The sequence below is a fragment of the Rhizobium sp. NZLR1 genome (assembly GCF_017357385.1).
Classification (GTDB): domain Bacteria; phylum Pseudomonadota; class Alphaproteobacteria; order Rhizobiales; family Rhizobiaceae; genus Rhizobium.
The window spans coordinates 968,190-1,081,224 of record NZ_CP071632.1 but is presented as its reverse complement, the minus strand read 5'-3'; the positions used below and the strand labels follow the sequence as shown (position 1 = coordinate 1,081,224).

Annotated in this window: 106 protein-coding genes and 3 pseudogenes (2 of these 109 only partly in view); 45 read left to right on the top strand and 64 right to left on the bottom strand. The window is 61.8% G+C overall.

Annotated elements, in window-relative coordinates:
* The 5 genes and pseudogenes from J3O30_RS05340 to J3O30_RS05325 form a co-directional block, all read right to left on the bottom strand.
* Positions 1–727, bottom strand: a pseudogene (locus J3O30_RS05340) (metal ABC transporter permease); it reaches 145 nt to the left of the window's first position.
* Positions 724–1,473, bottom strand: coding sequence for a metal ABC transporter ATP-binding protein (locus J3O30_RS05335; RefSeq protein WP_207583228.1), 750 nt, complete (start codon positions 1,471–1,473; stop codon positions 724–726). Before J3O30_RS05335 ends, J3O30_RS05340 begins: the two are co-directional and overlap by 4 nt.
* On the bottom strand, positions 1,470–1,598 hold the full coding sequence (locus J3O30_RS33605) for a hypothetical protein (protein WP_259673841.1): 129 nt from the start codon (positions 1,596–1,598) through the stop codon (positions 1,470–1,472). The genes J3O30_RS05335 and J3O30_RS33605 overlap by 4 nt, the downstream gene beginning before the upstream one ends.
* A 463-nt stretch (positions 1,599–2,061) precedes the next feature.
* Positions 2,062–2,547, bottom strand: coding sequence for a peroxiredoxin (locus J3O30_RS05330; RefSeq protein WP_207583227.1), 486 nt, complete (start codon positions 2,545–2,547; stop codon positions 2,062–2,064).
* 142 nt (positions 2,548–2,689) lie between these two features.
* The gene (locus J3O30_RS05325) at positions 2,690–3,529 is read right to left on the bottom strand and encodes a protein-disulfide reductase DsbD domain-containing protein (RefSeq protein ID WP_207583226.1); all 840 of its coding nucleotides are present in this window, start codon (positions 3,527–3,529) and stop codon (positions 2,690–2,692) included.
* A 139-nt stretch (positions 3,530–3,668) separates the two neighbouring features.
* Between J3O30_RS05325 and J3O30_RS05320 the strand changes: the two genes are divergently transcribed.
* The 3 genes from J3O30_RS05320 (at position 3,669) to J3O30_RS05310 (ending at position 5,728) form a co-directional block, all read left to right on the top strand.
* Positions 3,669–4,274: a YqgE/AlgH family protein gene (locus tag J3O30_RS05320; RefSeq protein WP_207583225.1), complete on the top strand. Its 606-nt coding sequence runs from the start codon at positions 3,669–3,671 to the stop codon at positions 4,272–4,274.
* 100 nt (positions 4,275–4,374) lie between these two features.
* Positions 4,375–4,566, top strand: coding sequence for a CsbD family protein (locus tag J3O30_RS05315; RefSeq protein ID WP_007632797.1), 192 nt, complete (start codon positions 4,375–4,377; stop codon positions 4,564–4,566).
* A 94-nt stretch (positions 4,567–4,660) separates the two neighbouring features.
* On the top strand, positions 4,661–5,728 hold the full coding sequence (locus J3O30_RS05310) for a putative zinc-binding metallopeptidase (protein WP_207583224.1): 1,068 nt from the start codon (positions 4,661–4,663) through the stop codon (positions 5,726–5,728).
* A gap of 288 nt (positions 5,729–6,016) precedes the next feature.
* Here J3O30_RS05310 and rnhA read toward each other — a convergent pair whose 3' ends face one another.
* From rnhA to J3O30_RS05285, 5 genes are all read right to left on the bottom strand, one after another.
* Positions 6,017–6,472 (bottom strand): ribonuclease HI, encoded by a 456-nt coding sequence (gene rnhA / locus J3O30_RS05305; RefSeq protein ID WP_207583223.1) that lies wholly within the window; start codon positions 6,470–6,472, stop codon positions 6,017–6,019.
* Positions 6,469–7,434, bottom strand: a complete 966-nt coding sequence (locus J3O30_RS05300; RefSeq protein WP_207583222.1) for a homoserine kinase — start codon at positions 7,432–7,434, stop codon at positions 6,469–6,471. The genes rnhA and J3O30_RS05300 overlap by 4 nt, the downstream gene beginning before the upstream one ends.
* Before the next feature lie 80 nt (positions 7,435–7,514).
* The gene (gene ispH, locus J3O30_RS05295; protein WP_207583221.1) at positions 7,515–8,516 is read right to left on the bottom strand and encodes a 4-hydroxy-3-methylbut-2-enyl diphosphate reductase; all 1,002 of its coding nucleotides are present in this window, start codon (positions 8,514–8,516) and stop codon (positions 7,515–7,517) included.
* 63 nt (positions 8,517–8,579) lie between these two features.
* The gene (locus J3O30_RS05290; RefSeq protein WP_207583220.1) at positions 8,580–9,335 is read right to left on the bottom strand and encodes an SURF1 family protein; all 756 of its coding nucleotides are present in this window, start codon (positions 9,333–9,335) and stop codon (positions 8,580–8,582) included.
* Positions 9,328–9,708, bottom strand: a complete 381-nt coding sequence (locus J3O30_RS05285) for a DUF983 domain-containing protein (RefSeq protein WP_207583219.1) — start codon at positions 9,706–9,708, stop codon at positions 9,328–9,330. The genes J3O30_RS05290 and J3O30_RS05285 overlap by 8 nt, the downstream gene beginning before the upstream one ends.
* Before the next feature lie 119 nt (positions 9,709–9,827).
* Here J3O30_RS05285 and J3O30_RS05280 point away from each other — a divergent pair, with 119 nt between their 5' ends.
* Together J3O30_RS05280 and J3O30_RS05275 are read left to right on the top strand one after the other, a co-directional pair.
* A complete protein-coding gene (locus tag J3O30_RS05280; RefSeq protein ID WP_207583218.1) occupies positions 9,828–10,469 on the top strand; it encodes a chloramphenicol phosphotransferase in 642 nt (213 codons plus the stop codon).
* Positions 10,469–10,909 carry a GNAT family N-acetyltransferase gene (locus tag J3O30_RS05275; RefSeq protein WP_207583217.1) on the top strand — a complete coding sequence of 147 codons (441 nt, stop codon included), beginning with the start codon at positions 10,469–10,471 and terminating at the stop codon, positions 10,907–10,909. Before J3O30_RS05280 ends, J3O30_RS05275 begins: the two co-directional genes overlap by 1 nt.
* Positions 10,910–10,940: 31 nt before the next feature.
* On the opposite strand, the gene plsY is transcribed toward J3O30_RS05275, so the two are convergent.
* The 7 genes from plsY to coxB all read right to left on the bottom strand — a co-directional run bounded on the left by plsY (position 10,941) and on the right by coxB (position 17,046).
* Positions 10,941–11,618: a glycerol-3-phosphate 1-O-acyltransferase PlsY gene (plsY, locus tag J3O30_RS05270; RefSeq protein WP_207583216.1), complete on the bottom strand. Its 678-nt coding sequence runs from the start codon at positions 11,616–11,618 to the stop codon at positions 10,941–10,943.
* Between the two features lie 118 nt (positions 11,619–11,736).
* On the bottom strand, positions 11,737–12,615 hold the full coding sequence (locus J3O30_RS05265) for a cytochrome c oxidase subunit 3 (protein ID WP_207583215.1): 879 nt from the start codon (positions 12,613–12,615) through the stop codon (positions 11,737–11,739).
* 60 nt (positions 12,616–12,675) lie between these two features.
* Positions 12,676–13,284, bottom strand: coding sequence for a cytochrome c oxidase assembly protein (locus tag J3O30_RS05260; protein ID WP_207583214.1), 609 nt, complete (start codon positions 13,282–13,284; stop codon positions 12,676–12,678).
* Positions 13,281–13,421 carry a hypothetical protein gene (locus tag J3O30_RS05255; RefSeq protein ID WP_207583213.1) on the bottom strand — a complete coding sequence of 47 codons (141 nt, stop codon included), beginning with the start codon at positions 13,419–13,421 and terminating at the stop codon, positions 13,281–13,283. The genes J3O30_RS05260 and J3O30_RS05255 overlap by 4 nt, the downstream gene beginning before the upstream one ends.
* Entirely contained in the window at positions 13,421–14,371 is a 951-nt protein-coding gene (locus tag J3O30_RS05250; protein ID WP_207583212.1) for a heme o synthase, read from the bottom strand. The genes J3O30_RS05255 and J3O30_RS05250 overlap by 1 nt, the downstream gene beginning before the upstream one ends.
* Positions 14,372–14,437: 66 nt before the next feature.
* Positions 14,438–16,144 carry a cytochrome c oxidase subunit I gene (ctaD, locus tag J3O30_RS05245; RefSeq protein ID WP_207583211.1) on the bottom strand — a complete coding sequence of 569 codons (1,707 nt, stop codon included), beginning with the start codon at positions 16,142–16,144 and terminating at the stop codon, positions 14,438–14,440.
* A gap of 17 nt (positions 16,145–16,161) precedes the next feature.
* Positions 16,162–17,046 (bottom strand): cytochrome c oxidase subunit II, encoded by an 885-nt coding sequence (gene coxB, locus J3O30_RS05240; protein ID WP_207583210.1) that lies wholly within the window; start codon positions 17,044–17,046, stop codon positions 16,162–16,164.
* A gap of 317 nt (positions 17,047–17,363) precedes the next feature.
* Between coxB and J3O30_RS05235 the strand changes: the two genes are divergently transcribed.
* From J3O30_RS05235 to J3O30_RS05225, 3 genes are all read left to right on the top strand, one after another.
* Positions 17,364–18,029: an invasion associated locus B family protein gene (locus tag J3O30_RS05235; RefSeq protein WP_207583209.1), complete on the top strand. Its 666-nt coding sequence runs from the start codon at positions 17,364–17,366 to the stop codon at positions 18,027–18,029.
* Positions 18,030–18,428: 399 nt separating this feature from the next.
* Complete coding sequence (tldD, locus tag J3O30_RS05230) at positions 18,429–19,844, top strand: metalloprotease TldD (RefSeq protein ID WP_207583208.1); 1,416 nt, start codon at positions 18,429–18,431, stop codon at positions 19,842–19,844.
* A 17-nt stretch (positions 19,845–19,861) separates the two neighbouring features.
* On the top strand, positions 19,862–20,353 hold the full coding sequence (locus J3O30_RS05225; protein ID WP_207583207.1) for a GNAT family N-acetyltransferase: 492 nt from the start codon (positions 19,862–19,864) through the stop codon (positions 20,351–20,353).
* Between the two features lie 19 nt (positions 20,354–20,372).
* Here the strand turns inward: J3O30_RS05225 and J3O30_RS05220 are convergent, their stop codons facing one another.
* Both J3O30_RS05220 and J3O30_RS05215 read right to left on the bottom strand, forming a co-directional pair.
* Positions 20,373–20,690: a pyrophosphatase gene (locus J3O30_RS05220; protein ID WP_207583206.1), complete on the bottom strand. Its 318-nt coding sequence runs from the start codon at positions 20,688–20,690 to the stop codon at positions 20,373–20,375.
* Positions 20,691–20,773: 83 nt separating this feature from the next.
* Complete coding sequence (locus J3O30_RS05215; RefSeq protein WP_207583205.1) at positions 20,774–22,057, bottom strand: D-alanyl-D-alanine carboxypeptidase family protein; 1,284 nt, start codon at positions 22,055–22,057, stop codon at positions 20,774–20,776.
* A gap of 220 nt (positions 22,058–22,277) precedes the next feature.
* Between J3O30_RS05215 and J3O30_RS05210 the strand changes: the two genes are divergently transcribed.
* The gene (locus tag J3O30_RS05210; protein WP_207583204.1) at positions 22,278–23,315 is read left to right on the top strand and encodes a polysaccharide deacetylase family protein; all 1,038 of its coding nucleotides are present in this window, start codon (positions 22,278–22,280) and stop codon (positions 23,313–23,315) included.
* Between the two features lie 6 nt (positions 23,316–23,321).
* Here J3O30_RS05210 and pdxH read toward each other — a convergent pair whose 3' ends face one another.
* Positions 23,322–23,942 carry a pyridoxamine 5'-phosphate oxidase gene (gene pdxH, locus J3O30_RS05205; RefSeq protein WP_207583203.1) on the bottom strand — a complete coding sequence of 207 codons (621 nt, stop codon included), beginning with the start codon at positions 23,940–23,942 and terminating at the stop codon, positions 23,322–23,324.
* Positions 23,943–24,007: 65 nt separating this feature from the next.
* Here pdxH and J3O30_RS05200 point away from each other — a divergent pair, with 65 nt between their 5' ends.
* The 4 genes from J3O30_RS05200 (at position 24,008) to J3O30_RS05185 (ending at position 27,493) form a co-directional block, all read left to right on the top strand.
* Complete coding sequence (locus J3O30_RS05200) at positions 24,008–24,466, top strand: RT0821/Lpp0805 family surface protein (RefSeq protein WP_207583202.1); 459 nt, start codon at positions 24,008–24,010, stop codon at positions 24,464–24,466.
* A 283-nt stretch (positions 24,467–24,749) separates the two neighbouring features.
* Positions 24,750–25,940, top strand: a complete 1,191-nt coding sequence (locus tag J3O30_RS05195) for a DnaJ C-terminal domain-containing protein (RefSeq protein ID WP_207583201.1) — start codon at positions 24,750–24,752, stop codon at positions 25,938–25,940.
* 122 nt (positions 25,941–26,062) lie between these two features.
* On the top strand, positions 26,063–26,881 hold the full coding sequence (gene fabI, locus J3O30_RS05190; RefSeq protein ID WP_207583200.1) for an enoyl-ACP reductase FabI: 819 nt from the start codon (positions 26,063–26,065) through the stop codon (positions 26,879–26,881).
* 21 nt (positions 26,882–26,902) lie between these two features.
* Entirely contained in the window at positions 26,903–27,493 is a 591-nt protein-coding gene (locus J3O30_RS05185) for a histidine phosphatase family protein (RefSeq protein ID WP_207583199.1), read from the top strand.
* A gap of 14 nt (positions 27,494–27,507) precedes the next feature.
* On the opposite strand, the pseudogene J3O30_RS33070 reads toward J3O30_RS05185, so the two are convergent.
* Both J3O30_RS33070 and J3O30_RS05180 read right to left on the bottom strand, forming a co-directional pair.
* Positions 27,508–27,702 (bottom strand): annotated as a pseudogene (locus J3O30_RS33070) (type II toxin-antitoxin system HicA family toxin).
* 91 nt (positions 27,703–27,793) lie between these two features.
* Positions 27,794–28,054: a DUF1344 domain-containing protein gene (locus J3O30_RS05180; protein ID WP_003569889.1), complete on the bottom strand. Its 261-nt coding sequence runs from the start codon at positions 28,052–28,054 to the stop codon at positions 27,794–27,796.
* Positions 28,055–28,294: 240 nt separating this feature from the next.
* On the opposite strand from J3O30_RS05180, the gene J3O30_RS05175 reads away from it, so the two are divergent.
* From J3O30_RS05175 to ribB, 3 genes are all read left to right on the top strand, one after another.
* Positions 28,295–31,468 (top strand): EAL domain-containing protein, encoded by a 3,174-nt coding sequence (locus tag J3O30_RS05175; protein ID WP_207583198.1) that lies wholly within the window; start codon positions 28,295–28,297, stop codon positions 31,466–31,468.
* A 209-nt stretch (positions 31,469–31,677) separates the two neighbouring features.
* Entirely contained in the window at positions 31,678–32,775 is a 1,098-nt protein-coding gene (aroC, locus tag J3O30_RS05170) for a chorismate synthase (RefSeq protein ID WP_207583197.1), read from the top strand.
* A gap of 12 nt (positions 32,776–32,787) precedes the next feature.
* On the top strand, positions 32,788–33,891 hold the full coding sequence (ribB, locus tag J3O30_RS05165) for a 3,4-dihydroxy-2-butanone-4-phosphate synthase (protein ID WP_207583196.1): 1,104 nt from the start codon (positions 32,788–32,790) through the stop codon (positions 33,889–33,891).
* A 168-nt stretch (positions 33,892–34,059) separates the two neighbouring features.
* Here ribB and J3O30_RS05160 read toward each other — a convergent pair whose 3' ends face one another.
* Positions 34,060–35,250 carry a winged helix-turn-helix domain-containing protein gene (locus tag J3O30_RS05160; protein ID WP_207583195.1) on the bottom strand — a complete coding sequence of 397 codons (1,191 nt, stop codon included), beginning with the start codon at positions 35,248–35,250 and terminating at the stop codon, positions 34,060–34,062.
* 141 nt (positions 35,251–35,391) lie between these two features.
* On the opposite strand from J3O30_RS05160, the gene J3O30_RS05155 reads away from it, so the two are divergent.
* Genes J3O30_RS05155 through J3O30_RS05145 form a run of 3 tightly spaced genes read left to right on the top strand, consistent with a single transcriptional unit; the run spans position 35,392 to position 37,262 of the window.
* Complete coding sequence (locus J3O30_RS05155; protein WP_207583194.1) at positions 35,392–36,066, top strand: ABC transporter ATP-binding protein; 675 nt, start codon at positions 35,392–35,394, stop codon at positions 36,064–36,066.
* Positions 36,066–36,674: an energy-coupling factor transporter transmembrane protein EcfT gene (locus tag J3O30_RS05150; RefSeq protein ID WP_207583193.1), complete on the top strand. Its 609-nt coding sequence runs from the start codon at positions 36,066–36,068 to the stop codon at positions 36,672–36,674. The genes J3O30_RS05155 and J3O30_RS05150 overlap by 1 nt, the downstream gene beginning before the upstream one ends.
* A 24-nt stretch (positions 36,675–36,698) precedes the next feature.
* The gene (locus J3O30_RS05145) at positions 36,699–37,262 is read left to right on the top strand and encodes a biotin transporter BioY (protein ID WP_207583192.1); all 564 of its coding nucleotides are present in this window, start codon (positions 36,699–36,701) and stop codon (positions 37,260–37,262) included.
* Here the strand turns inward: J3O30_RS05145 and J3O30_RS05140 are convergent.
* A complete protein-coding gene (locus tag J3O30_RS05140; protein WP_207583191.1) occupies positions 37,235–38,482 on the bottom strand; it encodes an acyltransferase in 1,248 nt (415 codons plus the stop codon). The genes J3O30_RS05145 and J3O30_RS05140 overlap by 28 nt on opposite strands.
* A 794-nt stretch (positions 38,483–39,276) precedes the next feature.
* Positions 39,277–40,170, bottom strand: coding sequence for a LysR substrate-binding domain-containing protein (locus J3O30_RS05135; protein WP_207583190.1), 894 nt, complete (start codon positions 40,168–40,170; stop codon positions 39,277–39,279).
* Between the two features lie 217 nt (positions 40,171–40,387).
* Between J3O30_RS05135 and J3O30_RS05130 the strand changes: the two genes are divergently transcribed.
* Both J3O30_RS05130 and J3O30_RS05125 read left to right on the top strand, forming a co-directional pair.
* The gene (locus tag J3O30_RS05130; protein ID WP_207583189.1) at positions 40,388–40,774 is read left to right on the top strand and encodes an ectoine synthase; all 387 of its coding nucleotides are present in this window, start codon (positions 40,388–40,390) and stop codon (positions 40,772–40,774) included.
* Between the two features lie 203 nt (positions 40,775–40,977).
* Positions 40,978–41,592, top strand: coding sequence for a 2'-5' RNA ligase family protein (locus J3O30_RS05125; RefSeq protein ID WP_207583188.1), 615 nt, complete (start codon positions 40,978–40,980; stop codon positions 41,590–41,592).
* A gap of 38 nt (positions 41,593–41,630) precedes the next feature.
* On the opposite strand, the gene J3O30_RS05120 is transcribed toward J3O30_RS05125, so the two are convergent.
* Both J3O30_RS05120 and J3O30_RS05115 read right to left on the bottom strand, forming a co-directional pair.
* Positions 41,631–41,735, bottom strand: coding sequence for a LuxR C-terminal-related transcriptional regulator (locus J3O30_RS05120; RefSeq protein ID WP_207583187.1), 105 nt, complete (start codon positions 41,733–41,735; stop codon positions 41,631–41,633).
* 46 nt (positions 41,736–41,781) lie between these two features.
* Positions 41,782–42,183 (bottom strand): acyl-CoA thioesterase, encoded by a 402-nt coding sequence (locus J3O30_RS05115; protein ID WP_207583186.1) that lies wholly within the window; start codon positions 42,181–42,183, stop codon positions 41,782–41,784.
* 189 nt (positions 42,184–42,372) lie between these two features.
* Between J3O30_RS05115 and J3O30_RS05110 the strand changes: the two genes are divergently transcribed.
* From J3O30_RS05110 to J3O30_RS05100, 3 genes are all read left to right on the top strand, one after another.
* Positions 42,373–43,308 (top strand): histone deacetylase family protein, encoded by a 936-nt coding sequence (locus J3O30_RS05110; RefSeq protein WP_207583185.1) that lies wholly within the window; start codon positions 42,373–42,375, stop codon positions 43,306–43,308.
* Positions 43,309–43,310: 2 nt separating this feature from the next.
* Positions 43,311–43,562, top strand: coding sequence for an exodeoxyribonuclease VII small subunit (locus tag J3O30_RS05105; protein ID WP_047613900.1), 252 nt, complete (start codon positions 43,311–43,313; stop codon positions 43,560–43,562).
* A gap of 148 nt (positions 43,563–43,710) precedes the next feature.
* Entirely contained in the window at positions 43,711–44,478 is a 768-nt protein-coding gene (locus J3O30_RS05100; protein WP_207583184.1) for an SDR family oxidoreductase, read from the top strand.
* A gap of 35 nt (positions 44,479–44,513) precedes the next feature.
* Here J3O30_RS05100 and J3O30_RS05095 read toward each other — a convergent pair whose 3' ends face one another.
* Positions 44,514–45,056 carry an AAA family ATPase gene (locus tag J3O30_RS05095; protein ID WP_207583183.1) on the bottom strand — a complete coding sequence of 181 codons (543 nt, stop codon included), beginning with the start codon at positions 45,054–45,056 and terminating at the stop codon, positions 44,514–44,516.
* 130 nt (positions 45,057–45,186) lie between these two features.
* Between J3O30_RS05095 and J3O30_RS05090 the strand changes: the two genes are divergently transcribed.
* Both J3O30_RS05090 and J3O30_RS05085 read left to right on the top strand, forming a co-directional pair.
* Positions 45,187–46,035, top strand: coding sequence for a PhzF family phenazine biosynthesis protein (locus J3O30_RS05090; RefSeq protein WP_246762718.1), 849 nt, complete (start codon positions 45,187–45,189; stop codon positions 46,033–46,035).
* A gap of 99 nt (positions 46,036–46,134) precedes the next feature.
* Positions 46,135–47,058 (top strand): pirin family protein, encoded by a 924-nt coding sequence (locus tag J3O30_RS05085; RefSeq protein WP_207583181.1) that lies wholly within the window; start codon positions 46,135–46,137, stop codon positions 47,056–47,058.
* Positions 47,059–47,102: 44 nt separating this feature from the next.
* Here J3O30_RS05085 and J3O30_RS05080 read toward each other — a convergent pair whose 3' ends face one another.
* On the bottom strand, positions 47,103–49,079 hold the full coding sequence (locus J3O30_RS05080; RefSeq protein WP_207583180.1) for a phospholipase D-like domain-containing protein: 1,977 nt from the start codon (positions 49,077–49,079) through the stop codon (positions 47,103–47,105).
* Between the two features lie 286 nt (positions 49,080–49,365).
* Between J3O30_RS05080 and dxs the strand changes: the two genes are divergently transcribed.
* Positions 49,366–51,282, top strand: coding sequence for a 1-deoxy-D-xylulose-5-phosphate synthase (dxs, locus tag J3O30_RS05075; protein ID WP_207583179.1), 1,917 nt, complete (start codon positions 49,366–49,368; stop codon positions 51,280–51,282).
* A gap of 266 nt (positions 51,283–51,548) precedes the next feature.
* On the opposite strand, the gene J3O30_RS05070 is transcribed toward dxs, so the two are convergent.
* Complete coding sequence (locus J3O30_RS05070; RefSeq protein WP_207583178.1) at positions 51,549–53,495, bottom strand: methyl-accepting chemotaxis protein; 1,947 nt, start codon at positions 53,493–53,495, stop codon at positions 51,549–51,551.
* Positions 53,496–53,730: 235 nt separating this feature from the next.
* On the bottom strand, positions 53,731–54,723 hold the full coding sequence (locus J3O30_RS05065) for a DUF4424 domain-containing protein (RefSeq protein ID WP_207583177.1): 993 nt from the start codon (positions 54,721–54,723) through the stop codon (positions 53,731–53,733).
* A gap of 131 nt (positions 54,724–54,854) precedes the next feature.
* Between J3O30_RS05065 and J3O30_RS05060 the strand changes: the two genes are divergently transcribed.
* Positions 54,855–55,601, top strand: coding sequence for a TlyA family RNA methyltransferase (locus J3O30_RS05060; RefSeq protein ID WP_207583176.1), 747 nt, complete (start codon positions 54,855–54,857; stop codon positions 55,599–55,601).
* Positions 55,598–56,848 carry a class I SAM-dependent RNA methyltransferase gene (locus tag J3O30_RS05055; RefSeq protein WP_207583175.1) on the top strand — a complete coding sequence of 417 codons (1,251 nt, stop codon included), beginning with the start codon at positions 55,598–55,600 and terminating at the stop codon, positions 56,846–56,848. Before J3O30_RS05060 ends, J3O30_RS05055 begins: the two co-directional genes overlap by 4 nt.
* Positions 56,849–56,900: 52 nt before the next feature.
* On the opposite strand, the gene J3O30_RS05050 is transcribed toward J3O30_RS05055, so the two are convergent.
* On the bottom strand, positions 56,901–57,359 hold the full coding sequence (locus J3O30_RS05050) for a helix-turn-helix domain-containing protein (protein WP_207583174.1): 459 nt from the start codon (positions 57,357–57,359) through the stop codon (positions 56,901–56,903).
* 87 nt (positions 57,360–57,446) lie between these two features.
* Here J3O30_RS05050 and J3O30_RS05045 point away from each other — a divergent pair, with 87 nt between their 5' ends.
* Together J3O30_RS05045 and J3O30_RS05040 are read left to right on the top strand one after the other, a co-directional pair.
* Positions 57,447–58,265 carry an oxidoreductase gene (locus J3O30_RS05045; RefSeq protein WP_207583173.1) on the top strand — a complete coding sequence of 273 codons (819 nt, stop codon included), beginning with the start codon at positions 57,447–57,449 and terminating at the stop codon, positions 58,263–58,265.
* A 149-nt stretch (positions 58,266–58,414) separates the two neighbouring features.
* The gene (locus J3O30_RS05040; RefSeq protein WP_207583172.1) at positions 58,415–59,419 is read left to right on the top strand and encodes an MBL fold metallo-hydrolase; all 1,005 of its coding nucleotides are present in this window, start codon (positions 58,415–58,417) and stop codon (positions 59,417–59,419) included.
* A gap of 36 nt (positions 59,420–59,455) precedes the next feature.
* Here J3O30_RS05040 and J3O30_RS05035 read toward each other — a convergent pair whose 3' ends face one another.
* The gene (locus J3O30_RS05035) at positions 59,456–60,211 is read right to left on the bottom strand and encodes a crotonase/enoyl-CoA hydratase family protein (protein ID WP_207583171.1); all 756 of its coding nucleotides are present in this window, start codon (positions 60,209–60,211) and stop codon (positions 59,456–59,458) included.
* An 11-nt stretch (positions 60,212–60,222) separates the two neighbouring features.
* Positions 60,223–62,001, bottom strand: coding sequence for an acyl-CoA dehydrogenase (locus J3O30_RS05030; RefSeq protein ID WP_207583170.1), 1,779 nt, complete (start codon positions 61,999–62,001; stop codon positions 60,223–60,225).
* Between the two features lie 214 nt (positions 62,002–62,215).
* On the opposite strand from J3O30_RS05030, the gene J3O30_RS05025 reads away from it, so the two are divergent.
* Together J3O30_RS05025 and J3O30_RS05020 are read left to right on the top strand one after the other, a co-directional pair.
* A complete protein-coding gene (locus tag J3O30_RS05025) occupies positions 62,216–63,211 on the top strand; it encodes a transporter (RefSeq protein ID WP_207583169.1) in 996 nt (331 codons plus the stop codon).
* Positions 63,212–63,459: 248 nt separating this feature from the next.
* Positions 63,460–63,723: a DUF982 domain-containing protein gene (locus J3O30_RS05020; protein WP_164009858.1), complete on the top strand. Its 264-nt coding sequence runs from the start codon at positions 63,460–63,462 to the stop codon at positions 63,721–63,723.
* A gap of 244 nt (positions 63,724–63,967) precedes the next feature.
* On the opposite strand, the gene J3O30_RS05015 is transcribed toward J3O30_RS05020, so the two are convergent.
* On the bottom strand, positions 63,968–64,474 hold the full coding sequence (locus tag J3O30_RS05015; RefSeq protein WP_207583168.1) for a BA14K family protein: 507 nt from the start codon (positions 64,472–64,474) through the stop codon (positions 63,968–63,970).
* Between the two features lie 239 nt (positions 64,475–64,713).
* Positions 64,714–65,958, bottom strand: a complete 1,245-nt coding sequence (locus tag J3O30_RS05010; RefSeq protein ID WP_207584263.1) for an aromatic ring-hydroxylating dioxygenase subunit alpha — start codon at positions 65,956–65,958, stop codon at positions 64,714–64,716.
* 434 nt (positions 65,959–66,392) lie between these two features.
* Here J3O30_RS05010 and J3O30_RS05005 point away from each other — a divergent pair, with 434 nt between their 5' ends.
* The 3 genes from J3O30_RS05005 (at position 66,393) to J3O30_RS04995 (ending at position 69,531) form a co-directional block, all read left to right on the top strand.
* Positions 66,393–67,001 carry a DUF6656 family protein gene (locus tag J3O30_RS05005; RefSeq protein ID WP_207583167.1) on the top strand — a complete coding sequence of 203 codons (609 nt, stop codon included), beginning with the start codon at positions 66,393–66,395 and terminating at the stop codon, positions 66,999–67,001.
* A gap of 93 nt (positions 67,002–67,094) precedes the next feature.
* A complete protein-coding gene (locus J3O30_RS05000) occupies positions 67,095–68,075 on the top strand; it encodes an L-threonylcarbamoyladenylate synthase (RefSeq protein ID WP_207583166.1) in 981 nt (326 codons plus the stop codon).
* A 19-nt stretch (positions 68,076–68,094) separates the two neighbouring features.
* Positions 68,095–69,531, top strand: coding sequence for an FAD-binding oxidoreductase (locus J3O30_RS04995; protein ID WP_207583165.1), 1,437 nt, complete (start codon positions 68,095–68,097; stop codon positions 69,529–69,531).
* A 9-nt stretch (positions 69,532–69,540) separates the two neighbouring features.
* On the opposite strand, the gene J3O30_RS04990 is transcribed toward J3O30_RS04995, so the two are convergent.
* Positions 69,541–72,876: a DUF1217 domain-containing protein gene (locus J3O30_RS04990; RefSeq protein WP_207583164.1), complete on the bottom strand. Its 3,336-nt coding sequence runs from the start codon at positions 72,874–72,876 to the stop codon at positions 69,541–69,543.
* Positions 72,877–73,173: 297 nt separating this feature from the next.
* Between J3O30_RS04990 and J3O30_RS04985 the strand changes: the two genes are divergently transcribed.
* Positions 73,174–73,740 carry a DUF6101 family protein gene (locus tag J3O30_RS04985; protein WP_207583163.1) on the top strand — a complete coding sequence of 189 codons (567 nt, stop codon included), beginning with the start codon at positions 73,174–73,176 and terminating at the stop codon, positions 73,738–73,740.
* A gap of 93 nt (positions 73,741–73,833) precedes the next feature.
* On the opposite strand, the gene ubiA is transcribed toward J3O30_RS04985, so the two are convergent.
* From ubiA to J3O30_RS04935, 10 genes and pseudogenes are all read right to left on the bottom strand, one after another.
* On the bottom strand, positions 73,834–74,793 hold the full coding sequence (ubiA, locus tag J3O30_RS04980; RefSeq protein ID WP_207584262.1) for a 4-hydroxybenzoate octaprenyltransferase: 960 nt from the start codon (positions 74,791–74,793) through the stop codon (positions 73,834–73,836).
* 166 nt (positions 74,794–74,959) lie between these two features.
* Positions 74,960–75,772, bottom strand: coding sequence for a MipA/OmpV family protein (locus J3O30_RS04975; protein WP_207583162.1), 813 nt, complete (start codon positions 75,770–75,772; stop codon positions 74,960–74,962).
* A 319-nt stretch (positions 75,773–76,091) separates the two neighbouring features.
* On the bottom strand, positions 76,092–77,081 hold the full coding sequence (locus J3O30_RS04970; RefSeq protein WP_207583161.1) for a hypothetical protein: 990 nt from the start codon (positions 77,079–77,081) through the stop codon (positions 76,092–76,094).
* A 253-nt stretch (positions 77,082–77,334) separates the two neighbouring features.
* A complete protein-coding gene (locus J3O30_RS04965; protein WP_207583160.1) occupies positions 77,335–78,417 on the bottom strand; it encodes an HEXXH motif-containing putative peptide modification protein in 1,083 nt (360 codons plus the stop codon).
* The gene (locus tag J3O30_RS04960; protein ID WP_207583159.1) at positions 78,414–79,637 is read right to left on the bottom strand and encodes a radical SAM protein; all 1,224 of its coding nucleotides are present in this window, start codon (positions 79,635–79,637) and stop codon (positions 78,414–78,416) included. Before J3O30_RS04960 ends, J3O30_RS04965 begins: the two co-directional genes overlap by 4 nt.
* A gap of 58 nt (positions 79,638–79,695) precedes the next feature.
* Positions 79,696–81,561: a hypothetical protein gene (locus J3O30_RS04955; protein ID WP_207583158.1), complete on the bottom strand. Its 1,866-nt coding sequence runs from the start codon at positions 81,559–81,561 to the stop codon at positions 79,696–79,698.
* A 404-nt stretch (positions 81,562–81,965) separates the two neighbouring features.
* Positions 81,966–82,136: pseudogene (locus J3O30_RS04950) on the bottom strand (IS630 family transposase); the annotation flags it as partial.
* A gap of 204 nt (positions 82,137–82,340) precedes the next feature.
* Positions 82,341–82,922, bottom strand: coding sequence for a histidine phosphatase family protein (locus J3O30_RS04945; protein ID WP_207583157.1), 582 nt, complete (start codon positions 82,920–82,922; stop codon positions 82,341–82,343).
* A gap of 55 nt (positions 82,923–82,977) precedes the next feature.
* A complete protein-coding gene (locus tag J3O30_RS04940) occupies positions 82,978–84,237 on the bottom strand; it encodes a cyclopropane-fatty-acyl-phospholipid synthase family protein (RefSeq protein WP_207583156.1) in 1,260 nt (419 codons plus the stop codon).
* Between the two features lie 133 nt (positions 84,238–84,370).
* Entirely contained in the window at positions 84,371–86,680 is a 2,310-nt protein-coding gene (locus tag J3O30_RS04935) for a Tex family protein (RefSeq protein WP_207583155.1), read from the bottom strand.
* A gap of 228 nt (positions 86,681–86,908) precedes the next feature.
* Here J3O30_RS04935 and glyS point away from each other — a divergent pair, with 228 nt between their 5' ends.
* Positions 86,909–89,023 (top strand): glycine--tRNA ligase subunit beta, encoded by a 2,115-nt coding sequence (gene glyS / locus J3O30_RS04930; protein WP_207583154.1) that lies wholly within the window; start codon positions 86,909–86,911, stop codon positions 89,021–89,023.
* 182 nt (positions 89,024–89,205) lie between these two features.
* Here the strand turns inward: glyS and J3O30_RS04925 are convergent, their stop codons facing one another.
* From J3O30_RS04925 to J3O30_RS04875, 11 genes are all read right to left on the bottom strand, one after another.
* Entirely contained in the window at positions 89,206–90,144 is a 939-nt protein-coding gene (locus tag J3O30_RS04925; RefSeq protein ID WP_207580684.1) for an IS110 family transposase, read from the bottom strand.
* Between the two features lie 313 nt (positions 90,145–90,457).
* Positions 90,458–92,281: a methyl-accepting chemotaxis protein gene (locus tag J3O30_RS04920; RefSeq protein ID WP_207583153.1), complete on the bottom strand. Its 1,824-nt coding sequence runs from the start codon at positions 92,279–92,281 to the stop codon at positions 90,458–90,460.
* A gap of 416 nt (positions 92,282–92,697) precedes the next feature.
* Complete coding sequence (locus J3O30_RS04915; RefSeq protein ID WP_207583152.1) at positions 92,698–93,159, bottom strand: plant virulence effector HPE1-like domain-containing protein; 462 nt, start codon at positions 93,157–93,159, stop codon at positions 92,698–92,700.
* 93 nt (positions 93,160–93,252) lie between these two features.
* A complete protein-coding gene (gene purD, locus J3O30_RS04910) occupies positions 93,253–94,536 on the bottom strand; it encodes a phosphoribosylamine--glycine ligase (protein WP_207583151.1) in 1,284 nt (427 codons plus the stop codon).
* Between the two features lie 65 nt (positions 94,537–94,601).
* Positions 94,602–96,536, bottom strand: coding sequence for a DUF2207 domain-containing protein (locus J3O30_RS04905; RefSeq protein WP_207583150.1), 1,935 nt, complete (start codon positions 96,534–96,536; stop codon positions 94,602–94,604).
* Between the two features lie 38 nt (positions 96,537–96,574).
* Positions 96,575–97,837 (bottom strand): 3-phosphoshikimate 1-carboxyvinyltransferase, encoded by a 1,263-nt coding sequence (locus J3O30_RS04900; RefSeq protein WP_207583149.1) that lies wholly within the window; start codon positions 97,835–97,837, stop codon positions 96,575–96,577.
* Positions 97,838–97,927: 90 nt separating this feature from the next.
* A complete protein-coding gene (locus tag J3O30_RS04895; RefSeq protein ID WP_207583148.1) occupies positions 97,928–98,479 on the bottom strand; it encodes a LemA family protein in 552 nt (183 codons plus the stop codon).
* 61 nt (positions 98,480–98,540) lie between these two features.
* Positions 98,541–99,092, bottom strand: coding sequence for an AAA family ATPase (locus tag J3O30_RS04890; protein ID WP_207583147.1), 552 nt, complete (start codon positions 99,090–99,092; stop codon positions 98,541–98,543).
* On the bottom strand, positions 99,089–100,045 hold the full coding sequence (locus J3O30_RS04885; RefSeq protein ID WP_207583146.1) for a glycine--tRNA ligase subunit alpha: 957 nt from the start codon (positions 100,043–100,045) through the stop codon (positions 99,089–99,091). Before J3O30_RS04885 ends, J3O30_RS04890 begins: the two co-directional genes overlap by 4 nt.
* 277 nt (positions 100,046–100,322) lie before the next feature.
* Positions 100,323–100,514, bottom strand: coding sequence for a hypothetical protein (locus J3O30_RS04880; RefSeq protein WP_207583145.1), 192 nt, complete (start codon positions 100,512–100,514; stop codon positions 100,323–100,325).
* 18 nt (positions 100,515–100,532) lie between these two features.
* Positions 100,533–101,393 carry a S49 family peptidase gene (locus J3O30_RS04875; protein ID WP_207583144.1) on the bottom strand — a complete coding sequence of 287 codons (861 nt, stop codon included), beginning with the start codon at positions 101,391–101,393 and terminating at the stop codon, positions 100,533–100,535.
* Positions 101,394–101,589: 196 nt separating this feature from the next.
* Between J3O30_RS04875 and J3O30_RS04870 the strand changes: the two genes are divergently transcribed.
* Entirely contained in the window at positions 101,590–102,930 is a 1,341-nt protein-coding gene (locus J3O30_RS04870; protein WP_207583143.1) for an Nramp family divalent metal transporter, read from the top strand.
* 152 nt (positions 102,931–103,082) lie between these two features.
* On the opposite strand, the gene J3O30_RS04865 is transcribed toward J3O30_RS04870, so the two are convergent.
* The 3 genes from J3O30_RS04865 to J3O30_RS04855 are packed head-to-tail and all read right to left on the bottom strand — an operon-like array spanning position 103,083 to position 104,402.
* Positions 103,083–103,349, bottom strand: a complete 267-nt coding sequence (locus tag J3O30_RS04865; protein WP_207583142.1) for a hypothetical protein — start codon at positions 103,347–103,349, stop codon at positions 103,083–103,085.
* Between the two features lie 41 nt (positions 103,350–103,390).
* Entirely contained in the window at positions 103,391–104,167 is a 777-nt protein-coding gene (locus tag J3O30_RS04860) for a methyltransferase (protein ID WP_207583141.1), read from the bottom strand.
* Between the two features lie 7 nt (positions 104,168–104,174).
* Positions 104,175–104,402, bottom strand: coding sequence for a DUF2007 domain-containing protein (locus J3O30_RS04855; protein ID WP_007632954.1), 228 nt, complete (start codon positions 104,400–104,402; stop codon positions 104,175–104,177).
* A 108-nt stretch (positions 104,403–104,510) separates the two neighbouring features.
* Between J3O30_RS04855 and J3O30_RS04850 the strand changes: the two genes are divergently transcribed.
* The 4 genes from J3O30_RS04850 (at position 104,511) to moaB (ending at position 108,950) form a co-directional block, all read left to right on the top strand.
* Complete coding sequence (locus J3O30_RS04850) at positions 104,511–105,527, top strand: polyprenyl synthetase family protein (protein WP_207583140.1); 1,017 nt, start codon at positions 104,511–104,513, stop codon at positions 105,525–105,527.
* A 132-nt stretch (positions 105,528–105,659) separates the two neighbouring features.
* On the top strand, positions 105,660–107,492 hold the full coding sequence (locus tag J3O30_RS04845) for a tetratricopeptide repeat protein (RefSeq protein ID WP_207583139.1): 1,833 nt from the start codon (positions 105,660–105,662) through the stop codon (positions 107,490–107,492).
* Between the two features lie 10 nt (positions 107,493–107,502).
* Entirely contained in the window at positions 107,503–108,399 is an 897-nt protein-coding gene (locus tag J3O30_RS04840; protein ID WP_207583138.1) for a 4-(cytidine 5'-diphospho)-2-C-methyl-D-erythritol kinase, read from the top strand.
* Complete coding sequence (gene moaB, locus J3O30_RS04835) at positions 108,399–108,950, top strand: molybdenum cofactor biosynthesis protein B (RefSeq protein ID WP_207583137.1); 552 nt, start codon at positions 108,399–108,401, stop codon at positions 108,948–108,950. Before J3O30_RS04840 ends, moaB begins: the two co-directional genes overlap by 1 nt.
* 82 nt (positions 108,951–109,032) lie before the next feature.
* Here the strand turns inward: moaB and J3O30_RS04830 are convergent, their stop codons facing one another.
* The gene (locus tag J3O30_RS04830; RefSeq protein ID WP_207583136.1) at positions 109,033–109,347 is read right to left on the bottom strand and encodes a hypothetical protein; all 315 of its coding nucleotides are present in this window, start codon (positions 109,345–109,347) and stop codon (positions 109,033–109,035) included.
* A 183-nt stretch (positions 109,348–109,530) separates the two neighbouring features.
* Entirely contained in the window at positions 109,531–110,049 is a 519-nt protein-coding gene (locus J3O30_RS04825) for a glycosyltransferase family A protein (RefSeq protein WP_207583135.1), read from the bottom strand.
* Positions 110,050–110,188: 139 nt separating this feature from the next.
* Between J3O30_RS04825 and J3O30_RS04820 the strand changes: the two genes are divergently transcribed.
* Positions 110,189–111,346 (top strand): PA0069 family radical SAM protein, encoded by a 1,158-nt coding sequence (locus J3O30_RS04820; protein WP_207583134.1) that lies wholly within the window; start codon positions 110,189–110,191, stop codon positions 111,344–111,346.
* A 326-nt stretch (positions 111,347–111,672) separates the two neighbouring features.
* The gene (locus tag J3O30_RS04815; RefSeq protein WP_207583133.1) at positions 111,673–112,362 is read left to right on the top strand and encodes a ribonuclease HII; all 690 of its coding nucleotides are present in this window, start codon (positions 111,673–111,675) and stop codon (positions 112,360–112,362) included.
* Between the two features lie 294 nt (positions 112,363–112,656).
* On the opposite strand, the gene J3O30_RS04810 is transcribed toward J3O30_RS04815, so the two are convergent.
* Positions 112,657–113,035 carry the 3' portion of a F0F1 ATP synthase subunit B gene (locus tag J3O30_RS04810; RefSeq protein ID WP_207583132.1) on the bottom strand. Its footprint extends 113 nt past the window's final position, so the window shows 379 of its 492 coding nt (coding positions 114–492); its start codon lies beyond the right edge, outside the window — the gene reads right to left on this strand; its stop codon occupies positions 112,657–112,659.

Here is a 113,035-nt window from a genome sequence, read left to right as displayed (position 1 = left end):
GATAGCCGGAGGCGGCGGCACTTGAAGCAGCGATCGCCATCATCACGGCTAAGCTGCGCGACCAGAGCTGGGCGACCGCCGCCGGCAGCATCATCAGGCCGACCGCCATCAGTGTGCCGAGCGCCTGGAAGCTGGCGACGAGGTTCAAGACCACCATCAGCAGAAAGAGGACGTGATAGACCGGGCCACGCCCGCCGACGGCGCGCAGGAAGCCGGGATCGAAACATTCGGCCACCAGCGGCCGGTAGATGACCGCGAGGATGACGAGGGTCAGCGAGGTGATCGCGCCGATCAGATAAAGGGCCGGAGCATCGATCGCCAGAATGGTGCCGAAGAGCACATGCAGCAGATCGATATTCGAACCGCGCAGCGAGACGATCAGCACGCCGAGCGCCAGCGACGCGAGATAGAAGCTGGCAAAGCTCGCATCCTCCTGCAGCACGGTCATCCGGCTGACGGCGCCGGAAAGCAGCGCCACCGACAGGCCGGCGACAAGGCCGCCGAGGCCCATCGCCGTCAGCGACAGCGAGCCGGCGACGAGGTAACCGATCGCCGCCCCCGGCAGCACGGCATGGCTCATGGCATCGCCCATCAGGCTCATGCGCCTGAGCATCAGGAAGACGCCGATCGGCCCGGAGCCGAGTCCGAGGCAAAGGCAGGCGACCAGCGCCCGGCGCATGAAACCGAAATCGGCAAACGGCGCGAAGAAGAGATCGTAAGCCGTCATGCCGCCGGCGCCTGTTCAGGGCCGCAAGCCTCGGCATCCTCATCCCAGCGCTCGGCCATGGCGCGGGCCTTCAGCAGATTGACTGAAGACATGACCTCGGCGGTCGGGCCCCAGCCGACAAGCTCGCGGGCAAGCAGCAGGGTCTCGGGAAAATGCGCGCGCACGAGCTCGAAATCATGCAGCACGGCAATCACCGTGCGGCCCTCGCCATGCCAGCGGGTGACGATATCGATCAGGTCCCTGGTGGTGCGGGCATCGATTGCCGTAAACGGCTCGTCGAGCAGGATGATGCCGGCATCCTGCAGCAGCAGGCGGGCAAACAGCACACGCTGGAACTGGCCTGCCGACAGCGATCCAACATGACGTTTTCCGAAACCTTCGAGCCCGACCGCGGATAGCGCCTCGCCTGCCCTCTTCATCTCGCTGGGCGCAATGCGGCCGAAAGCTCCGGTTTTCTTCCAGGCGCCGAGCATGACGGTGTCGATGACCGAGATCGGAAAACGCCGGTCGATCTCGGCCGCCTGCGGGAGATAACCGAATTCCGCCCGCCCCAGCCGATGCTCGACCCTGCCTTCGGCCGGGCGAAGCTCCCCCATGATCGCCTTCAACAGCGTCGACTTGCCAGCCCCATTCGGCCCGGCAATCGCCGTCAGGCTGCCCGGCGCAAAGGCGCCGGAGACATGATGGATGGCGGGATGCCGGTTATAGGCGACCGTCAGATTGTCGATACGGATCACCGGCGTCATGGCAGCAGAACCGCCCAATGAATGGCCAGCCAAAGGGCGGCAATGACCAGCGAGATGCCGATCACCCTGGATAGAGCCGACTGTCCCAGCAGGCTGACGGAGGGGCGGTCGGGGTTCGGCGGCATGGCTCAATCCTATAAATGTTATAACATGACGGTTATGTTATAACAATTGTGGCGAGATTGAGGCGAGGCTTCGTCGCGAAGTTGTTATTGCGGGATAGCGAGGTGCGGCCATTTGACAGCCAAGTGCGTCAGGGCGGCTTAGCGCATATAGGGGTCGGCGGAGAAACTGAACCCGTCGATGTGGCGTCGATCGGCAGCGGAGCCTGAGCGTGATGAGAGCTAGAGAGAGCTATCGATGGGAGGCATAATCCGCGCGCATCCCACCAACGTTGCTGTCCTTGCTGCAGAACCCACCCCACCCTCCGTCGTCCTCGGGCTTGACCCGAGGATCCACTTTGCCCTCGATCAGCACCGGGCGTGGATCCCAGGCTCAAGGCCTGGGATGACAGAGGGTTGGGGGCCAATAGTGCCAAACTCAGTGCGTCGATTTCCAGGTATTAAGTGGCAGATACCGATCGAACGCTCAGAGCAATTCCAGCATCGCGGCTGCACCCGAGACCGTGGCCTGGCCGGGGCTTTCCTCGATGTTGAGGGCTTTGACCACGCCGTCTTCCAGCAGCATCGAATAACGCTTGGAGCGCAGGCCGAGGCCGCCGGCGGAGAGGTCGGTGTCGAGGCCGACGGCCTTGGTGAAGCCGGCGTCCCAATCGGCGAGGAAGTGGATCTTGCCCATGCCGCCGGAGGATTGCGCCCAGGCGCCCATCACATGCCAGTCGTTGACAGAGACAACGGCGATGTCGTCGACGCCTTTGCCGAGGATGGTGTCGCGGTTTTCGAGATAACCCGGCAGGTGGTTCAGCGAGCAAGTGGGCGTGAAGGCGCCCGGCACGGCAAACAGCACGACGCGTTTGCCGGAAAAGAGCTGTTCGGTGGTGATTTCGACCGGGCCGTCAGCGGTCTTTTCCTTGAAGGTGGCAGCAGGAAGCTTGTCGCCGATTGCGATGGTCATGGTTTTCTCCTTGAGTTCCGGCTTTGGAGGGCCGGCTTGTTGAGGTTCTGGCATTGGCGGCGGCGGGCACCGCAGAAGGATCTGCGGCGACTATAAGATCGGCTCCTTCAAAGGCAAGGCCGAGCGTTCAAAGGCAAGCCCGTCACTCAAAAGGAACGGTCGTCTCCATTGCCCTTTCGCCATTGATTACCAGCACGCCCCAGCGCTTGCCTGATATGTCGTAATCCTTCGGCAGTTTGCCGATGGCGACGTCGGTCTTGAAGACAGCGCCGTCGCGTTTGCCGCCGATCTGCTTGGTGAAGGCATAACCGCTCGGCCCGGTGACGATGATATCGGGCGCGCCCGTCCCTTCGCCCGGCAAGGCCAGCGTCAGCGACAGCGTCTTCCGGTCAGCCGCCATCGCATGCGCCGTCACATCGAAATCGGCCGATGGCGCCTTCGGCAGGCTTGCATCGGCCGCCGCAAGGATCGCCTCCTCTTGGCGGTGCGACTGGATGGCAGGGCCAAGCTTCAGCTGAAAATTCGCCTGGAAGGGAATGCAGATATCTTTGCAGATGCCGATGAAGGCCAAGGCGTCGATCTCGACTTCGCCTTTGCCTGCCGCTTTCAGCGACAGCGGCAGCGTTACCGGCGCGTCATAGCCGATATCCTCGACCACGCCGTTGAAGAAATGCTTCGGAACGGGATAGCCGATGGCATCGAGCGTCACGCCGCTGCCCGCCGCGATGGTGAACTGAGGCGGAATGCCGCTGTTTCCGGGCTCTTTCCAATAGGTGATCCAGCCTGCTTTCGGCTCGATCTGCAGAGCGGCGCGGATTTTGCCGGCGGCATCGGGCGCCAGTGCGACGAGGCGCATACGGCCGCCTTCGTTCTCCGCCCAGGCGCTCATTTCCGCGTGGGCCGAACAATGGGCGGCGAGAACTGCGCCCATTGAGACGACCGCAATTAAAAGCCGGCGCGGGACCGAGGAAATAATCATCATGGAACAAAGGTTTATCGAAAGTGCTGTTTGGCCGCCAGAAGTCGCGGCGATTTAAATCTTCATTTTTGGTTGATTGATGTGTGACATTGGCCCATGTTTCTCTTGTCAAGCCTCGGTGCGGTTGGCAGCAGGAGGAACGATGTCCTTATCGACGCTGAAGAACAGACGGGAACGTGGCTTCTTCGATGGCCAGTTCCTCATCGCCATGCCCGGCATCGAAGACCGCAATTTTGCGCGCACGGTGATCTATATCTGCGCTCATTCGGATGCCGGCGCCATGGGCTTCGTCATCAACCGCCCGCAGAACCTCACCTTCACCGATGTGCTGCTGCATCTCGATATGATCAAGCAGGAAGATTCGATCGTGCTGCCGAAGCGAGCGCGCGACTTCCCGATCCAGACCGGCGGCCCGGTGGAAAGCGGCCGCGGCTTCGTGCTGCATTCGGACGATTACTCCAGCGATTCCTCGATCCCCGTCAGCGACGACATCTGCCTGACGGCGACGCTCGACATCGTACGTGCCATCTCCAAGGGCGATGGGCCAACGCGCGCGACGATGCTGCTCGGCTATTCCTCCTGGTCGGCCGGCCAGCTGGAAAACGAGGTCGTCAACAATGGCTGGCTCACCTGCGCGGCCAATGAGGAACTGATCTTCGACCGCAGCCTCGACGACAAATACGAGCGGGCGCTCGCCGGCATGGGTGTTACCGCTGCCATGCTTTCGGCCGAAGCCGGGCATGCCTGAGCCGACTGGCCTGAATGTGGCGGGAACGAATAGTTGCGATTGACGTTTCATTTCGGCAAACACGGGCAAGAGGCCCGTGCTGACGAAGGAGACATCACCTATGGGTAGCACCAGCGACAAGATTTCCGGCAAGGCAAACGAAATTGCCGGCAAGACCAAGCAGGCCGTCGGCAAAGCCACGGATGATCGCGAAATGCAGGCCAAGGGCACCGTTCAGGAAGCCAAAGGCAAGGGGCAGGTCGCAACCGGTAAGGTCAAGGACAAGCTCAAGGGCGCCGTCGACCGGCTCTGAGCCACAAGCTCATCCGTCATGAACCATGCCTGCTGCGCCCCTCGCGCGGCAGGCATTTTTAATCCACCACACTCAGGCTGTGCAGAGATATACGATGAAGCTTTTCGCCTGCGACAATTGCGATCAGGTCGTCCACTTCGACAACCGCCAATGCGTCCGTTGCAACCATCGCCTCGGCTTCCTGCCCGGCGATCTCGCCATGCATGCGCTGGAGCCGCGCGACGAAACGCTTTGGCAGCTCGTTTCGGACCCCGACCGTGAAGTCCGCTTCTGCGCCAATGCCGGCCTCGACATCTGCAACTGGCTGGTGGACGGCGATGGCGAAAGCGAATTCTGCGTTGCCTGCCGCCATAACCGGTTGGTTCCGAACACCGATACCCAGAACGGCATCGATCGCTGGCGGCGCATCAGCCAGGCGCAGCGTCATCTGTTTTATTCGCTGTTGCGCTGGAGGCTGCCGCATCCCGATCGGGCGCAAGATCCGGAAGGTGGGTTGGTGTTCGATTTCCTCGAAGATTCGATCGAGAGCAACGGCTATGTCGTGCCGGCCATGACCGGCCACGAGGAAGGGCTGATCACCATCCGCGCCGCAGAGGCCGACGATGCGACGCGCGAGCAGGCGCGCAGCTCGATGAACGAACCCTATCGCACCCTGCTTGGCCATTTCCGCCATGAGACCGGCCATTTCATCTGGAACAAGTTGGTGCGCGACCGCGACGGCCAGGCGGATTTCCGCGCCGTCTTCGGCGACGAGCGGCAGGATTATGCAGCCGCCCTGCAAAACCATTATGCCGGCGGCGCGCCCGCGGGATGGCAGGACAATTTCATCAGCGCCTATGCGGCATCCCACCCCTGGGAGGATTTTGCCGAATGTTTCGCCCATTACCTCCATATCGTCGATACGCTCGAAACCGCCCGCGCCTTCGGCATCGCCATCGATCCGCGCGGCCATGAGGAAATCGCCGGCGAGGTGGATTTCCTTCCCTACCGGGCAAGGAGCGCCGAACAGCTGGTCAGCGCCTGGGTGCCGCTCAGCCTGGCGATCAACGCCATCCAGCGCAGCATGGGCCAACCGGATTCCTACCCCTTCGTGCTCTCCTCACCTGTCGTGGCCAAGCTCGAATATCTGCACCGGCTGATCCAAGGCGCGGCGGCATCGTAGCAGGCGGCGGCGCGAGAGAGCTGCTGCTTGCTTCCTCTTCTCCCCAGCGGGGGTCCGAAGGACGGGTCGAGACCTGTGGCTCGACCGCGGTCGGTGGCCCGAAGGGTCTGATGAGGGTGCACGCACGGCGTGCCCTTCATCATTGCCCTTCGCTCGCGCTCAGCGCATTCGCGCTCGCCGCTCACCCCCTCATCTGCCTGCCGGCATCTTCTCCCCGCTGGGGAGAAGGGGAATCGTGGCAGCGCCTCGAGCAGCAGGAGAAACAATCCTGCCCATTATCCGGCTTACTTAGAACGAAACCGCCTTGCCCTTCTTGAACGGCTCCATGCCCCTGCGTGCAAGTTCATCGGCGCGTTCGTTTTCCGGGTGGCCGGCGTGGCCCTTGACCCAGTGCAGCGTCACCGTGTGGCGGTTGCGGGCTTCTTCCAGCGCCTGCCAGAGCTCGGCATTCTTCACCGGCTTCTTGTCGGCGGTCTTCCAGCCGTTTTTCTTCCAGCCGAAAATCCACTTGGAGATGCCGTCCTTGACATAGGCGCTGTCGGTATAGAGATCGACCTCGCACGGGCTCTTCAATGCCTGCAACGCCGAGATTGCCGCCAGCAGTTCCATGCGGTTGTTGGTGGTATCCGCCTCGCCGCCGCACAGCTCTTTTTCGGTGTCGCCATAACGCAGCACCGCGCCCCAGCCGCCGGGGCCGGGATTGCCGGAGCATGCGCCGTCGGTGAAGATATCGACGTGTTTCATAGGCTCAATCCATATTCGGCCGGCGATTTGATCTGCCGGTGGAAGCGCAGTTTGCGGAGATATTCAAGCGGGTCCTTCTTGGTGACCATGGCGCCCTCAGGCGTCGTCAGCCAGTCATAGAGCCGCGTCAGGAAGAACCGCAGCGCCGAACCGCGCGACAGCACCGGCAAGGCGGCGATTTCGGCTTCGCTCAACGGGCGCACGCTCTGGTAACCCTCGAGCATCGCCGTGCCCTTGGTGATGTTGTAAGCGCCGTCCTTTTCGAAACACCAGGCATTCAGGCAGATCGAGACGTCATAGGCGAGCAGGTCGTTGCAGGCGAAATAGAAATCGATCAGGCCGGAGAGCCGATCGCCGAGGAAGAAGACATTGTCGGGGAAGAGGTCGGCGTGGATGACGCCAGCCGGCAGGCCCTTCGGCCAGGCGGCGGAGAGGAAATCGAGTTCGCTGCGGATCTCGTTCTGCAGGCCGGGCTCGACCTCGCCGGCGCGTGCCTCGGACTTCTCCCAGAGCGATTGCCAGCCGTCGATCGAAAGCGCGTTCGGGCGCTTCAGCGCGAAACCTTCGCCGGCGACATGCATTTCGGCCAGCGCCCGGCCGACCTCGCGGCAATGCTTGGCTTCCGGCTTTCTGAGCCACATGCCTTCGAGGAAGGAAATCAGCGCCGCCGGGCGGCCGGAAAGCGAACCGAGCAGCGCGCCATCGCGGCGCGGCAGCGGCAGCGGGCAGGACAAGCCGCGGGCGGCAAGATGCTGCATCAGGCCGAGAAAAAACGGCAGATCGGTCTTTTCCACCCGCTTCTCATAGAGCGTCAGGATCAGCGGGTCCTTGGAGGTGTGCAGCAGGAAATTGGAGTTTTCGACGCCTTCGGCGATCCCCTTGTAGGAGAGCAGCGTGCCCGCGTCATATTCCGTCAGGAACCATTTCAGATCGTCTTCGGCGATATCGGTATAGACTGCCAAGTGAGGTCTCGCCTTCATGCATTGCTGTTATTGGATCCACCGGACTGACGATCCGGGGTCGCGATAGGGTTTTAAAATGATCAGCCGTTGACGAAGGCCATGTCGGCCGCCGTCAGCTCGATGCTGCGCAATTCGCGATTGACGAGGAAATTTTCGGTCTCCCGCACCGTTTCGGCCAGCTCGACGCGGGCGTCGAAGCGGGCGCGGAACGCCTCGATGATCTCATTGACGATGACCTCGGGAGCGGAGGCGCCGGCGGAAAGGCCGAGCGTCGAAATCGTGCCGATCTCGTTCCAGTCGAGTTCGGCGGCGCGCTGCACCAGGATCGATTTCTTCGCCCCTGCCCTCAGCGCCACTTCGACGAGGCGCCTGGAATTGGAGGAATTCGGCGCGCCGACGATGATGAAGAGATCGCAGCCGGGAGCTGCCTGCTTCACCACTTCCTGGCGGTTGGTCGTCGCATAACAGATCGAGTCCGCTGCCGGCGCCGTCAGATTCGGGAAGCGCTCGTGCAGGCGGGTGATGACGCCGGCGGTATCGTCGACCGACAGCGTCGTCTGGGTGACATAGCCAAGATTGTCGGCGTCAACGGGAACATAGGCGTCGGCATCCTCGATCGTCTCGATCAGCGAAACCGAACCCTCCGGCAGCTGCCCCATCGTGCCGATCACCTCGGGGTGGCCGGCATGGCCGATGAGGACGACATGGCGGCCGAGGCGATTGTGGCGCATCGCCTGCTTGTGGACCTTGGAGACCAGCGGGCAGGTGGCGTCGAGATAGAACAGGTTGCGGCTCGCCGCATCCTCCGGCACGGATTTCGGCACGCCATGGGCTGAAAAGACCACCGGCTGGGCGCGATGCTCGGCCGGGATCTCGTCGAGCTCCTCGACGAAGACGGCGCCCTTGGCCTCCAGCCCCTCGACGACGTAGCGATTGTGGACGATCTCGTGGCGCACATAGACTGGCGCGCCATAGGATTTCAGCGCCAGCACGACGATCTGGATGGCGCGGTCGACGCCGGCGCAGAAGCCGCGCGGGCCGCAGAGCCTGATCGTCAAAGGAGGTTTCGCCGCAATATTCATGTCTGTTCCGGGTTGAGAGATTTAGGGACCTCTAGCCCAATATAAGCGAGAATTGAAGCGATACTATTGCGCAGGCTGCTTGCCGGGTTTGCGGAACCAGGAGATCCCGACCACGGTGACGAGCACGGCGGCAAGCCCGTACCAGGTGAAGGCATATTGCAGGTGGTCGTTCGGCAGAGCCACTTGGGTGACGCCGCCGATCGGCAGGCCGGCCGGATTGGGGGTGGAATCTGCATCGACGAAAAACGGAATGACGCGCGCCTTGTCCAGCCCGACGCTTTCGGCCATGACGTCGAGATCTTTCCAGTAGAAGATGTTCTTGGCGACGTCGTTGTCCGGCACCACCCAGGAGGGTTTGCCGGGAAGTTTTTCGCGGGCCAGGCCGGTGACGGTCTGCTGGTCGGTCAGCTGGCCCTGCATGCGCATTTCCGGCTCCTTGTTCTCATAGGGAACGAAGCCGCGATTGACCAAGAGCGTGCGCCCGTCGGCAAGCTCGAGGGGCGTATAGACGTAGAAGCCGGTCTGGCCGCGCCAGGTGGCGAAGAAGTGCCGCTCCTTGTTGTTGATATAGCGGCCGGTGGCGGTGACCCTGCGATATTCGATGTCGCCGCCGCTTGCTGCCATCGCCTCGATATCGGCAAGCGGAACGGGGGCAGCCAGCTGGCGCGCGGCGATATCGGCAAGCAGGCCTTCCTTCCAGTGGAGGCGTTCCACCTGCCAGGTGCCGAGCGAAATCAGGATGGCAAGGGCGATCAGTACCAGGATGCCGGTGATGACAGGCAGCCGGCGGCGCGGCATTACGTGCTCTATATCAGTCACTCAGGCGTCCTTCGCGGGCATTATGGCGGTATTGCATGGCGATCAGGATGCCCTTGAACCAGCGCAGCGTCAGCAGCGACAGGATAATCGTCAGCGGCCCGAAGAGCAGGATGTGCACCCAGATCGGCGGCCCGTAATTCACCTGCAGCCACAATACCATGCCAATGACGATGAAGCCGACGATGAGGATGACGAAAACGGCCGGGCCGTCACCGGAATCGGCGAAGGAATAATCGAGGCCGCAGGACGCGCAGCGCGGCTTGAGCCCGAGCAGACCATCGAACAGCTTGCCCTGGCCGCAGCGCGGGCAGCAGCCCTTGATGCCTGTCTTGACCGGGTCGACGGGGGGATAATGGGCGCTATCTTCGCTCATGCCATTCCTTCTCGGCAGTCCATGCTGCCTTAACTCTCCCATAAAGTATTCGCATCCCGAATGGAAATGCCTGCGCGTCCACCTGTTGGTGATTCGCGCCAAACAGAAGAAGAAAACTGATGACGAGCGATAACCATGCCGGACAGATCATTATCCTGAACGGTGCGCCGAGAAGCGGAAAATCCAGCATTGCGCGCGCAATCCAGGAGGAATTCGAGGGGCCGTGGATCAACCTCGGCGTCGACAGCTACAATACCATGACGCCGAAGCGTTTCCTGCCCGGCATCGGCCTGAGGCCCGGCGGTGAGCGGCCGGAACTCGAAGAACTGGTGCCGTTCCTCTATGCGGCCCTTTATGAGTCGATCGCCATCCACGCCGGATTGGGGCTCAATGTAGTGGCCGATCTCGGCCATCATGACAGCTACTCGCAGCCGCTCGGCATCCTCGGCGACTGTACCCGACGCCTGGAAGGCTTTTCCGTGCTGTTCGTCGGCGTGCACTGTCCGATCGAGACGATCATGCAGCGGCGGGAATTCAAACAAGAAGGCCGCGAGACACTCTATCTCCGCGCCAGCGAAGCGGTGCCGGTCCCCGAGCCGGTGCAGCGCTGGCAGGATGAAGTGCACCGGCCGGGCATCTATGACATGGAGGTCGATACGTCGGTGCTCACCGCGCTCGAATGCGCCGAGGCGATCCGCTTGCGGCTGGATCTCGGCATTCCAGTGCCTTCGGCTTTCGAGCGGATTGCTGGCGCGCGCTGATGGCTATAGAACTTCAGCAGGTGAAAGAGGCCGCGGGCTGGCAAGCCTATCATGCCATTCGGCGGCATGTATTGTTCGAACTGCGCGGCCTCGACAGTTACGATGACCAGCATCCGGATGAGCATGAGGCGCGCCATATACCGCTCCTGCTGAGGAAGGACGGCGTTGCTCTCGGCACAGTCCGCCTCGATCTGTCGGATGGTGTGACCGGTGTCGTGCGGCTTGTCGCCATCCTGCCGGAACACCAGAGACAAGGGTTCGGGCGGATTTTGATGTCCGAAGTCGAGAAACTATCGGCCAAGCACGGCCTCTGCCGCCTGGAGGTCCATGCCGCGCCGGATGCCGTGCCTTTCTACGAAAAGCTCGGCTGGGTCATGGTCGACACCGACAGAAGCAGTCCGCTCATGGTGAAGGACATTCAATCCGTTCGAGGCACCTGATCGGGCAACAGTCCAGGTCGCGGCTCTGAATTCACGCAGACGTTTTCGATTCCGGGCTGCTTTGCCCCAGGCGCGGCTCCGTCCCCGCCAGCAGTCGCTGGGTGTTGGCGCGATGGCGCGCAATCACATAAACGCCGCCTGCAATCACCAGCAAGCGATAGGGCACCGGCTGCTCCAGACTGCAGATGAGGGCGATCGCGGTCAAAGCCGCCAGCATCGAAGCAAGGGACACAATCCTGAAGACGGCGAGGACGCCGCCAAAAACCGCCACGGCGCCCAAACCCACCGGCCAGGATATTGCGAGCAATACGCCGAGCCCGGTCGCAACGGATTTTCCACCTTTGAAATTCAGCCAGATCGACCGGCTATGGCCCAGCAACACGGCCAATCCGGCCAGGCAAACAGTCCAGGCCAGCCAGGTTTCCAGATCAAGCCCTGGCGGCGTGCCGTACAGCAATCTGTGGAACCAGGGATAAAACCAGCAGGCAAAGAGGATTGCCCCCACGCCTTTCAGCACATCCACCAGGAGAACGGCCGACGCAGGCCACTTCCCCAGCGTTCGCAATACGTTGGTTGCGCCAATCGACCGAGACCCGTGCTCCCTGATATCGATGCCCCTGAGCAGTCTCCCCGCGAGATAACCTGTCGGCATGGAACCGATGAGATAAGCGATCGCCAAACCAACCACGCCAGTTATCCAGAAAACCATGGAGGCACCTCGCCGCTCGAATGTCAGGCAATCATCATTTCGTCGTTTTCGGGCGACACGCATCAAGCCATAAAAAAGGCGGGCACGAGGCCCGCCTTCTATTTGAATATCGCTGCAATCAGCCGGCTGCGACCGGTGCGCCCCAGCCGCCCCAGACGTAGATGCAGAAGAACAGGAACAGCCAGACGACGTCGACGAAGTGCCAGTACCAGGCGGCCGCCTCGAAGCCGAAATGCTGTTTCGGGGTGAAGTCGCCGCGCATCGCGCGGATCAGGCAGACAGCCAGGAAGATCGTGCCGACGAGGACGTGGAAACCGTGGAAGCCGGTCGCCATGAAGAAGGTCGCGCCGTAGATCGAATTCTTGAAGGCGAAGGGCGCGTGGGCATATTCATAGGCCTGCACGCAGGAGAACAGCACGCCGAGCAGCACCGTCAGCGTCAGGCCCTGGATCAGGCCCTTGCGGTCGTTGTGCAACAGCGCATGGTGCGCCCAGGTGACCGTCGTGCCGGAAAGCAGCAGGATGACGGTGTTGTAGATCGGCAGGTGCCAGGGATCGAGGACCTCGATGCCCTTCGGCGGCCAGGTGCCGCCGGTATAGAGCAGGCGCGCGGCCTGAATCGCTTCGTTCGGATAGAGGCTGGCGTCGAAATAGGCCCAGAACCAGGCAACGAAGAACATCACTTCGGAAGCGATGAACATGATCATGCCATAGCGCAGGTGCAGCGAGACGACGCGGGTGTGGGCGCCCTCATGGGCTTCCTTCACCGTATCGGCCCACCAGCCGTACATGACGTAGAGAACCAGCGCGAAGCCGATGTAGAAGAGCCAGGGATTGGCGAGTTCGAAGCCGGCGACCTTGAACGAGCCGCCGTTCAGGTAACGCATGTAGCAGACGCCGCCGATCGCCATGAGGAAGGCGCCGAGCGAGGCGATAATCGGCCACGGGCTCGGATCAATGATGTGATAGTCGTGATTTTTCTGATGAGCATCGGCCATGTATTATCCCCGGATGTCTTCCTTCACTCGGCTCCCGGCTTAGCCGGAAACGAGCCTTGATCAAAGTTTCTTTTCAATCTTTACCGCTCCACCCTCATTCGAAGCCAGCGGCTTCGGACCCTCTTTCGGGTAGAACGTATATGACAGCGTGACCGTACGGATGTTCTTCGATTCCACGGCCTTGACGATTTCCGGATCGATGTAGAACACCACCGGCATGTCGAGCTTCTCGCCCGGCTTCAGGTCCGTTTCCGTAAAACAGAAACATTGCACCTTGTTGAAATAGACGCCCGCCTCGCCCGGCGTGACGTTGAAAACCGCCTGGCCGCGCTGGGTTTCGTTCGAACGATTCTCGGCGGTGAAATGGACCTTTATCGTTTCGCCAATCTTCGGATTGACCTCGCGCTCGACCGGCTTGAAGTCCCATTGCAGGCCGGGCGCGACATTGGCGTCGAAGGTGACGCGCATCGTGCGGTCGAGCACGACGCTCGACACCTGGTCGACGCGCTGGGTCGTACCGTTATAACCGGTGACCTGGCAGAAGATCCGGTAGAGCGGCACGGCAGCGTAGCTCATCGCGCCCATGCCGAAAACGAAGCTCAGGCACATCATCACCACGGCGCCGTTGTTGCGGCCCGGCTTTTTCGGTGCGGCGGCGTTGTCGCTCATCCCGCCGTTCCCCCGCCGATCTTCACGATTGCCATCACGTAGAAGAGAACGACGAGGCCGGCAAGCACCAGCCCCAGGGCGATGTTGCGGTTGCGGCGCGACCTGAGTTGCTTTTCCGTGAGCTTGACCAATTCCATCAGAACCAACCTCCCGTATGCGAGACCAGCACCGACGCCAGCCGGTCGATCATCAAGGCGGAGAACACAGCGAAAAGATAAAAGATCGAGAAGCCGAAGAGCTTCTTTGCCGGGATCATCTTCAGATCGCCGTCGGGCATCCGCCAGACGGCGATGGAACAGTAGATGAAGATCGCGCCGAGGGCGGCGGCCACCAGGCCGTAGCCGAGGCTGGCGAAGCCGAGGAAGGTTGGCAACACCGCGCAGACGGCGGTCAGCACTGCATAGGCGACGATCTGATGTTTGGTCACCCGCTCGCCGGCGACGTTCGGCAGCATCGGCACGCCGACGGCCTCGTAATCGCGCATCTTGAACAGCGCCAGCGCCCAGAAATGCGCCGGCGTCCACAGGAAGATGATCAGGAAAAGCACGGTGCTCTCGATCGTCACACTATCGGTCACGCAGGCCCAGCCTATCATCGGCGGAAAGGCGCCGGCAGCACCGCCGATGACGATGTTCTGCGGCGTCGAGCGCTTCAGCCACATGGTGTAGACGACGGCGTAGAAGAAGATGGTGAAGGCAAGGATGCCGGCCGAGAGCCAGTTGACGGCAAGGCCGAGGATCACCACCGAAAAGCCCGAAAGCACCAGGCCGAAGGCCAGCGCTTCCGAGGGGGCGATGCGGCCGGCCGGGATCGGACGATTGGCGGTGCGGCTCATGATGGCATCGATGTCGGCATCGTACCACATGTTCAGAGCGCCGGAGGCGCCGGCGCCGACGGCGATACAGAGAATGGCGATCAGGCCGAGGACGGGATGGATGTGGCCCGGCGCCAGCACCAGGCCGGCAAGGGCGGTGAACACCACGAGCGACATCACCCGCGGCTTCAGCAATTCGAAATAATCGCGTGCACTCGCTTCCGACAATTCGCCGTCCTTTGCAAGCGTCCCGTGATTGTCGATGACCGTCATCATTCCGTCCTGAATGTCAGAATATCAGGACGCCGTATCGAATGCGGCGTCCTGACACCCGCGCAATTACTTGATGCGCGGAAGCTGTTCCCACTGGTGATAGGGCGGCGGCGAAGGCAGCTGCCATTCGAGCGTCGTCGCACCCTCGCCCCACGGATTGTCGCCGGCGACGCGCTTCTTGGCGAAGGCTTCGAAGACGCCGAAGAGGAAGATCAGCACGCCGAAGGCCGAGATGTAGGAGCCGATGGAGGACACATAGTTCCAGCCGGCAAAGGCATCCGGATAATCGATGTAGCGGCGCGGCATGCCGGCAAGGCCGAGGAAATGCTGCGGGAAGAACACCAGGTTGACGCCGATGAACATGACCCAGAAGTGCAGCTTGCCGACCAACTCGTTGTACATGTAGCCGGTCATCTTCGGGAACCAGTAGTACCAGCCGGCGAAGATCGCGAAGACGGCGCCGAGCGACAGAACGTAGTGGAAGTGGGCCACGACGTAATAAGTGTCATGCAGCGAGCGGTCGAGACCGGCATTGGCGAGCTGGACGCCGGTAACGCCGCCGACCGTGAACAGGAAGATGAAGCCGATCGCCCAGAGCATCGGCGTGCGGAACGAGATCGAGCCGCCCCACATCGTCGCGATCCAGGAGAAGATCTTCACACCGGTGGGAACGGCGATGACCATCGTCGCGAAGACGAAGTAGCGCTGCGCGTCGAGCGACAGGCCGACCGTATACATGTGGTGGGCCCAGACGACGAAGCCGACGGCGCCGATCGCGACCATGGCGTAGGCCATGCCGAGGTAGCCGAAGATCGGCTTCTTCGAGAAGGTCGAGATGATGTGGCTGACCATGCCGAAGCCCGGCAGGATGAGGATGTAGACCTCGGGGTGACCGAAGAACCAGAACAGGTGCTGGTAGAGGATCGGGTCGCCGCCGCCTTCCGGAGAGAAGAAGGAGGTGCCGAAGTTACGGTCGGTGAGCAGCATGGTGATACCGCCTGCCAGGACCGGCAGCGACAGCAACAGCAGGAAGGCGGTGATCAGCACCGACCAGGCAAACAGCGGCATCTTGTGCAGCGTCATGCCGGGAGCGCGCATGTTGAGGATCGTGGTGATGAAGTTGATCGCACCGAGGATCGACGAGGCGCCGGCAATATGGAGCGCGAAGATCGCAAGGTCGACCGCCGGACCGGGCGTACCGGTTGTTGCCAGTGGCGGATACATCGTCCAGCCGCCGCCGGTACCGTAAGCGCCTGCCGGGCCCTCGACGAACATCGACAGCAAGAGCAGCGCGAAGGCCGGAACGATCAGCCAGAAGGAGATGTTGTTCAGACGCGGGAAGGCCATGTCGGGCGCGCCGATCATGATCGGCACCATCCAATTGGCGAAACCGCCGATCATCGCCGGCATGACCATGAAGAAGATCATGATCAGCGCGTGGGCCGTGGTGAACATGTTGAACATCTGCTTGGCGCCGTCGATGGCGGCATCGCCCTCATAGCCGTAGACCATCGAGGCCAGGCCATGGAAGATCTGGATGCCCGGCTCCTGCAGCTCCATGCGCATGGCGACGGAAAGCGCGCCGCCGATGATGCCGGCAATGATCGCGAAGATCAGATAAAGCGTGCCGATGTCCTTGTGGTTCGTCGAGAACAGCCAGCGATTGGCAAAGCTCGGCTTGTGCGCATGGTGATCACCGTGCCCATGATCGTGATCATCATGCGCGTGGTCGTGATCATGAGAATGATCGTCGTGAGCGGAAGGTCCAGCCATTGTCCCGGTCCCCTTAATTACTGTGCTTCGGCGACGTCGAGGGTCTTTGCGGGACCATCGGTTGCGGCCATGAGTGTCTTGTAGGCGCCGGGCAGGTCGCTGGCGGCTGCGGTCAGCCACTGCTTGTACTTGTCCTCGGAGACGACGCGGATGGCGATCGGCATGAACGCATGGTCCTTGCCGCAGAGCTCGGAACACTGGCCATAGAACAGGCCTTCGCGCTCGGCCTTGAACCAGGTCTCGTTCAGGCGGCCCGGCACGGCATCGATCTTGACGCCGAAGGACGGCATGGCGAAAGCGTGGATGACGTCGGTCGGGGCAGAGGTCACGAGAACGCGGACCGTCTTGTTAACCGGCAGGACCAACTCGTTATCGACGGCGAGAAGCCTGGGATAAACCGACTTGTCTTCCTTGCCGGCCGCGGCGCGGTCCTGATCCTTCAGCAGGTAGCTGTCGAAAGCGAGCGGGCTGTCGCCCGAACCTTCATATTCGTAGTTCCACTGCCACTGGGTGGCGGTTGCCTTGATCGTCACATCGGGGTTTTCGGGCAGCGTCAGCTGCGCCGTCAGCAGGTTGAACGAGGGAATCGCAAGAAGAAGCAGCACCAGGACCGGCCCCACGGTCCAGGCAATCTCGATCAGCGTGTTGTGGCTCGTCCTCGAGGGAACCGGGTTCGCGCTGGCGCGGAACTTGAAGCAGACGACGATGAGCAGGACCAGAACGAAGAGCGTGATCGGAACGATAAACCACAGGGTATATTGTTCGAACCAGTGGATCTCCCGCATGATCGGCGTTGCCGCCGGCTGCAGCGTCGCCTGCCACGGCATTGGCTGGTCGGCATATGTGCCGGAAGCAAAAAGCAGACAGACCAGCGCGGTCAGAGCTGCATAAGCCTTCTTCATCACCTTATTATCTCCCTCGAGCGCTTGACCTGCAAAATAGGACGCAGAATCCTTGCCATCTTCAGCGCTTCAAACCACAGTTTGGCATTTGCCGCAACAGGTCAGAGCAATTGTCTATGCGGCATTTTTGCTGAAAGCACAGGCAGGCCAGAACGGCAAAACATCCCAAGTTTTTCATCAGCATATGAAAAATCGGCTTTCCGGCCAACCCGCGCGCCACACATTATTTCCGAAAGGTCCAATTTCCGCCGCAGTCCCCCGGTTTTCACGGGGTGGGGCTTTTCATTTTTGGTGGGCAGCTTCAACAATAGCCGCAAATGATTCGATATCCAGAGGTTTCCATGGGTTTCCGTTCCCTCGCGCAGTCGCTTCTCGTGACCGCCAGCATCGCGGCCGCAGCGACGACGCCCGTTTTCGCACAACAGCAACCCACGCCGGCCCAGGCCAAACCGCCGGCTGCCGCCCCTGCCCCGGCTCCCGCTACGACGCCGCAGCAGCCGAGTGCGGCCAGTCCGAATATCCAGGTGACACCCGGCCAGACCCAGCCGCAGGCGCCGGGCACGGTGAAATCCAATCACGGCGCATGGTCCGTCGTCTGCGACAAGCCGGCAGGCGCCTCGACCGAACAATGCGCGCTGATGCAGAACGTCATCGCCGAGGATCGGCCGGAGGTCGGGCTTTCCGTCGTCGTGCTGAAGACGGCCGACCGCAAGTCGAAGATTCTCCGCGTGCTGGCGCCGCTCGGCGTGCTGCTGCCGAACGGCCTCGGCCTCAATGTCGACGGCAAGGATATCGGCCGTGCCTATTTCGTCCGCTGCTTCGCCGATGGCTGTTATGCCGAGGTCGTGCTCGAGGACGAACTGCTGAAAACCTTCCGCAGCGGCGCCCAGGCAACCTTCATCGTCTTCCAGACACCCGAAGAAGGCATCGGCATCCCGGTCGACCTCAAGGGCTTCGCCGAAGGCTTCGACGCGCTGCCTTGAGGGCTATGCGAGCGTAGCGCAACTACGCTCGCCCCCTCCCCCGTCGCTGTACTTGCTCCATAGGCTTATCCCACCCTCCGTCATGCTCGGGCTTGACCCGAGCATCCACGCGGCACCCTCGGTGGCGGGGATGGATCCTCGGCTCAAGGCCGAGGATGACGGAGGATAGGGTGACGTTCCAGCCAAACTTGACGCTGGCGCGGGGAAAGCCATCCGGCGGGAGCGCCCCTGCAGGGCAATGCGACAAAACACTTATATCTCCTTCGCGCGCACTCCCATCTCCTGAGATGAACTTGCTCAACAAAGAAAATTCGACGGCAGGGCTTCACTCTTTGTCGGTTGGAGCCCTATCTAAGTGCGTAAGCGCATTTCTGAACGTATGCCCATTGGAGCCAGACCATGACCACCGATCTCCTGACGCTATTCGATGCCGACGAAGCCACGATGCGTGGTCTGGTCGCCGAGGCGCTCGCCGGCGCGGATGATGGCGAGCTGTTTATCGAGCATGCGCAGGCCGAAGCGCTGACCTTCGACAATGGCCGGCTGAAGGGCGGCAGCTTCAACACCGAGCAGGGGTTCGGCCTGCGCGCCGTTGCCGGCGAAGCGGTCGGTTTCGCCCATGCCGGCGATCTCTCGGTGGCGGCGCTGAAGCGGGCGGCGGATGCGGTCGGCGCAGTGACACGCGGCTACTCCGGCACTTACGCCGCTGCCCCCCAGCGCACCAACAAGAAATTCTACGGCGACCAGAACCCGATCGGCCAGCCGAGCTTCGAGGAAAAGGTCAAGGTCCTGCAGGACATCGACGCCTATCTCAGGGGCAAGAACGACAAGGTGCGGCAGGTGACGGCCTCGGTTGCGGCGAGCTGGCAGGTGGTCGACATCCTGCGCGCCGACGGACATCGCGTGCGCGACATCAGGCCGATGACGCGCATCAACATTTCGGTGATGGTCGGCGAAGGCGATCGGCAGGAAAGCGGCTCCTACGGCAGCGGCGGGCGCATCGGCTTCGGCGACTTCATCGCCGAGGGCAGCTGGCAATATGGCGCCGACGAGGCGCTGCGCCAGGCGCTCGTCAACCTTGAGGCGATCGATGCGCCGGCGGGCACGATGGATGTCGTTCTCGGCTCCGGCTGGCCGGGCGTGATGCTGCACGAGGCCGTCGGCCACGGGCTGGAAGGCGATTTCAACCGCAAGAAGACGTCGGCCTTTGCCGGCCTGCTCGGCCAGATGGCCGCCGCCCCCGGTGTCACCGTCGTCGACGACGGCACGATCGACAACCGCCGCGGCTCGATCACCATCGACGATGAGGGCACTCCCTCCGGCTATAATGTGCTGATCGAGAACGGCAAGCTGGTCGGCTATATGCAGGATCGCCAAAATGCTCGGCTGATGGGTATGGCGCCGACCGGCAACGGCCGCCGCCAGGGTTATGCCCATGTGCCGATGCCGCGCATGACCAACACCTATATGCTTGGCGGCGACAAGCCGCCTGAGGAAATCATCGCCTCGGTGAAGAAGGGCATCTATGCCGTCTCCTTCGGCGGCGGCCAGGTGGATATCACCTCCGGCAAGTTCGTCTTCGGCTGCACCGAGGCCTATCTGATCGAAAACGGCAAGGTCGGCGCGCCGATCAAGGGCGCGATGCTGATCGGCAACGGCCCGGATGCGATGAAGCGGGTATCGATGATCGGCAACGACATGAAACTCGATACCGGCATCGGCAATTGCGGCAAGGGCGGCCAATGGGTTCCCGTCGGCGTCGGCCAGCCGCATCTGCGCATGGATCAGGTGACGGTCGGCGGCACCCAGACCTGAGGCGAAAGGAGCCTGTGATGGTGGAGGTCGAGATCAGGCGTTTCACGGAAGACGACGCCGATGCCGTGCTGTCGGTGATCCTGACGATCCAGCGCCAGGAGTTCGGCATCGATATATCAGCCGATGCGCAGCCGGATCTGCGGGTGATCCCGGATTTCTATCAGTCCGGCAAGGGGCAGTTCTGGGTCGCGGTCGAGGATGGCGCGATCGTCGGCACGCTCGGGCTCAAGGATATCGGCAATCATCAGGCGGCGCTGCGCAAGATGTTCGTCGCCGCCGCGGTTCGCGGTGGCGAACACGGGGTGGCGGCGCGGCTCCTCGACCGGATGTTTTCCCACGCCAGGGATGCCCGCCTCACCGAAATCTTCCTCGGCACGACTGACAAATTCGTCGCCGCCCACCGCTTCTACGAGAAGAACGGCTTTACCGAGATCGCCAAGAGCGCCCTGCCCCGCTCGTTTCCGTTGATGGCGGTGGACAGTAAGTTTTATCGACATAAGGTCGACTGACTCCAGCGGCCGGCATGCCTCAGCCCTTCAGCACCTCCGCCGGCTGAAACAGCCACTTCCGTTCAATCGCCGCGGCAAGGTCGATATCGTTGCGGCGGGCAAACAGCAGAAGGTGGCCGAGAAGGTCGGCCGTCTCGTCGGCCAGATCGCGCCGCATGTCTTCAGGCGAGCGGCCTTTCGCACGGCCGCGGCCGGTCAGCCGGTTCCATGCCTGGGTCAGCTCGCCCATTTCCTCCTGCAGTTTCAGCAGAAACCAGTCGGCGTCGCGTTCGATGCCGTTGGCGGCGACATGCGCCGAGGAAGAGATTTCGAACTGGTCGGCAAGACGACGCAACATCGGCGTTCTCCTTTTGTTTATGGAAGAGACGCTGATTCCCGATGTGTGTCCAGAGGGGATTGCCCGAGTGGGTGATTTGACGATCAGCCGTGCTCTGGCAGCAGCATGCAGTCATAGGAGCGCTGCTTCAGCGCAGCGCAGGCGGAGACCGCGGCGTCCTTGCTGGCGAAGCCGACGAAGCGGGCGCGGTAGATCTTGTTGGCGCCCTTCCCGACCGCCTCGGTATAGGGCGAGGCGGAAACGAGCGGCGCGCCGCCCTCAGACTTCGCCTGGGCGAGAAGCGCCCGGGCCGCATCGGCGCTCGGAGCGGCCGAGATCTGGATCTGCCAGTCGCCATCGCTCTTCTCTGCCGACATCTTCGGCGCCTTGCCGGCGTTCAGGATTTCGTCCATCGCGACCGGACGCTCCAGCGGCACGACGGTGTCATCGGCATAGGCCAGGCTCTTGGCTGCGAGATCGTCGGCCTGGCGTGGTGCGCTGAGCGGCACCGGAACATCGGAATCGTCGGCGGCCGACGCGACTTCGACAGGCTCGCTGGCGCCGACGCTCGCCACCAGCTTTGCACCGCCGGAAGACGAGGCACGGCCGAGATAACGATCGAGCAGACCGGCCATCTTGTCGTCGCGGCTGCGGGCGGTACGGCCGCCGAGCACGACGCCGACGACCCGGCGGTTGCCGTCCCTGACGGCGCTGACGAGATTGAAGCCGGAGGCGTTGGTATACCCGGTCTTGATGCCGTCCATGCCCTGGTAGCGATACATGAGATTATTGTGGCCGCGCACGGTCCGGCCGCGGAAATTGAAGCTCGCCGTCGAAAACAGCCGGTATTCGTTCGGATAATTCTTCATCAGCGCGATGGCGAGCGTCGACATGTCACGCGCCGTGGTGACCTGACGACCGTCCGGCAGGCCTGAGGCGTTGACGAAAACGGTGCGGCTCATACCGAGCTGGCGGGCTTTGGCGGTCATCATCCCGGCAAAACCGCTTTCCGAGCCGCCGAGCTTTTCGCCCATGGCGGAGGCTGCATCATTGGCGGATTTGATGATCATGCCATAGACCGCCTCGCGCACGGTGATCGTACCACCAGCCTTGACGCCAAGCTTGGTCGGCGGCCGGGAAGCGGCGTATTTCGACATCTTGATCGGCGTATCCCAGGCGATCTTGCCGCGCTTCAGAGCTTCGAAGGTGAGATAGAGCGTCATCATCTTCGTCAGCGAGGCCGGATGGTTCAGCGTATCGGCGTTTTCGGCGACGAGAACCTTGCCGGTGCGGGCATCGAGGACCAGCGAGGCGCTGCCGGCAAGGGCTGCAAGAGGCGCCGAAACGGCAAGCGTTACGGTCAAAACAGCCGCCAAAAGCGTTCTCATGCAGTTCCCCTTGATGCGTCGGCTCTCGAATGGATCGGCCTTTGTGCCGTAATGTGACAGAAGCCGTAAGTTTGGCGCGACTTTGAGGCAACGCCTATCATTTTTCTAGTCTTTTCATCGTCTTGGTTAACAGGAAATGAGAGGCCTGTGCAAAATCGGGATTCAGCAAGCCTTAAGTCGCGCTTGCTATTTTCCCGCAAATGTTGGGGACAGGCGCCTGATGACGGGACATTTGAAGCGACTGGCAAAACGCGCAGCGATCGGCGCCGGGCTCGAGCTCTCCTGGCTTCTCGCCGCCGCCGGGCTGATGCGCGAAGCCCGTGGGCGCGGCGTCATCTTCACGCTGCATCATGTCCGCCCGCACGTGCCGGAGGCTTTCGAGCCGAACGCGCATCTCGAAATCACCCCGCGTTTTCTCGATACCGCGCTGCGGCGGCTGCGGCGGGAGGGCTATCGCTTCGTGCCGCTCGATCAGGTGCCGGCGCTGCTGGCCGAGCCCGAGGACGGAAAGCCTTTCGCGGCCTTCACGCTCGACGACGGCTACATCAACAATCTGGAGCATGCGCTGCCGCTGTTCGAACAGCATCGGGCGCCGTTCACGGTGTTCGTCGCCAAGGGTTTTGCCGAGGGCTCGCACAGCATCTGGTGGGAGACGCTCGCCGTCCTGTTGCGCCGGCAAAGCGAACTCCGCTTCGATTTCGGCCGCGGCAGCGAACGACTGATGCTCAACAATCCGCAGCAGCAATGGGGTGCCTTCGACCGCTTCGCCGCCTATATCCACCGCTCCGACGAGGCGCGGGCGGTCGCCGCAATCGACATGCTGGCCCGGGAAAACGGCATCGAGCCGACCGATATCACCCGCGAACTGGTGATGCAGCCCGGCCAGTTGCAATGGCTGGCGACCCATCCGCTTGCAACCCTCGGCGCCCATACGATCAGCCATCGGGCGCTGGCCCGCCTGCCGGAAGCCGAAGCGCGGATCGAGATGCAGGTTTCGGCCGATTACGTCGAGGCGCTGACCGGCATCCGCCCCGTGACGATCGCCTACCCCTACGGCACACCGGAGGCTGTGACCGCGCGCGAGGCGGCGATTGCCCGCAATCTCGGCTTTCAGGCTGCCGTCACCACCCAGCCGGGCCTGCCGGCGGCGAAGCAAACCGCCTATCTCTCACGCATTTCGCTGAACGGCTTCTACCAGAAGCGACGCTACGTCTCCGCCCTTGCCTCCGGCATTCCGCTGAAGCTGATGGGCAAATAGCGCCGCTTATGGATACATCCTGACCTTGTCCCATGCGCCTTCCGGCGAGGGCCGGCGGAATTCGACCCGGTCATGCAGGCGGAATTTCTGATCTTTCCAGAATTCGATCGAGGTCGGCCGGATGCGGAAGCCCGACCAGTGGGCGGGGCGTGGAATATCGCCGATGGCATATCGCGCGGTATATTCGGCCACGGCCTTTTCAAGTGCGAAACGGCTTTCGAGCGGGCGGGATTGTTTCGAAGCCCAGGCGCCGATGCGGCTGCCGCGCGCCCGCGTCTTGAAATAGGCATCGGCTTCGGCATCGGTGACGATCTCGACCGGGCCGCGCAGCCTTACCTGGCGGCGCAGGCTTTTCCAGTGAAAGCACATAGCGGCCTTTTTCTGGCCCAGAATTTCAAGGCCCTTATGGCTCTCGAAATTGGTGTAGAAGACGAAACCGTCTTCGTCGAATCCCTTCAGGAGAACCATGCGGACATTGGGAAGACCATCCTCATCGACCGTTGCCAGTGCCACGGCGTTCGGGTCGTTGGGTTCGGAAGCCTCCGCTTCTCCAAGCCATTCGGCAAAGAGCTTGAAGGGTTCGCCACTTTCGGTAAAGTCACCGCTTGTTAACTCGTTTGCCGACATATTGGTTCAAATGCCCCGGATTATTCAAAACTCGCCCAGCTTTCGATAACTGGACAGGATGCAGGGTGGAAGTCATAGCAAAGTCATATCGCCATACAAAGGGCCTGCGGCGACGCAGCAGCGTGTTCTTCGTCATCGGCGTTGCAATGCTTTCGCTTTCCGGCTGCCTTGCAGGCGGCATGGATTTTCTCAGTGAAGCCAAGGTCGACCGGTCGGTGGCAACCGGCACCGTGCCGCAGACGCCGCCGAGCACCGATACGCTTTCCGACGAGATGACCGTGCGCAATGCCGTAACCTCGGCCGATGTGCAAAGGCTCGAGGGCCAGCCGCTTCCCTGGGCGAATGCATCGACGGGCAGCGCCGGCGTCATCGATACGATCGTCGAGAACAACGAATCAGGCCAGATCTGCCGCCAGTTCCGCACCACGCGGCATTCCTATGTCGGTATCGCCAAATTTTACGGCAAGACCTGCCTCGTCGGTGGCGGCAACTGGCAGCTTTTGAGCTTTCAGCCGGAAAGTTAATTCGGGAAAACGAGCTGATCCGGCATCGCCGACAGGTTAACGCCTGCGGGCTTTCCGCCGCATGCTTAGCAAAAAGCTAACCATTCGACGCAAAACATCGCACATCTCCCCACAGAAATAAGAAGTGATTAGCAACTCCGACGCACGATCAGCGTTGAGAGGGGTTGTCCCTGCCTTTGCGGCGGGATGGCGCGTTCCGAGTTGATATTGAGCTTTTACTATTGAAATTTGGGGATGCCGGGCAAGGACGTGGCCTCCCGCATCGCAACACCGGCGGTTTGACATGCGCGATCCTTATAAAATTCTGGGCGTCAGGCGCGACGCGGCGGCAGACGAGATTAAGGCGGCGTGGCGCAATATGGCCAAATCTGCCCATCCCGACCACAATCAGAGCGACCCGACGGCGACGGCCCGGTTCGCCGAGATCGGTCGCGCCTATGAAACGCTGAAGGACCCGCGCAAACGCAGTCTGTTCGACAATGCCGTGCGGATGGCGGAAGCCAAGAAAAACGAACAGACGATCATGCAGCAGCGGCACGCCGCGCGCGAGGCTGCCGTGCGCGCCAAGGCGGCGCAGGCCAATGCCGAGCGGGTGATGGAAGAGCTTGCGCGCGCCGCCCAGAAGGCGGCTGCCGAAGGCCCCAGACAACAGGCAGGATCGGCTGAGCCCGCCGACGAGATGGTCGAGCGCATTTTCGGCGCCCAGGCACGCGCTGCCGGCGGCGGCCAGGCGCAGGGCCGCGCGCAACAGGCGCAATACCAGCAGGCCCAAAACCAGCAGGCCCAGAATCAGCAGGCGGGCGAGGCCAGCAGGCGCGTGGACGGCGACGCCGCGGAGGCCGACACCAAGGTCGACGAGGAGGCCGGCGAGGCTGGGCCAAATGCCGGCGCCAACCTGCCGCTGCCGCTCAGCATCCTGACCTCCCTGGTGCGCCGTTTCACCGGCGCCAAGGATACCGGCCTGGAAAAAGCACCGGATGAGGTGGCGACGGCAACGGTGACGATCGACGACGTGTTGAAGAGCGGCTGGATCACCGCGTCACTGCCGGAGGGTCGCGAGATCGGCTTCGCATTGCCGGCCGGCACGAGGGATGGCCACGAACTGCGGCTCAAGGGACAGGGCTTCAAGCTGCCGGGCATGCAACGCGGCGATGCCGTCATCAATATCCGCATTGCGCCCGATCCGCGCTTCACGGTCGACGGCTTCGACCTGCACGCCGTGCTGCCGCTCAGCATCGAAAATGCCGTTCTCGGCACCGAGGCGCGCATCGAGGGACCGAGCGGGCCGCTCAACATCACGGTCCCCGCGTGGTCGGGCTCGGACAAGACGATCAGCATCCCCGGCCAGGGATTGCCCCGCGAAGAGGGCGGCAGAGGCGATCTAGTCGTCGAATTGCGCATTATCCTGTGGGAAAAACCCGACGACAAAGTCACCGATCTGATGCGGAGCATGCGCGAAGGCCTGTTCCTGTGAAATATTTATGACTTTCGCACCCTTTGTTACGATACCTAACAGTTGATGATCCAGGCCAAGCTTGAACCGATTAGCGGCCTATGCCATAGGCAGGATCAATCAGAATTCCTAGGGAGCGAAATATGGCTCAAGCATCCGGCCTCATGGCAGGCAAACGCGGCGTCATCATGGGTGTCGCCAACAATCGTTCGATTGCGTGGGGTATTGCCAAGGCCATTCATGCGCAGGGCGGAGAAGTCGCGCTGACCTACCAGGGCGATGCGCTGAAGAAGCGCGTCGAGCCGCTCGCCGCCGAAATCGGCGCGACGCTGGTCGGCCACTGTGACGTTGCCGACGAAGCCACGATCGACGCCGTTTTCGAAAACGTCGAAAAGCTCTGGGGCAAGATCGATTTCCTCGTGCATGCGATCGGCTTCTCCGACAAGGACGAGCTGACCGGCCGTTACGTCGACACCTCGGCCGACAATTTCGCCAAGACGATGCAGATCTCCGTCTATTCCTTCACCTCGGTCGCACGCCGCGCCGAGAAGCTGATGACGGATGGCGGCGCCATGCTGACGCTGACCTATTACGGCGCCGAAAAGGTGATGCCGAATTATAACGTCATGGGCGTCGCCAAGGCCGCGCTCGAAGCGAGCGTCAAATATCTGGCCGTCGACCTCGGGCCGCAGAACATTCGCGTCAACGCCGTCTCGGCCGGGCCGATCAAGACGCTTGCCGCCTCCGGCATCGGCGATTTCCGCTACATTCTGAAGTGGAACGAATACAACGCGCCGCTGCGCCGGACCGTCACCATCGAGGAAGTCGGCGATGTCGGCCTCTATCTCCTGTCGGACCTGTCGCGCTCCGTCACCGGCGAAGTGCACCATGCCGACAGCGGCTATCATGTCATCGGCATGAAGGCGGTCGACGCGCCCGACATTTCCGTCATCAAGGACTAAAGCATTTCCGGAGCCGAGACCGTGCTTATCTACGTGATCAGACACGGCCAGACTGCCTGGAATGCCGAGCGCCGCCTGCAGGGTCAGAAGGACGTTCCGATGAATGCCACGGGCCTGGAACAGGCCCGGCAGAACGGCATCGCGCTTGCCGGGATTCTCGGCGACACCGTCGATGAATTCGATTTCGTCGCGAGCCCGCTCGGCCGCACCCGCGCGACGATGGAAATCATGCGCACCGCCATGGGCCTGCCGCCGCTTGCCTATCGCACCGATCCGAGGCTGGTCGAGATTTCCTTCGGCGACTGGGAGGGCTCGACGATCAAGGAATTGAAGGCGACGCAGCGCGAGCGGGTGGCCGAACGCAACGCCTCGAAATGGGATTTCATCCCGCCCGGCAATGACGCGGAGAGCTACGAGATCCTCTCCTGGCGCACCGGCTCATGGCTGCAATCCGTCGATCGCCCGACGGTCTGCGTCACCCACGGCGGCGTCATCCGCACGCTGTTCCAGGCGATTTCCAACCTGCCGAAGAGCAGCGCTGCCGAAGGCGCAATCCCGCAGGACCAGATCGCCAGGATCGACACCGCCGAGCGGACGATCGTCTGGCTGTAGGCATTGCATCTGAATCAAAATGCTTTCGGAAGTCCCGCCTGTTTCAGCATTTCATTGGCTGTATGGCGTGATTTTACCCCATGATCGACCGTGAAATGGCGGTTGGAAATCGGGCTTTACCAGATTTCGTGATCACCCTTTCCCGGTCGCACATATTCGCAGCCGGCTTTCAACAGTAGCTCTTTGAGTTCACGTAGATAGCCGGCCATGCGCTCAGTAGGTCGGATTGGCCGGCGTGTCATAGTGTATGTAGTAGCTGAATGAAGAGGAATTTATAGCCGCTCTCGACGGTTAGGCTTCCTACTTGACGATATCGAGATCGTTGATGACGCGCTTGCCGTCGACTTCGGTATAGAAGACGATCACCTTCACGCCGGCTTCCAGGCCATCGAAATTGAATTCCTCGGGCGCCTGATAGGTTTTGCCGTCATCGAGCGTCAGCACGAGATTGGCGGTGTCGACCTTCTTGATCGTCGCCTCGACATCGGCGCTCTCGGCAAAACCGCTCATCGGCGACAGGAAACTTGCTGTTGCCAAAAGCGTGGCGACGACGAAACGCATGGCGACAATCCTTTTCAAACGCTGCACGAGAACATGACTGGCCACACATAGCCTCCTGAATATGGCGAAAATTGCCCGTAAGAATGTCTTTTCCCGCCTAATTGATGAATAGGATTTTAAATATAATCAAGGTGCCGCGTTAACCGCGGTTTTCCCTTCCCATGATTTTTGGCATCGCCTGCGGGCAATCGTAAATTAACCCCCGCCCCCTACAGTTGCCCGGACGATGGGGGTTTCATTTTGCTATCCAGGCTGAGCGACAACAAGCAGTTGCGGCGCGTGTTGAGGAATACCCGCGTCTCGTTCCTGGTTTCATCGTTTGCCGCCCTTGTCGTCATCATGGTCGGCTTCGGCCTCGACCGCGCGAATACGGCATCTTATGAGCGCGAACTTCATATCCGCACCGAAAGCGAGGCTAACCTCATCCGCGCCCGGGTCATGGCGGAGATCCACATGGACCTCAGCATCGTCCGCGACCTGACCAATCTGATCTCCGTCAGCGCAGCAAACGGAGAGGAGATGGAGCGGCAGATCAATTGGCTGCTGATTCAGAACCCATCCTTCATTCATATCGCCGTCGCCCCCGATTTCATCGTCAGCAACGTCTATCCACCGCAATCGGGCAATCCGCGAATCGGCCGCGACGTGCGCGAAGCGCTTTTTTCACGCCAGGCGATGACGCCTGCAGCCGGCGATCAGTCGGCCCGCTTCTATGGCCCGATCAGCGCCGAGGGCCGCGACGCCTTTGCCATATTCTTCCCGGTTTTCATCAAGGAGAACGGCCAGCGGCGGATCTGGGGAGCGGTTGAACTCATCATCGACCAGCAGATGTTCTACGAGGCGACCGGGCTGATGCCGGCGCGCGACCGCGAGAACCGGGAACGTTATCCGCATCTCGACCATCTTTCGATCGCCATCCGGGATATTGGCTCGCCGGCGAGGGCCGTGACAGCCGCGCCCTTCTTCGGGTCTTCCGATATCGACGACAAGGATCCGATGCGCCAGAAGATCGGCTTTGCCGGCGGCAAGTGGGAACTCTCCGTCGTCCCGAACAGCGGCTGGGACGCGATACCGGAAAACCGAACCGAGTTGCGCCTGATCGTCGCTGCCGCCGGCTGCATTATCATCATCCCGATCTTCTTCGCCACACTCCTGCTCGGCGAGCGCAATCGCAACATCACCGAGCTGGAGACGCGCGAGGCGAAACTCAAGGAACTGTCGCAGCGGCTGAATCTGGCGCTGAAATCCTCGAATATCGGCATCTGGGAGCTGCAGGATCATACGAGCAGCCTGCTCTGGGATGCGCGCGCCGCAGCACTGCACGGCAAGCCGGCGCAGGAAGGAAGCCGGGCGCTCGACGAATGGCTGGCGGCGATCCTGCCGGAGGACCGAGACATCGCCGAAGTGCATTTCTTCAGCTGCAGCATCGCCGGTACTGCCTGCACGGCGCAGTACCGCATCCTGCTTGCCGATGGCGGCATCCGGCACCTGCGCTCGGTCGGGGCCTTCTATACGGATGCCGGCGGCGTCAGCAAGACGATCGGCATCGTCTGGGACGTGACCGCCGATGCGGTGACCACCGACATGCTGCGCAAGGCCAAGGATACAAGCGAGGTCAAGAATGCCGAGCTGGAGCTGGCGCTTGAAGAGCTTTCCAGCCGCGAGGGGCAGCTCGCCGAGCTGTCGAGCCGGCTCGACCTGGCGCTCAATTCCTATCAATGCGGCATATGGGAAGCGCGGCCCCACCGAGGCGGCTCGATCTGGAACGAGCGGATGCACGAACTCTATGGGCTTGGGCCGCGCAACGGCTTCATGACCGAGGAGACCTGGCTTTCGCGCATCCATCCCGAGGATCGGGCTCTGGCGCTCGAAAGCGCACGCCACTTCAAGCAGAACGGCGATACGCACACCCTCGTCTGCCGGGTGATCGTCGACGACGGCTCAGTGCGTTACGTGCGCTCGGTCGGCAAGGTCCACCAGACGGGGACCGGCGAGATGAAGATCATGGGCATCGCCTTCGACGCCACCGAAGACGTGCTGATGACGATCCGGCTGAAGGCGGCCAAGGACGAGGCGGTCGCCAAGAATATCGAGCTCGAGCTTGCCAAGAACAGGATCGAGCACAATTCGCTGCACGACCCGCTGACCGCACTCGCCAATCGCCGCAAGCTCGACATCGCGCTTGAAGAACTGACCAATGACGGCCGCCGGCAACGGCAGAAATTCTCGATCCTGCACATCGACCTCGACCGCTTCAAGGACATCAACGACACGCTTGGCCATGCCGCCGGCGATGCCATGCTCGTGCACGCCTCGAAGGTGCTCGCCAAAAATGTCCGCGGCAGCGACATCGTGGCGCGCATCGGCGGCGACGAATTCGTCATCCTCGCGCTTGAGGTCGGCGACAAGGAGATGGCGCAGCTTTCGACCAGGATCATCGAGGAGATGCGCCAGCCGATCGATTTCCAGGGTTTTTCCTGCCGCTGCGGCGTGTCGATCGGCGTGGCGCTCGCCAACGGCATTCATGTCGACGCACGCAAGGTGCTGATCAATGCCGATATCGCGCTCTACCGCGCCAAGAGCATGGGCCGCAACCGCTTCGAATTCTTCAACCACAATCTCCAGGCCGATATCATCAACACCAAGCGCACCGCCGACGAGATCCTCGCCGGCATCGACAATGGCGAATTCACCGCCTGGTATCAGCCGCAATTCTGCGCCCGGACGATGGAGCTGACGGGTGTGGAGGCGCTGGTGCGCTGGAACCATCCGGTCAAAGGTCTGCTCGCGCCCGACAAGTTCCTGCGCATTGCCGACGAGATCAATGTGGTGCAGATGCTCGACCGGATCGTGCTCGAAACGGCGTTGCGCGACAAGATGCGCTGGACGGCGCTGGGGATTGCCGTGCCCAAGGTCTCGGTCAATGTCTCGGCGCGGCGGCTGCATGACGGCAGCCTGCTGGAATCGCTTACAGATCTGCAGATCCGCCCCGGCGAGATCTCCTTCGAACTGGTGGAATCGATCTTCCTCGACGAGAGCGAGGATGTGGTCTCGCACAACCTCGAGCGCATCAAGGCGCTCGGCATCGATATCGAGATCGACGATTTCGGCACCGGCCATACCTCGATCGTCAGCCTGTTGAAGCTGAAGCCGAAGCGGCTGAAGATCGACCGCCAGCTGGTGCAGCCGATCGTCAATGCCTCGCAGGAGCGGGCGCTGGTCCGCTCGATCATCGAGATCGCCCGCTCGCTCGGCGTCGAGACAGTGGCCGAAGGGGTGGAGACGGCGGCGCATGCCGAACTGCTGCGCGATCTCGGCTGCGATATCCTGCAGGGCTTTGCCTTCTCCCGGCCGCTCTCCTTCGATGATTTCACCAACGAGGCGACAGGAACGGGATGGCGGCTGGCGTCGTGATCGACGTCCGCTGATCGCCCTCGTCCTCGGCTCTTTCGGCTGGCGGAGTGAAGGTGGCGTAACGATGCGCGCTCCATCCGGAACAGCATTCCCGCGACTGCCGGTTTGGCGCAAAGAAAGGCTTTTGCCTCGACGGTTTTTTGGCCTATGAGTGTCGCGCCTTTTCAAGCAATGGCGCGACCGGCTTTGGCGCGCCACCGTGGGAACACATGTCGCACAATACATTCGGTCACCTCTTCCGCGTAACCACCTGGGGCGAAAGCCATGGTCCGGCGCTCGGCTGCGTCGTCGACGGCTGCCCTCCGGGGCTGCGCTTCACGCTCGCGGATCTGCAGGTCTGGCTCGACAAGCGCAAGCCCGGGCAATCCCGCTTCGTCACGCAGCGGCGCGAGGACGATCTGGTCAAGGTACTATCCGGCGTCATGCTCGATGCCGATGGCGAGACGATGACATCAACCGGCACGCCGATTTCGATGCTGATCGAAAACACCGACCAGCGCTCCAAGGATTACGGCGAGATCGCCAGGCAATACCGCCCCGGCCATGCGGATTATACCTATGACCTCAAATACGGCATTCGCGATTATCGCGGCGGCGGCCGTTCCTCGGCGCGCGAGACCGCGGCGCGGGTTGCCGCCGGCGGCATCGCCCGTCTCGTCGTGCCTGGCGTCACCGTGCGCGGCGCGCTGGTGCAGATCGGCAAACACAAGATCGACCGCCGCAACTGGGATTGGGACCAAGTCGGGCAGAACCCGTTCTTCTCCCCCGATGCGGCCATCGTGCCGGTCTGGGAGGAATATCTCGACGGCATCCGCAAGAACGGCTCGTCGATCGGCGCGGTCGTCGAAGTGATCGCCGAAGGTGTGCCGGCCGGTCTCGGCGCGCCGATCTACGCCAAGCTCGACCAAGATATCGCTTCGCTGCTGATGTCGATCAACGCCGTCAAGGGCGTCGAGATCGGCAATGGTTTTGCCGCTGCCGAGACCAGCGGCGAAGACAATGCCGACGAAATGCGCATGGGCAATGACGGTGTGCCGATCTTTCTTTCCAACAATGCCGGCGGTATTCTCGGCGGCATCTCGACCGGACAGCCGGTGGTGGCGCGTTTCGCCGTCAAGCCGACCTCCTCGATCCTGACAGAACGCCAGTCGATCGATGCCAGCGGCAACAATGTCGATATCCGCACCAAGGGCCGGCACGACCCCTGCGTCGGCATCCGGGCCGTGCCGATCGGCGAGGCGATGGTCGCCTGCGCCGTCGCCGACCATTATCTTCGCGACCGCGGCCAGACCGGCCGCCTGAAATAGGAGTGCTCGCTCATGTCTTATGACCAGAAGCGCGTCGTCGACGCCATCAGGGCCTTCGAGGCCGGCGAGATCGTCGTCGTCATGGACGACAATGACCGCGAGAACGAAGGTGACCTGATCGTTGCCGCCGTCCATACCACGCCGGAGAAGATGGCCTTCATCGTGCGCCACACTTCAGGCATCGTCTGCGCGCCGATGCCGAAGGAGGAGGCCAGGCGCCTCAACCTCAACGCCATGGTGGCGGAAAACGATTCGGCCCATACGACGGCCTTCACCGTCTCGGTCGATTTCAAGCATGGCACGACGACCGGCATCTCCGCCGACGACCGGACGCTGACGGTGCGCAACCTTGCCAACCCGAATGTCGGCGCTGCCGATTTCGTCCGTCCAGGCCACATCTTCCCGCTGGTTTCCCGCGAGGGCGGCGTGCTGATGCGCTCCGGCCATACGGAAGCTGCCGTCGACCTCTGCAAGCTCGCCGGCCTGCCGCCGATCGGCGTCATCTCCGAACTCGTCAACGATGACGGCACCGTCACGCGCGGCCCGCAGGTGGTCGATTTCGCCGAGCAGCACGGGCTGAAGCTCGTCTCCGTCGCCGATCTCATCGCCTATCGCCAGCGCAAGGAAACGCTGATCGAACTCGGCACCAGTTTCGATGTCGACACGCCGTTCGGCAAGGCCAAGGCCCATACCTATTCCCTGCCCTGGGACCCGATGCAGCATCTCGCCGTCGTCTTCGGCGATATTCGCGACGGCGTCGATATCCCGGTGCGCCTGCATCCGGAAAATGTCGCCGAGGATCTGTTCGGCAAGAACAGCCCGGTCGATTTCTACATGCAGAAGATTTCCGAGGAAGGCCGCGGCGTCATCGTCTATCTGCGCGAAGGCTCGGTCGGCGTCGGCCACCACGACAATGGCCGCAAGGCCCGCAACCAGGGCCGCGAGGCCCATGCCGAAGCCCAGACGCGCGACAGCGAATGGCTGGAAATCGGCCTCGGCGCCCAGATCCTCAAGGACCTTGGCGTCAGCTCGATCAAGCTGCTGACCAGCCGCGAGCGCCACTATGTCGGCCTGGAAGGTTTCGGCATCAAGATCAGCAAGACGGAAATCTGCTGAGGTTTCCCCCTTCTCCCCAGCGGGGAGAAGATGTCCGAAGGACAGATGAGGGGGTGAGCGACGCTAGGAGCGAATGCACTGAGCGCGAGCGAAGGGCAATAATGAGCGGCGTGCTGTGAAGCCCCCTCATCCGGCTGCCGCCACCTTCTCCCCGGTGGGGAGAAGAGATTACCCCCTCCACCCGTCGAGCAAAACAACCCTCTCCACCCCCGCAAACCTGGCCACCCGGTCCAGCTCCGCCTCCAGCCTCTCCAGCCGCCCCGCCGAAGCCTTCACACCGGGCTCCAGCCAAAGCCGCCGGACATCGAGCGTCGATTTCTTCCGATCGGCCTTCATGTCGATGCGGCCGATCAGCCGGTCGCCTTCGAGCAGCGGGAAGACGTAATAGCCATATTCGCGCTTCGGTTCGGGCACGAAAATCTCGATGCGGTAGAAAAAGCCGAACAGGCGTTCGGTGCGGTTGCGGTCGCGGATCATCGGGTCGAAGGGGCTGAGCACGCGGATGCGCGGCGGAGCGCCGGGGTAATTGTCGAGCGTCGAGAGGAAATCGGCGAAAGCCCAGGAGGGGCGCGGCTTGGCGCCGAGCGCCGGTTCGATCAGCACTTCGATCAGCTCATCGCGATGGGCTGATACCCAGGCCTTGGCTTCATCGGGCGAGACGAGGTTCCAGAAGGCTGAGATCTCGCCATGGGTGGCAAATCCGAGGCGGGCGAGCGCGCTGCGGCAGGCCCAGTCGATAAATTCCTCGCGGCTTACCTCCGGCTCGCGGAATTCGGCCGGGATGACACGCTCCGTCAGGTCATAGATCTTCTGGAAGTTCGACCGGCCGGCGATGGCGAACTTGCCGGTGTGCCAGAAATATTCGAGCGCGGTCTTGTTCGGATGCCAGTTCCACCAGCCGCCGGAGACATGGCCGTCGGCCTTGATGTCGCGGGCGAGGATCGCGCCGTCGCGCTCGACGCGCTCATAGGTCTCCTCGAAAGCCGTCTCGAAACCCTCGCCGCGCCATTTGCGCCAGCGTTCGATGATGACCTTTTCCTGATGGCGGAACTTGTGTTTCCAATAAACGAAGAAGGTGCTCGGCAGGATGGAGGCGTCATGTGTCCAGTGCTCGAACAGCGCGCCGTCCTTTTCGAGCAGCGCAGTCAGGTGCTCGCGCCGGTAGGTCTGGTTGCGGGAAAACAGGATCTGATGATGTGCACGCTCCACCGTCTGGATGCTGTCCACCTGGACAAAACCCAGCTCGCGGATGAGCTGCAACAGGCCGTCTTTGGTCAAGGCGCGGTTCGGCGGGGCGCTGAGGCCCTGCTTGGCAAGAAAGACACGGCGGGCGTCGGAATTGGAAAGCAGATTCGTCATGGCGACATCATAATCCGGAAAATCTTCCTAGCCACCCGATATTCACCCTATATTCGCCCCGCTATCGAAAGCGAGATTTGCTCTTTCATCACCCCGGATTCTCCGTATAGAAAGCGGCATCACATGGAGGTGAGGGCTGGTTTGGATATTGTTTTCGAAGGTGCCGGGGTCAGTTTCGGGGCGCGGGTGGCGCTGGAGCCGCTGACGCTCGGCATTTCTGGGAAACGTATCGGCGTCATCGGGCTGAACGGTTCAGGCAAGACCACTTTCGCGCGGCTGATCAACGGGCTGAGCAAGCCGACGGTCGGCCGCGTCACCGTCAACGGCCGCGATACGGCCGACGAGAAGACGGCTGTGGCCGATGTCGGCTTCATCTTCCAGTCGCCGCAGAACCAGATCATCCTGCCGATCGTCAGGGACGACATCGCCTTCGGGCTGAAGCGGCGCGGTTTCACCAAGGCGGAGATCGAGGCGAAGGTCGAAGCCGTGCTTGCCCGCTTCGGCGCCGAGGCGCTCGCCGGTCGCCGAGCGCACGAGCTTTCCGGCGGCGAGCTGCAGGTGGCCGCTCTCTGCTCGGTGCTGGCGACGGGACCGGGCATTCTCATCCTCGACGAGCCGACCAACCAGCTCGACCTGAAGAACCGGGCGCTGGTCGAAGGGATTATCGCCGGGCTGCCGGAAAGCGCCATCGTCATCACCCATGACCTGGAATTGATCGCCGATTTCGAGCGAGTGCTGCTGTTTCATGAAGGGCGGCTTGCCGCGGATGCGCCGGCCATTGAGGCGATCGCGCGCTACAGGGAGATCGCCGCCTGATGCAATCGCTCTATGTCGAAGGCAACAGCGTGATGCACCGGCTTTCGCCGCGGCTAAAGCTGCTGTCGCTTGCGGCCTTGAGCGTCGTGCTGTTCATTACCGACAATCTCGCCGTGCTTTCCACCGCCGTGCTGCTGACGGCGGTTTTCTACCGCATGGTCGGCCTGCCGTTTGCGGATGCGCTCAGGCGGCTGCGGCCGATCTTCCTGACGATCGCCGTCGTCGCGCTCTTCAACCTGATCTTCAATCCCTGGCACGAGGCGCTCGTGCCGCTGCTGCGGCTGACGGCGCTGATGCTTTTCGCCGCCACCGTGACGGCGACGACGTCGATCACCGAATTTATCGACGAGGTGACGGCGCTTGCCCGCCCGCTGGAGCGCACCGGCTGGGTACAGGCCGACGATATCGGCCTGGCGCTTGGGCTGGTGCTGCGCTTCGTGCCCGAGATCGTCACGCGTTATCAGGCGATCCGCGAGGCGCACAGGGCGCGTGGGCTGAAGGCCCGGCCGGCGAGCCTGCTTGCGCCACTGATCATTCTGACGCTCAAGGATGCGGATAATATCGCCTCGGCGATTGACGCGCGCGGCATTCGGCGGCATGGAAGTTAACCAATTTTAACCACGGAATTCATGATGAGCACCCGCGACCTCGTTCTCACCGCCCTCTTTGCCGCAATCATCGTGGCGCTCGGCCTGCTGCCGCCGATCCCGCTCGGCTTCATTCCGGTACCGATCACCGCGCAATCGCTCGGCGTGATGATGGCCGGCGTCGTGCTCGGCGCCCGGCGCGGCGCCATTGCCGTGATGATCGTGCTCCTGCTCGTCGCCATCGGCCTGCCGGTGCTTTCCGGCGGCCGCGGCGGCCTGGCGATCTTCGCCTCGCCGACCGCCGGCTTCCTGATCGGCTGGATCTTTGCCGCCTTCGTCACCGGCTATCTCAGCGAGCGGCTGGTCAATGACCGGCAGTCCGGCCTGGTGCAGACGGTGAGCTTCTTCCTCACCGCCGTGGCCGGCGGCGTCGTCGTGCTCTACGCCTTCGGCATCACCTATCTCGCGACGGTGGCTGGTCTCGGCTTCACGAAGGCTTTCATCGGCTCGATGGCTTTCGTTCCCGGCGATGTGGTCAAGGCCTTCGTCGCAGCCCTCCTCGGCCGCGCCGTCATGGTCGGCTATCCCCTGCTGCCGCTGCGCGCGTAAGGCGTAGGCACGCTATCACCTGCACCGACAGCCGCCTTCGGCTCGAAGGCGGCTGTCGCTTGTTGACGGCTGCTTTCAACATCGATTGAATTATTGGCCAAATCCAGCGACCGGTGAGCAAGCCTATCAAAAACCATGCGCAGAACTCTGCGGATGGGCGGCTCTCCCCATTTGCATACGACGAGCGACATTGCACAGACGATCGCGACGGCCAAACCGAGTGCCGGCAGGGGTGTCATGCCCAGATCGGTCAGCCAATCGAGAAGCTGGATGCCGATGGCGAAATGCAGGAGATAGAGCGGGTAGGTCATCAAGCCGAGGGTTTTGACCGATTGGAGCAAGGCTTTCGGGAGACGACTGATCTGCCGGCTATAGCCGACGCTGGCCGCGATGAAGACCAGCCCCGCCGCCCAGATCAAGATTGCCGGAAGCGGCGAGAATGAATGACCCGCCACGGCGAGCGTGCGATCGCTGGTGCTGCCGGCTGCCATGTAAATCTGAGTAGCCCCGGTCACCAGCGCGCAGATCAAACCCACCCAGGAAATTGGGCTCATCCGCGTTCGAGACAAAAGCCAGATGTAGATGTAGATGCCGATGGCAAACTGGCAGCCGTAATAAAAGGGAACGGCCCGCCAGGCGGTGTCGGTGAATATGGCCAGGATCTCAGAATCGGGAAATGCGTTTAACAGAGCGATGAAAGCGGTACTTGCCAACGACAGGCCGAGCGCCAGCGCAGGCATCCTCGCCCTACGACCGGTCGCACACAGGATGAAGACAAGGGCATAGAAACATATCTCGCAGGCCAGTGTCCAATATTGACCATCGATCCATGGACCGCCCGGATAGAGCGTGATCGACCGCAGATAGTTCTTGATGACGCGCCTGTTGATATCCTGCGTCGCGATGAAGATCAGCGTCAGTGACGCGCAGATCCACACCGCCGGATACAGCCGCAGGACCCGTCCCTTCAGGAACGACATGGCGGTGGCCGAGGCGGCGGAGTTGATGATCACGAGCCCGGATATGACGAAGAACAGTTCGACGCCAACCCATCCCGGTTGGGCAACATTCTCGATCGCGGGCATTTTGTAGGGTCTCAGATATAAGGGCGACGCCCAGGAAGCAAATCCGAGATGAAACACCGTTACCATGAGCGCGCACACAAATCTGAGTGCGTCGATACCGTAAATATACGGGCTGGCAGTGTCGGATTTCGACATATCTGTTCTCCCAATATCTGAGGCAGTACTACCCTGGCTGGGATATTGATGCAAGGCACGCGCAGAACGCGCGGCAATCGACGATTGCGTGATGGATCAGTTCGTCAGCTTTCTCGGTCAGAGATCATCAAGACGAGCGGCCACAGCCTCCCGTTCTTCCCCGGCGAGATCGTCAAGCGGGGTATCGCATACGCCCATTGGGGCGCGGTTCACGAAGCGGTATTGGCATCGAAATGTGGAGAGCGCGCGTCGCGCATGAGGAATTTCCAACGGAAAACCGTCTCCACGCTGTCGGAACGTCTGGCGTTCCGGTCCATTGCCGGCCTCTTACGGCTTGGAAAATCGGCAACAAAAAAACCGCCTTGAGGCGGTCGGGCATACTATCGATTTCAGTTCAGCTAGTCTCCACCTCCACCATCTCCCCCTCCTCCGTCACCATCGTCACAGGCGCCACCGTGGCAGTCGCCGCCATGTGAAAAGTCGCCCCCATCTCCACCGCCGTCGCCAGAACTACCCGGCTTGTGGCTATTGGCAGAGATTCCGACACAAAACAGAATGAAGTAGATGATGAGCAGGCCATTCGAGAACAGTGTTTCCAATCAGTATCCTTTCGTTCGTTTCAGGAAATCTTGTTTCCTGACTAAAATAGTAGATTACTATTTCGATCGCGGCAAGGGCTCCAATATGAAACTTTCATGACAGGCTGGAATACCTCCCTCTCCCCTCAAACAGTCTCTCGCTCTGCGGCGCCGAGTTACAGCGCAGAGTATTTTGTCTCGGACTGCTGTCGTCACTTATTCAATGATCGGCGGACCAGCGGATCGGCATTCCTGCATGAACCACTCGGTAAAACGACGCACCGGCTTTTTCGCCCACGAACTGGTGATCAGGTAATATCCCTGGGTCTCTGCCGTCGCGATATCAGAAAGCACGACGAGGTCGCCGCGATCGATCTCTCGCCGAAACACTTCGACCGGGCATAATGCCACCCCATGCCCGGCGATCACCGCCGTCGCTAGAATGTTGAAGTCCTGAAATATCGGCCCCCGAACCGGCACGGGCGCCTTTATATCAGTCTTTCGAAACCATTCTCTCCAGCCATCAGCGGATTCGTCGTGCAGCAGGTCGGCCGCTGCAAAGGGAACGCCGCCGACAGCCCAATTCCGCTTGGCCAGATAATGAACGCTCGCCACCGGCTGGTTGCGGCGGGAGAAAAGCAGGCGGCTCTCACGCCCGCCCGACAGGTCTTCTCCCATGGCAATCAGAACATCCAGGCTTTCGTCATCGAAGCGCTCTTCCGCTTTTGCATAGACGATCCTGACGTCGAGGTCGGGATCGCTGTCCCGGAAAGACGGAAGCGCCGGAACCAGCCAGCGCGACGCGATCGAAGGAATGCATCCGACGGTGATCGAACGCATATTGTGGTCTCTGCGCATGTTGCCCGTTGCATGAGCGATGGCTGTCAATGAGCCCGAGATGGCCAGATAATATTCGCTGCCCGCCGGGGTCAGCGCAACGCCGCGCCCGGATTTTTGCAGCAGCTTGCGTCCCAACCACGCCTCCAGATGTTTGAGCTGATGACTGATCGCCGCATGGGTCACATGCAGTTCGTCTCCGGCCTTTGACAGACTCATGAGCCGGGCGGTCGCTTCGAAGGCTCTCAAGGCATTCAGGGGCGGCAGCTGCATATGTTCAAATTCCTCACATGACAGACAGGATTCATCATCCTCTGGAAATGTAAAAGCCCATCCAGATCTTGTTCGCGATGCGTCGAATTCAAACATGACATGTAATTTATTCTAACAGATTTCTCAATTTTGATCATTTGAAGCAAGCATGGATTCCAGTGCCTAATGGATCATGGAGATCAGAAACATCTCCGTCATTCGCGAGAGGAAAGAGAACATGTTTGTGAGAAGCCTGAAACAAGTGGAGCAGACCGAGCGCTTCGTCGATTGGGGCAATGGCACAAGCCATCGCCTGCTGACCAACGATGACGGGATGGGATTTACGGTCTGCCACACTGTCGTCCGCGCCAACACGCAAGCCCTGCTGCAGTACCGCAACCACCTGGAGGCCTGCTATTGCATCCAGGGCGAAGGCGAGGTCGAGGATATGGACGGGTACGTCTTTCCGATCCGCGTCGGCGACATCTACGTCCTCGATCAACATGACCGTCACTATTTGCGGGGCGGCAAGGACAAGGACCTTATTCTCGTCAGCATCTTCAACCCGCCCCTGAAAGGGACGGAACGTCACGATCTGAACAACGGAAGCGGTTCCGAATACTGAGCCAGGCGACCCGGGCCAGGCGACCCGGGCCAGGCGACCCGGCAGGAGGGCGCTGCAATCTTCTTGATCGGTTTCAAGACTTCACATCATCGTCGATCTCCGGCAGATGCCTGTCACCTTGGCGAACCGTTTGGCGATGTGATAGCAAGTATCGGGATGCACGCTCCCAGCGCGGCGTGGCGTGTTGGGTGGAGAGGCCTGCCGTGATCCACACGAAGATCGATACGCTGTGGTTCAAGCGCTGCTGCGCGTTTCACTTGCAGTTTCTTCCCGACCGCGAGACGCGGTCAAAGCTCTGCGACTTGCAAGACAGTATCAAGCGAGACAGCGCCGCGCCGCTCTCACGCGTTCCGGCAACAAGCCTGCACATGACGGTCGTCACCCTGGTCAACGCCGCGGCCCAATTCAGTATTCCAAACGATGAGGTCTGGAAGCGGAACGGGGAAAGCTGGACGGAGATCGTCGAGAGGCTGGTCGAAGAGACCCCACCATTTGACATTCATTTTCACGAGGTGGCGGCTTCGCAAGCTGCTGTTTTCGTCAAAGCGGAGGAGCCGGCGGAATTGCGCAGGCTTCGCTCGGCCATTTCACAGGCCATCGGCTTCGAACAGTGGCGTCCAACCCCGCCCCGCATAGCGCATATAACACTGTTCAGGTTTTTTGCCGAAGAGCCGGTGCCGGCGGTCAACTTCGACGCCGGTTCTTTGCCCAAGGAAATGCGGGTTGGATCCGTTACATTGCTGGAAGAGCGCGTTTATCCAAATGTCGAGATCAATATACTCAGCGAACCGCTCCTCCGGGGCACAGCCGCGGAATAGTCACTCCGGCTGGTTGAACAGCTCTGCTTTGGCGCCATTCAACGCATCAACAGCGACACCAGGCCGGTCCGGGAGTTGACCCCAAGCTTGGAATAGATGTTTCTCAGATGGGTTCTGACCGTCCCAAATGCAACGGAATTCACATGGTAATCTTAGATGAAACGGCCGCACACGCACTGATGACGGACGTTAGTCCAAAAATCGATAAAGCCAATCCCGCGTTTCCTCCGGCAGAGACACCGGCTGCTGATCCTCTTGGGCGCGGGCCTGCCAGATAATCTCCACCTCGGCGGCGCGCTCCTCGCCGGTGTCGATCGAAACGATGAAGCCGATGGAGCGGACGCCGATCTTGTCGACGGCGGCCGTGAAGATTGCCGGCTCGTCATAGTGCAGCGGACGGTGGAGAATGCAGGAAATCTTGGTGGCGCTGTAGATCGGTTCGTCGTCGATATCGGGACGCGACGACCAGAAGCTCGCAATGACGGACTCGGCGTAGGAAATATAGGAGGCCAGAAACATCTGGCCGGTCATATCGACATCGCGAAACGGCACATGTATTTCCGCCACACCAGGGCGTTTCAACTGACTCATCAACAACTCTGCCTACAGAATTCCCCATCAGCGACAGTAGCGACGGGGTTCGGCGAAGTAAACGCCGCATATGACAGGAATTGCAAGGCGGCGGACGGTCGGACGGCGCGAAGACAGCGCTTGTTGAAATCATCGGGCGATGCCCCATCTGCTGTGGAACATGACGTAAGCGACCGATAGAGTGTCTTCATGAGCACCCGTCTTTATGAACACCCGATCTTCCTGGAACATGTGACGCCCGCCGGTCATCCGGAGCGATCGGACAGGATCCGCGCCATCAATGTCGCGCTGGAACATCCGAATTTCGAGCGGCTGGAGCGCCGGCAGGCGCCGCAGGCGAGTGAAGATGCGGTGCTGCTTGCGCATCCGGAGGAACATCTTGCCGCCGTGATGCGGGAGATTCCCGAGGAAGAGGGTGAGATCAATCAGCTGGAAGCCGATACCTATGCCAGTCCCAAAAGCCTGCAGGCGGCGCTGACCGGCATCGGCGGAGCGATGGCAGCGGTGGACGACGTCTTTTCCGGCCGGGCCGACAATGTCTTCGTCGCCGCCCGCCCGCCGGGGCACCATGCCGAGAAGATGACGGCGATGGGCTTCTGCTTCTTCAACAATGCGGCGATCGCCGCCCGCCATGCCCAGAAGACGCATGGCGCCGAGCGCATCGCCATCGTCGATTGGGACGTGCACCACGGCAATGGCACGCAGGATATCTTCTGGGACGACGCCTCGGTGCTGTTCTGCTCGACGCATCAGATGCCGCTCTATCCCGGCACCGGCGCCAAGGACGAGAAGGGCAAGCACAACACCATCGTCAATGCGCCGCTTTCGCCGAATGTCGGCAGCGACCATTTTCGCGAGGCGTTCAAATCGCGCGTGCTGCCGGCGCTTGACGATTTCCGGCCGGATCTCATCATCATTTCGGCCGGCTTCGACGCCCATCACCGCGATCCGCTGGCGCAGATCAACCTGACCGGCGAGGATTTCGACTGGGCGACCGGGCGCGTGCTCGAACTCGCCGACCGGCACGCGAAGAACCGGGTCGTCAGCCTGCTCGAAGGCGGTTATGATTTGGAAGGCCTCGCCGAATCGGCGGGCATGCATATTCTGCGAATGATGAAGGGTTGAGAATGACTGACAGCGCCAAGCCGGAGGTATCCGGCCTTTCCTTCGAAAAGGCGGTCGCCGAACTCGAAAGCATCGTCGCCCGGCTGGAACGCGGCGACGTGGCGCTGGATGAATCCATCGAGATCTATGAGCGCGGCGAAGCGCTGAAGAAACATTGCGAGACGCTGCTTTCGGCCGCCGAGAACCGCATCGAGAAGATCAGGCTCGACCGCGCCGGCAAGCCGCAGGCCGTCGAGCCTCTCGACGGGGCCTGAGGCCTGATGTATGTCGCCCGGAAGTGTGCCGCGGTTCCGGGATACGACATGCACGAAAACAAGTAGCAAAAGCCCCTTTTGAAGGCGCTTGGCGATCGGCTTGCGATCGATCTATGATCCCCTTCGAGAACCATGAGGGGACAGAAAAATGACGGACAGATTGAAGGGCAAGGTCGCCATTATCTCGGGCGGCGCGACCGGCATGGGCGGTGCCGCCTCGAAGCTCTTTGCGGCCGAAGGCGCGCGTGTCGCGATCATCGACCGCAACGGGGAAGCGGCTGATGAGACCGTCAAGCAGATCCGTGATGCCGGCGGCGAGGCCGAATGCTGGACGGCCGATGTCTCTGATGAAACCGCCGTCAATGCCGCCGTCTCAGGCGTGGAGGAACGCTACGGCGCGGTGACCGTGCTTTTCAATCACGCCGGCACGATCGTCATCAAACCCTTCCTGGAAACGACGCTTCAGGAATGGGACTGGCTGCACGCCGTCAATGTGCGCTCGATGTTCCTGATGACCAAGGCGGTGCTGCCGAAGATGATTGCGAGTGGTGGCGGATCGATCGTCTGCACCTCGTCGATCTCGGCGGTCGCCGCCACGCCGATGGAAGTGCTCTACGACACGACCAAGGGCGCCGTGCATATGTTTGCCCGGGCGATTGCGGTAGAATTCCGCGACCGCAATATCCGCTGCAACGCCGTCTGCCCCGGCTTCATCCGCACGCCGCACGGCCTGCGCGAGGTGGCCGACCTCCAGGCGCTCGGGGTCGATGTTTCCGATGCCGCCATCGCCGCGCAGCAGGGGCGGATCGGCGAGCCAGAGGATGTCGCGAGAGCGGCACTTTATCTCGCCAGCGACGAATCGAACTTCGTCAACGGCGCCCACCTGTTCGTCGACAACGGGTTTACGGCGATCTGAAACCGGCTCCGCGACAGGTGGCCGGAAAGTCTGCCTCACCTACTGGCAACCTCGATGTCCACAGGCAGACTGCCGGCCAAACGCGTCACTGCCTCACGATCCGACAGCAACCACTTCGGACCGGGGAATGCTGAAAACAATCGCGCATGCGCGTCGAAGGAATTCCAGTTGTTTGCTCGGATTCGGTACTCCGCCACCCACTTGAGAAGGTCGACAAACTGCGTCTGGGTCCCCCCGCCCTGAATGCCCCTTTCCTTGATATTGGCGATGCACACCTCGTCGGGCAGATCGATCCAGATCAATGCGGTCACGCGGTCGAGGGCCATGTTCACCAATTCGCCATAGACCCCTTCCATAACCCAGCGATCCGTTTCGGCCGCCGCCTTGACCATCGTGTCTCTACGCGTCCTATCGCGAGCGATGCCATAGCCACCCGGCTCCCAATGAATATCGTCAAGATGAATAATGGGACGAAGGAGCCGCTCGCCAATGCGATGGGCGAGCCACGTCTTGCCGGTCCCACCGTTTCCCATGATGAAAACGCGTTCGAAGGCTGCCGATGCACTGCCAAATTCCATTCCCGCCTCGTGAAGATTCGACGATGTCACCAGGTTTACGTAATATAAACGGGAATATTCTGACTCACGCAAATCAACACTGGCGAACTCCGTTGCGCAAATGACAGGTCGATCAGCGAGGCAACTACGGGTGCAGCACAACATTTCAAAATATGTATTCCAACAGGTCGATGTCTTCTCCTCCCAGCCCTTGAAGGGTAACCCTCTCGCCGTCGTCGTTGGCGCAGACGCATTGACAGACCGCCAGATGGCCTCTTTCGCCAATTGGACGAACCTCAGCGAGACGACGTTTCTTCTCCAACCGACGACGGGGGATGCCGACTATCGCGTCCGCATTTTTACGCCGGCCCGCGAGCTTCCATTCGCAGGGCACCCCACCTTGGGGAGCTGTCATGTATGGTTGGCGTCCGGCGGCAAATCGAAAGGAAGCGAGATCGTGCAGGAGTGCGAAGCAGGTCTTATCCGTATTCGTCGAGACGGTGATCGGCTTTCCTTCGCCGCCCCGCGTCTGAACCGCTGCGGACCGGTCGAGCCAGAGATGCTGGCGCGGATCGTCAAGGGATTGCGTTTGGCGGAAGACGCGATCGTCGATGCGAACTGGGTGGACAGCGGACCGGGCTGGATGGCGGTGCTGCTGCATTCGCGAGAGGACCTCCTGGCCTTGCGCCCGGATTTCGGTGTCATATCCGGATTGCGGGTCGGTGTCGTCGCGCCTTGGCATGCTGCGGAAGACGGGCGTGACGCCGATTTCGAAGTCCGTGCCTTTACCGCTGCTGGTTTTGAAGACCCCGTCACCGGCAGCCTGAATGCCGGTCTCGCCCGATGGCTGATCGGAAGCGGCATCGCGCCCCGCGCCTATGTGGCCAGTCAAGGCACGGTTCTAGGGCGAGCAGGCCGCGTCCATGTGGAACAGGTTGGTGGCGAAATCTGGATTGGCGGGGCTGTGACAAGCTGCATCGAAGGCACCGCCATCCTTTAGGCTTGCGCTCGACATCGATGGCTTGAAAGGCGGCGATGTTGGACGCGCGGCGTTTTAGGCACTATTTGTGGTCGATACGCTAGCGATCGGAGATCCGTCATGTCCTTCTTTCCCGGTAAAGATCCCCTGCCCGGCGATGCCTTCGCCTGCGATGCGATCGAGAACCTGATCATTCCGCGCACCAGCGATATCGGCGGGTTCCAGGTGCGGCGGGCGCTGCCCACCCGGCAGCGGCGGCTGGTCGGGCCGTTCATCTTCTTCGACCGCATGGGGCCGGCGATCCTGAAGCCGGACGAGGCGCTTGATGTGAAGCCGCATCCGCATATCGGCCTGTCGACGGTCACCTATCTCTTCGACGGCGAGATCCGCCATCGCGACAGCCTCGGCACCGAAAAGGTCATTCGTCCCGGCGATATCAACCTGATGACGGCAGGCCGCGGCATCGTGCATTCGGAGCGCACGCCCGACAATCTGCGCGGCCATCCGCTGCTGATGTCGGGGCTGCAGACCTGGCTGGCGCTGCCCGACGACAAGGAGGAGATCGATCCCGCCTTCGCTCATACGGAAAAGTCTGACATGCCGCTGATCGAGACTCCAGGCGTGCGTGGGCGCGTGGTCATCGGCTCGTTCGAAGGCATGACATCGCCGGTCGGAGTTTTCTCCGACACGCTCTATGTCGATCTCAGCCTGCAGCCGGGCGCGACATTTCCCTTCGGCGCGGCGCATGAAGAGCGCGCCGTCTACGTGCTCTCGGGCGAGGTCGTCATCTCGGGCGACCGTTTCGCCGCCGACCAGCTGCTGGTCTTCAGGCCCGGCGATCCAATCACGCTCGAAGCCGGCAGCGATGGCTGCCACCTGATGCTGTTCGGCGGTGCGGCGCTCAATTCGAAACGCTATATCTGGTGGAATTTCGTTTCCTCCTCGAAGGAGCGGATCGAAAAGGCCAAGGAGGAATGGCGGACCGGCCGCTTCGATATCGTTCCGGGTGACGAGGAGGAATTCGTGCCTTTGCCGGAGAGGTGACGGCAGCCGCGATGCGCCACCGCCGTTGACCTGCCACCTGAATTTCAACCCGCGAAATATCGGGTCAGCGCTCCCTTGGTGCGGTTCACGTAGCCATCCTGCCAGCTGTCGTCGACGTTGAGAAAACCCGACCGGCCCTTCTTGCCCTGGCGCTTCAATTCCGCCTCGACGGCGCGGAAGCGATAGTGATCATAGACATCGAGGATGTGGACGGCATAGGCCTCGGCGAGCGCGCGGTCGCCTTTGACGATCAGCATGTTTTCGTCATTGGCATAAGAGGCTTTGAAGCCGAGATTGTGGCTGCCGAGGACGACGACGCACTCGTCCGACAGAGGATCGATCACCAGCACCTTGTCGTGAATGATGGCGCCCACCTTCTTGGCGGTCAGTTCCTCGGCGCCGAAATCCGCCAACAGCTGGCGGTCATCGATGCGCGACGCCCGGACGATCGAGACATTGGCCTCGTCGAAAGTGTGGGGCGAGACAGCCTCTTCATCGTCGTCGGGATCGTCGGGGTCGTTCTCCTTGCCGGCGACGTAATTGGGCATGGCCTGGGCGCTTGAAACTGCGCCGGTAACGATCAGCTTCTGATCCTTGAGGGCGATATCGATCGCCTCGCCAACGATGCAATCCCTGCCCGACTGACCGGGATAGAAGGCAAGAAACAGCACAGCGTGCTCGGCACGGCGCATCAGACGGTAGACTTCACGAAGATCGGGCGGCGTTGCCTTGCCCTTTTTGCGGCTCTGCATGTTCGGCGAGAACCACGCTTCGACCGAAGCTCCATCGTCGGACGGGACGAGAGAAGGCGTTTCGTTCGAGCGCCGGAATTCCTTGCTCTGCTGGTTGTCGGGCATGCCGTCGTCGAATTCGATGGGAGCTTCCAGCGTCGCATTGTCTTCCAGCATCCGCCCCCAATAGGCGACATAGGCTGCGGCCACCGCATCGTTTCTGACGATCAACGCATTGTTGGATTGGCCGGCAAGCCCCGTGGCCGTCCAGTTGGTGCTGCCGGTGAACACGCTGCGCGGAGCGCCATCCGGCGGTATGTGCACGACGAATTTATTGTGGCCGATCTGGCTCGAATTGTTGAACATCCGGTGGTGAATCTCGACGCCTGCATCGATCAGCGCCTGGCGTGCATGCGCATTGCGCACATCCCAGGCGTCCCCGACCTTTCCGGTATTGGCGAGGATGACGCGTAGCCTGTCCTTGTTGGCAAGCAGCAGGGCCAGCAGTTCCTCATCCTCCAACTCGTAGAGGGCGACAAGGAAGGCGCCTGATGCATTCATGAATTCCTTGAGCATCGGAATGACATCGCCGGCAAGATATTTGCGGATGCCATTCGCCGGATTGGAAATCATCTCGATCAGCTCGTTCGGCTGCTTTACGCCGTCTTCCAGCAGGACGTTTCGCAACCATTGGGCAGCGAGAATGCCATTGGTGAAGGTGGATTCGAACTGGCCGCGCTTGCGCGTCACATGGACCGGGTTGGTGGAGATGGCCGGCCCGAGATAACCGAGCGGCCGCGGAGGACCGTCATAGGCCTTGACCGCGATCTTCTCATAGGTGCCGTCATTTTTCTTGATCGGCTTGCCGTTTTGGTCCTGCTTGTTGATCTCGACGAGCTCAGGCGTCGGATCGGGTGCGGCCTGCATGCCCGGCTTCAGATCGCCAAGCGGACGGATTTCGTAACGTACGCGAACCTCGTCCGGCCGCCTTTTCATTTCGTTGCGCCGTTTGCGCAGCGTCAGGTCGCGCCAGGAGAGCTTCTGCACCGGCCAGAGCGACGTCGTTTGGGGCAGCCAGTGAGGATTGCGCTGTCCCTTGAAGGCGACCCATGCCGCGCAGGTCACGCGGTCCTCGCTGCCATCGGGTCTATTCGACACGCTGCCCTGCTCGTCGAGATAGACGCGGACGACTTCGAACCCGAGGCATCCGTCGATCTTGGCGTCGATGTCCCAGGCGAGATAGGCGACCTCGTTGTTCACATAGGCATGCGCTGCAACAATCGTTCCCATGACCCGTCCCCCAGTCAGCGCGGCAACATTGCTACCATTCCGTGTCATATTCAAGCTGCTAGCGAGCCCTCGCCTGTTCGATCGGTCGGGCTGGAAAACTGGGCGGGACCCGGCAAGATCAGGCGAGTGCAACTCACGGAAATAGAACGTGATATCTCCCGAAACCGCTCACACTTTTTTCCGCCATGCTCTAAGGTGAAAATCTTCGGTTCCTGAAATGCACTTGTTTTGCCGCAATCTAATCGAATAAAGCGAAACAAGGAAAAGCAAGAAAGAGCGCCCGCCCGTGACACAACTGCCGAAGACCCCCCTGCTCGACCAGGTCATCTACCCCGCCGACCTGCGCAAGCTCGAGGATCGCGAGCTGCCGCAGCTTGCCCGCGAAGTCCGGGACGAAATGATCGATGCGGTGTCGCGCACCGGCGGCCATCTTGGCGCCGGTCTCGGCGTCGTCGAATTGACGATCGCCATCCACAACGTCTTCAACACGCCTGACGATCGGCTGATCTTCGATGTCGGCCATCAATGTTATCCGCACAAAATCCTCACCGGCCGGCGCGACCGCATCCGCACACTGCGCCAGGAAGACGGACTTTCCGGCTTCACCCGCCGGGCCGAGAGCGAATATGATCCCTTCGGGGCGGCGCATTCCTCGACGTCGATATCGGCCGGCCTCGGCATGGCGATCGCCGCCGATCTCGATAAAGCAGACCGGCGCGTCATCGCCGTCATCGGCGACGGGGCGATGTCGGCCGGCATGGCTTATGAGGCGCTGAACAATGCCGGCGCGCTCGATGCGCGCCTCATCGTCATCCTTAACGACAACGACATGTCGATCGCGCCGCCGACAGGCGCAATGAGCGCCTATCTCGCTCGCCTCGCCTCAGGCCGCACCTATATGGGCTTCCGTGATCTCGGCAAGAAGCTGACGGCCTATCTCGGCAAGAATATCGATCGGGCGATCACCCGCGCCGTCGAGCATGCGCGCGGCTATGTCACCGGCGGCACGATGTTCGAGGAGATGGGCTTCTATCATATCGGGCCGATCGACGGGCATTCCTTCGACCATCTGCTGCCGGTGCTGCGCAACGTGCGCGACAATGGCCGCGGACCGGTGCTGATCCATGTCGTCACCCAGAAGGGCAAGGGCTATCCGCCGGCGGAAGCCGCAGCCGACAAATATCACGGCGTCAACAAGTTCGACGTCATCACCGGCGCCCAGGCCAGGGTCAAGCCGAATGCGCCCAGCTATACCAGCGTCTTTGCCGAAGCGCTTGTGCAGGAAGCAACTCTCGACGACAAGATCGTCGGCATCACCGCCGCCATGCCGAACGGTACCGGCCTCGATAAGCTTGCCGACGCCTTTCCGTCGCGCTGTTTCGATGTCGGCATCGCCGAACAGCATGCCGTGACCTTTGCCGCCGGCCTTGCGGCCGAAGGCTACAAACCGTTCGCAGCGCTCTATTCCACCTTCCTGCAGCGCGCCTACGACCAGGTCGTGCACGACGTGGCGATCCAGGGACTGCCGGTACGTTTTCCGATCGACCGCGCCGGCTTCGTCGGCGCCGATGGGCCGACCCATGCCGGCTCCTTCGACACCGCCTTCCTCACCACCCTGCCCGGCTTCGTGGTGATGGCGGCGGCCGACGAGGCCGAACTCAAGCATATGGTGCGCACGGCTGTCGCCTATGATGCCGGGCCGATCTCGTTCCGCTATCCGCGCGGCGAAGGTGTCGGCGTCGACATGCCGGCGCGCGGCGAAATCCTGCCGATCGGCAAGGGCCGCATCGTCAAGGAAGGCACCAAGGTGGCGCTGCTCTCCTTTGGCTCACGGCTTGCCGATTGTCTGCTGGCCGCCGAAGATCTCGATGCCGCCGGGCTTTCGACGACGGTTGCCGATGCGCGCTTCGCCAAGCCGCTCGACCATGATCTGATCCGCCAGCTTGCCCGCCACCACGAGATGGTGATCACCGTCGAGGAAGGCTCCATCGGCGGCTTCGGCAGCCAGGTGATGCAGTATCTTTCGAGCGAAGGCCTGCTCGACAACGGGCTGAAGATCCGCTCGCTTGTCATGCCCGATATCTGGATGGAACAGGCCAAACCCGAAGCAATGATCGCCCATGCCGGCCTCGACCGCGCCGGCATCGTTTCGACGGTGTTCAAGGCGCTGGGGCGCGGCGTTGCGGTTGGGGTTGCGGGGTAGTGATTTGGATGGGGGCTTGCTTTGTCGGCCCTCTTTGACGGCGTGCCGTTCCGCCCCCCTCGTCCGCCTGCCGGCACCTTCTCCCCGAGGGGAGAAGAGATTTGCGGCAACGTCGCGATTCCCCCTTCTCCCCTTGGGGTGAAGGTGCCCGTAGGGCGGATGAGGGGCCGCGAGCTCCACAATGGCCATATCACCATGAAAAAGGGCGGCGCATCCACTGCACCGCCCTCTGCATTTGACGTCCTCTTTCGAAGAAGAGCGCCCTCTCAGAACTCCGTCCAGTCCTCCTGCACCGCAGCTGCGGCCGTTGCCTGCCTGCCGCCAAAGGCCTTGGCCACCGTGCGGGTCAGGGCGCGGGCTGGCGAGGCGACCGGGCGGGCGTTGGGGGCGGCGACGGTGGCGCGCGATGCTGCGGCATCCGGCCTCGTCTGGCCGAGCTTAAACTGGCGCAGCAATTCATCCAGCGCACTTGCTTCTTGAGCGAGCGCATGGCTTGCCGCGGTCTGCTCCTCGACCATGGCGGCATTCTGCTGGGTGCCCTGGTCCATGTTGTTGACGGCGGTGTTGATCTCCTGCAGGCCGATTGACTGTTCGCGGGTGGCGGTGACGATGGCGCTGACGTTACGGTTGATCTCCTGCACTTCGGCGACGATCGCTTCCAGCGCCTTGCCGGTCTCGCCGACGAGGGAGACGCCGGCAACGACCTGTTCGCCCGAGGTGGTGATCAGCGCCTTGATCTCCTTGGCCGCCTTGGCCGAGCGCTGAGCAAGCTCGCGCACTTCCTGAGCGACGACGGCAAAGCCCTTGCCGGCATCGCCGGCGCGGGCGGCTTCGACGCCGGCGTTCAGAGCCAAAAGGTTGGTCTGGAAGGCGATGTCATCGATGACGCCGATGATGTTGGAGATTTCGCCCGAGGACTTTTCGATCTGCTGCATGGCGGAGACCGCCTTGCGGACGACTTCGCCGGATTTTTCGGCGCCGAGGCGGGTGCGCTCGACGAGATTGCCGGCATCCTCGGCGCGCTTGGCGCTGTCGCGGACGGTCGTCGTCACCTGCTCGAGCGCTGCGGCGGTCTGTTCGACGGCGGCAGCCTGCTGTTCGGTGCGGTGGGCGAGATCGTCGGCGGCCGAGCGGATTTCGCCGGCGCCGGCATTGATCGCCGAGGCGTTGCGGCCGACTGATTGCAGGGCTGCCTGCAGCTTTTCGACGGCATGGTTGAAGTCATTGCGCAGGCTGTCATATTGCGGCGCAAACGGCGTCTGGAGACGGCCGGCCATATCGCCATTGGCAAGCTCGGCAAGGCCGCCCGCCAGAGCGTCGATGGCATGGCGGATCTCGCCTTCCTCGCGGGCCTTCTGCTCGTCGCCTGCCCGGCGCTGGCGTTCGGCGTCATCACGCATGCGGTCGGTCTCGCCGGCAAGGCGCAGCTTCTCGATCGCCGCCTGCTTGAAGACCAGCACCGACTGGGCCATGCGGCCGACTTCGTCGCCGCGGTCGGTCGCCGGGACCTCGATATCGTGCTCACCGCCGGCGAGGCGATCCATGGCTCCGGTCATGCCGACGATCGGGCGGACGATGGTGCGCGACATCAACCAGGCGAGCACGGCGGCGGCGAGCGAGGCGACGATACCGCCGGCAAGCAGCGTCGTCTTCAGATCGCTGTTGGCATCGGCGCGGATTTCAGCCAGCGCATCGGACTTTTCGCGGGCGCTGGCCTTGATCTTGGCCGAGGCCTGGCGGAAGCCGTCGAGCTGGCCCTTGGTGGCGTTGACGCCGATCTTGATGATCTCTTCGATCGGCATGTCGGTTTCCTTGCGCGCCTTGGTCTGCGGCTCGGCAAGTTCATGGAAATAGAGGTCGGCGGCCTTCTGCATGCCGTCGATCATCTCGACCAGCTGCGGCTCGGCTCCCGCCGTCTGCCTGGCGGCGGCAATCGCCTTCAGCATGCGCTCGCGATTGGCGAAGACATCGCCATAGGTGCTGTCGCTGCGGAACAGGATAAAGCCGCGCAGGTTGACGGCCTGCTCGAGCATCGCCTGCAGCGCATCGTCGATCTGGTTGACGAGCAGCTCGGACTTTTCCTGCTCGGCTGACGCTGACGCCGACGCCGTCGCCTTGGAATAAACGAAGGCGGAGACAGCGACGAAAATCAGAATGAGGGCTGCGAACGTGGCCGCAAGCTTCCCGTTCAAGGATATGTTTTTGGCGGACATCGGTGAATTTCTCCTGACGACAGTCGACGCGGCGAAAGGCCGGTCGCGCGCGAGTCGCAACCGCAAGGCCTTTTTTGAATTGGGAACATGATCGGCGTGCAGACGCCTTTGCCTTCATGGCACGAAGCGGTTCAAATGAACCGCCGCAATCGAACCGAACCTATGCGGGCGGGCTTTAAATTTGTTTAAATTGCGCGCCGCAACAAAGATCAGGGCCGTGATTAAAATGCTTAAATCAAGGCTGCTTCGGTTCCGCTTCCGGCGGATTGAGGACGAGGATGTCGAAGTCCTTGCCGGGATCGAAATCCTCGGCGGTCATCCGGAAGGTCGTCGGGCCGATTTTCTCGACGTTGCTGCCGCAGAAGCTGATGAGACTGCCGGGCTTGCCCTTGTCGATCGTCAGCTGGAAGCGCCGGATCGGTCCCGCCCAGTTGGCGCCGGTCGACAGCACATAGGAGATCCAGCTTTCGGTATAGTTGGCGCCGCCGGCCTCGGCTTCCCGGACATGCTGCTGGGCAACCCGGACGAAATCTGCGTCGAGGCAGTATTTGCGGGAATATTCCTCGAAGCGTTCGCCCTTCGGCTCGCCGTTTTCGAGAAAGCTGATGGCGACGGTGCCGCCGACGGCCGGCTGGTAGCGATGCTCGACGCTGACCTTCTTTTTGGCCGGAAAGGTGGTGCGCCACCAATAGGTCGAGCGGAGCGTCCAGAGCGGCACGACATCGGCGTCGGTCATGGGATAAATCAGGCCGCGGGCGATCCAGTCCTTCCGGACGGTTTCGGGAAGCTTGGCGAGCGCGTCGCGGGTCTTCTGGCTGTAAGGCAGGACGGGAATGCCGTTTTTGGCCAGCTCGTCGGTGACGTCGATGCCGAGCGAGACGACGCGCTGCTGCAGCTTGGCGGTGATCGGCCTACCATCCTGCACGGTGGAGAAATGCAGGAAATTGTCGCTGTCGTAGTCGGAGATGGCGGAGTTGTTGTCCACCTGGCCTGATATATCGGGCATCGGGAAGGCGACCAGGCTTTCGACATCCTTGTCGGACGTATTCTCGAACACGTAGTCGACACGCACTTGCGAAGCGGAGATGAAGAGATTTTCCTCCGCCATGCTGACATCGTCGGACTGGGCAAAAATCAGCCCGCCGGTCTTGACCTCGGCCATGGTGTCGTTCGCCAGCGCGGGGGCTGCGATCCCCGCCGCGACGAGAAGAGTGAAGAGCTTCAGCATAAAACACCCCCGTGTCTGCGGCCGCCCCGTGATCGCCGCGGCAGGATTATCGCCGAAAGCTTTCGAGGGTCAATGACGCTGTCTGGAACAAAATGCTTGCAACCGGCGGCTTTGCCGGTCATTCACAGCCGATGTCCGATCAAAACAGCCAACGCCTCGACCAACTTCTCGTCTCCCGCGGCCTTTTCGCCAGCCGCTCGCGGGCTCGCGACGCCGTGCAACGCGGCACCGTCAGGATCGCCGGCCAGGTCATAACGAAAGCCGGGGCGGTCTTCGGCGACGACGCTGAGATCGAGATCGACGACCCGGCGCAGGACTATGTCTCGCGCGCCGCGCTGAAGCTTGCCGCAGCCCTCGATCATTTCCAGCTCGATCCCGCCGGCCATCACTGTCTGGATGTCGGCGCGTCCACCGGCGGCTTCACCGAGGTGCTGCTGCAACGCGGTGCCGTGCATGTCACCGCGATCGATGTCGGCCATGGGCAGATGCACCCGCGCATTTCAGGCGATCCGCGTGTCACGAACAAAGAAGGCCTCAATGCCCGCAATCTGACGGCAGAGGATATCGGTGATCCCGCCACGTTCATCGTTTCCGATGTCTCTTTCATCTCGCTGAAGCTGGCACTGGCGCCGGCTCTCGAGATCGCCGAGCCGGGTACTGTCGCCGTGCTGCTGGTCAAGCCGCAGTTCGAGGCCGGGCGCGAAGCGATCGGCAAGGGCGGACTGTTGAAGGATCCCGCGTCGGCTCCCGCCGTCGCTGCGGAGCTTGCGCGCTGGTTCACCGAGGACATGGGCTGGAACAGCCTCGGCCTCATCCCCTCCCCGATTTCCGGCGGCGACGGCAATCAGGAATTTCTTCTGGCAGGATTGAAACCGTGAGCACCGAAACCGTCACGATCGAGAAGCTCGGCGCCCAGGGCGACGGTATCGCCAGCAATGCCGGCGGCCCTGTCTATGTGCCGTTTTCTCTGCCGGGGGAAACGGTGGCGATCGCCCGCGTCAAAAGCCAGGGCACGATCATGTCGATCACGACGCCCTCGCCCGACCGGCAGGAGCCGCCCTGTCGACATTTCGGCCTGGATGGCGTCAACGGCACCTGCGGCGGCTGCACGCTGCAGCATATGGCAGATGCGCCATACCGCGCCTTCAAGCGCCAGCTGGTCATCGATGCGCTGAAATCGAAGGGGCTGACGCCTGAGGTTGGCGAGATCGTTCCGGCCCGGCCGGGTGAGCGCCGGCGCGTGGTGTTTGCGGCGCGCAAGACCGAGAAGGACATGCTTGTTGGTTTCAACCAGGCCGAAAGCCATCATATCGTCGCCATCGAGGAATGTCCGATCTCGTCGGCAGGGATCATCGCCCGGCTACCGGCGATCCGGGCCATTGCCGCCGCGCTGGCGACCAATGCCGAACCCTTTCGCGTCTCCGTGCTCGAAACGCTTTCCGGCCTCGACATTGCGGTCGACGAGGTGAAGAAACTGTCCGATCCGCAGCGGCGCAAGGCGGTTGAGACCGTGCTCGGCCTGCGCGGCATCGCCCGTGTTTCGCTGAACGGCGAAATCCTCATCGAGCCGTCGAAGCCGCTCGTCGATTTCGGCAGCATTCAGGTTTCACCGCCGCCGGGCGGCTTCACCCAGGCGACCAAGCCGGCGGAAGAAGCGATGGCCGAGCTGGTGCTTGCCCATGCCGGCAAGGCGAAGCGGATCGCCGATCTCTTTGCCGGCTCCGGCACGTTCTCGCTGCGGCTGGCGCGGATCGGCCGCGTGCATGCCGTCGAAGCCGAGGCAAAGGCGCTCGCCGCCCTCGATCATGCCGCCCGCAACACTCCTGGATTGAAGCCGGTGACCATCGAGAAGCGTGATCTCTTCCGCCGCCCGTTGATGACGCAGGAGTTCAAGCCCTATGACGCCGTCGTCTTCGATCCGCCGCGGGCCGGTGCCGAATTCCAGTGCAAGGAGCTTGCCCGCTCAGCGGTGAAGAGGATCGTGGCCGTCAGCTGCAATCCGCTGACGCTGGCGCGCGACCTGGCGATCCTCGTCGAGGGCGGCTACCGGATCACCGGGGTGACGCCGATCGACCAGTTCCTCTGGACCTCGCATGTCGAGGTGGTGGCGACGCTGGAGAAATAGGCGGGCCGCCCGTCGGCTCACCCCTTCCGTCAGTGCCGAGGGCGCTATGCCCTCAAGCATCTTTATGGGTTGCCGAATTCCGTTCCTGGCCAGCACTCAGCCGCATTGCCCGCGTTCCGAGCTTTGCACCCGTAACCGCATCGATTGCGATGGGCTCGATCTCTGAGCCCGTTTCGACATCGACATAGCGGGCGAGTTCGCCATCGCAGTGGCGGTGCGCCCAAGCCCCGATCATCATCAGCACCGGCAGGAAATCCCGGCCTGCTTCGGTCAGCAAGTATTCCTCGCGGGGCGGTCGCTCTGAGTAGAGGCGCTTTTCCAGCAGACCGTCGTCGGTCAGCGCTTTAAGGCGCTTGGTGAGCATGGTCGGCACAATGCCGAGGCTCTTCCTGAACTGGTCGAACCGGGTAAGGCCGGTATGTGCATCCCGCAGGACCAGAATGCTCCACGCATCACCCACAGAGTTAAGGCCGCGGGCCACCGGGCACTGGAGAATTGAATTATTTTTCATTGAGTATCTTTTCGATAGTGACACGATATCGAAAAGATAGTAACACAGCGTCAGCCAATGATCCACACCCTAGTGAAAGCTGACAGCATGATCGACAGAACCAAAAACATTGCCCTGGTTACCGGCGCTTCCTCCGGCATTGGCCTTGTCACAGCCCAATCGCTGGCGAAAGCCGGCTATCGCGTCTATGGGACCAGCCGCAAACAGGTTGCTGACAAGCCTGGCATCACCATGCTGATCTGCGACGTGACGGATAAGGCCTCGGTGGAGGCTGTGATTGCCGAGATCCTGCAACAGGCCGGCCGGATCGATCTTGTCGTCAACAATGCCGGGGTCGGCCTGCTTGGAGGCGCGGAAGAATCATCGATCGACCAGGCCCAGCGGCTTTTCGACGTCAACCTTTTCGGCGTCGCCCGTGTCGTCAATGCCGTGCTGCCGGTCATGCGCAAGCAGAAGATCGGCCGGATCGTCAACATGAGCTCGATCCTCGGACTGATCCCATCCCCCTACAACGCCTTCTATGCCTCAACCAAACATGCAATCGAAGGCTATTCGGAATCGCTCGATCATGAAGTGCGCAACTTCGGTATCCGTGTCGTTCTCGTCCAACCCGGCGTCACCAAAACATCCTTCGAGGAGAACCTGACACGCGCAGATCAACCGCTTCCGGTCTACGACTCGGAGCGGGCCCGGAGCGAGGCTCTGATGCGCAAGTGGGTAGCGGCGGGCGACGCGCCGCAGGTCGTCGCCGATATGGTCGTCAAAGCCGCAACCGCCAAGAAGCCGAAGCTGCGCTATTCCGCCGGCAAGCAGTCGCGTCAGGTCCGCTCGCTTCGCCGCTACCTGCCGGAGCGTCTGGTCGACAGCCTGCTGCGCAAGGTCAACGAGCTTCCTGCATCAATCTGACTCTCTATTTTAGAACAGGATTCAGATTTTGAGCCGACACGCTTAAAATCATCCTGTTCTACTGCATATGCGGCGATTCAAAGTGTTACAGCGTCGTTTACGCGTCTGAAAAGACGCGCGGCGCTGTAAGCAAACGAGACCGATTTCAAATGCGCAAGACCAAAAGACGCAATCCCTATTATAACGGCCCGGTGTCCGATCACTTCGACGGCACGCATTTCTTCAATCCCGAAGGTATCGAGCCCCTTGGTTTCCGCGATTTGCTGCGGTGGCAATTCGGCGGTGGCCGTGAGCGTTGGCCGCGGTCGGTGCCAAGTCCATATGCGGCGGCCAAGCCGGATCCACGTGTCGACGGCGAGGATCTACGGGTGACCATGGTTGGCCATGCAACAGTGCTCGTACAGGTCGCTGGGCTCAATATCCTTACCGACCCGGTGTGGTCGGAGCGCGTAAGCCCCTTTACTTTTGCTGGACCCAAACGCGTCGTCCAACCGGGCATCGCGTTCGATGATCTGCCGCCAATCGATCTCGTGCTGGTATCGCACAATCATTATGATCATCTCGATATCGCGACACTCAGGCGCTTGAGCGCCAAGCATCGGCCGCGTGTGGTGACACCACTCGGCAATGACACGATCATCCGCCGCGCCGTGCCCGATATAGAGATGACATCGATGGACTGGGGCGAGCGCATCTCGCACGCCGGCATCAGCATTGATGCGGAGCCGGCACATCATTGGTCCGCCCGCGGCGGCGCCGATCGCCGAATGGCGCTCTGGGCGTCGTTCGCCTTATCGACTCCCGCCGGAAAAATCTATCACGTCGGCGATACGGGCTTTCACCGCGGCATCAATTACAAGGCGGCACAGCAGAAGCATGGTGGCTTTCGCTTGGCGATTTTACCCTTCGGCGCCTATGAGCCGCGATGGTTCATGAAAGGCCAGCACCAGAATCCGCAGGAAGCGGTCATCGGGATGAAGTTGGCAAATGCGGCCTATGTGGCGGGGCATCACTTCGCGACGTTCCAACTGACAGACGAGGCGGTCGACGCGCCGACAAGAGCGCTGCAAAACGCTATGAGCGAACATGATATTCCCCCGGAACGATTCCGGGCGCTCAGGGCGGGCGAGGTCTTCGATGTGCCCAAGCTCTAAAGCGCGTCGCGTCAAACTTGCTTCATCTGATACGGTTTAGCGGCGCATGAAGGCTTCGAAGGCGGCCCGGGCCTCGGCACTTTTCAGACGGGCGGAGAAATGGCGGGCCTCCTCGTCGATGCGGGCGATGATCTCGCCGCTGTCGCTGCGGATGAGATTACGGGCGATGCGCAGCGCCTCCGGCGGTTTGGCGGCGAGCCGAGCTGCGGTCGCCAGCGTCAGCCCATCGACCTCGCCGGGTTCAACCACCTTCCAGATGAGACCGGCGTCCTTCGCCTCGGCGGCCGAGAAGGCTTCGCCGGCGGCCAGCAGGGCGAAGGCGCGCTGGTGGCCCATCAGGCGTGGCGCAACGAGGCTGGAACCCGCTTCCGGCACCAGAGCCAGGTCGACGAAGGGAGTACGGAACTGGCTGCGGCTGGAAGCGATGGTCAGGTCGCAATGGAGATGGATCGTCGTGCCGATGCCGATCGCCAGTCCGTCGACGCCCGAGACCACGGGTTTTTCGGCCTTCACCAGCGCATAGAGGAAATCTAGGATCTCCTGCTCCAGGCCGCTGCCACCGACTGCGGCGACAAGGAAGTCGTTTAGATCATTGCCGGCGGAAAAGCAGCCCTGGGTACCAAGAAAGGCGGTGGCGCGGATGGCGGGATCGGCATCGGCCGCCTTCAGCGCATCGGCCATTGTCCGGTACATGGCGCGGGTGATGGCGTTCTTCTTCTCCGGCCGGTTGAAGCGGATGAGCTGGACGCCAGGGTGGGCGGAAGGCTGCTCGACGATGATATGATCGGTCATTGGAAATGTCCTCAAGCAAGCAGAATGCGGGCGGCGGCGAGGCTTGCAGCGCCATTCACCACCCGGTCACAAAGGGCTGTGGTCTCGGCCATCAGATTTTCGGCGGCGAAGCGGCAGAGCGCGATGCGGCCCTCGCCTCTGCCATCGCCGCTTTCGGCAAGAGCCCCCTTGGCGAGGTAACAGCCGGTGAGCACGAGGCCGAACAGGCGCTGATAGGGTGTTGCACCTGAGAGCGCCTCGGTGGCCTTGCCATCGGTCAGGATCTTGATGAGCCAGCCGGTCGCCGTTTCGAGATCGGCGATCGCTGTGTCGAGCCTGGCGGCGGTTTCGCCAAGACCACCGAGATTGGAGCGGCGGACATTGTCGGCGATCTCCTTCAGCTCGGCGATGAAGCCCTTGACCTGATCGCCGCCGGAGAGCGGCAGCTTGCGGGTGACGAGGTCGATCGCCTGGATGCCGTTGGTGCCCTCGTAGATCGGCGCGATGCGGGCATCACGCAAGTACCGCGCTGCCCCCGTCTCCTCGATGAAGCCCATGCCGCCATGCACCTGAATGCCGAGCGAGGCAACCTCGACGCCGGCATCGGTCGAAAAGGATTTAGCAATCGGCGTCAGCAGCGCGGCACGCTCCTGCCAGTGACGGCTGTCATCGCCCGCCCGGTGGGACATGTCGATCGCATGGGCGCAGGCATAGGAAATGGCGCGTGACCCCTGCGTCAGCGCCTTCATCGTCAGCAGCATGCGGGCAACATCGGGATGGTCGACGATCGGGCTCATGCCGGCGCCGCTCCAGCCGGGCGCCCTGCCCTGGGTGCGTTCCTTGGCATAGGCGAGCGCCTTCTGGGTAGCGGCCTCGGCGATCGCCACGCCCTGAATGCCGACGGCCAGACGGGCATTGTTCATCATCGTGAACATGCAGGCGAGCCCCTTGTTCTCCTCGCCGACCAGCCATCCCACGGCACCCTTTTCGTCGCCGAACCGGCCGTCGCCATAGATCATCGTGCAGGTCGGCGAGCCGTGGATGCCAAGCTTGTGCTCCAGCGAGTGGCAGAACAGATCGTTGCGGGCACCGAGCGAGCCGTCATCGTTCACCAGGAATTTCGGCACCAGGAAGAGCGAGATGCCGCGGGTGCCGGCCGGCGCATCCGGCAGGCGGGCCAGCACCAGATGAATGATATTGTCGGCCGCGTCGTGGTCGCCCCAGGTAATGAAGATCTTCTGGCCTGATATGCGGTAGCTGCCGTCGGCGCGGCGCTCGGCGCGGGCCTTGAGCACGCCGAGATCGGAACCGGCATGCGGCTCGGTCAGGTTCATGGTGCCGGTCCATTCGCCGGACACCATCTTTGCCAGGTATTTCTGCTTCAGCGCAGCACTGCCATGGGTGCTGACCGCCTCGATGGCGCCCATCGTCAGCGTCGGGGCAAGCGCAAAGGCCATGGAACCGGAATTCCACATTTCCAGCGCTGCGACATTCAGCATATGCGGCAGGGCCTGGCCGCCGAAAGCTTCGGGTGCCGTCAGGCCGTTCCAGCCGCCGGCGATCCAGTTGCGATAGAGATCGCGCCAGCCATCCGGCAGCCGGACCTCACCATCGATCAAACGGGCGCCCTGCCGGTCGCCGATGTCTGCGAGAGGCGCCACTTCCTCTGTGGCAAAACGTCCCGCCTCGGCCAGGATCGCATCGACCAGATCTTCGCCGAGATCGCGGAGCAAGCCTGCTGAAATCGCCTCGCCCATGCCGGCGACATGCTTCAACGTGAACGCGATTTCCTCGACGGGCGCCTTGTACATGGTTTTCCTCCGCAGACGGCCTGCACTTCCTGTATTTGGGCAAAGCCCCTCCGAGGCAAAGGGCTAATTGATTTTTACGTAAACGTCAATTTCGATTCCATTGACTGTCGTGCAATAGTTTGCCCGACATCACAGCCCGGCTCTTGCACTCTTGCACAAATGAACGTCATGAAGAGGCTGTAAGGACATCGCCTTCGCAAGGGATCGGCGACCAATGGATACATTGCCCGTCAACATACCCGGTTTCGTCTGGGCCTATCGCTTCTCGCCGGATGAAAAGACAGCGGTGCGTCTGAACAACAGTGCGACGGTGGCGGACCTCATCGCCGACAATTGTTTCTACTGGCTGCACCTCAACCTTGTTGACGCCCGCGTGCCGGCATTGCTCGAAACGCTCGCCGGACTGACGGAGGACGCGAAATCGGCGCTGACGACGCGTGACACGCACGCGACCATCACCGTCGACGAGCAGATGCTCTACGGCACGCTCGTCGACTGCCAGCGCGATTTCGCCCAGGATACCAACAATCTCGGCTGGCTGCATTTTGCCATGTCCGACCGTTTCATCATCACCACGAGGCTGCAGCCGCTGCGCAGCGTCGAGCGGGCGCGGGCGCTGATCGAAAAAAATCCGGGAAAATTTTCACGGCCGGTCGATCTGTTCGAACTGCTGGTGATCGAGTTTCAGCGCACGCTGATCGCGATCGTCATGGAACTCACCGAAGAGCTGAACCTGATCGAGGATTTTGTCTACGACAATGCGCCGCGCGACGAACGCCGGCGGCTGGCGCCGGTCCGGCGCACCGTCGTCCGGCTGCATCGCCATCTGCGCACGGTGCTGGCGCTGATGCGCCGTGCGGCGGCGGCCGACGACGACGAGATGCCATTCGGCTTCGATGATGTGGCGCGGCGGCTGACAAGCCGGCTGGAAACGGTCGACCACGATATTTACGCGCTGCAGGACCGGGCGCGCCTGCTGCACGAAGAAATCGATTCCAAACAATCCTCCGAGACCAACCGCCACCTCTATCTGCTGTCGATCATGACGGCCTTCCTGCTGCCGCCGACCCTGGTGACGGGCTTCTTCGGCATGAACACCGCAAACCTGCCCTTCGCCGTCGGCGATTACGGCACCGAATACGCCGTCGCCCTCATCGTCGCCTCGATTGCCTTTGCCTGGTGGCTGCTGCGGCGAGTGGATATTCTTTGAATCTGAGAGGTGGGGTGGGCGCTGCTGCCCATCCGCCTGCCGGCCCCTTCTCCCCGTAAACGGGGCGAAGGGGATATGCCGCAACGTCTCCGTCCCTCGCTAACGTCCCCTAAGGGCACGTCCCCTCTCCCCGTTTTTTACAATCTCAGCGATCGACGCTCGGGTAATCCGTTGGTTCATGCCACCACCTCGCTCGGAACGGTTCTTGCACGGTTACTAATGTATTTACCGTGGGGAGACCTAATGTCATGAAATGGTGCACATCCGGAGAGTTCGTCCCTCTGATGCTCGTGGTGAGTGGGCCGGAAAAATACAAGCTCGTCGCAACTCTCGTGCAGGCTGCCGAGATGCTGACCGTTGGCTGGCCGATCGACGATGGAGAAGAATACCTCGTGGCGATTATGGCTTGCCGGGATGCAATACACGGGGAGATTCCGGCTCAGGACGCGCGAGCAGCGCTTATCCGTGCCGCCGACGAAGCTGGCATTTCGGTGATCACCGTCGTCCACTGAGTTTCGCAGCCGATGATGAAATGAGTTCACGGTTTCTTCACGCCACCGCCCTCTCGTTCCGCTGCATGGGCAGGTCCCTGCGCGGCGGCTGGTACGGGCCGGCGTGGGGACTCGGCTTGGTCAACCTTGCCGAGAAAGCCGAATGGACGGCCGCGCGACGCCACGTTTGCCACGTCCCCTCTCTCCGTTTTTTACGGGGAGAGGGTTAGCGTGAGGGCAATGCCCACTTCCTATTCCGGCCTCATTACGGCGAATAGCACTGCTGACGCGGGCCGTTATAGGGTTGGAACGTGTTGTCGTAGGCGCGATAGGACCGATATCGGTTGGCGCACCAGGCGACATGGCCTGAACCCATGCTGGGCGCAGGCTCGACGTAACGCGGTTGCGCGACAATGGCGCCGCCGATGACCGCGCCGGCGCCGAAGGCGGCGAGCGGATACCAGTAGCCGTTGTAGTGGCGATAGCCCGGACGGTAATAGCTGTATCCGCGATAGCCACCGTAATAACCGGGGCGGTAGCCGCCGCCGTAGCCCGGCCGATAATAGGCGCCCGGCCGATAGCCGGGACGGTAGTAGCCGCCCGACCCATAACCGGGACGATAGTAGCGGCGGTATTGGACGTTCTCGACGGCGGAGGATTTTTCCACCTGCGGGGCGGTTGGCATCTGGACTGCCTGCGACGGCACGAAGCCTGTCAGAACGACGGCGGCAGCCAGAACTGCGGTCGCGATCTTGTTACTCAAACCGAACATTCTTCTCTCCCATTCAACAGCGATAACCGCCTGTTTAGCAACGCTTTCGTGCCCGAATGGTTCCGAAAGCGGCCGGGGGCCGGCTGCTTTCGTATCTTTAAAGAAATCGATCTGAACCGGGCATTAACCGCGAGGCCGCCCTCGATAACGGCGCCCGGAATTGCGGCCGGGACGCGCTTTAGTCCTTTGTCTTATGTATGTCGTTATCCCGGAACCGCTGCACAGTTCCGGGCGAAATGTTACGCCACGGCGGAGATTTTCGCCTGGTCGCCCTGCAGGCGGTTCACCATGAAGTTGGAATACCATTCGAGGAACTGCATGACACCGCCCTCGTGCAGGGAGGAATAGGGGCCTGGTTCATAGGCAGGCGAGTGGATGCCGAAGGCGTTCTCTTCTACGATGCGGCGATCTTGGTCGTTGGTCTCGGTCCAGACGTGGGTCAGTTCCTCGAGATTGTAATCCACGCCTTCGACCGCGTCCTTGTGGACCAGCCACTTTGTGGTCACCGCCGTCTCATTGGCGCTGAGCGGCAGCACCCGGAAGGAGATGGCGTGGTCGCCCAATAGGTGGTTCCACGTCGTTGGGTAGTGGAAGAGCAGCATGGTGCCGATATGGCTGATCGAAATATCGTCGGCGAGCGGACGCTTGACGGCGCTCTTGCCCGACATGGTGTAGCTCTCGGCGTCCTCGATCAGCGGCATGCGGGCGGTGCGGAACTGACCGTCCGGCGACATCTGGAACTTGCTCGGCAGGCCGGCGGCCTCGCAGCGCGCCCAATGGCCGGCGATCTCGGGATCGTCGGCGCCGCCATCCGTGCCGGTGACACTCGGGGCTTCGGGATAGGTGCGGCAAAGCTCGGGGTGATTGGCGGCGCAGTGATAACACTCGCGATTATTTTCCCAGACAAGCTTCCAGTTGCCCTTCTCGATGATCGTGCTCTGGAAGGCGACCTTGCTCTCGCTGATCCGGTGCGGCGCGACATAGGGCTCGATCTTGTCGCGCACCGGCTGGAAGTCCGGGGCGGTATCGGCAAGGCAGATGAAGACATAGCCCGCGACGATTTCGCAATGGACGGGCTTCAGGTTGAAGCCGGTCTTATCGAAATCATCGCCCATGTGGCGGGCGAAGGCGAGCTTGCCTTCAAGATCATAGGTCCACTGATGGTAGGGGCAGACGAGACGCACGGAAGAGCCGTGCTCCTTGGTGCAGACGCGCGAGCCGCGATGACGACAGCTGTTGTGGAAGGCGCGGATGACATTGTCGCGGCCACGGACGACGACGACCGGATAGCTGCCGATCTGGACGGTGAAATAGGCGCCGGGCTTCGGCAATTCGCAATCATGGCCGATGAACAGCCAGTCGCGATAATAGATCATCTCCATGTCGAGCTGGAAATAATCCTCGTCGATATAAAACGGCCGTTCGAGGCTGAAGCCCTCACGACGGCCCTTGAGCTGACGCAAAACGTTGCTGCGAATATCCATCTTCATGTCCTCGTGCACCCGGTTGCCACCCTCGAGCAGAAGGCCGGCGGAAGCGCGCCCGCTTCCTTCTCCTTCGGGAGAATTGTTCATGGCGCCATTTAATCACCTGGGCCCATTTAATCACCTGGCATCCCTGCCGCTTGGTTGTAATGCGACATCGGCTTCGAAATTGACGACAGGGTGCGGCAAGCCAAAAGCTACTGATCCCAGTCGCTGACATTCGTCCGACTCTCCAGGCGATTATCGTCAATTGCGACATGGCGTAAAGGGCCGTTGCGCAACGAGGTTCGCTGGGTGATATCGGCGTCCATCGCGTTTGCGACAGCTGCCGGCATTTAGGTCTCTGGCCGGCCGGCCGCCGGGCGATTTTAACATCGCCTTAAGCATGCCACCCTATCCTGCCGTTGATTCAGACCGAGCGAAGAACGCGAACCATGGCCAGACTCCGTTATTTCGACGCGAAAGATGCAAGCAGATTGCAAGAGCGGCAGCCGATTGCCGCGCATTCCGAATTCCTGCGCACCGGCCGGATACCGCGCGAGCGGCGGCACTGGCTGGCCGAGGAAAAGCGCTATTTCACCCATGATGAGGTCGCCGAAAAGACTGGCCGCAAGCTGCAGGTGGCCGGCGAAAAGACGCATCAGCACATCAACGGCTTTCACCACTCGATCCAGTTTCCGAAGATGATCTTTCACCGGACGCTGGAGGACAGCCCGCATCTCGGTTATTGCCACGTCACCGCTGCGCGGACGAAGTTCGCGCATTACGAAGACGTGAGTTGGGCCTTCTACATCGCCAATTTCTATTCCGACATCGGCCAGAACGACAATTTCTTCGAACGCATCGATGTCGGCTATTCCCGCATGTATTTCGCCGTCGCGATCAAACCCGGCGAGCACTCCCAGGAAAAAATGAGCATCGACCGGTCAGTGCGCGGCAACGGCCTGCTCTTCCGCACCCATGATCCGCAGGCAGCGATCCGCAACATCCTGCTGCTCGGCGCCCGCAACGAACAGCTGCGCGAAATCATCCGCCAGCTATAAAGCGCATCGCATCGAAGCGTGAGGCCAACAACGCGATTGATCGCGAAGAGCGGAAAGCCTAATGACTGCCGGAACTGAAGCACCAGGCAGCACATGGCACGCACGATCGACATTGAGGCAGACAGGCAGGCAGCGCTTGAGGCGGCCTGCGCCGCTCTTGCCGACGGCTTTGCCATCGCCATTCCGACCGAGACGGTCTACGGCCTTGCCGCCGACGCCACCAATCCGGCGGCGATCACCCGCATCTATGAGACAAAGGGACGGCCGCGCTTCAACCCGCTGATCTGCCATATGGCCGATCTCGCCATGGCCGAAGAGCACGCCGAATTCGATCCGGTGTCGAGGGCTCTCGCCGCCGCCTTCTGGCCCGGCCCGCTGACCCTCGTGCTGCCGCTGAAGACCGAAAGCCCGATCCATTCGCTGGCGACCGCCGGGCTCGACAGCGTTGGCATCCGCGTGCCGAAGGGTTTTGCAGGCGCGGTGATCGGCGCCTTCGGGCGGCCGCTCGCAGCCCCCAGCGCCAATACGTCAGGCGCGATCAGCGCAACGAGTGCCGCCCATGTCGAGGCCGATCTTGGGGCGAAGATCCCGTTGATCCTCGATGCGGGCCCAAGCGCTGTCGGCGTCGAATCGACGATCGTCAAGGTGGAGGGCGACCGGGTAAGGCTGCTTCGCCCCGGCGGTCTGGCGGCACGCGAGATCGAGCGCGTCGCAGGCCGGCCGCTGCTGCGGGCGAAAACGGCATCGGCGGCGATCGAGGCGCCTGGCATGCTCGCCTCGCACTACGCGCCAGGCGCGTCGGTGCGCCTCAATGCGACGACGGTCGAACCCGGCGAAGCGCTGATCGCCTTCGGCGGCGCGGCGGTCTCCGGCGCAAACGGCGCCCGGATCGTCCTCGATCTCAGCCCGCAGGGCGACCTTGCCGAGGCGGCGGCCAATCTTTTCGACTACATGAAGCGGGCCGATGCCAGCGGGGCTTCGAGCATTGCCTTTTCGGCCATCCCCGAGGAGGGGTTGGGCGAAGCGATCAACGACCGCCTGCAGCGGGCAGCTGCACCCCGCGACTTGAAATAATGACGGAGGATCGAACCCGATGAGCAGCCCCAGCATTTCCGCCGAACTTCTCGACCGCTTCGCCGCCATCGTCGGCGACAAATACGCGCTTGCCAGCGAGGCCGATCTGGCGCCGCATCTGATCGAGAACCGCGGGCTCTATCACGGTTCCTCCCCTCTCCTCCTGAAGCCCGGCTCTGTCGAAGAAGTCTCGGCAATCATGAAACTTGCGACGGAGACCGGAGCGGCGATCGTGCCACAGACCGGCAATACCGGCCTGGTCGGCGGCCAGACGCCGCGTGAGGGCAAGTCCGATATCATCCTGTCGCTCGAACGCATGAACAAGATCCGCGATATCGATCCGGTGGCGAACGTGCTGGTGGCCGACGGCGGCGCCATCCTGGCCGAAGTGCAGCAGGCGGCCGAGGCGCATGGGCGGCTGTTTCCGCTGTCGCTCGGCTCGGAGGGCTCCTGCCGCATCGGCGGCAATCTTTCCACCAATGCCGGCGGCACGGCCGTGCTTGCCTACGGCAATATGCGCCAGCTCTGCCTCGGCCTCGAAGTGGTGCTGCCGACCGGCGAGATCTGGGACGGCTTACGCCGCCTGAAGAAGGACAATACCGGCTACGACCTGCGCGACCTTTTCATCGGCGCCGAAGGCACGCTCGGCATCATCACCGGCGCGGTGCTGAAGCTGTTTCCCCAGCCGCTCGGCCATCAGGTGGCATTCGCCGGTCTGAATTCGGTGGAGGATGCGCTTGGTCTGTTCGATCTCGCCTCCAGCCTCTGCGGCGCCTCGCTCACCGGTTTCGAGCTGATGCCGCGTTTCGGCGTCAACATCACCACGCGCCACATCGACGGCGTGCGCGATCCGCTGGAAGCGCCCTATCCCTGGTATGTGCTGATCGACATCTCCACGTCGGACTCGGCCGAGACGGCGGAGCGGATGATGAACGGCGTCCTGGAACAAGGCTTCGAGGCCGGGCTTGTGCTCGATGCGGCGATCGCTTCATCGGTCGCCCAGCAGAAGGCCATCTGGCACATGCGCGAAAGCATGTCGGATGCCCAGAAGCCGGAAGGCGGGTCGATCAAGCACGATGTTTCCGTGCCGGTGTCGAAGGTTCCGCATTTCATGGCCGAGGCCGAAGAAGCGGTGATGGCGGCAATGCCCGGAGCCCGCATCTGCGCTTTCGGCCATATGGGCGACGGCAATATCCATTACAATATTTCCCAGCCGGTCGGTGCCGACAAGGACGCCTTCATCGCCCGCTGGCACGAGATGAACCACATCGTTCATGGGCTGGTAATTGCTCACGGCGGCTCGATCTCGGCCGAGCACGGCATCGGACAGCTGAAGCGCGACGAACTGGCTGCCATCCGCCCGGCAATCGAAATCGAGCTGATGCGCCGCATCAAACGCGCCTTCGACCCCGCCAACATCATGAACCCTGGAAAGGTCGTCAGTCTCGACGTGTGAGACCGACGGTCAGGATTGCTGCGTGCCGCCGCCGGTCAGGATCTGCAGCGCCGGCGACTGCTGCGTGCTGTTCTTGACGTCGTACATGGCGGTGAAGCGCCGCAGCAGCTTGTCGACCTTCTTCGGATCCTGGAGATCCTCGAGCTTGACGAAGCGGTTGATGAGGTCGGCCTGCTTGGCGACATCCATGCCCGAGATCTGCGAAGGCAAGCTGTAGGCGGTGGTGATCACCTGATAGAGCGCCTTGTCGCCGAGGATCGAATAGATCGAGGTGATGTTCGGGGCCTTGCGGCTGAAATAGAGCGCCAGGCGGACGCCGTCATTGCTTTCGCCCTGCTGGGCTTCCATCGTCTGCTGGACGAAAAGCTTCTGGGTGTGGTCTTCGGCAGCCTTGTTCTGGATAGTGCCTACCTTGGCGCGGGTGAGATTGCCGTCCTTGTCGAAGTTGAAAGCGGCGACGATATCCTTGAAGCGCGCATCGGCCTTGGTGTTCAGATAACTCTTCTTGTCGTCGGGATCGGAGGTGAAGATCTTCTTCAGTGTCGCCTTGTCGTAATCCTTCGGGTCGAGGTTGTTGGCTTTCAGCACCAGATTCGTCAGGCGGCTGTCGTCGAGGAAATCGTCGAGCGACTTCACCTTCGCCATGCCCTTGGCGAAGTAATCCACCTCGGTCGTCGCGTCCTTCGATGCCTTGTCCTTTAACGGGCCGGCCTTCAACAGCATGGTGACATGCGCCTTATAATCGGTGGCGTATTTGGCCAACGTCGCATCGGGAAGCGCCTGGAAGGGTGACGCCGCCTTGCCGTCGGGGCCGAAGTTGAAGGCGCGGGCAAGGTTGGTGATGCGTTCGTCCTTCAGCGAGGCGATATAGCCTTTCGGGTCGTATGCATCGCTCGTCAGGATCTTGCGCATCATCGAGCGCGGCACCTCCTGGTCGGTCAGACCGAAAGCCTGCAGCGCCACATGGTAGGGATCCGGCAGCTTGTCGTTGCTTTTCTTGAAATCGGCCGAGGAATTGCTGCGCAGGAAATCGTTGACGCTCTTGATCTCGGAGAAATCGAGCAGGCTGGTGCTATCGGCCATCATGCTCGTGTAATTGGAGGTGACTTCGTCGATCGCCTCGTCGCGCTCGTCGTCATAGCGAGCCATATAATTGTCATTGGTGGTTTGCGCCTGATCGGCCGTCTGGACCGAGCTGACGACCGGGAGCGATCCGTCGGCGGCGAAGTTGAAGTCGGCATTGAGATCGGCGTGGCCGGCTGCGGCTGCCGCAGTCGCATCGGTCAAAATGCTCTTCAGATCAGCGTTCGAGGTAGCCGATGGCAGATTGTAGGTGCTCTTCAGGAAATTGGTGATGGCGTCATCGGCGATGAGATCGTCGACATTACCGATTGTCGCCATCCGGGCGGAATAATCGTCGGTGCGGGCTCCGGCGGCAATTTTCGTGTTGGTAATCTGTGCCGCCGTCTGCGCCTGCATGCCGTCCTCGAGCGTGCCATCCGCCTTGAAGTTGAAGGCGGCGGCAACATCGGCATAGGTGCCGGTGCCGCTCTGATCGGTCAGAATATTGCGAAGAGCGACGTCGGTGACGGTGGAGGGGATGCCGAAGGCGTTGCGCACGAAATTGTTCAGCTTCTGATCCGACAGCAACTGATCGACGTTTGAGATGCCGGCGATGGTCGCCTGGTAATAGACGGCCGCATCATTGGCCTTGCTGGCAGTGCTGGCGCTTTGGGTTGCGCTCTGCGAGGCGTAAAGCGTCGCGACCGAACCGTCGGCCTTGAAATTGAAGAGGTCGTTAACGTCGCTGTAACCCTGGGTGCTGGCAGCCGCAGGGTCGACGAGGAACGTCCTCAACGTCGCATCGGAGACGCTGTCGGCGATCTGCATGCTGTTTCTGAGATAGCTGACTGCGACAGTATCGGACATGATGTCATCGACATTGGTGACATTGCCGATCATGCTGTTGAAATGCGCTGCGTTCGCCGCCAACTTGTCGGTCGTCGATTTCCGCTGCGCCGCGGTCTGGATCACCGAACCATTGATCGAACCATCCGCCTGGAAATTGAAGTCGGCATTGAGACCGGCATGGCCCTGGGCCGCGGCATAGGCCGAATCCGTCAGGATATTCTTCAGGTCGGCATTGCTGAAATTGGTGCCAAGCCCATAGGCATCCTTGATGGAACGCGCCAGCACATTGTCGGCGAGCAGGTCGTCGACATTGGTGATGCCGCTCGATTGCGAGGTCACATTATAATAGTTGGCGGTGCTCGACGCTGCCGATGACAGCTTGTTCGCCTGATCAACCGTCTGGACGCGCGCCGTGCTCAAGGTCGACCCGTCCGCCTTGAAGTTGAAGGCGTTGTAGACATTGGTAAAGCCCATCAGCTGGGCATAACCGGGGTCGGTCAGCACCGTGCGCAACGCTGCCGCGGTAAAGTCGGCGCCCATGCTGTAGGCCGTCGTGATGTAGGAGGTCAGGCGTTTGTCGGCGACCAGATCGTCGACATTGGTGATCGTGCCGATCTTGGCGGTATAATAGGCCTTGTTGTAGTCAGCCGCCGTCTTGCCGACATAGTAGACGTCGGAGCCGACCGAATTGTCGATGATCACCGATTGGGAATTCAGCGTGTAGGTCTCGACGACCGACGCCTTCTGCGCCGCCGTCTGCGCCGTGCCGGTGACTGTACCGTCGGCGTTGAAGCTGAACTGGGCGGCAAGCGCCTTGTACTTGTCGCCACCTTGCGTGTTGACGACGCTCGTGGGGTCGCTGAGATCGCTCGTCAGCACCTGGCGCAGAAAATCCTTCGACGCATAGGTGGGATCGATTTTGAAAGTCGTCAGTACATAGGTGCGCAGCCGGGTGTTGTTGACCAGATCGTCGACGGTCTGCACGCTATCGATATTGTTGCTGTAATAGGTGCTCTCGGTGCTCGCCGCCTTGTCGGCATCGACGAAGGACTGCTTGTAGAGGCCGATGAGATCGTCCTCCTGCGCGTCCGTCTGCACATCCTTGGCAGGCGCATTGAAATTGAAGGCGGAGGCAAATTCGCGATAACGCGTATCAGAAAGCTTGTTGGCGTAGCTGTTGGCGTCGGTGAGATCGCTTTCGAGCACCTTCTTCATGAAGGCCTTAGCGTAGGTCATATCCTCCAGACCATAGGCCTTCATCGCATAGCTGTAGAGCTTGTAATCACCGAGAAAGTCGTCGACCGATGTGACCTTGTTGATATGGTCGGCGTAGTACTGAGCGTCCTTTTTGACCGTCGCCTGCGACGCAACCTTGTTGAGGCTCGACGTCATATCCTTCGACAGGATCGTGTAAGCGAGGGAAGCCGTGATCATTAAAAGCGCCCTTTTCGGCAAACTCTCTAAAAGAACGAACTGCTGGTAAGCATATTTTGCCACGGAAAGCTTACCTGAGGCTTACCTCAGGATGCATCATTTCAGCACACCACACCGTTCACCTTCCGGAAACCCTGCCGGATTCGGTTTTGATAACCATCATAGGAGGCAAAGTTTTCTTAACCGCAATTTTTAAGCTGTACGGAACGGCAGGCCCCTATTGTCGGCCATAGAGGACGAAAAGTCCCAAGGAGAAGACCGGAAATCGGCTCTCAGGTAAGACAAGGGTAGAATGACATGAACAATCCCGCAATGAAGCCCGCCTGGGCTGGCACGACGTTACGCCTCGATCCGGCCCGCTTTCCCCAGCAGGTCAGCTACGCCATCCATGATTGTTCGGATGACGTCAACATTACCATAGACGAACGCGGCGCTGTGCTGCGCAAGGTCCTCCCTTCCAGCGGCCTGCCGCTCTCGATTGCCCTGCCGAAGCGCGTCTTCAAGGGCGTCGCTGCCCGCGCCATCGACCATGGCGACGGCGAAGTCACCGTCACTCTCGAGCTTCACCACGCCGATCCGGAGCTCTGCATTCCGCTGCTCGTCGCCCATGACCTCAGCGATATCGCCGCCGACTGGCGCAGCTGGTCGGAAGCCTTCCGCATTCCGATGCTGATGGTCGAGGCCGACGGCGTCGCCCGTCCGCTCGAAGACCATATTGGTGCCTTGCGCACCAGCGATCTCAAGCCGCGCCGCAGTCATTCCTACTTCGCCAACCGGCGCCCGCGCTTCCTCGTGCGCCGCACCACCGGTCGGCTGGGTGTCGCCATGAAGATCGAGGGCAAGGAAATCATCGCCCGCAATTGAGCGAAATAGCGACACTCCGTTTGGCAAGCATTTTGAAACCCGGCGCCCGCGCCGGGTTTATCGTTTCATGCATCGCTGAAGTCATCGCCCCATTCAGGGAATGGCGAAGAGCAGCGAGATGAACAAGCCGAAAAAGATGATCAGGCCGACGCGATTGTTCGACTTGAAGAGCGCCAGGCATTGGCCGGCATCATCGATATCGAGCCGGACGATCTGCCAGGCGAACATGCCGGCGGCCCCGAGCAGCGCCAGGAACGCGATGATATTGGCGCCGGCAAGAACGAAAGCGATAAACATCAGCGCCAGCGTCAGTCCATAAAGGCCGATCAGCCATTGCCTCGTCCTGTCGCCGAACAGCCGCGCGGTGGAGCGGACGCCGATCAGTTCGTCGTCCTCCTTGTCCTGATGGGCGTAAATCGTGTCGTAACCGATCGTCCAGGCGACGGAGGCGGCGTAGAGCAGGATGGCGGCAAAGGAGAGGCCGCCCAAAATGCCGGCCCAGCCCATCAGCGCGCCCCAGGAGAAGGCAAGCCCCAGATAGAATTGCGGCCAGTCGGTAAACCGTTTGGCGAAGGGATAAAACGCTACGATCCCGAGCGAAAGCACGCCGAGGAAAACGGTCAGCCAGTTGAACTGCAAGAGCACGACGAGGCCGACCAGCGCCTGCAGGCCGATGAAGATCTTCGCGTGGGCGCGCGTAACGCGGCCCGAGGGGAGCGGACGCGAACGGGTGCGCGCCACTTCCATGTCGATTTCGTGATCGACGAGATCGTTATAGGTGCAGCCGGCGCCGCGCATGGCGACCGCGCCGATGAAATAGAGCAAAAGGTGAGACACCAGCAGACTGCCGGAATAGAGGCCCTCGCCGATCGCCGCATTGGCGGCAAGGGTTGCCGACCAGAAACACGGCCACATCAACAACTGCCAGCCGATCGGGCGATCCCACCGCGCAAGCTGGGCATAAGGCCAGAGCCACTGCGGCAGGATCCGATAGACCCAGTTGTCGGAAGGTGCGTCGGAAACGCGATCGTTGAAGTCGCCGGTATCTTGCATGCCGCCATCTAGCGACCGGCCGGCGATCCGGTCAAGAAGCGATCTCTTTGTCTCATGCATGTCGTTATCCCGGAACCGCTGCACACTTCCGGGCGACATGCGTTGGATGTTTAATGGATGTCGTTATCCCGGAACCGCTACACACTTCCGGGCGACATGCATTGGATCACTGCAGGGAGAAATTGAACTTGTAGGTCGCCGAGACGCCGATCAGGACCTGGTTCTTCGAACCGCGGTCTCGCACCAGGCTGCTGTCGGCGGCGGGACCTGCCAGCCGCTTATATTCGAGGAAGGAGCTTGCCGAGAGGTTTTCGGTCGCCTTCCAGGTCAGGGCGGCACCCGCGCCATAGGACTGGATGCCCGACGATGGCTTGTAGGGATCAAGGCCGCTTGCGGCGGCGTGCTTGGCGCTGACGCCGTAATAGGCGTCGTAATAGCCGCTTGTCGCAAATGTCGCGCGCGGGCCGCCTGACAGCTGCAGGTCGGGCGCGATATCGGTGAAGGCATCGACCGCGAGATCGGCGACGACGCCGTCGTATGAGCGGATGCCCTGACGGACTTCGGCACGGGCGCGCAAGAAATCGGTCGGATAGACTTCGACGAAACCACCGGCTTCGGCACCCCACTTGACCTTCTTCAAGCCCTTCAGCTCATGGCCGTCGCCGTCATCGCGCGACGGCACGAACCTGCCGACGATACCAGCGCGGAAGGCGCCCTTGTCGATGAGGGCGAAGGACGGATTGTCGTTGCGCGAGGAAAAACGCGGGCCGGCGCCTTGGCGGCCGACCGAGATCAGCGGGCTGAACTTGAATTCATTATGCGACGAGCCCTCGAATTTCGGGGCGGAGAAGCCTGCGACACCGACGCTCAGATACCAGTCGCCGGACCAGAAATGCTGGCCGCTTTCCTGCGCCGCCGCCGAACCAAAGGAAAAAAGGCCAATAGCCAAAGAGATCGATACGACTGACCGATGAGACACGTCCGCACTCCAGAAAACGCAAAAACAAAGCCGCGGAGGGCGGCGCTCGCTACATTTATCGCGAGGTCGTTACCCCAATGTTAACCACGGCAATGAGATCGCGCGGCATTCAGACTTAGCTAGGGAGCACTTCTCACGGGATTGACGTTTTCGACCGACGACATTTCGTCCGACAATTTGGATGTCTTCATCGATATCGATCTCAAGAGCTTGAGGCCCACGCCGGCCACCTTGCGTCGGCCCGCCAGGGTACACAGTTTCTCAGTGAGAGCTGAATTAAAAACAGGTGGTTCAAAAATCCTGTCCCAAGATCGTTTGCTCAGGACGTCACGAGGTTGACCCCGAACGAATCGAGGACATCAGAGATGTGATTGGCAAAGGAAACAGTTGGACTTCCCGCGAACAGCAATCCAATGGCTATGCCCGTCGTCTGCTCAAGGACGAGCGCACCGGAATCTCCCTGCTCACTAAACGGAAGGGCGTCGATCGACCTGATAGCGATCTGATCGTGGAACAAGATCGTACCGATGTCATACGGCACCTTAAGGTCAGTGCTGATACTTTCGATATAACCCCTTGTGTAGCCGGACGTGCGCCCAAACTTTTCTACGATCGTATTAAGAGCTGCCGACTTGGCGCCGGCAGGGGGCCCAATTCCCAAAATATCAGCGACTGCGAGGTTCGGCTGAAGCAGTCGGGCGATAGCGCCATCCACGTAGTTTGCTTGAGATACGTCGAGCGGGACATAACCCTCCAGCTCGGCGATCTTATCCTTCTCCGTATCGCCCCCATCGAATGGGCTAGGCTCAAATATGGCCGTTCCGAAAGCCTGCCGATTTTGGTCCGCAAGGACGTGATTGTTGGACAGCACGTAGCGCCCCTGACTGTCTTCCACCAGCGCACCGAAAGTGCCGGCGAGCAAATTGAGTGGATCGGGATCCGCAAAGCCCATCGAGCAGCCGGGCTGTGCTGGCCGATGCGCACGGGGGTTTGCCAGCGGCTGCAGGAACCCAATTTCTTCCACGTCGGTTGCAATCCCGTCAACCTGCTCGGGCAGAAGATCGTCGGTACCGATCTCAGACTTGGGCCGTTTTCGCCGGACATAAAATTTCAGGGCAGGTTCAGAGGTTGTCCGACCCGACACGATTTTGAAGCCGATACCCACGCCTTGGAGGTTGACATTTGGAGTGGGCGACACGACGCGCCGAACTGCTAACGCTCTGACAACGCCGGCCTCGGGCGAAAGAAACCGTTGCGAAACAGCTGTCTTCGCCTCGGCGAGATGTGATAGATCGTTTCGACCGGGCATATCTTAGACCTTTGCGATGGAGTTGAAAAAGGCATGGTCCCCGCGGAACGCGTAAAACAGCTTGCATCGCGTCAATGGTTGCCCCTGCCGGGCATCATATCTGTCGGACTGGTCGCCAACGACAGCGGCACCGCTCGGCTGGCGGTCACTGTCGAAAGCGGGACAAACACCCCGCTGCCAACGACCTTTATGGGGCTGGAGGTGGAGGTAACGCCGCTCGCGCCGATACGTCCGCTGGGGCCGGCTGAAGATATCATGCTGTCCCTCCCCATTGTGACCTCACATCGACGGCAAGGCCCTCCAGCAGCTCGCGACAGAACGGCGTGATCCCGCCGGCGATGAGCATCAGCGCGTCCTCGTATTCTTGCTTGAGGAACCCCGAGGCTGAACGCCGCAACAAGTGCAGAGTTTCTGGATGGCGATCGCCGGTCTCCAGCATTCGCGCCCAGAAATTGGCCAATTCGTACCAGACGCAGCATGCGTGGGCGAAACTATGCATGGCCAAATTGGCGCCGGTCCAAGGCGAGATCACCCGCGGCGTTTCGATTTCTGCTGTTCGGAAAAAGGGCGTGTCGACTTCTGCAAGATATAGGACGCTGTGTGTCGCTTCATGGAGAAGCGCGTCGGCCACCTGATGCGGGGATGTGGAAGGGCTATGCGCGTTGCCAAGCGAAGTGATGCCGGGGTAACGCCGCGGCGAACCGCTCGAAAAGCCTGGGCGATCCTCCGCATAGAGATGAATTACACGCAACGTGCCAAGGACCATTTCCACCCCGATCGGAGCAGCAAGATCAATGAGTGCAAGCGCTTCGCCAAGCTTTGCGCGAGCAGGCCCAAAATCCGTGAGAGGTCTCGTTCTAACGCGTTTCTCCGGCGGCAGAAGAGGCGGGGCCAGAACGCATGGACTACCGCTGTCTAGTACCAGCCCATGCATCCGCGGTGCGACATACGCGAGCCTGCCCGACTGAGCGAAGCGATAGTCTCCGAGCGCCGTCCACTCGAAATGGCCTGACGGTCGTTCTCCGACCAAGCACGATTCCGCATCTATCCAGCCGAGTAGCAGTTCGCGCGCCGCGTCCGATGCCGTATCGCCGCTGGACAGGAGTTCACTGAATACCGGCGCCTCGGCTATCCTAGATATCGATGCCGCCGGCAAGCGGTCGAGCCAGACGGCAATACCGCAGCGCCGGCAGGCCAATTTCAGCTGCGCCTCGCGCAGACAGAAATGGCGAAAGCTTAATATGCGTGCCTGGGTAACGGAGCTTGGCTCCAATTGAAGGAAACCGACAATATCGAGCGTTCCTTCCGCCTGCTTCGGCCGGACGTGGTGGTTCATGCCGGAGCCTCATCTTCCACCGGTGCAGCGATAGGGGCAGTGCCCATCAATCTCGAGCGGCGCCGATTTGTCTCAGAGTGATCGATCTCCATTCGCGCGCGGATATGGGTGAAAAGCCGCATCAGATCGGCGCACCACACGCTTGGGTTGTCGAATCCGTTGGCGCGGGAATAGCGGTGCGGATGGTACCCCCCTCCGCAAGTGTCGCGCTCGACGCAACTCTGGCACTGTTTCGACAGCGGCATGCGCCCGAACACCATTTCTGCGTGCAAGGGACTCTTTTGTGGCAGTGCGCTGAACTCGTCGGAGAGGACATTCATGCCCGTCTTCACCATTCCGTCCTCACAAGCCTTGAGGACGTCCAAACCTTCAATGTCGCCGCCACACGATACGACGAGGTAGCGCAACGGTCGGTTGCCCAGCGCGTCGACATGACTTGGACCGCCCATAATGGCGCGGGCGATATCCCAGAAATTACGGATCCGGACATCCAAGGTCGAGTTGAACCACCAGTCGTCGAAAATTGGAATAAGGAAATCCGCGCAAGGGGTCGGTCCGAACTGTTCGCGGACGGTGCCGATCGTATCGTGGGTAAGGTCGGGAAGAAGATAGGACAGGCTGGTGCAGCCGAGTTCAAGCAGATGATGGTGGATCTCCAGCGGATCAGCACCTAGTGTGATTACCGTAAGGATGCCGAAGCGAACATCTGCATCCTGCAGCGCCTCGATGCCGCGTCGCACACTTTCGTAGGAGCCGCGCCCCCGATGATCAATACGCATCCGGTCGTGCACGTGCTTCGGGCCATCGAGGCTAACGCCGACGTTGACGTTGAGGCGCCTGAGCGTGCGTGCCCAATCGCCATTGAGCAAGGCTCCATTGGTCTGGATGCTGATGCGCACATCCAGGTCATCGAGTGCGCGCCGGGCTTTATCCGCCAGCTCTTCGAAGCGTTTGATGCCGACCATCGTCGGTTCGCCGCCGTGAAAAGAAAAGTGGACGCGTTGCTGCCCAGCAAGACGCGCGTGGTTGCCGACGCGCAGTAGCAGTGCGTCGAAAACGTCGTCAGACATTTTTTTGGGGCTGTCCTTCCATGTCGTATCTTTGAGATTGAACTCGTAGCAATAGGGACAATCCAAATTGCAGCGCGCGGTAAGCTTGGTGATGATAAGCGTCAGCGGCTGTATAATCTGAGGATCGAAACTTGGCGTCAGCGCGTTCATGGCGGCTCCGTTTGAAGCGATGGAGGCGGCGCACGAACCGTGGTCGCCCATCCGAGTCTCATTTGCTGCGCGACAACTCCGCTTGGACCGCTTGACCCAGTCCTTCCGAAACCGGCTCTTGTATCCCACGGCTGCGCGTCATCTCGGCATGAGCCCCGCCTTCGCTATGGTTTTGCAAATGGGACCCCTCTCGAAAGGCACGGCCAAAAGCGTCTCCGCGTGCGCGTCCGCTGGCCGCCTGGGGCCCCGTTGCGATCTGTCCACCACGAGCCAAGCCGCCGAGGCTTCCGCCTCCACCACCGCCACTGCTATGCGTCTGGCCGTGCATCGAATCCTCAAGACCCCGCGTTAGCCGGCTGGCAATACCCCTTTGGGCTTCGACCGCGCTGCCACCGCCTTCCGAATGGGTTTGATCGTGCATCGCATCATCGAGACCGGACGCAATTGTCTGGACACGCTGGCGGGAGAGCTCCTGCATATGCCCTCCGCCCTCGGAATGCGTCTGGTCATGCATTACGTCCTCTGCAATAGAGGCGAGCCCTTGTCCGGCCAATCGCCCAGCCGCCTGGGGCCCCGCTGCGATCTGTCCACCACGAGCCAAGCCGCCGAGGCTTCCGCCTCCACCGCCGCCGCTGCTATGCGTCTGGCCGTGCATCGAATCCTCAAGACCCCGCGTTAGCCGGCTGGCAATACCCCTTTGGGCTTCGACCGCGCTGCCACCGCCTTCCGAATGGGTTTGATCGTGCATCGCATCATCGAGACCGGACGCGATTGTCTGGACACGCTGGCGGGAGAGCTCCTGCATATGTCCTCCGCCCTCGGAATGCGTCTGATCATGCATTACGTCCTCTGCAATAGAGGCGAGCCCTTGTCCGGCCAATCGCCCAGCCGCCTGGGGGCCCGCTGCGATCTGTCCACCACGAGCCAAGCCGCCGAGGCTTCCGCCTCCACCACCGCCACTGCTATGCGTCTGGCCGTGCATCGAATCCTCAAGACCCCGCGTTAGCCGGCTGGCAATACCCCTTTGGGCTTCGACCGCGCTGCCACCGCCTTCCGAATGGGTTTGATCGTGCATCGCATCATCGAGACCGGACGCAATTGTCTGGACACGCTGGCGGGAGAGCTCCTGCATATGTCCTCCGCCCTCGGAATGCGTCTGATCATGCATTACGTCCTCTGCAATAGAGGCGAGCCCTTGTCCGGCCAATCGCCCAGCCGCCTGGGGGCCCGCTGCGATCTGTCCACCACGAGCCAAGTCGCCGAGGCTTCCGCCTCCACCGCCGCCGCTGCTATGCGTCTGGCCGTGCATCGAATCCTCAAGACCCCGCGTTAGCCGGCTGGCAAGTCCTGACTGGACGTCGGCGCCTTCGGAGTGGGTTTGGTGATGCATATCGTCACCGCTCGCGCTCGCGGCAGGTTGACTGAAGCTCGCCATACCGGAAGCCGAAGCACGGATAGCAGCTTGTCGTGGGGTGGCACGCGCGCTCGTCGCCTGAGTTGCTACACTTCCGCCCTGCCCCGAGCCGCCACTCAGCGCATCGCGTAAACCGGATAGGATCGTCTCCACAGAAACTTCGCCGTCGTTGTAAGTAGTCGCGGATTCAAGGATATCGGCGTCGCGTTCAACGCTCCAACGCACTGTCGTCGTTGTCATCGAATTTCTCCTTTGCGTGGATTGTGGCGCGACGAGTTCCCGAACGTTTCGCAGCGCGAAGCGAAGTTCCTCGGCGCTAGGGAAGGCTTTCGGTGTCGCGTAGTGGTGACAGGTACCGGTCCCGTCGCTGCTATGGGTCTGATCGTGGCTGGCGGCCGTAAGGGCACGCTCGGCATCAATCTCTAATTGTATCTGGTCACGCAGCGAAGCGCCGACGATATTTGGGTTTTGAAATCGACCTGTCGGCATTGGCAACACCTCGAAGTGCATGTCTGCATGCCCATGGGATATGCGGTCGCGTGACCAGACGGGTCGCGTCCGGGCCTATATCAACGAGAACTTTAGATGCTGTATCCCTCGAACTCGAGGTAGCGCGAGGCTACACTTTCACTGATTTTAGGGAAGTATTACCGACAAAAGTGGTTACCAGATAATACAATCGCGTCAGCGAACTATAGGTCAGCCGTCAACGTCACACTTCTTCAATGCTCTGACAATTTATTATTGAAACATGGGAGCAGCAACCAGCTGAAATCGATAGTCATTTGATTTTGGTGAGGAACTAACCACATCGCGATATCAGCCTACTCCGGCGACCTCCATATAGTCGACTGGCTTTCTTCGCGGATTTCAGAAAGAGTTTGGCGCTCGTTAAAGTAGCAAAATGGGTCAATTGAAAAGCCGCGCAGCCTTTTGCCTTTCGGCCCCCAACCGCGCAACGGCGCCATGTTGGTACGGATCCAAGTTTCATCGATGAAGACCAGCCGTTTGGGATCGACGCGACCTTGCCGGGCCTTCCAGCATGCTCTGCGCCGGGCAATGTCGGCGCGGCGGCGCTCAACCGCCTGCCGGCAACTTCTCCCCGCCTGCGGGGAGAAGGGGTATGCAACGACCTCTCCGTCCCACTAACCTCTCGCTGGGCACATCCCCTCTTCCCGTTTTTGAGGGAGTCCGAAGGACGGGTCGAGACCAGCGGCTCGACCCCGGTTTGGTTAGAGTGAGGGGCAAATCTTGGGTCCCAACCAGGCGCAAATCCGCCCCACAGTTCCCTATCTCTGGTTCCACCGGCGGATGGCCGGCTCCGTCAGATCGTGTTCATAACCGAGCACGCTGATAGAAGCCGTATCGAGCACGAAATGGGCGCCGCCTTCCGGCGGCAGGCCGAGCCAGCGGGCGGCGAGCACGCGCAGGAAATGCGAGCTGGAGAAGATCAGGATGGTGCCAGCCGCTTGGCGAAGCGCATGGATGATTGCGTCGGCGCGGGCGCCGACATCGGTGGCGAACTCTCCATTCGGGCAGCCGTCGCGAAAGAGCTGCCAGCCGGGGCGCTCAGCCAGGATCGCCTTGGTGGTGATGCCTTCATAAGCACCGTAATCCCATTCGGCGAGATCCTCCTTGATCACTGCGCCCGGCCCGAAACCGGCAAGCACGCAGGTCTTGCGGGCCCGCGCCGACGGGCTCGACCAGACGGCGGAGAAGGCGTGACCGGCGAGCCGTTCGGCAAGTTTGCCGGCGGCGTCCTCGCCGTTCGCCGTCAGCGGAATATCGCTGCGTCCGGTATGGCGCCCGGACAGGCTCCATTCGGTTTCGCCATGGCGGACGAGATAGATTTCGGGAAACGCACTGCTCATCCGCAGTCCTTTCATTGTGGCCGGCTTTCATTGTGACCGGCACAAGTGCTGCCGCTCAGAACGCCACCTTTTCCAGCGGTGCGCGCCTTGCCTCGAATTCCTTCAGCTTGGCCTCGTTCCGCGCGATGTAATTGCGGTTGTCGGGAACGGCGAATTGGTTCTTGGCGATCTGGATCTGCAGGATGAAGAGTTCGTCCCAGCGGAAACCGATTTCGGAACCGGCCAGATAGAATTCCCACATGCGGAAGAACTGCTCGTCGTAAAGCGCCACCGCTTCGGCCTTGCGCGCCACGAAACGCTCGCGCCAATGGCGCAGCGTATAGGCATAATGCATCGGCAGGATTTCGACATCCTTGACCAGCAGCCCGGCCTTTTCGAGCGGCGGCACGACTTCGCCGACGGAAGGGATATAGCCGCCCGGGAAGATGTAGCGCTCGATGAAGGCATTGGTGCCGAAGCTCGGCTTCGGACGGCCGATCGAATGCAGCACCATGACGCCGTTGTCGTCGAGCAGGTCCGATACCTTGCGAAAGAAATTGCCGTAATTGCCGATACCGACATGTTCGAACATGCCGACCGAAACGATGCGGTCGAATTTCCTGCCCGTCATGGTGCGGTAGTCCTGCAGCTCGAAACGCACACGCTCGGACAGACCGCGCTTTTCGGCGCGGCCGCGTGAGACCTTGAGCTGCTCTTCGCTCAGCGTGATGCCGGTGAAATCGGCTCCTTCGGTCGCTTCCGTCAGATACATGCCCATACCGCCCCAGCCGGAGCCGATCTCCAGGATGCGCTGGTTCGGCTCGAGCAGAAGCTTGGCGGCGATATGGCGTTTCTTGGCAAGCTGCGCCTCGTCGAGACCGATGTCTGGTGGTTCGAAATAGGCGCATGAATATTGCCAGTCCTCGTCGAGGAACAGATCGAAAAGTTTGGCCGACAGGTCGTAGTGATGGGCGACGTTGTGCTTGTTGCGATTGCCAGGCATGCGGCTCTTCACCTGCTGCCAGGCAATGCGGCCAACGAGCAACATTGCCATCTTGAAATCGAAGATCTCGTTGGTGGTGTTCTGCTTCACCAGCGACAGGAAATCGTAAATGTTGCCCTGTTCGAGAATGAACCGGCCTTGCATATACATTTCGCCAAGCTTCATTGTCGGGTCGCGCCGGATGGCGTCCTCGGCCTCCTGATCGGCAAGACGGGCAGCGACGGATTCACCGGTGCCGTCGCCGATCATGTGGGTTTCGCCATTGGCAAGGGTAAGTTTCAACGAACCCTTGCGGATGATCTGCTGGACGATCGATAGGAAAGCCGACGCCATGGACGCCTCGCAAATGTGACAGAATGGTCACATCAACTTAGTCGCTCTCTTTCGCCTTACAAGCGCCGGATTTAGCACTCCGCTCAGAACGTTGCCAAACTGTTGCATTTTTGCCGAAATACCGGCTAAACTCTTATTTTCGCTTCATGGCTTCGGCAAGAGCCGCGCCGAAAGCACCCTGGCTTTCCGGTTTCGGGGCCGCAGGACGGCGCTCGTTCTGGGGTTTGGAAGCCTGGTTTCCGCGAGAATCACCCCGCTGCGCAGGTGCCGAAGAACCGTCGTCGCGTTTCATCGAGAGAGCGATCCGCTTGCGCTTGGCATCGACCTCGACGACCCGCACCTTGACGACGTCACCCGCCTTGACGACCTCGTGGGGATCCTTGACAAAGCGATCGGCAAGCTGCGACAGATGCACCAGACCATCCTGGTGCACACCGATATCGACGAAGGCGCCGAAGGCGGCGACATTGGTCACCGTGCCTTCCAGCACCATGCCGGGCTTGAGGTCGGAAATTTCGTTGATGCCCTCGGCGAAGGTCGCGGTCTTGAAACTCGGACGCGGGTCGCGACCCGGCTTTTCCAGCTCCGAGATGATGTCCCTGACCGTTGGCAGACCAAATTTCTCGTCGATGAACTGGCGCGGATCGACCGATTTCAGCACCGCACTATCGCCCATCAGCGCGCGCAGATCACGGCCGCAGGCGGCGACGATCTTCTTGGCGACGCCGTAGGCCTCCGGATGCACGGAGGAGGCGTCGAGCGGCTCCTTGCCGTTGGGGATGCGCAGGAAGCCGGCGCATTGCTCAAAGGTGCGGCCGCCGAGCCTGGCGACCTTCATGAGGTCCCGCCGGGTCTCGAAACGGCCCTCGCTGTCGCGGTGGCGGACAATGGCATCGGCAATCGACGGGCCGAGACCGGAGACGCGGGAAAGCAGCGGCGCAGAGGCGGTGTTGAGATCGACGCCGACGGCGTTGACCGCGTCTTCGACCACTGCATCCAGCGAGCGCGACAGCTTTTGCTGGTCGACGTCGTGCTGATACTGGCCGACGCCGATCGACTTCGGCTCGATCTTGACCAGTTCGGCCAAGGGATCCTGCAGGCGCCGGGCGATGGAGACGGCGCCGCGCAACGATACGTCGAGATCGGGAAACTCCGCCGCTGCGGTCGCCGAGGCGGAATAGACCGAGGCGCCGGCTTCCGAAACGATGACCTTGGTCGGCTTCGGCGCCGGCAACTCGGCCAGCATGTCGGCCACCAGCTTTTCGGTTTCGCGGCTACCGGTGCCGTTGCCGATCGAGATCAGCTCGACATTGTGCTTGCGGATCAGCGATGCGAGTTCGACCTGGGCGCCGCGCACGTCGTTCCTCGGCTGGAAGGGATAGACGGTCGAGGTCGCGATCACCTTGCCGGTGCCGTCGACGACGGCGACCTTGACGCCGGTGCGGATGCCGGGATCGAGACCCATCGTCGCGCGCGAGCCGGCAGGGGCTGCCAACAGCAGATCCTTGAGATTGCGGGCGAAGACATGGATCGCCTCCTCTTCGGCCCTTTCGCGCAGTTCGCGCATCAGGTCGAGCGAGAGCGACATGGAAAGTTTGACGCGCCAGGCCCAGCTTGCGACCTCCATCAACCAGCGGTCGGCGGGGCGGCTCGCCCCGATCTCGTAGGCTGACGCAATCATGCGTTCGACCGGCTTGTTCGGAGAGGCGGTCTCGGCGTCGGCCTCGATCGTCAGCGTCAGCACCTCCTCATTCCAGCCGCGCAGCATGGCGAGCGCGCGGTGGCCGGGGGCGGTCGCCCAGCGTTCGGAATGGTCGAAATAATCGGAGAACTTCTCGCCCGTCGCCTGCTTGCCGTCGACGACCCTGGCCTTCAGCAGCGAAGCCTGGCGCATATGGGCGCGCAATCTGCCGAGCAGGTCGGCATTTTCAGCAATGCCTTCGGCGATGATGTCGCGGGCGCCTTCGAGCGCCGTCTTCACATCGGGCACGTCAGCAGTAATGAAGCCTTCGGCGAGCACCGCCGGCTCCCGGCCGCGGTCGGAAAGAATGGTCTCGGCAAGCGGGCCGAGGCCGCGTTCGCGGGCAATTTCGGCGCGGGTGCGGCGCTTCGGCTTGTAGGGCAGATAGAGGTCTTCGAGTTCGGCTTTGGTCTCGGCACCAGCCACCTTCACCCTCAGCTCATCGGTCATCTTGCCCTGGCCCGCAATCGATTCGACGATCGTATCGCGGCGGGCTTCGAGTTCGCGCAGATAGACCAGCCGTTCGGCAAGATTGCGCAGCTGCGTGTCATCCAGCCCGCCGGTCACTTCCTTGCGGTAGCGGGCGATGAAGGGCACGGTGGCGCCCTCGTCGAGCAGCTCGATGGCGGCTTTGGCCTGTTCGGGACGGGCGCTGATTTCGGCCGAGATGCGAGCTGCGAGAAAACGGAGGTCAGCGGCCATGAGGTTTCCTGGGATTTCCTGTTTCGACGAAAGTTGCGGGACCATAGCGGCGAAAAGCGGCAAGGCAATGTTGGAGTTAACAGACAGGTGCCGATCCACAGGAAAGCATGCCGGAAAGGCGGCGATTTTGCGGTTGTGCAGATACGCCATTTTTTGCTAGCAGAAGCAACGTTTTGACCCGGCGCCCCTGCCACCTCTCCCCTGTCGCGGGGGCCAAGGAAATTCGACATGCCAAACCTTCTTCTCGAACTCCGCTCCGAAGAGATTCCGGCCCGCATGCAGCGCAAGGCTGCCGGCGACCTCAAGAAGCTCGTCACCGATGCGCTAGTCGAAGCCGGTCTGTCCTATGAGGGCGCACGCGAATACTGGACGCCGCGGCGGCTTGCGCTCGACATTCACGGTCTGACGGCGCGCTCGGCCGATGTGCGCGAGGAGCGCAAGGGGCCGCGCACCGACGCCAACGAGAAGGCGATCGAAGGCTTTCTGCGCGGCGCCGGCCTTTCGTCGGTCTCCGAGGCGCAGGTGGTGAGCGATCCGAAGAAGGGCGATTTCTACGTCGCGGTCATCTCCAGGCCGGGCCGCGCGGCCGAAGAGATCGTCGCCGAGGTGATGCCCGGCATCATCCGCGATTTTCCCTGGCCGAAGTCGATGCGCTGGGGCAAGGCCTCCACGAGACCCGGCGCGCTGCGCTGGGTGCGGCCGCTGCAGTCGATCGTCTGCACCTTCGGCCCGGAGCATGAGGAGACCACCGTCATCCCCTTCGAGATCGACGGTATCACCGCTTCCAACATCACCTTTGGCCATCGCTTCCACGCGCCCGAGCCGATCACCGTGCGGCGCTTCGACGACTATGCGGCGAACCTGGAGAGGGCCAAGGTCATCCTCGACGCCGAGCGGCGCAAGGACATCATCCTGCACGACGCCCGCGACATCGCCTTCGCCAATGGGCTGGAGCTGGTAGAAGACGAAGGTCTGCTGGAGGAAGTCTCCGGCCTCGTCGAATGGCCGCAGGTGCTGATGGGCAGCTTCGAGGAGGACTATCTCTCCATCCCCTCCGAGATCATCCGGCTGACGATCAAGACCAACCAGAAGTGCTTCGTCACGCGCAAACCGGGTGAGGAAACGCTGTCGAACAAGTTCATCCTGGTTGCCAATATCCAGGCGATCGACGGCGGCAAGGAAATCGTCCACGGCAACGGCAAGGTGGTGCGGGCCCGGCTTTCGGATGCGCTGCATTTCTGGAAGCGCGATCAGGGCGACCTGCCGGATCTGGAGACGCTTGAGGCTTCCGCAAAGAAATTCGATCTCGACCTGAAGAAGCCGCTCGACCAGCGCATGGCCAAGCTCGATGCGCTCGACGTGACCTTCCATGCCAAACTCGGCACGCAGGGGGCGCGCGTTTCGCGCATCCGGGCGCTGGCCAAGGAATTGGCCAAGATCATCGGCGCGGATGCGGCGCTCGCCGATCGCGCCGCGGTGCTCGCCAAGGCCGATCTTCGCACCGAAGCCGTCGGCGAATTCCCGGAACTGCAGGGCTTGATGGGCCGCAAATATGCGGTGCTTCAGGGTGAGGATGCCTCCGTTGCCGCAGCGATCGAGGACCATTACAAGCCGCAGGGTCCGTCGGATCGCGTGCCGGAGGACAAGGTGGCGATCACCATTGCGCTTGCCGACAAGCTCGACACGCTGACCGGCTTCTGGGCGATCGACGAAAAGCCGACCGGCTCGAAGGATCCGTTCGCACTGCGGCGTGCGGCACTCGGTGTCGTCCGTATCCTGCTGGAGCGAAGGGTCCGCCTGCCGCTGGTGGCGACGACCAAGGACGCCGATCTGCTCTCCTTCTTCCATGACCGTCTCAAGGTCTATCTGCGCGACCAGGGCGCCCGCTACGACCTCATCGACGCCGTGCTGACAGCCGATGCCGACGATCTGTTGATGGTGGCACGCCGCGTCGAAGCGCTGACCGCCTTCATCACCTCCGAGGATGGCAAAAACCTGCTTGCCGGCACCAAGCGGGCGACGCAGCTGCTCGCTGCCGAGGAAAAGAAGGGCACCGTGATCGCCGATGGCGTTTCGGCAGCGCTGCTGAAGCTCGACGCCGAGAAGGAGCTGTTTTCGGCGATTTCAGGCGCCTCTAAGGATGCTTCGAACGCCGTCGCCGGCGAGGACTTCCGCTCGGCGATGGAGGCGCTTTCCAAGCTGCGCGGCCCGGTCGACCGCTTCTTTGAAGGGGTTCTCGTCAACGACGAGGACGCCGCCATCCGCGCCAACCGCCTCGCCTTGCTCCGGCTGATCCGTGCGGCGACGGGAACGGTCGCGGATTTTTCGAAGATCTCGGGGTAAGAACAGGGGTTCGGCTGTCCGGTTAGAGCCGAAATCTGCCCCTCACCCTAACCCTCTCCCCGTAAACGGCGCGAGGGGACTTGCCCCGCGAGGGGTAGTGGGGACGGAGAGGTCGCGGCATGTCCCCCTTCGCCCCGCCTGCGGGGAGAAGGTGCCGGGCGGATGAGCGACTATCTGGGCTGTCAAGTTGCATGTTCGAATTCTCTTCGCGCATCTCGTGCTTTTGCATTGAGAATGACCAGGAGTTTTCGGGCGAGCGCGATGCGGATGACCATTTTCGGTTTGCCCTGGCTTTGCAACCTTTGCTGGAATGCCGCCAGATGCGGATTGTGTCGGGCTGCGATGGCGCCAACCAGGAACAGAATGGCGCGTGGTCCGGAGCGCCCGCCGCGCACCGGCCGATGTCCGCTGCGTTTGCCGCTGTCGTTGGCAATCGGCGCAAGGCCGGCCAGCTTGGCGATCGCCTTGTTGGAGATCCGGCCGATCTCAGGCAATTCGGCCATCAGCCGGGCAACGGTACGGTTGGCCACGCCCTTGATCGAGCGAAAGGCCTGGTTGAGGCAGGCCCAGAGCGGATCGTCATCGATCATCGAGGCAATCTCGCCTTCGAGGGTGCGGCTCTGGCGCACCAGAAGCGCGATCACCTCGTTGAGGCTTGCCACGCTCTGATGATCGCGGGCCGCACTGCGGCGCTGCCTCTGGACGGTCAGGTCACTCGTGACCTGGGACAGCCGCGCCATCAGCGCCGACAGCCGCATCTGCGCGGCTTTCGGCGGCGGCAGGGCAGCCAGCCGCTTGGTTTCGGCATAATGGGCGATCATCGCCGCATCGATGCGGTCGGTCTTTTCCAGAAAGCCCATGGCTTCGGCAAACCGGCGCACATGGCGCGGATTAGCCAAGGCGCAGGCGATCCCCATCTCCCACAACAACAGGAAGGCCGTCCGCTCGTAACCGCCGGAAGCCTCCATGACGACGAGCTCGACATTCTCGGCCCGGCAAAGATCGGCCAGCGCGCCGATGCCGGTGGCGTCATTGCTGAAACGCTCAAACGTCCCGGACGGGCGGATAGACGCATCCAGCCAGTCCTTCGAAACATCCACTCCACATATAACTCTGTTCACGGTAACCTGCCTTGTGCGTGCGATTGGAACCAAGCGACTATTCGGTCGTACGTGACGATGACGAAGATCCCAGGCTCATCCACGGTTGTAACCAGAGGGGGAACGGGCGACTTCGTCACGCCTCTGGCCGGGTGGCCACCCGGCCAGAGGCTCAATCGCTTCCATCGCACAAAATCTCTAACGTGCAGATACAAGGGGCTGCTCTCGCCGAGCAATTTCATTCATGCTGATAGGCGTCCAAAACGGCACGGCCGCCGGAGAACCGACGGCCGCTAAGAATTTGGTGATGAAACGCCGATTGTCCCCGCGCCGTTTAAGCGGCGCGGCGACCCTGATGCATGGCCGGAGCCATGTTTTCGCCACTGACGCGGAAGCCGCGGATGAGATCGATCAGCTCGTCGGTGTCGGTGGCCAGCGTTTCCGCCGATGCCGTGGTCTCCTCGGCCATGGCGGCGTTCTGCTGGGTGGCGGCATCGAGCTGGTTCATAGACGACGAGATCGAGCGCAGCGTCGTGTCCTGTTCGGAGGCGCTGTGGGCGATCTTGGCAACGATCTCGTTGGCAGCCTTGATCTGATCGGAGATGCGCTTCAGCGCTTCGCCAGCCTCGCCGACCAGCCGGACGCCATGGTCGACCTGGCTGGAAGAACGAGCGATCTGGTCCTTGATTTCCTTGGCCGCAGCGGCGGAGCGCTGGGCAAGCTCGCGGACTTCCTGGGCGACGACCGCAAAACCCTTGCCGGATTCGCCGGCGCGGGCCGCCTCGACGCCGGCATTCAGCGCCAAGAGGTTGGTCTGGAAGGCGATCTCGTCGATGACGCCGATGATCTTGGTGATCTCCGAGGACGACTTCTCGATGCCGCTCATCGCTTCGATCGCCTGGGTGACGATCGCATCGCTGTGGGTGGCTTCGGTGCTGACCGAATGGACACGTTTGCTCGCCTCATGGGCGCCGTCTGCCGTCTGGCGGACGGCGACGGTGAGTTCGTCGAGGGCCGCCGAGGTTTCCTCGAGGCTTGCCGCCTGGCGCTCGGTGCGCCGCGACAATTCGTTGGAGGCGCGGCGGATCTCTTCCTTGCTGGTGCCGATATCGGTACCCTTGGCGCTGACCTTGGCCATGGCGGCTTCGAGATGCGACAATGCATCGTTGAAGTTGTCGCGAAGGGCGGCATATTTCTGGCCGAGATCGGCGCAGCGGACAGTGAGATCGCCACGGGCAATCATCTCCAGCGCCTGGCCGATCGTCGTCACCACCCGGGCCTGGAGCGTCGCTTCGTCCTGTTGCTGGCGCAGGTTGTTCTCGCGCTCGTTTTCCAGTGCCAGCTGCTGGGCCGCCTCGCGATCCGACATCGCATGGCGTTCCCTGATCTTTTCCTGCAGCGACTGCGTCGCCTTGGCCATCATCCCGACTTCGTTGTTCATGCCGGTATGCGGAATGGCGATGGAAACGTCCTCTTCGGCCACCGCCTTCAGGGCGGCATGGACGTTGTTGAGAGGGCCCGAAATGCCGCGGATGACGACATAAGCGGCCGCAATAGCAAGGAAGAACAGTATGATGCTGCCGGACAAGGCGGTCAGGATCGTGCTGTTGATCTGGGCATCGAGATCTTCCATGTAGACGCCGGTGACGACGACGACCTTCCAAGGGTCGAAGGCCAGTGCATAGGCCGTCTTACGAAAATCGCCAGCCGGCTGACCCGGTTTGGCTGTGGAATAATATTCGACGAGACCGCCGCCCTGCTGCCCGAGCCTGACCAGCTCTTCGCGATAGAGCTTGCCCTTGCTGTCCGGCTGGCCCTTGTTGATCTGCCCGATTTTCGAGGCATCGAAGTGGAACATCATCTGGATGTCGTAGCTATAGCCGAAGAAATAGCCATCGGGATCGTATTTCATTGCATTGACGGTGGCGTAGGCCTGCTTCTGGGCGTCCTCAAGCGTCATTTCGCCCGCGGTGACCTTGGCCTGGTAAAGCTTGAGAACAGAGACCGCCGACTGAACTTCGGAACGGAGCATGTCATAGCGTTCCTTGTAGATCGCATCGACCGAGGAGCGGATCTGCAGGGACGTGGCGATCGCGAAGGCGATCATCAGGCCGATGACCAGCAATATGAGCTGCTTCGATATTTTGAGATTTTTCATGAATCCTCGCAACGGGAATGGTGGGGCATTCCGGTGCGGTCTTCTACCGCTTGTGCGAGCGCGCCCAAGAAGACGACGCGTCTACCGCTGCTAAAAACAACATGCTGCGACCGGTGAGTAACAATTGAGGCTTATCCGATAAGAAAGCTTTAATTTTACTGTTTACGACGCGAATTCCCTAAAAATCTGGGGGCACCGACAAAGCAGAACCGCCGGACGTTCATCCGGCGGTCTGCAAGGGCCGAAATCCGCGCCCATTTTTCCGCATATGTTCCAAAACAGGAATGCACCCTCGCTTCTCTTCGAGGATGCATCCGGTCCACCGAAGTGGAACCCCAAGCGATCGAAACCTTGATCAGGCAGGGGCAGGGAACTTTCGTCTTTACGCAATTCCGGACGTTAAAACCGAAGTTGCTTTAAAAACGCATCTTGAATTCGGAAACGTTAAGCGTCGCCGGTTGTTCCGCCATGCCGGCGGCAACGGGCTTGGTGTCGCTTCCGATGACGGCTGCGGTCGTCGCGCTCATATCGATGCCATCGGCAGGCGGGGTCGGCGGCATGGCCGCAATGATCGCTTCCGGGGTCGCCTTGCTGACGAAGACGACGGGTGAGCCGCCCATCCAGCCTTCGGTGCGATAGATCTTCTTTTCGCCGCCGACATCGCGGACTTCACTGGCCTGGAGGACGCCGGGCTTAAGTTCCGGCACCTTATAGTCCTTCTTGACGAGTTCGGCCTGCAGCGGCGGGCAATTGACACAGGTTTCGGTGACGATGCTGCCGTCAGCGTGCGGCGCGGTCTTGCCGATCACCTCGATCGAGGACGCCATCGCCGAACCTGCCATCAGCAGGATTGCCGCACCGAGGAAAATCTGACGCATCAACGCACCTCCGTCTCACTGTGAGAGCGGTATAGCGCAGCTTTGTTTCCATCCCGTCAGGGGAAAGGGTAAAAATTTAAAGAACGCCGCGGTTTATACTTTGTCCGAGCCCGTTTCGCGCTCGATCGCCCGCCAGCCGATGTCGCGCCGGCAAAAGCCGTTTTCCCACCTCACCCGGTCGAGCAGCGCGTAGGCGCGGTCCTTGGCGTCGGCCACCGTGCCGCCCGAGGCGGTGACGTTCAGCACGCGGCCGCCGGTCGCAACCAGCGCGCCGTCCTTGAGACCCGTGCCGGCATGAAACACCTTCTCGCCCTCGCCTGCCTCGGGCACGGAGAGGATGGGCGTATTCTTCGCGTAGGCGCCGGGATAGCCTTTGGAGGCCATGACCACTGTCAGCGCCGGATCGTCATTCCATTCCGCCTTCAGCTGATCGAGCGTGCCGTTGGCGGTGGCAAGCAGCAGCGGCAGCAGATCGCTCTTCAACCGCATCATCATCACCTGGCATTCGGGATCGCCGAAGCGGACATTGTATTCGATGAGTTCCGGCCCCTTCCTGGTGATCATCAGCCCGGCGAAAAACACGCCGGAGAAGGGATGACCGCTCTCAGCCATGCCGCGGATCGTGGGCTCGATGATCTCCTTCATGGTGCGCTCGACCATTTCGGCAGTCATGACAGGCGCCGGCGAATAGGCGCCCATGCCGCCGGTATTGACGCCGGTATCGCCCTCGCCCACCCGCTTGTGATCCTGGGCGGTTGCGAGCGGTAGCGCGTTCTTCCCGTCGCAGAGGCAGAAGAAGCTTGCCTCCTCGCCATCGAGATAGGCTTCGACGACGACTTCGGCGCCGGCTTCGCCAAAGGCGCCCTCGAAGCAGTCGTCGACGGCCGCCAAGGCTTCATCCAGAGTCATCGCAACCGTCACGCCCTTGCCGGCGGCAAGGCCGTCAGCCTTGACGACGATCGGCACGCCTTCAGCGCGGATATAGGCTTTGGCCTTCGGCCCATTGTTGAAGCGCTGGTAGGCGCCCGTCGGAATGCCGTAGCGGGCGCAGATATCCTTGGTGAAGCCCTTCGAGCCCTCGAGTTGGGCGGCGGCGGCGGAGGGGCCGAAGACCGTCAGACCGTCGGCGCGCAGCCGGTCGGCAAGGCCGGCGACCAGCGGCGCTTCCGGGCCGACGACGACGAAATCGATCGCCTTCTCTCGGCAGAAAGCGGCGACTGCTTCATGATCCTCGATATTCAAGGGCACGAGGATGGCGTGTTCGCCTATGCCGGGATTGCCGGGTGCGGCGTAGAATTCCGTCATCAACGGCGATTGCGCCAGCTTCCAGGCGAGCGCATGCTCGCGTCCGCCCGATCCGATCAACAGAACCTTCATGCGCCACCCTTTCCTTTTGCCTCTGGCGGTTAAGGGCCAAGGGCCGAAAGGTCAAGCGGGAAAGCTTACCAGCCGCCGCCCCCACCGCCTCCGCCACCCCCGCCGGACGAACCGCCGCCGGAAAAACCGGAGGACGAACTCGAGGGCGGCGGCGCAGGGATCGTCGAGGCGATGGTCGAGGCCATCGACGAGGAAAAGCCGCCGATGCGGTCGGAAAAGCTGCCGCTGTTGAAATTGCCGGAATACCAGGCGGGCGCATAGGCGGCAGCCGCACCGGCCGCGGCGGCTGCAAGCCAGGTCTCGAAGGTGCGCGACCAGGGTTTTTCGACCCCAAGCGCCACGGCATAAGGCAGCAGCGTCTCGAAATGCCGCGGCGACATTTGCGGGGCGCCCGCCGTGTTCATCCGGTCTTTCTCGGCCAGCGTCAAATATTGGCGCAAGCCGTCTATGCCATCCATCATCTTGGCGCCGAGCGGGGTCGGCGCGCTCATGATGAAGAAATAGAGGATGTTCAAAAGCACGATGCCGCCGACGGCAAAGAGCATCGGCGTTTCATGCAGTTCCACCAGCGACGAGGCAAGCGCCATAACGACGACCGCAAGAATGCTGATGCCGACGAAAACGCCGACCGCGGTGGCGATGATGGCGATGATCTTGCCGAACAGCGACGTGCCGCGATGCAGCGACCTGACGAGGGCGGCAGCGAACACGGCAACAAAAACCGCGATGGCGGCCGGGATCAGCATCAGCGCGATCGTCTCCGGTTCCAGCGAGCCAAAGACGAACAGCGCCACCAGGGCGGCGGCGCTGAGCGCGATGCCGCCTGCGGTATAACCGAGGTTGGAATTGTAATATTTGCCGCGGTGCTCCTTCTCGATCGCCGAACGGAAGGCCTGGCCGACGGATTTGACCCGCTCGCCATTGGCCTTGTCGATCGCCAGTGTCGAACCCGCACCGCCGGCAACCTTCAGCAATTCGATTTCGCCGGCCTGGAATTTCTCCTTGCCGAGCGCTTTACCGGTACCTTGGATGACGATTGAATTCTTCAGGTCTTCGAGCTTGACGTAACCGCGGACGGCAAGATTGAGCGCCGTGGCCGACAGCGCGGTCCAGCCCTCGCCGGAGAAGCCCTTATTGTCGATGTAGTTGACCAGCGCCGGCGAGATGCCATCAGGTGCGTCCCAGCGCGGCACGACGACGCCGCGGGCGGGATCGCGGCCGACTTTCAGCCAGGACCAGGTGTAATAGGCGAAAACCAGGATCAGACCGCCGAAGCCGATGAAATAATTACGGTTGTCCTTCAGCCACCATGTGCTTTCCATATCCGCGCTCGGCGGATCGATCGACCCTTTCGGCATGCGGATCGCGAAAGTCAGGCCCTCATTGGCGTCAAGCGGCGCGGTCGTTGCAAAGACCAGGCCGGCGCCGGTCTCGTCGACGCTGGCGTTCTTTCCCGTCCCGCCCTGAGGGCCGGTAAAGAAGACCGTGTCGGTGGCGGTAACACCCGGCGGCAGCGTCACCGTCGCCGTGGCCGAGCGGATCGGGAAGATCCAGCCATTGCCGGTGACGTTCCAGTAGAGTTCGGCATGATCGTCGAAATAGCGGATCTGGCGGTTGGTCCGGTAGGTGAAGACATAACGATGACGACCCGGCGTCACCCTCACGTCGGCAGAACCGGCATAGATGCGGATGCCGCCCGAAATCGATTCGGTATGCCAGGGCTCATCCGCGCCGTCGCGCTGCACCGAGACCATATTGAAATCGACGCTGCGGCGACGCTCTGCGGCATCGGTGAAGTAGAGCGGGAAATCACGAAAGATGCCGTGATTGATCTGGTTACCCTCGGCATCGACGGTGATCGTTTCCGTCACCGTCATCGCGCCGCTCTTTTCGAGTACGATGTCGGAGGCGAAACTGTCGATGACCTCGGCGGCAAAGGCCGCCGGAGCAGCGAACATCAACAGCAGTGCAAAACAAAACCCGAAAAACCGACGCCCCATCCCTGTCTCCCCGCCGGCAGCCTCGGCTGCACGTTACCTCAATCTTTGTCCTGATATGTCACGCCGAGGGCGGCGAGCGTCCGCCAATAGGCGGGGAAGGTCTTGCCGACGCAATCGGGATCGAGAATGGTGATGCCGTCGATCTTCAGCCCGGCGAGCGCGAAACTCATGGCGATACGGTGATCGGCAAAGCTGTCGATCTCGGCCGGAAGACGCTGTCCTGCAAGTGCGGGATCGGACTTTACGATCAGATCGTCGCCCTCTTCGCGGGCAAGCCCCGGAACGATACCGTTGAGGCCGGTCGAGAGCGCCCGGATACGATCGCATTCCTTGACGCGCAGGTTGGCGATGCCGACGAAGCGAACCGGCGTCTCGTTGAAGGCGGCAAGCACCGCAAGCGTCGGGACGGCATCCTGCATCTGCGAGCCGTCGATCTCCGCCGGCAGCTGCGGAAAACGGGCGATCATGTCGTAGGCGCGCGCATCCGGCTGCGAAAAGGCGTCGGAGGGAACGCCGAGATCGATCGCGCCGCCGGTCAGGACCTCGGCGGCCCAGAGGTAGGTGGCAGCCGAGGCATCGGGCTCGACGATGAAGTCGGCGGCGCGGTAGCCGGTCGGCTCGACGCGCCAGGTGACGGCGCTGGTCTTTTCGACCTTGGCGCCGAAGGCTTTCATCGCCGCCGTGGTCAGATCGATATAACCGAGCGCGCCGATATCCTCGCCGACCAGTTCGATATCGACCGGCCGGTCGCCGCCGGCCGCCATCATCAGCAGCGCCGAGACATACTGGCTGGACAGACCGCCATCGATGCGGATGCGGTCGGCCTGGAAGCGGCCGGTGCCTTTGACGGTGACCGGCGGGCAGCCGGTTTCGGCGCTCGCATCGATGCCGAGGGTGCGCATCGCCTCGACCAGCGGGCCGATCGGGCGCTTGCGCATATGTTCGTCGCCATCGACGATCACCGTGCCGTCGACCAGGGCGGCCGCGGCCGTCAGGAAGCGCGTCGCCGTGCCGGCATTGCCGAGGAAGAGCGGCGCTTTCGGCGGCAGCAGCCTGCCGCTGCCGGTAACGACGAAGCTGGTATCATCGGGCTCGTCGATCACAACACCCATGGCGCGCAGCGCATCGGCCATATAGCGCGTATCGTCGCTCTTCAGCGCACCGGTCAGCCGGCTCGTGCCCTTGGCGAGGCCGGCGAGCAGCAGCGCGCGATTGGTGATCGACTTCGAGCCCGGCGGCATGGCGCGGCCCGAAAGCGGCTTGCCCGGCGGGATGATCGTGAGTTTGGCTGTGCGTGTCATGCTGAGTCTTCCGTCCATGGGGCGAGCCTTATCGGCCGCAGTCTGCCCCTGCTCTTAATCGCTTTTTCGCAAAGGCAAAATGCCGGATCGTCAGAATTTCACGCTGGGAACGGCGCGGTCGGTCTCGTTGGTGATTTCGAAATATTCCCGCTTGGCAAAACCGAATTGGCCGGCGACGAGATTGGAGGGGAAGCTTTCGACCTTGACGTTCAGGTCGCGGGCGGCACCGTTGTAATACCGCCGCGCCATCTGCAGCTCGCCTTCCATGGTTTCCAGCGAGGCCTGCAGCTCGGCAAAATTCTGGTTGGCCTTGAGATCGGGATAGGCTTCGGCGAGCGCGATGACCCGCCCGAGCGCTTGGCCAAGCAGGCCTTCCGCCTGCGCCCTGCCGGCAACATCGCCTGATGGCACGGCCTGCGCCTTGTTGCGAAGCGAAACCACCTCTTCGAGCGTGGTCTTTTCATGGGCGGCATAACCCTTGACCGTCTCGATCAAGTTCGGGATCAGATCGGCGCGGCGCTTCAGCTGCACGTCGATGCCCGACCAGGCTTCCTCCGCCATCTGCCGGGAGCGAACCAGGCCGTTGTAGATAAAGACGACGTAGAGCACGACCAGAACGATGACGCCAAGTGCAATATACATCGCGAATCCCCCGCAGCGAAGTAATGTCCGGGCGGAGACTACGCAGGTTTCCCGGTTGCCGTCAAACGCCGCTATCTTCGAGGATTCGGGCCATCGTGTGCGCCGGCGAAAGGCCTGTCGTGTCGATTTCGACGGTGCGTTCAGCCAGTCCGCGCAGCAGTTTATAGTTTGCCCGCAACCGTTGCAGCGTTGCCGTATCCGTCAGCTTGAGCGCCTCGGACCGACCGGGAGAGGCAAGGCGCCTGGCATTCTCTTCCGGCGCACAATCGATCAGGATCGCCACAAGATTAACGCCTCTTGCGGCAGCCAGATCGCGATACCAGGAGAAGACCGCACTATCATCTGCGTCATCCGAGAGCGCATCGGTGAAGACGAAGCTTTCGGCCGGGTTGGCGCGCACGGCATGGTCGAAAAACGCCTGGCGGATCTGCCCGCGCAGCGATGCGTGCAACGGATCGCTGCGGGAGAACAGAGCCTCGGCCGGATTGAGCAGCGTGTGATTGTCGATGAGCCGCGCGCCGAGCCTTTCAGCCAGCAAACGGCCGACAGTCAGCTTCCCAGTGCCTGGCCAGCCGTTGATATGGACGATACGGCTGGCAGGCTTTTGCGTCACGCCGCCTCTTTCGACAGGTTGATGCCGCCAGCGTCGGTCAGCAGGAAGGCTTCGCCGCAGGCCTTGGCGAGGGTGCGCACGCGCAGGATATAGCTCTGGCGCTCGGTGACGGAGATGACGCCGCGGGCGTCGAGCAGGTTGAAGACGTGGCTGGCCTTGATGCACTGGTCATAGGCCGGGAAGACGCATTTGTGCAGGCGCTGGTTGGCGTTGTCGGCAGGCGCGCCGGCATCGAGCAGCGCCCGGCATTCCTTCTCGGCATCGACGAAGTGGCGATGCAGCATCTCGGTATTGGCGAATTCGAAATTGTGGCGAGAGTATTCCTGCTCGGCCTGCAGGAAGACATCGCCATAGCTGATCTTCTCATCACCTTCGCGGCCGTTGAAGTTCAGGTCGTAGACATTGTCGACACCCTGGACATACATGGCGAGGCGTTCGAGGCCATAGGTCAGTTCGCCAGCGACCGGCGAGCATTCGATGCCGCAGACCTGCTGGAAATAGGTGAACTGCGACACTTCCATGCCGTCGCACCAGCATTCCCAGCCGAGCCCCCAGGCGCCGAGCGTCGGGCTTTCCCAGTCGTCCTCGACGAAGCGGATATCGTGCAGCAGCGGATCGAGACCAATTGCCGAAAGCGATCCGAGATAAAGCTCCTGCAGATTCGCAGGGTTCGGCTTCAAGATGACCTGATACTGGTAATAATGCTGCAGCCGGTTCGGGTTTTCGCCGTAGCGGCCATCGGATGGGCGCCGCGACGGCTGGACGTAGGCGGCCTTCCACGGCTTGGGGCCGAGGGCGCGCAGCGTTGTGGCGGGGTGGAAGGTGCCGGCGCCGACTTCCATGTCGTAGGGCTGTAGCACCGCGCAACCCTTGTCCGCCCAATAGTTATGCAGGGTCAGGATCAGCGCCTGGAAGGAGCGCTTCGGGTTCATATGGTCTGGCATAGCTGACATGAAACGGCACCGATTGCTTAGAGATTATCGGCGCGACAGGTGCCATGGAGGGCGGCAGGGGTCAAGAGTTTTGCGCGGGTGGCAACGCTGTGTGGAGAGAGCCTCTGCCCCTCACCCTAACCCTCTCCCCCTAAACGGGGCGAGGGGACGTGCCCTGCGAGAAGCCAGCGAGGGACGGAGACGTTGCGGCATATCCCCTTCGCCCCGTTTGCGGGGAAAAGGTGGCGGCAGCCGGATGAGGGGCAGCCCCGACGCGCGGCAAGCGGAGCTGTGGCGCCTATTCTCCCTCGCGCTTCAGCCGGTATTCCCCGGTCACCGGATCCTTGACCAGCGTGCCGATCGCGCCGGTCTGGCGCTCTTTCTCAGCCCGGCGCGACTTTTCGGCGAGCTTGCGGGCATCGGAGACGAAGCGGCGATAGAGCCACCAGGCTGAGAAGACCAGGATCAGGATGGTAATAAGCTGCGGCATGACCCTATTCTGCTCCCCTCAAAGCCCGAAACGGCTCCACAATGCTCTTTCTTCCGCCGCTTCGGCAAGCCCTGTGGCAAGACCGGACGCCGCCCCTTCGAGCGACACCGGCGACACGCCGGGAATGCGGCGGCCGAGCAGGCCGCGGCCGGCGGTGACAAGCTCCAGCTTGGTCTTCTGGCCGTAGCGCCGCTTCAATTCCTGGCGCATGTCGCCGAGGCCATCGATGAGGCCGAGCTCAAGGCCGCGGGTGCCGCTCCAGAACAGGCCGGAGAACACCGCCGCATCATCCCGCAGCTTGCCGGCGCGGCGTTCGCGCACCATTGCTATGAAAACATGGTGGATTTCGAGCTGCAGGCTCTTCAGGTATTCGATGTCCTTTTCCTTTTCGGGCTGGAAAGGGTCGAGGATCACCTTGTTTTCGCCGGCGGTGTAAACGCGGCGCTCGACGCCGATCTTCTTCAAGAGCTCGGGAAAGCCGAACCCGCCGGAAACGACGCCGATCGAGCCGACGATCGAGGTGGCGTCGGCAATGATCTCGTCGCCGGCAAGGGCGATCATGTAACCGCCGGACGCGGCGACGTCCTCGACGAAGACCAGCACCTTCTTCTGCTTCTCGCGAGCGAGTTCCCGAATGCGGGTGAAGATCAGGCGGGACTGGACGGGCGAACCGCCGGGCGAATTGATCGAGATGGCAACCGCCGGCGCGTCCTTCATGGCGAAGGCCTTCTCCAGAACCGGAGCGACATTGGCGAGATTGAGGGCCGGCCGGAACTGGCCGCCGCCGCTGACGATCGCCCCCTGCAGCCGGACGACCGGGATGGTGATGCCGTCCTTGCGGAACCGTTTCGGCAGCAGCTTTCTCAACAATCCAGCCATCTCTTATCCTTCGCTTCGGGTCGCACGATCGTCAATCCGCGATCGGCATCCATGTATGCGCTGGAACGACAAACGCAATGGCTGCGTTCTCGAAACATCGGACCTGAAAACATCGGATTGATTTTGTTGTTGCGAATGACTTGCATTATCATTCTAATTCGTCATAGTGCAGACACGATAAACAGGTGGAAATCGCATGGATGCCCTGAATCCGAATGCAAGAAGCGGCTGGCGGCACGAACGCGGCGAGGCGTCGCTATCGGATGTCTACCGCACCGTCGGAACCGGGCGTCACAGCTCGAGATGGCGGCGGGCGGCCGCCTTCGCCGGACCGGGCTACATGGTCGCCGTCGGTTACATGGATCCCGGCAATTGGGCGACCTCGCTCGCCGGCGGCTCGAAATTCGGCTATGCGCTGCTCACCGTCGCGCTGCTTTCCAACCTGATGGCGATCGTGTTGCAATCGCTCTGCGCACGTCTGGCGATCGCCTCCGGCCGTGACCTCGCGCAGGCCTGCCGCGACGCCTTTCCGAAATATGTCTCGATACCGCTGTGGGCCTTTGCGGAAATCGCCATCATCGCCACCGATATCGCCGAGGTGATCGGCACGGCGATCGGCCTCAACCTGCTGATGGGCATCCCGCTCGAACTTGGTGTGCTGATCACCGCGCTCGACGTCTTCGTCATCCTCTTCCTGCAGAAGCTTGGTTTCCGCTGGGTGGAAGCCTTCATCATTGCGCTGCTCGGCGTCATCGCGGTCTGCTTCGGCGTGCAGATCCTGCTTGCCGACCCGCAATGGGGCGCCGTCGTCACCGGCTTCTTCCCGACGACGGAGATCGTCACCAATCCGGAGATGCTCTATCTGGCGCTCGGTATTCTCGGCGCGACCGTCATGCCGCACAATCTCTACCTCCACTCCGGCATCGTCCAGACACGGGCCTATGGCCATACGGTTCCCGAGAAGAAGGAGGCGCTGACCTTTGCGACGATCGACTCGACGGTGGCCCTGTGCTTCGCCCTGCTGGTCAACGCCTCGATCCTGATTCTCGCGGCTGCCGCCTTCAATGCGCATGGGAAGACCGATGTCGTCGAACTCGGCGACGCCTATTCGCTGCTGTCGCCGCTGCTCGGTCTCGCCATCGCGCCGACGCTGTTCGGCATCGCGCTCTTATGCTGCGGCCTCAACTCGACGGTGACGGCAACACTTGCCGGCCAGATCGTCATGGAAGGCTTCCTGAAGATCAGGCTGAAACCTTGGGTGCGCCGGCTGATCACCCGCGCCATCGCCATCGTGCCGGCGGCGATCGTCACCATCTGGTATGGCGACCAGGGCACGGCGGAGCTTTTGATCCTCACTCAAGTGGTGCTCAGCCTGCAGCTTTCCTTCGCCGTCTTCCCGCTTGTCATGTTCACCGCCAGCAAGGCCAAGATGGGCGAACTCGTCGCGCCGCGCTGGCTGAGCGGCATCGCCTATCTGATCGCAGTCGTCATCGCCGGCCTCAACGTCAAGCTGCTCTTCGACTTCGTCACCGGCTAACGAAAGTGCGGCGCCGGCTGCGTGCGGCGGTCCGGGACTAAGAAACGACAGCGCGGCGCATCGACCTTGGTTGATGCGCCGCGCTTTGATTTGTCCGCCATTCATCGATCGATTTGGATCCACCAGGTCTCTAACTGCGGTTTTCCGACCATTCAGGAGAGTTCCGATTTGGCCAGGAGATGGGCATCGCCGCTGTCGTCTCGGACGGCCACGCCGGATTTCAACATGTCAAGCAGATCGGCGCTGAAGGCTTGCTCGCCGATCTCAGTCGTTAGCTGCAGGATCTCGCTTTGGACCCGATGTCGGTAAAGCGCCACCTGTGCAGCGTCATGCGGGATCCACTGATATCCTTTGTCATTATAGGCAGCAACGATGCGCAGAAGATCGAGCAGGCGCTTCCGCGGGTCGGATATTGTCACAAATCATCCCTCGCCAATGAACAGCTTCGATGCACGCGCTTTCAAAGCCTGGCATAGGCCGCCCGGCCATTGTTGAAATCATCGACGAGAGGGGAGAACTTATGGCTGCCTTCTTCGTGCATGATCAGAGGCGCGCGCAGCGACAGTCGAGCCCGCGATCCCTTGATCGCCGTCATCAGGATACGGACGGCGTTTTCACCCTGGCGCGGATGAATGGTAGTGATCTCGATGCCGCCAAAACGCCGGCCACAGGCGATAACGATCTCGGCGATCGATTGCGGCCTTGCGATCAGCGACAATTGCCCGCCCGAGATCATGATGGCGCCAGCCGTGCGGATCCAGCTTTCAAACAGGCCGTCGGTCATCGCATGGGCTTCGGCCTTCAGCGCATCCGGCGTGCGCCGGTCGCCGGCGTGGTTGAAGGGCGGGTTCATGATGACGTGGTGGAAACTCTCGTCGATGAGACCGGCATCGTTGCGCGCCTTGGCAGTCAGCGTCACATCGGCTTCGACGACGCTGACGCGGGCGGCGAAATGGGCATTTTCGGGCAGAAGGATGCTGCGGCGGGCATAATCGGCCATCTCGGCCGAACGCTCGAAAAGCACCACGTCCGCATCGGCAAGGCGCGAGGCGACGGCAAGGCCGGCAGCACCAGCGCCGGCGCCGAGATCGGCGACCCTGACCGGCCGATCGTCAGCGACGAGGGCGCCAAGCAGCATCGCATCCATGCCGGCGCGATGGCCCCTGCCCTTCGGCTGCACCAGATGGAAGGCGCCGCGATGAAAGGCATCGATGGTTTCGGCAGGCTCCCCGGTCATCGGGCGCTCACTTCCTGTCGCGCAATTCGCCGCCGAGGCCGGCGTCGGTCAGGATGCGGCGCGCCTGATCGGCCATCTCTTCATCCACCAGCAGGCGGCGCGGCAGCATGCCGAGCGAGCCTTCCAGGACGCTCATGCCCTGATCGGCGATGAAGCAGTGAATTCCGGCATCCTTCATCAAACTCTCGGCAAAGGAGAGCAGAACGGGGTCGTTGGCGCGGATAAGTTCATGCATTTGCCGTCGTTTTCCTTCCAATTTCGTCTTGCGCGACAATTCACCCCTTGCCGCGTCCATCGCCCCTTTCTATTGTCAGATGCAAAGAATGAACAGGAGTCCGGGTCGTTGGGCGTGGTCATACCGCTTGAAGAAAGCAAAAACAAACTGGCATCCATCAAGCCATTGGTCGATCTCACCAGGGCGGACATGGAGCGGGTGAACCAGCTCATTCTGTCCAAGGCCGGCTCCGATGTGCAGATGATCCCCGAAGTGGCGAACCATCTGATCTCGTCCGGCGGCAAGCGGTTGCGGCCGATGCTGACGCTGGCGTCCGCCTCGCTGTTCGACTACAGGGGCGAAAACCATGTCAAGCTCGCCACGTCAGTCGAGTTCATGCACACGGCGACGCTGCTGCATGACGATGTCGTCGACGAAAGCGATCTGCGCCGCGGCAAATCGACAGCGCGGATGATCTGGGGCAACCAGGCAAGTGTGCTGGTCGGCGACTTCCTGCTCGGCCAGGCCTTCCGCATGATGGTCGATGTCGGCTCGCTCGATGCGCTCGACGTCTTGTCTTCCGCTGCCTGCGTGATCGCCGAAGGCGAGGTGCTGCAGCTTTCCGTCGCCAAGAACATGGAGACGACGGAGGACGATTATCTCTCTGTCATCCGCGCGAAGACGGCCGCCCTCTTTGCCGCTGCCGCCGAAGTCGGGCCGATCGTCGCCGAGGCCGGTCGCTCCGGTCGCAATGCATTGAAATCCTATGGGATGAATCTGGGGCTTGCCTTCCAGCTCGTCGACGACGCGCTCGACTATGGCGGCAAGGCGGCCGATCTCGGCAAGAATGTCGGCGACGATTTCCGCGAGGGCAAGATCACCCTGCCGGTCATTCTCGCCTATCGCCGCGGTACCGAGGACGAGCGCGCCTTCTGGCGCGATGCGATCGAAGCCGGCAACAGCACCGACGCGAACCTCGAAAAAGCGCTCGGGCTGATCACCAAATACGGCACGCTCGCCGACACGATCGGCCGCGCGATCCATTACGGCACGATCGCAAGGGACGCGCTTGCGCCCCTGCCCGATACGGTATGGAAATCCGCCCTGATGGAAGTGATCGATTTCTGCATCGAGCGTGTCAACTGATCACACATGCTCGATTGCGGGCTGATTTTCTTGCAGCGCCGCTTCAAAAAAGCCATCCTGTTATGAATCAGTGAGCGCAACTGGTTTGCGACCGGCACCAGTGTCGGGACGCTGTCGAAGAAAGGTTTCCTAATGCGGCAGAGAATTGCCATCCGTCTTCTTACGAGCGCAGCGCTTGCCGCTGTCCTTTCGCTGGGCGGCGTCGGCGGTGTCAACGCCGAGGATGCGGCCAAGGCGAGTGAAGCCGGAACAACCGACAGCTTCGATGCCGATAGCGTTACCACTTTCTCCGGCGCCTTCCTCGCGGCGCGCACGGCCGATGTCGACCATGACTATGAAACGGCGATCGAACTCTACAAGAAGGCGCTGCAGATCGAGCCCGGCAATCCCGAGATCCGCCAGCGGCTGATGATCTCGCTACTGCTCAATGGCGACATCAAGGACGGCGTCAAATATGCCAACGACCTGAAGGGCGATCCGTCCGTCGAGCGCATTACCACGATCGTGCGCGGTATGGATGCCGTGCGCCGTGATGACTACAAGACCGCCGAGACCATCCTCAAATATAACGGGCCGAACGATCTCGATCGGATGATGAACGACCTGCTGCTCGCCTGGGCTCGCGTCGGCGCCGGCCGCGGCAAGGAAGCGCTCGTCATGGTCGAGAAGATGAAGGGGCCGGACTGGGTCGGCATCTTCCAGAATTATAATGCAGGCGCGATCGCCATCACCACCGGCGACGTGAAATCCGCCCGAAAGCATCTGAACGATGCCGTGCTCGACAAGGAGGGAGGTGCGACGGCGCCCGACACCTTCATGCGCGCAGTGATGGCACTTGCACGCCTCGAGGCAATACAAGGCAATAAGCAGAAGGCGCTCGACGCCGTCTCCGTCGGCGACAATCTGCTGCCGAACTATGCGCCGTTGAACGCGCTGCGCGCCAGTATCGAAAAAGACGAAAAGCAGGAACAGCAGGTCAAGACGGCCGAAGAAGGGGCCGCCGGCGTGCTGTTTTCGGTCGGCGGCGCGCTGAACCGCGACGGCGCCGAGGATATCGTCTCGCTTTACCTGCAGACCGCCAATGCGCTCGACCCGAACAGCGCCGATACGCTGGTGCTGCTCGGCGGCATCGCCGAGAAGCAGAACCAGATGGACCGCGCCATCGCGCTCTACAAGAAGGTGCCGGAGAATTCGCCGATGCGGCGCATCTCCGAACTGCAACTCGGCCTCGCCCTTGCCCAGGGCGGCAAGGTAGACGAGGCGCGCAAGCACCTGCAGGCGCTGATCGCCTCCGACCCGAAGGATATCCGCAGCTACCTCGCCTATGGCAGCGTGCTCTCCGACGCCAAGGACTACGAGGCGATGGCGGCCAATTACGACAAGGCCGTCGAAGCGATCGGTCCGATTCCCGGCCGTGCCAACTGGAGCGTCTTCTTCCAGCGCGGCATCGCCTATGAGCGGCTGAAGAAGTGGGACCAGGCGGAACCGAACTTCCGCAAGGCCCTGGAGCTCAATCCCGACCAGCCGCAGGTGCTGAACTATCTCGGCTACTCCTGGATCGACATGAACCGGAACCTCGACGAAGGTCTCGGCATGATCAAGAAGGCCGTCGACCTTCGCCCAGACGATGGCTACATCATCGATTCGCTCGGCTGGGCCTATTTCCGCCTCAACCGCTTCGACGACGCCGTCGACGAACTGGAACGGGCAGCACAGATCAAGGCCGGCGACGCCACGATCAACGACCATCTCGGCGATGCCTATTGGCGCGTCGGCCGCAAGCTCGAAGCCGTTTATCAGTGGAACCGGGCGCTCGCCTCCGAACCCGAAGCCGCCGAGGTCCCGAAGATCAAGGAAAAGGTCGCCAACGGCCTGCCTGCCGCCAGCGACGATGCCAAAGCGGCCGACAAGAAGCAGCCGGATCCGGCACCGGTCACCCCGCCGCCGGTCGACAAGAAATCCTGACGGGCGAGACATGCCTGACGAGGGCATATCAGGCGCTTTCAGTGTCACCGAAGAGGCTCGCGCGAAGATCAACCTCGCTTTGCATGTGACGGGCCAGCGGGCAGATGGTTATCATCTGCTCGATATGCTGGTCACTTTCGCAGATTGCGGCGATCGGCTGAGCTTCTTGCGCGCGCCGGCCGACGCGTTCTCCCTGTCGGGCCGTTTCGGCGAGACGCTTGCCGGCGACGGCGAAGCCAATCTGGTGCTGCGGGCGCGTGATTTGTTGCGCGCGGCGGTCGGCCCCCTCGCCTTCCCCGTTCACATCCACTTGGAAAAGAACCTGCCGATCGCCTCCGGCATCGGCGGCGGCTCAGCCGATGCGGCCGCGACGCTACGCGGGCTGATGCGGCTCTGGGAGACGACCTTGCCCGTGGAGACGCTCGCGCCCTTGGCGCTGCAGCTCGGCGCCGACGTGCCGATGTGCCTTGAGAGCCGGCCGCTGATTGCCCACGGCATCGGTGAACAGATCGAAGCCGTGCCGGATCTGCCCGCGTTTGCCATGGTGCTCGCCAACCCGCTGAAGGGTGTCTCGACGCCCAAGGTTTTCCGCCGACTGGCGACAAAGAACAATCCGGCTCTGAACCTCGCTCCGGGTCTTCGTGGGGCTACCGGCTGGCTCGCGGCGATTGGCGCTGCCCGTAACGACCTGGAGCCGCCTGCGCGCGATCTCGTGCCTGAGATTGCGGCAATCTCGGCGATGCTGCAGGCGCGCGGCGCGCTTTTGGCTCGCATGTCCGGTTCCGGCGCCACCTGTTTCGGGATCTTTGCCAGCATGACGGCCGCGCAAGATGCGGCGGCAGCTCTTCACGCCGAGCGGCCCGACTGGTATTTTCAGGTAACGGAAACGGTTTCAGGAGGCATGTGATGGCTGGTCTGGAAGAAAAGCGGCCCTTCATCGCCGTCGGCATCGCGATTCTCACAGTTTCGGATACGCGCACTCCGGAGACGGACAAGTCAGGCGACACGCTGGCGGAGCGAATTACCGAGGCGGGCCACAGGCTGGTCGACCGAGCGATCGTGCCTGACGATCGGGAGAAAATTGCAGCCCGGGTGAAGGCCTGGACCGAACGGGACGAGATCGACGTCGTCATCACCACCGGCGGCACCGGCTTCACCGGCCGCGATGTGACGCCTGAGGCGCTGGAACCTTTGTTCGAAAAGCGCATGGACGGCTTTTCCGCCATCTTCCACCACATCTCCTATGAGAAGATCGGCACGGCGACGATCCAGTCGCGCGCTACGGCAGGCGTTGCAAACGCCACCTTCATCTTCGCGCTGCCGGGCTCGCCCGGCGCCTGCCGGGATGCCTGGGACGGCATTTTGAAAGGGCAGCTCGACTACCGCAGCGCGCCGTGCAATTTCGTCGAAATCATGCCGCGTCTGGACGAGCATTTGAAACGCGGCGCGGCGAAATAATGCATGTCGCCCGGGAGTGTGCCGCGGTTCCGGGATACCGACATTCATAAAACAACTAAAGCGGGCCGCGCTTTTGAATTCGCTATATGGCAAGGCCCGGCAAAGCGGGCATCGTTTCCCAGCTATCACCCGACAGCAGGATGCAGCTGATGCCATGAACATCCGTGACGACGAGCGTCCAGGTTCCGCTTTCGGCGGCATAGACCTCGAGAACGGCGTTCTGGTTGACCAGGCCGACTGCCGTCAGCTTTTCAGCGAAGTTCCTGTCAAGGAAATTGACGACGTCGGATCGGCCTGCGCAACTGAGCATCGTCTGCGATGCTGCCGAATGCGGATGCGCGATCATCAATGTCGGCAATATGACGGCCAGCAGGCCGTAGACCATACCGTGTGCCATGACGCACCTCCTTTCGCCGGGACCCCGGCAGAAGAGGAGATTTTCGCTGACCTGTTCTGCCGTCCACCGGCATTCCATGGCCATCCGTTGCGAAGCGAGGCGCTTCGGCGGCGCCATCGACGAATTATAGCGCAAAATTCCATTGGGCGCCATCTTTGCGCGATGACGGGAGGAGCGCGAATATTACCGCGCGGCTCTGGCGACCCAGGAGGGAATCAGTTCGCTCGCGAGCTTGCGTGGTTTCTGACCCTTGGCGAACTCAGCAAGGCGCATGCCGCTATGGGCAGCGGCGAGCGCCTGTTTCTTCGGCATCAGCAAACCAAGCTCCAGCGGCGGCACGGCGCGGCCGAGGCGGCGGAGGAACGGGCGCCGGTAGCCGCGCGAGGCGGTGAAACGCGCCGGCAGCTTGTTCAGCGCGACATATTCGGCGATCTCGTCGATCCAGCCGGCCTGGGGTCTGGCGCCCGGCTCGACGAAAAGCAGCCATTCGCCGCGGGCCGAGCGGACGATGTCCTTGATATCCCACTGCGAATGAAAACGGCAGCCGGCGGCGTCGGCGACCCGCGAGGTGCCGTCGCGCGAGCCGTGATCAAGCACGACCACATCGCTGACGAGCCCCTCCACCGCGCCTGCCACCAATACCGATAGGGTCTGCGCCAGCTCAGATTCCTGATCCTGACATTCGAGAACAACCGTCAACATTGCCTATTCATAATGCGCCGCACAAAATTTTGCCAGCGGCGTTTTCCGCATTTTGTTCTTGCATTGTTCTTGTTTTGCGGATAGGAATTTAATCATCAAAACGGGCGGGAGCGATGGCTTTCCGTCACGGGAGAATCCGATGAGAGAGCAGTCCCTGGCAGGGCAGGCCGCATTCGCGCCTGCCAACACAGCAGATATTGCCGATGCGATGATGGTGTCTTCCGGCCTGCGGATCGAGGTCGATCGGCGGCGCGGGCGTGGGGCGGGACTGAACCCGACCGGGCGGTTCGAGGCGCTGCAGCGGGAAACCATCGATGACGGCTGGCAGACGCTGGAAGAGCTTCCGCCGTTCAAGACCGACGTGCAGATCGAGAAACCCCGCACGGCCATCACCCGCAACGAATCGCCGGATATTCCCTTCGACCGTTCGATTAATCCCTATCGTGGCTGCGAACATGGCTGCATCTATTGTTTCGCCCGGCCGACACATGCCTATATGGGGCTCTCGGCGGGGCTCGATTTCGAGACGAAGCTCTTTGCCAAGCCGGATGCGGCAAAACTGCTGGAGCGGGAACTCGCCAAGCCGGGTTATAAGGTGCGGGCGATCGCGATCGGCACCAATACCGACCCCTATCAGCCGATCGAGAAGGAGTGGCGCGTCATGCGCGGCATTCTTGAGGTCTTGAACAAGGCGAACCATCCGGTATCGATCGTCACCAAGTCGGCGATGATCCTGAGGGATCTCGATATTCTGCAGGATATGGCGGCGAAGAACCTGGTGCGCGTCGGCATCTCCGTGACCACGCTCGACCGCAAGCTTGCCCGGACGATGGAGCCTCGCGCCGCCACGCCGCCGCGCCGGCTGGAGACCATTCACACGCTGTCGGAAGCAGGCATCCAGACGGCTGTGATGGCCGCCCCGCTGATCCCGGCGCTGAACGATCACGAGCTGGAACGCATCCTCGAATCGGCCAAGGCTGCCGGCGCAGCCGAGGCGAGTTATGTCATCCTGAGGCTGCCGCTCGAGGTCAGCCCGCTGTTTCGCGACTGGCTGCTGCAGCACTACCCCGATCGTTACCGGCATGTGATGTCGCTGGTGCGCTCGATGCGCGGCGGCAAGGATTATGATGCCGAATTCGGCAAACGTATGAAGGGCGCCGGTCCCTATGCCTGGCAGATCGCCCGGCGCTTTGAAATGGCGGCAAGACGTTTCGGCCTGACGCGACGCGGCATGCCATTGCGCGACGACCTGTTCGTGCCGCCTGATGGTAGCGGCGTGCAACTGTCACTGCTGTAACCGTTTGTTTTACGCAATTCTGGGCAACAGCGCTTCGCGCTTTGCCCCGGGGAAAACCGCAAGGCACTTTTCCTGGAATTGACCTGACTTTTTACGCAATTCTTGGCAAAGGCGCTTCGCGCCTTGCCTGGGAAAACCGCAAGGCACTTTTCCTGCAATTGCTTGAAGCTTGCGCATCGGCCCATCGAGAAACCGCCCTGTTTTCGAGCTCCGAGCGCAATTCCCGCGGATGGGCCTGACCGCCACCATCCGCCGGACCCGGTCCCCGACCGCCGCCCTGATCGGGGACTTGCGGGCAATCGGGTTGGCGTGCGAGGTTCAGCCGCATGAAACCTCGCACGCCACCCGATTCTCCGCTGCTTTTCCAAGCGGTTCCGCTGGTGCCGGATTTCCGGCTGGAGCTCAAAGCCCGCAAGGCCGGCCACTGGCCGGTCGCCGGCGCCGACGAGGCAGGCCGCGGGCCACTGGCCGGGCCGGTCGTCGCAGCCGCCGTCATCCTCGATCCGAAGCGCATCCCTGAGGGTCTGAAGGATTCCAAGCAGCTTTCGGCGCAACGGCGCGAGGAGTTGTTCGTGCAGATCCTGGCGACCGCCACCGTCTCCATCGCCTCCTCCAGCTCGACCCGCATCGACGAGACCGATATCCGCAAGGCGAGCCTCGACGCCATGCGCCGCGCTATCTGCGGCCTCGCCATTCCGGCAAGCTACGTGCTGACCGACGGGCTAGACGTGCCGCCCGGCCTCGATTGCCCAGGGCAGGCTGTGGTCAAGGGTGATGCCCGTTCAGTCTCGATCGCTGCCGCCTCGATCGTCGCCAAGGTAACGCGCGACCGGATGATGGCCCGGGTCCATCGGGTGTTTCCGGACTACGGCTTTGCCGCCCATGTGGGATACGGCACGGCGCAGCACCGCGCCGGTATCGAAAAACATGGCCCCTGCTCCCTGCACCGGATGAGTTTTCGGCCGCTGCGCAAGGTCGAGGATGGTCCTGAGATGGACGAGCTGATTTCCGAATAGGCCTGATCAAAAGAAAAGACCTTGGCCTCCGGACTGTCGAGCGCTTGCCCCTCATCCACTGCCGGCACCTCTCCCCGCTCGCGGAGCGAAGGGACAAGCCGCACCCGCTTCCTTAACCTCAAAGCCGCGTTTGGCACGTTCCCTCGCCTCGTTTACTGGTAGAGAGTTAGGGTGAGGAGCAGTCTTCGGCGCCAAGCCGACAGCCGTGGCGCACAGCTTGGGATAGATAAAAACGTCTGCCAACAAGAAAGGCCGGGACATGCCCGGCCTTCGATCTCAATCTTTTCGAAGCGCTCAGTTGAGCCGCGTCTTGACCTGGCCGACGGCATTGCCGAAGAGTTCGGACTGGACCTTGGCGTCGGCCTGCTTGGCAAGCACCGTTTCGGCGGCGGCGATTGCGAGATCGACGGCAGCGGAACGCACCGCCTTGATCGCCTCGGCCTCGGCCTGCTTGATCTTCTGCTCGGAAACCGCCGTGCGATTGGCGACGAATTCTTCCGTCTTCATCTTCGCCTCAGTGGTCAGCATTTCGGCTTCGCGCTCGGCAGCGGCTACGATGTGGGCAGCTTCGGCTTCCGCTTCCTTGCGCTTGCGCTGGTATTCGGCGAGCAGGTGCTGGGCCTCCTCGCGCAGGCGCTTGGCTTCGGCCAATTCGTTGCGAATCTGGTCGGCA

Coding starts and splice junctions, on each gene's coding strand:
- ubiA (WP_207584262.1), bottom strand. CDS start 74,793: ATGCAAGATACCGGCGACTTCAACGATCGCGTTTCCGACGCACCTTCC.
- J3O30_RS04940 (WP_207583156.1), bottom strand. CDS start 84,237: ATGGCGTCGGCTTTCCTATCGATCGTCCAGCAGATCATCCGCAAGGGT.
- plsY (WP_207583216.1), bottom strand. CDS start 11,618: ATGGTTTTCTGGATAACTGGCGTGGTTGGTTTGGCGATCGCTTATCTC.
- J3O30_RS05035 (WP_207583171.1), bottom strand. CDS start 60,211: ATGACCGATCATATCATCGTCGAGCAGCCTTCCGCCCACCCTGGCGTC.
- J3O30_RS04920 (WP_207583153.1), bottom strand. CDS start 92,281: ATGAAAAATCTCAAAATATCGAAGCAGCTCATATTGCTGGTCATCGGC.
- coxB (WP_207583210.1), bottom strand. CDS start 17,046: ATGAAGAAGGCTTATGCAGCTCTGACCGCGCTGGTCTGTCTGCTTTTT.
- J3O30_RS05325 (WP_207583226.1), bottom strand. CDS start 3,529: ATGATGATTATTTCCTCGGTCCCGCGCCGGCTTTTAATTGCGGTCGTC.
- J3O30_RS05225 (WP_207583207.1), top strand. CDS start 19,862: ATGGTGGAGGTCGAGATCAGGCGTTTCACGGAAGACGACGCCGATGCC.
- J3O30_RS05050 (WP_207583174.1), bottom strand. CDS start 57,359: ATGAAAAATAATTCAATTCTCCAGTGCCCGGTGGCCCGCGGCCTTAAC.
- J3O30_RS04935 (WP_207583155.1), bottom strand. CDS start 86,680: ATGGCCGCTGACCTCCGTTTTCTCGCAGCTCGCATCTCGGCCGAAATC.
- J3O30_RS05255 (WP_207583213.1), bottom strand. CDS start 13,421: ATGGAATTGGTCAAGCTCACGGAAAAGCAACTCAGGTCGCGCCGCAAC.
- J3O30_RS05045 (WP_207583173.1), top strand. CDS start 57,447: ATGATCGACAGAACCAAAAACATTGCCCTGGTTACCGGCGCTTCCTCC.
- J3O30_RS05060 (WP_207583176.1), top strand. CDS start 54,855: ATGTCCGATCAAAACAGCCAACGCCTCGACCAACTTCTCGTCTCCCGC.
- J3O30_RS05285 (WP_207583219.1), bottom strand. CDS start 9,708: ATGAGCGAAGATAGCGCCCATTATCCCCCCGTCGACCCGGTCAAGACA.
- J3O30_RS05195 (WP_207583201.1), top strand. CDS start 24,750: ATGCGCGATCCTTATAAAATTCTGGGCGTCAGGCGCGACGCGGCGGCA.
- J3O30_RS05025 (WP_207583169.1), top strand. CDS start 62,216: ATGGATACATTGCCCGTCAACATACCCGGTTTCGTCTGGGCCTATCGC.
- rnhA (WP_207583223.1), bottom strand. CDS start 6,472: ATGAAACACGTCGATATCTTCACCGACGGCGCATGCTCCGGCAATCCC.
- J3O30_RS04885 (WP_207583146.1), bottom strand. CDS start 100,045: ATGTCAGCTATGCCAGACCATATGAACCCGAAGCGCTCCTTCCAGGCG.
- J3O30_RS04915 (WP_207583152.1), bottom strand. CDS start 93,159: ATGCGTCAGATTTTCCTCGGTGCGGCAATCCTGCTGATGGCAGGTTCG.
- moaB (WP_207583137.1), top strand. CDS start 108,399: ATGGCTGGTCTGGAAGAAAAGCGGCCCTTCATCGCCGTCGGCATCGCG.
- J3O30_RS05220 (WP_207583206.1), bottom strand. CDS start 20,690: ATGTTGCGTCGTCTTGCCGACCAGTTCGAAATCTCTTCCTCGGCGCAT.
- J3O30_RS05040 (WP_207583172.1), top strand. CDS start 58,415: ATGCGCAAGACCAAAAGACGCAATCCCTATTATAACGGCCCGGTGTCC.
- J3O30_RS04960 (WP_207583159.1), bottom strand. CDS start 79,637: ATGAACGCGCTGACGCCAAGTTTCGATCCTCAGATTATACAGCCGCTG.
- J3O30_RS05250 (WP_207583212.1), bottom strand. CDS start 14,371: ATGACGGTCATCGACAATCACGGGACGCTTGCAAAGGACGGCGAATTG.
- J3O30_RS05315 (WP_007632797.1), top strand. CDS start 4,375: ATGGGTAGCACCAGCGACAAGATTTCCGGCAAGGCAAACGAAATTGCC.
- J3O30_RS04985 (WP_207583163.1), top strand. CDS start 73,174: ATGAACAATCCCGCAATGAAGCCCGCCTGGGCTGGCACGACGTTACGC.
- J3O30_RS05280 (WP_207583218.1), top strand. CDS start 9,828: ATGACGAGCGATAACCATGCCGGACAGATCATTATCCTGAACGGTGCG.
- J3O30_RS04825 (WP_207583135.1), bottom strand. CDS start 110,049: ATGTTGACGGTTGTTCTCGAATGTCAGGATCAGGAATCTGAGCTGGCG.
- J3O30_RS05310 (WP_207583224.1), top strand. CDS start 4,661: ATGAAGCTTTTCGCCTGCGACAATTGCGATCAGGTCGTCCACTTCGAC.
- J3O30_RS05100 (WP_207583184.1), top strand. CDS start 43,711: ATGACGGACAGATTGAAGGGCAAGGTCGCCATTATCTCGGGCGGCGCG.
- J3O30_RS05095 (WP_207583183.1), bottom strand. CDS start 45,056: ATGGAATTTGGCAGTGCATCGGCAGCCTTCGAACGCGTTTTCATCATG.
- J3O30_RS04955 (WP_207583158.1), bottom strand. CDS start 81,561: ATGCACTTCGAGGTGTTGCCAATGCCGACAGGTCGATTTCAAAACCCA.
- ispH (WP_207583221.1), bottom strand. CDS start 8,516: ATGAATATTGCGGCGAAACCTCCTTTGACGATCAGGCTCTGCGGCCCG.
- J3O30_RS05135 (WP_207583190.1), bottom strand. CDS start 40,170: ATGCAGCTGCCGCCCCTGAATGCCTTGAGAGCCTTCGAAGCGACCGCC.
- J3O30_RS05130 (WP_207583189.1), top strand. CDS start 40,388: ATGTTTGTGAGAAGCCTGAAACAAGTGGAGCAGACCGAGCGCTTCGTC.
- J3O30_RS05320 (WP_207583225.1), top strand. CDS start 3,669: ATGTCCTTATCGACGCTGAAGAACAGACGGGAACGTGGCTTCTTCGAT.
- J3O30_RS05150 (WP_207583193.1), top strand. CDS start 36,066: ATGCAATCGCTCTATGTCGAAGGCAACAGCGTGATGCACCGGCTTTCG.
- J3O30_RS05265 (WP_207583215.1), bottom strand. CDS start 12,615: ATGGCCGATGCTCATCAGAAAAATCACGACTATCACATCATTGATCCG.
- J3O30_RS05210 (WP_207583204.1), top strand. CDS start 22,278: ATGACGGGACATTTGAAGCGACTGGCAAAACGCGCAGCGATCGGCGCC.
- J3O30_RS04905 (WP_207583150.1), bottom strand. CDS start 96,536: ATGGGGCGTCGGTTTTTCGGGTTTTGTTTTGCACTGCTGTTGATGTTC.
- J3O30_RS05115 (WP_207583186.1), bottom strand. CDS start 42,183: ATGAGTCAGTTGAAACGCCCTGGTGTGGCGGAAATACATGTGCCGTTT.
- J3O30_RS05005 (WP_207583167.1), top strand. CDS start 66,393: ATGGCCAGACTCCGTTATTTCGACGCGAAAGATGCAAGCAGATTGCAA.
- J3O30_RS05110 (WP_207583185.1), top strand. CDS start 42,373: ATGAGCACCCGTCTTTATGAACACCCGATCTTCCTGGAACATGTGACG.
- J3O30_RS05080 (WP_207583180.1), bottom strand. CDS start 49,079: ATGGGAACGATTGTTGCAGCGCATGCCTATGTGAACAACGAGGTCGCC.
- J3O30_RS05330 (WP_207583227.1), bottom strand. CDS start 2,547: ATGACCATCGCAATCGGCGACAAGCTTCCTGCTGCCACCTTCAAGGAA.
- purD (WP_207583151.1), bottom strand. CDS start 94,536: ATGAAGGTTCTGTTGATCGGATCGGGCGGACGCGAGCATGCGCTCGCC.
- J3O30_RS04895 (WP_207583148.1), bottom strand. CDS start 98,479: ATGTATATTGCACTTGGCGTCATCGTTCTGGTCGTGCTCTACGTCGTC.
- J3O30_RS05145 (WP_207583192.1), top strand. CDS start 36,699: ATGAGCACCCGCGACCTCGTTCTCACCGCCCTCTTTGCCGCAATCATC.
- pdxH (WP_207583203.1), bottom strand. CDS start 23,942: ATGTCGGCAAACGAGTTAACAAGCGGTGACTTTACCGAAAGTGGCGAA.
- ribB (WP_207583196.1), top strand. CDS start 32,788: ATGTCTTATGACCAGAAGCGCGTCGTCGACGCCATCAGGGCCTTCGAG.
- J3O30_RS04990 (WP_207583164.1), bottom strand. CDS start 72,876: ATGATCACGGCTTCCCTCGCTTACACGATCCTGTCGAAGGATATGACG.
- J3O30_RS05160 (WP_207583195.1), bottom strand. CDS start 35,250: ATGACGAATCTGCTTTCCAATTCCGACGCCCGCCGTGTCTTTCTTGCC.
- J3O30_RS05010 (WP_207584263.1), bottom strand. CDS start 65,958: ATGGATATTCGCAGCAACGTTTTGCGTCAGCTCAAGGGCCGTCGTGAG.
- J3O30_RS05020 (WP_164009858.1), top strand. CDS start 63,460: ATGAAATGGTGCACATCCGGAGAGTTCGTCCCTCTGATGCTCGTGGTG.
- J3O30_RS04970 (WP_207583161.1), bottom strand. CDS start 77,081: ATGCCCGGTCGAAACGATCTATCACATCTCGCCGAGGCGAAGACAGCT.
- J3O30_RS04820 (WP_207583134.1), top strand. CDS start 110,189: ATGAGAGAGCAGTCCCTGGCAGGGCAGGCCGCATTCGCGCCTGCCAAC.
- J3O30_RS05105 (WP_047613900.1), top strand. CDS start 43,311: ATGACTGACAGCGCCAAGCCGGAGGTATCCGGCCTTTCCTTCGAAAAG.
- J3O30_RS04830 (WP_207583136.1), bottom strand. CDS start 109,347: ATGGCACACGGTATGGTCTACGGCCTGCTGGCCGTCATATTGCCGACA.
- J3O30_RS04995 (WP_207583165.1), top strand. CDS start 68,095: ATGAGCAGCCCCAGCATTTCCGCCGAACTTCTCGACCGCTTCGCCGCC.
- J3O30_RS04965 (WP_207583160.1), bottom strand. CDS start 78,417: ATGAACCACCACGTCCGGCCGAAGCAGGCGGAAGGAACGCTCGATATT.
- J3O30_RS05235 (WP_207583209.1), top strand. CDS start 17,364: ATGATTCGATATCCAGAGGTTTCCATGGGTTTCCGTTCCCTCGCGCAG.
- J3O30_RS05015 (WP_207583168.1), bottom strand. CDS start 64,474: ATGTTCGGTTTGAGTAACAAGATCGCGACCGCAGTTCTGGCTGCCGCC.
- J3O30_RS04945 (WP_207583157.1), bottom strand. CDS start 82,922: ATGAGCAGTGCGTTTCCCGAAATCTATCTCGTCCGCCATGGCGAAACC.
- J3O30_RS04840 (WP_207583138.1), top strand. CDS start 107,503: ATGCCTGACGAGGGCATATCAGGCGCTTTCAGTGTCACCGAAGAGGCT.
- J3O30_RS05085 (WP_207583181.1), top strand. CDS start 46,135: ATGTCCTTCTTTCCCGGTAAAGATCCCCTGCCCGGCGATGCCTTCGCC.
- J3O30_RS05000 (WP_207583166.1), top strand. CDS start 67,095: ATGGCACGCACGATCGACATTGAGGCAGACAGGCAGGCAGCGCTTGAG.
- glyS (WP_207583154.1), top strand. CDS start 86,909: ATGCCAAACCTTCTTCTCGAACTCCGCTCCGAAGAGATTCCGGCCCGC.
- J3O30_RS05065 (WP_207583177.1), bottom strand. CDS start 54,723: ATGCTGAAGCTCTTCACTCTTCTCGTCGCGGCGGGGATCGCAGCCCCC.
- J3O30_RS04815 (WP_207583133.1), top strand. CDS start 111,673: ATGAAACCTCGCACGCCACCCGATTCTCCGCTGCTTTTCCAAGCGGTT.
- ctaD (WP_207583211.1), bottom strand. CDS start 16,144: ATGGCTGGACCTTCCGCTCACGACGATCATTCTCATGATCACGACCAC.
- fabI (WP_207583200.1), top strand. CDS start 26,063: ATGGCTCAAGCATCCGGCCTCATGGCAGGCAAACGCGGCGTCATCATG.
- J3O30_RS04880 (WP_207583145.1), bottom strand. CDS start 100,514: ATGCCGCAGCTTATTACCATCCTGATCCTGGTCTTCTCAGCCTGGTGG.
- tldD (WP_207583208.1), top strand. CDS start 18,429: ATGACCACCGATCTCCTGACGCTATTCGATGCCGACGAAGCCACGATG.
- J3O30_RS05070 (WP_207583178.1), bottom strand. CDS start 53,495: ATGTCCGCCAAAAACATATCCTTGAACGGGAAGCTTGCGGCCACGTTC.
- J3O30_RS04860 (WP_207583141.1), bottom strand. CDS start 104,167: ATGACCGGGGAGCCTGCCGAAACCATCGATGCCTTTCATCGCGGCGCC.
- J3O30_RS04855 (WP_007632954.1), bottom strand. CDS start 104,402: ATGCATGAACTTATCCGCGCCAACGACCCCGTTCTGCTCTCCTTTGCC.
- J3O30_RS05275 (WP_207583217.1), top strand. CDS start 10,469: ATGGCTATAGAACTTCAGCAGGTGAAAGAGGCCGCGGGCTGGCAAGCC.
- J3O30_RS04870 (WP_207583143.1), top strand. CDS start 101,590: ATGGATGCCCTGAATCCGAATGCAAGAAGCGGCTGGCGGCACGAACGC.
- J3O30_RS04845 (WP_207583139.1), top strand. CDS start 105,660: ATGCGGCAGAGAATTGCCATCCGTCTTCTTACGAGCGCAGCGCTTGCC.
- J3O30_RS05180 (WP_003569889.1), bottom strand. CDS start 28,054: ATGCGTTTCGTCGTCGCCACGCTTTTGGCAACAGCAAGTTTCCTGTCG.
- J3O30_RS04875 (WP_207583144.1), bottom strand. CDS start 101,393: ATGGCTGGATTGTTGAGAAAGCTGCTGCCGAAACGGTTCCGCAAGGAC.
- J3O30_RS05215 (WP_207583205.1), bottom strand. CDS start 22,057: ATGAGAACGCTTTTGGCGGCTGTTTTGACCGTAACGCTTGCCGTTTCG.
- J3O30_RS04900 (WP_207583149.1), bottom strand. CDS start 97,837: ATGACACGCACAGCCAAACTCACGATCATCCCGCCGGGCAAGCCGCTT.
- J3O30_RS05260 (WP_207583214.1), bottom strand. CDS start 13,284: ATGAGCGACAACGCCGCCGCACCGAAAAAGCCGGGCCGCAACAACGGC.
- J3O30_RS05335 (WP_207583228.1), bottom strand. CDS start 1,473: ATGACGCCGGTGATCCGTATCGACAATCTGACGGTCGCCTATAACCGG.
- J3O30_RS05030 (WP_207583170.1), bottom strand. CDS start 62,001: ATGTACAAGGCGCCCGTCGAGGAAATCGCGTTCACGTTGAAGCATGTC.
- J3O30_RS05140 (WP_207583191.1), bottom strand. CDS start 38,482: ATGTCGAAATCCGACACTGCCAGCCCGTATATTTACGGTATCGACGCA.
- aroC (WP_207583197.1), top strand. CDS start 31,678: ATGTCGCACAATACATTCGGTCACCTCTTCCGCGTAACCACCTGGGGC.
- J3O30_RS33605 (WP_259673841.1), bottom strand. CDS start 1,598: ATGCCGCCGAACCCCGACCGCCCCTCCGTCAGCCTGCTGGGACAGTCG.